The organism is Enterobacter sp. BIDMC 27 (assembly GCF_000534415.1).
Taxonomy (GTDB): Bacteria; Pseudomonadota; Gammaproteobacteria; order Enterobacterales; family Enterobacteriaceae; genus Enterobacter; species Enterobacter hormaechei_C.
This window is the reverse complement of the sequence record NZ_KI973178.1, coordinates 573,748-689,090: the sequence shown is the minus strand read 5'-3', so window position 1 is coordinate 689,090 and position 115,343 is coordinate 573,748. Positions and strand designations below refer to the sequence as shown.

General features: G+C 56.1%; 85 protein-coding genes, 6 tRNA genes, 6 rRNA genes, 1 pseudogene and 1 riboswitch (2 of these 99 only partly in view). Of the genes and pseudogenes, 58 read left to right on the top strand and 40 right to left on the bottom strand.

Going from position 1 to position 115,343, the window contains the following annotated elements; genetic code table 11:
* From metB to katG, 4 genes are all read left to right on the top strand, one after another.
* Positions 1-717 carry the 3' portion of a cystathionine gamma-synthase gene (metB, locus tag L463_RS19215; RefSeq protein WP_032104301.1) on the top strand. It extends 444 nt beyond the left edge of the window, so only the last 717 of its 1,161 coding nucleotides appear in the window; the start codon falls outside the window, past its left edge; it ends in the stop codon at positions 715-717.
* 2 nt (positions 718-719) lie between these two features.
* Positions 720-3,152, top strand: a complete 2,433-nt coding sequence (locus L463_RS19220; RefSeq protein ID WP_017383103.1) for a bifunctional aspartate kinase/homoserine dehydrogenase II — start codon at positions 720-722, stop codon at positions 3,150-3,152.
* 213 nt (positions 3,153-3,365) lie between these two features.
* Entirely contained in the window at positions 3,366-4,256 is an 891-nt protein-coding gene (metF, locus tag L463_RS19225) for a methylenetetrahydrofolate reductase (RefSeq protein ID WP_032104303.1), read from the top strand.
* Between the two features lie 144 nt (positions 4,257-4,400).
* Positions 4,401-6,581, top strand: a complete 2,181-nt coding sequence (katG, locus tag L463_RS19230) for a catalase/peroxidase HPI (protein ID WP_017383105.1) — start codon at positions 4,401-4,403, stop codon at positions 6,579-6,581.
* A 92-nt stretch (positions 6,582-6,673) separates the two neighbouring features.
* Here katG and L463_RS19235 read toward each other — a convergent pair whose 3' ends face one another.
* The 3 genes from L463_RS19235 to argE all read right to left on the bottom strand — a co-directional run bounded on the left by L463_RS19235 (position 6,674) and on the right by argE (position 12,058).
* Complete coding sequence (locus tag L463_RS19235; RefSeq protein ID WP_015569954.1) at positions 6,674-7,777, bottom strand: bifunctional L-1,2-propanediol dehydrogenase/glycerol dehydrogenase; 1,104 nt, start codon at positions 7,775-7,777, stop codon at positions 6,674-6,676.
* A 206-nt stretch (positions 7,778-7,983) separates the two neighbouring features.
* Positions 7,984-10,635: a phosphoenolpyruvate carboxylase gene (gene ppc, locus L463_RS19245; protein ID WP_017383108.1), complete on the bottom strand. Its 2,652-nt coding sequence runs from the start codon at positions 10,633-10,635 to the stop codon at positions 7,984-7,986.
* 271 nt (positions 10,636-10,906) lie between these two features.
* The gene (gene argE / locus L463_RS19250) at positions 10,907-12,058 is read right to left on the bottom strand and encodes an acetylornithine deacetylase (protein ID WP_015569956.1); all 1,152 of its coding nucleotides are present in this window, start codon (positions 12,056-12,058) and stop codon (positions 10,907-10,909) included.
* 88 nt (positions 12,059-12,146) lie between these two features.
* Between argE and argC the strand changes: the two genes are divergently transcribed.
* The 4 genes from argC (at position 12,147) to oxyR (ending at position 16,636) form a co-directional block, all read left to right on the top strand.
* Positions 12,147-13,151 (top strand): N-acetyl-gamma-glutamyl-phosphate reductase, encoded by a 1,005-nt coding sequence (gene argC, locus L463_RS19255; RefSeq protein ID WP_032104307.1) that lies wholly within the window; start codon positions 12,147-12,149, stop codon positions 13,149-13,151.
* A gap of 6 nt (positions 13,152-13,157) precedes the next feature.
* Positions 13,158-13,934 carry an acetylglutamate kinase gene (argB, locus tag L463_RS19260; RefSeq protein ID WP_015569958.1) on the top strand — a complete coding sequence of 259 codons (777 nt, stop codon included), beginning with the start codon at positions 13,158-13,160 and terminating at the stop codon, positions 13,932-13,934.
* Between the two features lie 105 nt (positions 13,935-14,039).
* On the top strand, positions 14,040-15,413 hold the full coding sequence (gene argH / locus L463_RS19265) for an argininosuccinate lyase (RefSeq protein ID WP_032104309.1): 1,374 nt from the start codon (positions 14,040-14,042) through the stop codon (positions 15,411-15,413).
* Between the two features lie 305 nt (positions 15,414-15,718).
* The gene (gene oxyR, locus L463_RS19270; protein WP_003862055.1) at positions 15,719-16,636 is read left to right on the top strand and encodes a DNA-binding transcriptional regulator OxyR; all 918 of its coding nucleotides are present in this window, start codon (positions 15,719-15,721) and stop codon (positions 16,634-16,636) included.
* Here the strand turns inward: oxyR and sthA are convergent.
* Positions 16,619-18,019 (bottom strand): Si-specific NAD(P)(+) transhydrogenase, encoded by a 1,401-nt coding sequence (gene sthA, locus L463_RS19275; protein ID WP_003862057.1) that lies wholly within the window; start codon positions 18,017-18,019, stop codon positions 16,619-16,621. The two genes, oxyR and sthA, sit on opposite strands and share 18 nt — an antisense overlap.
* 196 nt (positions 18,020-18,215) lie before the next feature.
* On the opposite strand from sthA, the gene fabR reads away from it, so the two are divergent.
* Entirely contained in the window at positions 18,216-18,854 is a 639-nt protein-coding gene (fabR, locus tag L463_RS19280; protein WP_003862059.1) for an HTH-type transcriptional repressor FabR, read from the top strand.
* Positions 18,855-18,863: 9 nt separating this feature from the next.
* Positions 18,864-19,223: a YijD family membrane protein gene (locus tag L463_RS19285; RefSeq protein ID WP_017383113.1), complete on the top strand. Its 360-nt coding sequence runs from the start codon at positions 18,864-18,866 to the stop codon at positions 19,221-19,223.
* Between the two features lie 80 nt (positions 19,224-19,303).
* On the opposite strand, the gene trmA is transcribed toward L463_RS19285, so the two are convergent.
* Positions 19,304-20,404 carry a tRNA (uridine(54)-C5)-methyltransferase TrmA gene (trmA, locus tag L463_RS19290; protein ID WP_003862063.1) on the bottom strand — a complete coding sequence of 367 codons (1,101 nt, stop codon included), beginning with the start codon at positions 20,402-20,404 and terminating at the stop codon, positions 19,304-19,306.
* A 104-nt stretch (positions 20,405-20,508) separates the two neighbouring features.
* Positions 20,509-20,685, top strand: a riboswitch (cobalamin riboswitch).
* A gap of 65 nt (positions 20,686-20,750) precedes the next feature.
* Between trmA and btuB the strand changes: the two genes are divergently transcribed.
* The 9 genes from btuB to L463_RS19335 all read left to right on the top strand — a co-directional run bounded on the left by btuB (position 20,751) and on the right by L463_RS19335 (position 29,172).
* Positions 20,751-22,601 carry a TonB-dependent vitamin B12 receptor BtuB gene (gene btuB, locus L463_RS19295; protein WP_017694253.1) on the top strand — a complete coding sequence of 617 codons (1,851 nt, stop codon included), beginning with the start codon at positions 20,751-20,753 and terminating at the stop codon, positions 22,599-22,601.
* The gene (gene murI, locus L463_RS19300) at positions 22,546-23,397 is read left to right on the top strand and encodes a glutamate racemase (protein WP_003862067.1); all 852 of its coding nucleotides are present in this window, start codon (positions 22,546-22,548) and stop codon (positions 23,395-23,397) included. The genes btuB and murI overlap by 56 nt, the downstream gene beginning before the upstream one ends.
* Before the next feature lie 381 nt (positions 23,398-23,778).
* A 16S ribosomal RNA gene (locus L463_RS19305) occupies positions 23,779-25,320 on the top strand.
* A 70-nt stretch (positions 25,321-25,390) separates the two neighbouring features.
* Positions 25,391-25,467: transfer RNA gene (locus L463_RS19310), tRNA-Ile, on the top strand.
* A 105-nt stretch (positions 25,468-25,572) separates the two neighbouring features.
* A tRNA-Ala gene (locus L463_RS19315) sits at positions 25,573-25,648 on the top strand.
* A 170-nt stretch (positions 25,649-25,818) separates the two neighbouring features.
* Positions 25,819-28,724, top strand: a 23S ribosomal RNA gene (locus tag L463_RS19320).
* 72 nt (positions 28,725-28,796) lie between these two features.
* Positions 28,797-28,912, top strand: a 5S ribosomal RNA gene (gene rrf / locus L463_RS19325).
* Together the 16S, 23S and 5S rRNA genes with 4 tRNA genes alongside form the textbook arrangement of a ribosomal RNA operon.
* Positions 28,913-28,967: 55 nt before the next feature.
* Positions 28,968-29,044: transfer RNA gene (locus tag L463_RS19330), tRNA-Asp, on the top strand.
* 52 nt (positions 29,045-29,096) lie between these two features.
* A tRNA-Trp gene (locus L463_RS19335) sits at positions 29,097-29,172 on the top strand.
* Positions 29,173-29,271: 99 nt separating this feature from the next.
* Here L463_RS19335 and hdfR read toward each other — a convergent pair.
* Positions 29,272-30,105: an HTH-type transcriptional regulator HdfR gene (gene hdfR, locus L463_RS19340; protein ID WP_195758490.1), complete on the bottom strand. Its 834-nt coding sequence runs from the start codon at positions 30,103-30,105 to the stop codon at positions 29,272-29,274.
* Positions 30,106-30,211: 106 nt separating this feature from the next.
* Between hdfR and L463_RS19345 the strand changes: the two genes are divergently transcribed.
* Positions 30,212-30,550, top strand: a complete 339-nt coding sequence (locus tag L463_RS19345) for a MaoP family protein (protein WP_006808641.1) — start codon at positions 30,212-30,214, stop codon at positions 30,548-30,550.
* A gap of 27 nt (positions 30,551-30,577) precedes the next feature.
* Here L463_RS19345 and L463_RS19350 read toward each other — a convergent pair whose 3' ends face one another.
* The gene (locus L463_RS19350; protein ID WP_023295617.1) at positions 30,578-32,098 is read right to left on the bottom strand and encodes a YifB family Mg chelatase-like AAA ATPase; all 1,521 of its coding nucleotides are present in this window, start codon (positions 32,096-32,098) and stop codon (positions 30,578-30,580) included.
* A 340-nt stretch (positions 32,099-32,438) separates the two neighbouring features.
* Between L463_RS19350 and ilvL the strand changes: the two genes are divergently transcribed.
* From ilvL to ilvA, 7 genes are all read left to right on the top strand, one after another.
* On the top strand, positions 32,439-32,537 hold the full coding sequence (gene ilvL / locus L463_RS23295; RefSeq protein WP_001311244.1) for an ilv operon leader peptide: 99 nt from the start codon (positions 32,439-32,441) through the stop codon (positions 32,535-32,537).
* Between the two features lie 86 nt (positions 32,538-32,623).
* The gene (gene ilvX, locus L463_RS24465) at positions 32,624-32,674 is read left to right on the top strand and encodes a peptide IlvX (protein WP_166792073.1); all 51 of its coding nucleotides are present in this window, start codon (positions 32,624-32,626) and stop codon (positions 32,672-32,674) included.
* Between the two features lie 2 nt (positions 32,675-32,676).
* Positions 32,677-34,323 (top strand): acetolactate synthase 2 catalytic subunit, encoded by a 1,647-nt coding sequence (ilvG, locus tag L463_RS19355; protein ID WP_023295616.1) that lies wholly within the window; start codon positions 32,677-32,679, stop codon positions 34,321-34,323.
* Positions 34,320-34,583, top strand: coding sequence for an acetolactate synthase 2 small subunit (ilvM, locus tag L463_RS19360; protein ID WP_003860184.1), 264 nt, complete (start codon positions 34,320-34,322; stop codon positions 34,581-34,583). Before ilvG ends, ilvM begins: the two co-directional genes overlap by 4 nt.
* An 18-nt stretch (positions 34,584-34,601) precedes the next feature.
* Positions 34,602-35,531 carry a branched-chain-amino-acid transaminase gene (ilvE, locus tag L463_RS19365; RefSeq protein ID WP_003860182.1) on the top strand — a complete coding sequence of 310 codons (930 nt, stop codon included), beginning with the start codon at positions 34,602-34,604 and terminating at the stop codon, positions 35,529-35,531.
* Positions 35,532-35,591: 60 nt separating this feature from the next.
* Entirely contained in the window at positions 35,592-37,442 is a 1,851-nt protein-coding gene (gene ilvD / locus L463_RS19370; protein ID WP_008501574.1) for a dihydroxy-acid dehydratase, read from the top strand.
* A 2-nt stretch (positions 37,443-37,444) separates the two neighbouring features.
* Positions 37,445-38,989: a threonine ammonia-lyase, biosynthetic gene (ilvA, locus tag L463_RS19375; protein ID WP_108454272.1), complete on the top strand. Its 1,545-nt coding sequence runs from the start codon at positions 37,445-37,447 to the stop codon at positions 38,987-38,989.
* A gap of 97 nt (positions 38,990-39,086) precedes the next feature.
* On the opposite strand, the gene ilvY is transcribed toward ilvA, so the two are convergent.
* The gene (gene ilvY, locus L463_RS19380; RefSeq protein ID WP_017693777.1) at positions 39,087-39,977 is read right to left on the bottom strand and encodes an HTH-type transcriptional activator IlvY; all 891 of its coding nucleotides are present in this window, start codon (positions 39,975-39,977) and stop codon (positions 39,087-39,089) included.
* Positions 39,978-40,129: 152 nt separating this feature from the next.
* Here ilvY and ilvC point away from each other — a divergent pair, with 152 nt between their 5' ends.
* Positions 40,130-41,605: a ketol-acid reductoisomerase gene (gene ilvC / locus L463_RS19385; protein WP_023295615.1), complete on the top strand. Its 1,476-nt coding sequence runs from the start codon at positions 40,130-40,132 to the stop codon at positions 41,603-41,605.
* Positions 41,606-41,643: 38 nt separating this feature from the next.
* On the opposite strand, the gene trmL is transcribed toward ilvC, so the two are convergent.
* The 5 genes and pseudogenes from trmL to lldP form a co-directional block, all read right to left on the bottom strand.
* Positions 41,644-42,117 (bottom strand): tRNA (uridine(34)/cytosine(34)/5-carboxymethylaminomethyluridine(34)-2'-O)-methyltransferase TrmL, encoded by a 474-nt coding sequence (trmL, locus tag L463_RS19390; protein WP_003860178.1) that lies wholly within the window; start codon positions 42,115-42,117, stop codon positions 41,644-41,646.
* A gap of 45 nt (positions 42,118-42,162) precedes the next feature.
* Positions 42,163-43,514, bottom strand: a pseudogene (locus L463_RS0122555) (MFS transporter).
* A 180-nt stretch (positions 43,515-43,694) separates the two neighbouring features.
* Positions 43,695-44,882, bottom strand: coding sequence for an FMN-dependent L-lactate dehydrogenase LldD (gene lldD, locus L463_RS19395; RefSeq protein WP_015572772.1), 1,188 nt, complete (start codon positions 44,880-44,882; stop codon positions 43,695-43,697).
* Positions 44,879-45,652: a transcriptional regulator LldR gene (lldR, locus tag L463_RS19400; RefSeq protein WP_023295613.1), complete on the bottom strand. Its 774-nt coding sequence runs from the start codon at positions 45,650-45,652 to the stop codon at positions 44,879-44,881. The genes lldD and lldR overlap by 4 nt, the downstream gene beginning before the upstream one ends.
* Entirely contained in the window at positions 45,649-47,304 is a 1,656-nt protein-coding gene (gene lldP, locus L463_RS19405) for an L-lactate permease (RefSeq protein ID WP_023295612.1), read from the bottom strand. Before lldP ends, lldR begins: the two co-directional genes overlap by 4 nt.
* Positions 47,305-48,402: 1,098 nt before the next feature.
* Here lldP and L463_RS19410 point away from each other — a divergent pair.
* From L463_RS19410 to L463_RS19425, 4 genes are read left to right on the top strand one after another with little or no spacing between them, the layout of a single operon-like run.
* Positions 48,403-48,984 (top strand): fimbrial protein, encoded by a 582-nt coding sequence (locus L463_RS19410; RefSeq protein ID WP_015572771.1) that lies wholly within the window; start codon positions 48,403-48,405, stop codon positions 48,982-48,984.
* Between the two features lie 30 nt (positions 48,985-49,014).
* Entirely contained in the window at positions 49,015-49,689 is a 675-nt protein-coding gene (locus L463_RS19415; RefSeq protein WP_023295610.1) for a fimbrial biogenesis chaperone, read from the top strand.
* Positions 49,690-49,693: 4 nt separating this feature from the next.
* Positions 49,694-52,174, top strand: coding sequence for a fimbria/pilus outer membrane usher protein (locus L463_RS19420; RefSeq protein WP_032103929.1), 2,481 nt, complete (start codon positions 49,694-49,696; stop codon positions 52,172-52,174).
* A 9-nt stretch (positions 52,175-52,183) separates the two neighbouring features.
* On the top strand, positions 52,184-53,278 hold the full coding sequence (locus tag L463_RS19425) for a fimbrial protein (protein ID WP_015572768.1): 1,095 nt from the start codon (positions 52,184-52,186) through the stop codon (positions 53,276-53,278).
* 32 nt (positions 53,279-53,310) lie between these two features.
* Here L463_RS19425 and L463_RS19430 read toward each other — a convergent pair whose 3' ends face one another.
* The 4 genes from L463_RS19430 to L463_RS19445 form a co-directional block, all read right to left on the bottom strand.
* Complete coding sequence (locus L463_RS19430) at positions 53,311-53,673, bottom strand: YibL family ribosome-associated protein (RefSeq protein ID WP_015572767.1); 363 nt, start codon at positions 53,671-53,673, stop codon at positions 53,311-53,313.
* A gap of 58 nt (positions 53,674-53,731) precedes the next feature.
* On the bottom strand, positions 53,732-54,322 hold the full coding sequence (gene mtlR, locus L463_RS19435; protein ID WP_017382580.1) for a mannitol operon repressor MtlR: 591 nt from the start codon (positions 54,320-54,322) through the stop codon (positions 53,732-53,734).
* Positions 54,319-55,467 carry a mannitol-1-phosphate 5-dehydrogenase gene (gene mtlD, locus L463_RS19440; protein ID WP_017382581.1) on the bottom strand — a complete coding sequence of 383 codons (1,149 nt, stop codon included), beginning with the start codon at positions 55,465-55,467 and terminating at the stop codon, positions 54,319-54,321. Before mtlD ends, mtlR begins: the two co-directional genes overlap by 4 nt.
* 101 nt (positions 55,468-55,568) lie before the next feature.
* Positions 55,569-57,476, bottom strand: coding sequence for a PTS mannitol transporter subunit IICBA (locus L463_RS19445; RefSeq protein ID WP_015572764.1), 1,908 nt, complete (start codon positions 57,474-57,476; stop codon positions 55,569-55,571).
* Positions 57,477-57,912: 436 nt separating this feature from the next.
* Here L463_RS19445 and L463_RS19450 point away from each other — a divergent pair, with 436 nt between their 5' ends.
* The 3 genes from L463_RS19450 (at position 57,913) to selB (ending at position 61,845) form a co-directional block, all read left to right on the top strand.
* A complete protein-coding gene (locus L463_RS19450; RefSeq protein WP_032103930.1) occupies positions 57,913-58,521 on the top strand; it encodes a glutathione S-transferase in 609 nt (202 codons plus the stop codon).
* 103 nt (positions 58,522-58,624) lie between these two features.
* The gene (gene selA / locus L463_RS19455; RefSeq protein ID WP_023304616.1) at positions 58,625-60,010 is read left to right on the top strand and encodes an L-seryl-tRNA(Sec) selenium transferase; all 1,386 of its coding nucleotides are present in this window, start codon (positions 58,625-58,627) and stop codon (positions 60,008-60,010) included.
* A complete protein-coding gene (selB, locus tag L463_RS19460) occupies positions 60,007-61,845 on the top strand; it encodes a selenocysteine-specific translation elongation factor (RefSeq protein ID WP_032103931.1) in 1,839 nt (612 codons plus the stop codon). The genes selA and selB overlap by 4 nt, the downstream gene beginning before the upstream one ends.
* Before the next feature lie 3 nt (positions 61,846-61,848).
* On the opposite strand, the gene L463_RS19465 is transcribed toward selB, so the two are convergent.
* The gene (locus L463_RS19465; protein WP_015572761.1) at positions 61,849-62,733 is read right to left on the bottom strand and encodes an ROK family protein; all 885 of its coding nucleotides are present in this window, start codon (positions 62,731-62,733) and stop codon (positions 61,849-61,851) included.
* Positions 62,734-62,899: 166 nt separating this feature from the next.
* Here L463_RS19465 and aldB point away from each other — a divergent pair, with 166 nt between their 5' ends.
* Positions 62,900-64,438 carry an aldehyde dehydrogenase AldB gene (gene aldB, locus L463_RS19470; RefSeq protein ID WP_006808612.1) on the top strand — a complete coding sequence of 513 codons (1,539 nt, stop codon included), beginning with the start codon at positions 62,900-62,902 and terminating at the stop codon, positions 64,436-64,438.
* Positions 64,439-64,575: 137 nt separating this feature from the next.
* On the opposite strand, the gene L463_RS19475 is transcribed toward aldB, so the two are convergent.
* Both L463_RS19475 and L463_RS19480 read right to left on the bottom strand, forming a co-directional pair.
* A complete protein-coding gene (locus L463_RS19475; protein WP_032103932.1) occupies positions 64,576-66,525 on the bottom strand; it encodes a glycoside hydrolase family 127 protein in 1,950 nt (649 codons plus the stop codon).
* Positions 66,526-66,535: 10 nt separating this feature from the next.
* Positions 66,536-67,936, bottom strand: a complete 1,401-nt coding sequence (locus tag L463_RS19480; protein ID WP_017693791.1) for an MFS transporter — start codon at positions 67,934-67,936, stop codon at positions 66,536-66,538.
* 225 nt (positions 67,937-68,161) lie between these two features.
* Here L463_RS19480 and L463_RS19485 point away from each other — a divergent pair, with 225 nt between their 5' ends.
* Complete coding sequence (locus L463_RS19485) at positions 68,162-68,980, top strand: AraC family transcriptional regulator (RefSeq protein WP_032103934.1); 819 nt, start codon at positions 68,162-68,164, stop codon at positions 68,978-68,980.
* On the opposite strand, the gene araD is transcribed toward L463_RS19485, so the two are convergent.
* The 8 genes from araD to yiaK form a co-directional block, all read right to left on the bottom strand.
* Positions 68,981-69,676 (bottom strand): L-ribulose-5-phosphate 4-epimerase, encoded by a 696-nt coding sequence (gene araD, locus L463_RS19490; protein WP_032103935.1) that lies wholly within the window; start codon positions 69,674-69,676, stop codon positions 68,981-68,983.
* Positions 69,670-70,530 (bottom strand): L-ribulose-5-phosphate 3-epimerase, encoded by an 861-nt coding sequence (locus L463_RS19495; protein WP_017693794.1) that lies wholly within the window; start codon positions 70,528-70,530, stop codon positions 69,670-69,672. Before L463_RS19495 ends, araD begins: the two co-directional genes overlap by 7 nt.
* A 2-nt stretch (positions 70,531-70,532) precedes the next feature.
* Positions 70,533-71,186, bottom strand: coding sequence for a 3-keto-L-gulonate-6-phosphate decarboxylase UlaD (gene ulaD / locus L463_RS19500; protein ID WP_015572757.1), 654 nt, complete (start codon positions 71,184-71,186; stop codon positions 70,533-70,535).
* A complete protein-coding gene (locus tag L463_RS19505) occupies positions 71,183-72,688 on the bottom strand; it encodes an FGGY-family carbohydrate kinase (protein WP_032103936.1) in 1,506 nt (501 codons plus the stop codon). The genes ulaD and L463_RS19505 overlap by 4 nt, the downstream gene beginning before the upstream one ends.
* A 76-nt stretch (positions 72,689-72,764) precedes the next feature.
* Complete coding sequence (locus L463_RS19510) at positions 72,765-74,084, bottom strand: MFS transporter (RefSeq protein WP_032103937.1); 1,320 nt, start codon at positions 74,082-74,084, stop codon at positions 72,765-72,767.
* A gap of 45 nt (positions 74,085-74,129) precedes the next feature.
* Positions 74,130-75,056, bottom strand: a complete 927-nt coding sequence (locus L463_RS19515) for a DUF4862 family protein (RefSeq protein WP_032103938.1) — start codon at positions 75,054-75,056, stop codon at positions 74,130-74,132.
* Between the two features lie 26 nt (positions 75,057-75,082).
* Positions 75,083-75,550 (bottom strand): YhcH/YjgK/YiaL family protein, encoded by a 468-nt coding sequence (locus tag L463_RS19520; protein ID WP_015572753.1) that lies wholly within the window; start codon positions 75,548-75,550, stop codon positions 75,083-75,085.
* Between the two features lie 10 nt (positions 75,551-75,560).
* Positions 75,561-76,559, bottom strand: coding sequence for a 3-dehydro-L-gulonate 2-dehydrogenase (gene yiaK, locus L463_RS19525; protein WP_015572752.1), 999 nt, complete (start codon positions 76,557-76,559; stop codon positions 75,561-75,563).
* 224 nt (positions 76,560-76,783) lie between these two features.
* Between yiaK and yiaJ the strand changes: the two genes are divergently transcribed.
* Both yiaJ and L463_RS19535 read left to right on the top strand, forming a co-directional pair.
* Positions 76,784-77,602 carry an IclR family transcriptional regulator YiaJ gene (gene yiaJ, locus L463_RS19530; protein ID WP_015572751.1) on the top strand — a complete coding sequence of 273 codons (819 nt, stop codon included), beginning with the start codon at positions 76,784-76,786 and terminating at the stop codon, positions 77,600-77,602.
* Between the two features lie 3 nt (positions 77,603-77,605).
* Positions 77,606-78,061: a 4Fe-4S dicluster domain-containing protein gene (locus L463_RS19535; RefSeq protein ID WP_015572750.1), complete on the top strand. Its 456-nt coding sequence runs from the start codon at positions 77,606-77,608 to the stop codon at positions 78,059-78,061.
* A 7-nt stretch (positions 78,062-78,068) separates the two neighbouring features.
* On the opposite strand, the gene avtA is transcribed toward L463_RS19535, so the two are convergent.
* Both avtA and L463_RS19545 read right to left on the bottom strand, forming a co-directional pair.
* Entirely contained in the window at positions 78,069-79,322 is a 1,254-nt protein-coding gene (gene avtA, locus L463_RS19540; protein WP_015572749.1) for a valine--pyruvate transaminase, read from the bottom strand.
* A gap of 623 nt (positions 79,323-79,945) precedes the next feature.
* A complete protein-coding gene (locus L463_RS19545) occupies positions 79,946-81,976 on the bottom strand; it encodes an alpha-amylase (RefSeq protein WP_032673075.1) in 2,031 nt (676 codons plus the stop codon).
* A gap of 314 nt (positions 81,977-82,290) precedes the next feature.
* Between L463_RS19545 and L463_RS0122550 the strand changes: the two genes are divergently transcribed.
* Positions 82,291-83,115 carry a protein bax gene (locus L463_RS0122550; RefSeq protein ID WP_023295596.1) on the top strand — a complete coding sequence of 275 codons (825 nt, stop codon included), beginning with the start codon at positions 82,291-82,293 and terminating at the stop codon, positions 83,113-83,115.
* Positions 83,116-83,150: 35 nt separating this feature from the next.
* On the opposite strand, the gene xylR is transcribed toward L463_RS0122550, so the two are convergent.
* From xylR to xylF, 4 genes are all read right to left on the bottom strand, one after another.
* The gene (xylR, locus tag L463_RS19550) at positions 83,151-84,329 is read right to left on the bottom strand and encodes a D-xylose utilization transcriptional activator XylR (protein WP_003860152.1); all 1,179 of its coding nucleotides are present in this window, start codon (positions 84,327-84,329) and stop codon (positions 83,151-83,153) included.
* Between the two features lie 33 nt (positions 84,330-84,362).
* Positions 84,363-85,544 carry a xylose ABC transporter permease XylH gene (gene xylH, locus L463_RS19555; protein ID WP_032104483.1) on the bottom strand — a complete coding sequence of 394 codons (1,182 nt, stop codon included), beginning with the start codon at positions 85,542-85,544 and terminating at the stop codon, positions 84,363-84,365.
* On the bottom strand, positions 85,522-87,063 hold the full coding sequence (locus L463_RS19560) for a xylose ABC transporter ATP-binding protein (RefSeq protein ID WP_015572746.1): 1,542 nt from the start codon (positions 87,061-87,063) through the stop codon (positions 85,522-85,524). Before L463_RS19560 ends, xylH begins: the two co-directional genes overlap by 23 nt.
* 72 nt (positions 87,064-87,135) lie before the next feature.
* Entirely contained in the window at positions 87,136-88,128 is a 993-nt protein-coding gene (gene xylF / locus L463_RS19565) for a D-xylose ABC transporter substrate-binding protein (RefSeq protein ID WP_006808602.1), read from the bottom strand.
* 371 nt (positions 88,129-88,499) lie between these two features.
* Here xylF and xylA point away from each other — a divergent pair, with 371 nt between their 5' ends.
* Positions 88,500-89,822, top strand: a complete 1,323-nt coding sequence (gene xylA, locus L463_RS19570; protein WP_026080557.1) for a xylose isomerase — start codon at positions 88,500-88,502, stop codon at positions 89,820-89,822.
* A gap of 59 nt (positions 89,823-89,881) precedes the next feature.
* Positions 89,882-91,336: a xylulokinase gene (gene xylB, locus L463_RS19575; protein ID WP_032104485.1), complete on the top strand. Its 1,455-nt coding sequence runs from the start codon at positions 89,882-89,884 to the stop codon at positions 91,334-91,336.
* Positions 91,337-91,388: 52 nt separating this feature from the next.
* Here xylB and L463_RS19580 read toward each other — a convergent pair whose 3' ends face one another.
* Complete coding sequence (locus L463_RS19580) at positions 91,389-92,384, bottom strand: acyltransferase (RefSeq protein WP_015572742.1); 996 nt, start codon at positions 92,382-92,384, stop codon at positions 91,389-91,391.
* A 184-nt stretch (positions 92,385-92,568) separates the two neighbouring features.
* Here L463_RS19580 and L463_RS19585 point away from each other — a divergent pair, with 184 nt between their 5' ends.
* From L463_RS19585 to glyS, 3 genes are all read left to right on the top strand, one after another.
* Entirely contained in the window at positions 92,569-92,874 is a 306-nt protein-coding gene (locus L463_RS19585) for a YsaB family lipoprotein (RefSeq protein WP_017693801.1), read from the top strand.
* Between the two features lie 160 nt (positions 92,875-93,034).
* Positions 93,035-93,946, top strand: a complete 912-nt coding sequence (gene glyQ, locus L463_RS19590) for a glycine--tRNA ligase subunit alpha (protein WP_003860141.1) — start codon at positions 93,035-93,037, stop codon at positions 93,944-93,946.
* Between the two features lie 9 nt (positions 93,947-93,955).
* Entirely contained in the window at positions 93,956-96,025 is a 2,070-nt protein-coding gene (gene glyS, locus L463_RS19595; protein WP_032104487.1) for a glycine--tRNA ligase subunit beta, read from the top strand.
* 142 nt (positions 96,026-96,167) lie between these two features.
* Here glyS and fadA read toward each other — a convergent pair whose 3' ends face one another.
* Positions 96,168-97,331 (bottom strand): acetyl-CoA C-acyltransferase FadA, encoded by a 1,164-nt coding sequence (fadA, locus tag L463_RS19600; protein WP_032104489.1) that lies wholly within the window; start codon positions 97,329-97,331, stop codon positions 96,168-96,170.
* A gap of 9 nt (positions 97,332-97,340) precedes the next feature.
* Positions 97,341-99,530 carry a fatty acid oxidation complex subunit alpha FadB gene (gene fadB / locus L463_RS19605; protein WP_032104491.1) on the bottom strand — a complete coding sequence of 730 codons (2,190 nt, stop codon included), beginning with the start codon at positions 99,528-99,530 and terminating at the stop codon, positions 97,341-97,343.
* 190 nt (positions 99,531-99,720) lie between these two features.
* On the opposite strand from fadB, the gene pepQ reads away from it, so the two are divergent.
* From pepQ to birA, 11 genes are all read left to right on the top strand, one after another.
* Positions 99,721-101,052, top strand: coding sequence for a Xaa-Pro dipeptidase (gene pepQ / locus L463_RS19610; RefSeq protein WP_017382602.1), 1,332 nt, complete (start codon positions 99,721-99,723; stop codon positions 101,050-101,052).
* A complete protein-coding gene (locus tag L463_RS19615; RefSeq protein ID WP_015572737.1) occupies positions 101,052-101,666 on the top strand; it encodes an IMPACT family protein in 615 nt (204 codons plus the stop codon). The genes pepQ and L463_RS19615 overlap by 1 nt, the downstream gene beginning before the upstream one ends.
* 41 nt (positions 101,667-101,707) lie before the next feature.
* Entirely contained in the window at positions 101,708-103,159 is a 1,452-nt protein-coding gene (gene trkH, locus L463_RS19620) for a Trk system potassium transporter TrkH (protein WP_006808591.1), read from the top strand.
* Positions 103,160-103,169: 10 nt separating this feature from the next.
* Positions 103,170-103,715, top strand: coding sequence for a menaquinone-dependent protoporphyrinogen IX dehydrogenase (hemG, locus tag L463_RS19625; protein ID WP_017382603.1), 546 nt, complete (start codon positions 103,170-103,172; stop codon positions 103,713-103,715).
* A 355-nt stretch (positions 103,716-104,070) separates the two neighbouring features.
* A 16S ribosomal RNA gene (locus tag L463_RS19630) occupies positions 104,071-105,612 on the top strand.
* A gap of 70 nt (positions 105,613-105,682) precedes the next feature.
* Positions 105,683-105,759: transfer RNA gene (locus L463_RS19635), tRNA-Ile, on the top strand.
* A 36-nt stretch (positions 105,760-105,795) separates the two neighbouring features.
* Positions 105,796-105,871, top strand: a tRNA-Ala gene (locus tag L463_RS19640).
* A gap of 180 nt (positions 105,872-106,051) precedes the next feature.
* A 23S ribosomal RNA gene (locus L463_RS19645) occupies positions 106,052-108,957 on the top strand.
* A gap of 67 nt (positions 108,958-109,024) precedes the next feature.
* Positions 109,025-109,140 (top strand): 5S ribosomal RNA (rrf, locus tag L463_RS19650).
* Positions 109,141-109,274: 134 nt separating this feature from the next.
* On the top strand, positions 109,275-110,303 hold the full coding sequence (murB, locus tag L463_RS19655; RefSeq protein ID WP_032104371.1) for a UDP-N-acetylmuramate dehydrogenase: 1,029 nt from the start codon (positions 109,275-109,277) through the stop codon (positions 110,301-110,303).
* On the top strand, positions 110,300-111,262 hold the full coding sequence (gene birA, locus L463_RS19660) for a bifunctional biotin--[acetyl-CoA-carboxylase] ligase/biotin operon repressor BirA (protein WP_017384195.1): 963 nt from the start codon (positions 110,300-110,302) through the stop codon (positions 111,260-111,262). The genes murB and birA overlap by 4 nt, the downstream gene beginning before the upstream one ends.
* 35 nt (positions 111,263-111,297) lie before the next feature.
* On the opposite strand, the gene bcsG is transcribed toward birA, so the two are convergent.
* The 3 genes from bcsG to bcsE are packed head-to-tail and all read right to left on the bottom strand — an operon-like array spanning position 111,298 to position 114,723.
* The gene (gene bcsG, locus L463_RS19665; protein WP_017693804.1) at positions 111,298-112,977 is read right to left on the bottom strand and encodes a cellulose biosynthesis protein BcsG; all 1,680 of its coding nucleotides are present in this window, start codon (positions 112,975-112,977) and stop codon (positions 111,298-111,300) included.
* Positions 112,970-113,164, bottom strand: coding sequence for a cellulose biosynthesis protein BcsF (gene bcsF / locus L463_RS19670; RefSeq protein WP_017384193.1), 195 nt, complete (start codon positions 113,162-113,164; stop codon positions 112,970-112,972). Before bcsF ends, bcsG begins: the two co-directional genes overlap by 8 nt.
* Positions 113,161-114,723: a cellulose biosynthesis c-di-GMP-binding protein BcsE gene (bcsE, locus tag L463_RS19675; protein WP_032104373.1), complete on the bottom strand. Its 1,563-nt coding sequence runs from the start codon at positions 114,721-114,723 to the stop codon at positions 113,161-113,163. The genes bcsF and bcsE overlap by 4 nt, the downstream gene beginning before the upstream one ends.
* Before the next feature lie 174 nt (positions 114,724-114,897).
* On the opposite strand from bcsE, the gene bcsR reads away from it, so the two are divergent.
* Both bcsR and bcsQ read left to right on the top strand, forming a co-directional pair.
* Positions 114,898-115,086 carry a cellulose biosynthesis protein BcsR gene (gene bcsR / locus L463_RS19680; protein ID WP_003861175.1) on the top strand — a complete coding sequence of 63 codons (189 nt, stop codon included), beginning with the start codon at positions 114,898-114,900 and terminating at the stop codon, positions 115,084-115,086.
* 11 nt (positions 115,087-115,097) lie between these two features.
* On the top strand, positions 115,098-115,343 hold the 5' end (the start) of the coding sequence (gene bcsQ, locus L463_RS19685; protein ID WP_003861177.1) for a cellulose biosynthesis protein BcsQ. It continues 507 nt past the right edge of the window; only the first 246 of its 753 coding nucleotides appear in the window; it begins with the start codon at positions 115,098-115,100; the stop codon falls past the right edge of the window.

The window sequence follows — 115,343 nt, the reverse complement described above, 5'->3', positions numbered from 1 at the left end:
CCATTGTTGCGCGTAGTCGATATTGCGAAAATTTGTCAGCTCGCAAGGGATGCGGGAGCGATAAGTGTAGTGGATAATACGTTCCTCAGTCCGGCCCTTCAGAACCCACTGGCACTGGGTGCCGATCTGGTGTTGCATTCATGCACTAAATATCTGAACGGCCATTCTGACGTAGTAGCAGGTGTGGTGATTGCCAAAGATCCTGAGGTAGTCACCGAACTGGCATGGTGGGCCAATAACATTGGCGTCACCGCGGGCGCGTTCGACAGCTATTTGCTGTTGCGCGGCATCCGTACGCTGTCGCCGCGTATGGACGTGGCGCAGCGTAATGCCCAGGCGATCGTGGATTTCCTGAAAACCCAGCCGCTGGTGAAGAAGCTTTATCACCCGTCGCTGCCGGAAAATCAGGGGCACGAGATTGCCGCGCGCCAACAGAAAGGATTTGGCGCGATGTTAAGTTTTGAACTGGACGGTGACGAGCAAACGCTGCGTCGCTTCCTGAGCGGGTTGTCATTGTTTACGCTGGCGGAATCCTTAGGGGGAGTAGAAAGCTTGATCTCCCACGCCGCAACCATGACGCACGCAGGTATGGCACCCGAAGCACGTGCCGCCGCCGGGATTTCCGAGACGCTGCTGCGTATCTCGACCGGTATTGAAGATTCTGAAGATTTAATTGCCGATCTGGAAAATGGCTTCCGGGTCGCAGCCAAGGGGTAATCATGAGTGTGATAGCGCAGGCAGGGACGAAGGGTCGTCAGCTGCACAAGTTTGGTGGTAGTAGTCTTGCTGATGTGAAATGTTACCTGCGTGTCGCAGGGATCATGACCGAGTATTCACAGCCGGGGGACATGATGGTTGTCTCTGCGGCGGGCAGCACCACCAACCAGTTGATTAGCTGGCTGAAACTGAGCCAGACCGATCGCCTCTCTGCGCATCAGGTGCAACAGTCCTTACGTCGTTACCAGAGTGAACTGATTGCCGGTTTGCTGCCTGCGGACGTGGCGGACGGGCTGATTAGCGCTTTTACGCACGACCTTGAGCGTCTGGCCGCTCTGCTTGACAGCGGCATTACCGATGCAGTGTATGCGGAAGTGGTTGGCCACGGTGAAGTGTGGTCTGCACGCCTGATGGCCGCCGTGCTGCAACATCTTGGTGTGGAAGCCGCCTGGCTCGACGCGCGTGATTTCCTGCGTGCCGAACGTGCCGCACAGCCGCAGGTGGACGAAGGGTTGTCTTACCCGCTGCTGCAACAGCTGCTGGTGCAACATCCTGGTAAACGTATTGTCGTCACCGGTTTTATCAGCCGCAGCAATGCCGGCGAAACCGTTCTGCTGGGCCGTAACGGCTCTGACTACTCGGCAACGCAGATTGGCGCCCTGGCGGGCGTGTCCCGCGTCACCATCTGGAGCGACGTGGCCGGTGTCTACAGCGCGGACCCGCGCAAAGTAAAAGATGCCTGCCTGCTGCCGCTGCTGCGTCTCGACGAAGCGAGCGAACTGGCGCGTCTGGCGGCCCCGGTGCTGCACGCGCGCACGCTACAGCCGGTTTCCGGCAGCGACATCGACCTGCAACTACGCTGTAGCTACACGCCGGATCAGGGTTCCACCCGCATTGAACGCGTGCTGGCATCCGGTACGGGCGCGCGCATTGTCACCAGCCATGATGACATCTGCCTGATTGAGTTCCAGGTGCCTGCGGGCCAGGATTTCAAACTGGCACACAAAGATATCGACACCATCCTGAAACGTGCCCAGGTGCGTCCGCTGGCCGTTGGCGTACATAACGATCGTCAGCTGTTGCAGTTCTGCTATACCGCTGAAGTGGTGGACAGCGCCCTGAAAATTCTGGATGAAGCGGGCCTGCCGGGCGAGCTTCGCCTGCGTCAGGGGCTGGCGCTGGTGGCGATGGTGGGCGCGGGCGTCACCCGTAACCCGCTCCACTGCCACCGCTTCTGGCAGCAACTGAAAGGTCAGCCGGTGGAGTTCACCTGGCAGTCGGAAGAGGGCATCAGTCTGGTTGCCGTGCTGCGTAAAGGGCCAACCGAAAGCCTGATTCAGGGTCTGCACACCTCCCTGTTCCGCGCGGAAAAACGCATCGGCCTGGTACTGTTCGGGAAAGGGAACATCGGTTCCCGCTGGCTGGAGCTGTTCGCCCGCGAGCAGGTAACGCTTTCGGCGCGTACCGGGTTTGAATTTATTCTGGCAGGGGTGGTGGACAGCCGCCGCAGCCTGCTGAACTACGAAGGGCTGGACGCCAGCCGGGCGCTGGCCTTCTTTAACGATGAAGCGGTTGAGCAGGATGAAGAGTCGCTGTTCCTGTGGATGCGCGCGCACCCGTACGACGATCTGGTGGTGCTGGACGTGACTGCCAGCGAACAGCTGGCCGATCAGTATCTGGATTTCGCCAGCCACGGTTTCCACGTCATCAGCGCCAACAAACTGGCGGGCGCGAGCAGCACTGATAAATACCGTCAGATCCATGACGCATTCGAAAAAACGGGCCGTCACTGGCTGTATAACGCCACCGTTGGCGCGGGCCTGCCAGTGAACCATACCGTGCGCGACCTGATTGAAAGCGGCGACAGCATTCTGGCGCTGAGCGGGATCTTCTCCGGCACGCTCTCCTGGCTGTTTTTGCAGTTTGACGGCACCGTTCCGTTCACCGACCTGGTGGATCAGGCGTGGCAGCAGGGCTTAACCGAGCCGGATCCGCGCGTTGACCTTGCCGGTAAAGATGTGATGCGCAAGCTGGTGATCCTGGCGCGTGAAGCCGGCTACGACATTGAGCCGGGTCAGGTACGCGTTGAGTCTCTGGTGCCTGCGGGCTGCGAGGAGGGGTCCGTCGATCACTTCTTCGAGAACGGTGACGAGCTGAACGAGCAGATGGTGCAACGTCTGGAAGCGGCTAACGAGATGGGCCTGGTGCTGCGTTACGTGGCGCGTTTCGAGGCGAACGGTAAAGCGCGCGTGGGCGTGGAGGCGGTGCGTCCTGAACATCCGCTGGCGGCGCTCCTGCCGTGCGACAACGTCTTCGCCATCGAAAGCCGCTGGTATCGCGATAACCCGCTGGTGATCCGTGGCCCGGGCGCGGGACGCGATGTCACCGCCGGGGCCATTCAGTCTGATATTAATCGTCTGGCTAAGCTGCTGTAACCCCTCACCCTAACCCTCTCCCCAATGGGGAGAGGGCGTGCTTCTCACCCCCATCATGAACGCCCTTCATCTTTCCTGAACAAACCTCACCGTTAATGTTGATTATTTCTGTTGACGTCATCCCGCTTTTCCGTCATTTTTACATCTGGACGTCTAAACGTATAGAAGTTCACAACACAACAAACAACGACACGCGAAAGATAGAGGTAAGGTATGAGCTTTTTTCACGCCAACCAGCGGGAAGCCCTGAATCAGAGCCTGGCCGAAGTAAACGGCCAGATTAACGTCTCTTTTGAATTTTTCCCGCCGCGCACCAGTGAAATGGAGCAAACCCTGTGGAGCTCTATCGATCGCCTGAGCAGCCTGAAGCCGAAGTTCGTCTCTGTGACCTACGGCGCCAACTCCGGTGAGCGTGACCGCACGCACAGCATCATTAAGGGCATTAAAGATCGAACCGGTCTGGAAGCGGCACCGCACCTGACCTGTATCGACGCCACCCGTGATGAACTGCGCGCCATTGCCCAGGACTACTGGAATAACGGCATTCGCCACATTGTGGCCCTGCGCGGCGACCTCCCGCCAGGCAGCGGCAAGCCGGAGATGTATGCCACCGATCTGGTCGGGCTGCTGAAAGACGTTGCCGACTTTGATATCTCCGTGGCTGCCTACCCTGAAGTTCACCCGGAAGCCAAAAGCGCCCAGGCGGATCTGCTCAACCTGAAGCGTAAAGTGGAGGCCGGTGCTAACCGCGCGATTACTCAGTTCTTCTTTGACGTGGAAAGCTACCTGCGCTTTCGCGACCGCTGCGTCTCGGCGGGTATTGATGTCGAAATCATCCCTGGCATTCTGCCGGTCTCGAACTTCAAACAGGCGAAGAAATTCGCGGATATGACCAACGTGCGCATTCCGCTGTGGATGTCCAAAATGTACGAAGGGCTGGACGACGATCCGGAAACCCGTAAGCTGGTGGGGGCCAATATCGCGATGGACATGGTGAAGATTTTAAGTCGCGAAGGGGTGAAAGATTTCCATTTCTATACCCTGAACCGCGCGGAAATGAGCTATGCCATTTGCCATACGCTCGGTGTTCGCCCGGCGCTGTAAAGTAAAAAACCCTCATAAAATGAGGGTTTTTTAATCGAACGGAGAGTTAAAAGGTATTAGCTATCGAATCTGTGGATTAATTCAACTATCTCTTATCGCTAGTGGTGTATATCGTAACGGTAACACTGTAAAGGGAGCATAGCGATGAGCATGTCAGACGAGACCAATAACGCGGCATCCGCCGGCAAATGTCCGTTCCACCAGGGCGGCGTCGATCATAGCGCGGGTGCAGGTACCGGCAGCAAAGAATGGTGGCCTAAACAACTTCGCATCGATCTACTTAATCAACACTCCAGCCGTTCTAACCCTCTGGGTGAAGACTTCGACTACCGCAAAGAATTCAGCAAGCTCGACTATTCCGCCCTTAAGGGCGATCTCAAAGCACTGTTAACCGACTCACAACCGTGGTGGCCTGCCGACTGGGGCAGCTATGCGGGCCTGTTTATCCGTATGGCCTGGCACGGTGCGGGTACCTATCGCTCCGTTGACGGTCGCGGCGGCGCCGGACGCGGTCAGCAACGCTTTGCACCGCTGAACTCCTGGCCGGATAACGTCAGCCTGGATAAGGCTCGCCGCCTGCTGTGGCCAATTAAGCAAAAATACGGACAAAAAATCTCCTGGGCTGACCTCTTTATCCTCGCGGGTAACGTGGCGCTGGAGAACTCCGGCTTCCGCACCTTTGGTTTCGGTGCCGGGCGTGAAGACGTTTGGGAACCGGATCTGGACGTGAACTGGGGCGATGAAAAAGCCTGGCTGACCCACCGTGACCCGGAAGCGCTGGCGAAGCGCCCGCTTGCGGCCACCGAAATGGGCCTAATTTACGTTAACCCGGAAGGGCCGAACGCCAGCGGTGAACCGCTGTCTGCGGCGGCGGCGATCCGCGCTACCTTTGGCAACATGGGCATGAATGACGAAGAGACCGTCGCGCTGATTGCGGGCGGCCATACGCTCGGTAAAACGCACGGCGCAGGTGAAGCCACGCACGTGGGCACTGACCCGGAAGCGTCGCCGATTGAAGCGCAGGGCCTGGGCTGGGCCAGCACGCACGGCACCGGTATTGGCGCTGACGCCATCACCTCCGGGCTGGAAGTTATCTGGTCTCAAACCCCGACCCAGTGGAGCAATTACTTCTTCGAGAACCTGTTCAAATACGAATGGGTGCAGACGCGTAGCCCGGCGGGCGCCATTCAGTTCGAAGCCGTGGATGCGCCGGAAATTATGCCTGACCCGTTCGACCCGTCGAAAAAACGCAAGCCAACCATGCTGGTCACCGATCTGACGCTGCGTTTTGATCCGGAATTCGAGAAAATTTCCCGTCGCTTCCTGAACGATCCGCAGGCCTTCAACGAAGCCTTTGCGCGCGCGTGGTTCAAGCTGACCCACCGCGATATGGGGCCAAAAGCGCGGTACATCGGCCCGGAAGTACCGAAAGAAGATCTGATTTGGCAGGATCCGCTGCCTCAGCCGGTGTTCCATCCGACGCAGGAAGATATTGAAAGCCTGAAAGCGGAAATCGCGGCCTCTGGTCTCTCCGTGAGCGAGCTGGTTTCCGTGGCCTGGGCGTCGGCATCGACCTTCCGCGGCGGCGACAAGCGTGGCGGCGCTAACGGCGCGCGTCTGGCGCTGGCGCCTCAGCGCGACTGGGATGTGAACGCCGCGGCGGTGCGGGCGTTACCGGCTCTGGAAGCAATCCAGCGCACCACTAATAAAGCCTCACTGGCCGATATCATCGTGCTGGCGGGTGTTGTGGGCGTTGAGCAGGCGGCGAAAGCCGCGGGCGTTTACGTCAACGTACCGTTCACCCCGGGCCGCGTGGATGCGCGTCAGGACCAGACGGACATCGAGATGTTTAACCTGCTCGAACCGGTTGCTGACGGTTTCCGCAACTACCGTGCGCAGGTGGATGTGTCCACTACGGAGTCGCTGCTGATCGACAAAGCCCAGCAGCTGACCCTGACTGCGCCGGAACTGACGGTGCTGATCGGCGGTCTGCGCGTACTGGGTGCAAACTTCGATGGCAGCAAGAATGGCGTGTTTACCAACCGCGAGGGCGTGCTGAGCAACGACTTCTTCGTTAATCTGCTGGATATGAACACCCAGTGGAAAGCGACCGACGACTCAAACGAGCTGTTTGCCGGTAGCGATCGTGCAAGCGGGGAAGTGAAATACACCGCGACCCGCGCCGATCTGGTCTTCGGTTCAAACGCCGTCCTGCGTGCGCTGGCCGAAGTTTACGCCAGCAGTGATGCACACGAGAAGTTCGTCCGTGATTTTGTTGCCGCGTGGGCGCGAGTGATGGATTTGGACCGGTTTGATGTGAAGTAACCCATGTGCCGGGTGGCGGCTACGCCTTACCCGGCCTACAAATTAAAGTGCCATGTAGGCCGGGTAAGCGCAGCGCCACCCGGCTTTTTTCGTTACTCCCACTCCTGCAAGAATCGCTGTCCGTACTGGTCCGCCACCAGCAGCGCCGCATAGACCTGATCCGGCGTTACGCCGCCAGGCATGTTGTGAATGGTTTCCCCTTCGGCACAGGACGCCTCCGCGATCAGCCGCATTTTGGCCGGAATATCCTCTTTGATATTCAGCTGCGCCAGCGTGATCGGCAGCCCAACACTGTGGCAAAGCGCGGCGACGGTCTCAATTTCTTCAACCGGCGCGTTCTCCAGTACCAGTTGCGTCAGCGTGCCGAACGCGACCTTTTCACCATGGTAGAAATGATGCGCATCCGGCACCGCCGTCATGCCGTTGTGAATGGCATGCGCCGCCGCCAGCCCGCCGCTTTCAAAGCCCACGCCGCTGAGATAGGTGTTGGCTTCGATAATGCGTTCCAGAGCCGGTGTGACCACGTGCTGTTCCGCCGCCAGCATCGCTTTCTCGCCCTCTTCAACCAGCGTGTTGTAGCACAACTCTGCCAGCGCTAACGCTGCCTGCGTGCACTTGCCGCCCGCCATGGTCGTCGCGCCGCTACGTGAGCAGGCACGCGCTTCAAACCAGGTTGCCAGGGCATCGCCAATCCCGGCGGCCAGCAGGCGTGCAGGTGCGCCCGCCACCACTTTGGTATCGACAATCACCATGTTCGGGTTGTGCGGCAGCATCAGGTAGCGATCGAACTCGCCGCTGTCGGTATAAATCACGGAAAGGGCGCTGCACGGCGCATCGGTGGAGGCAATGGTCGGGGCAATGGCCACCGGCACGTCCATAAAGTGGGCCAGCGCTTTGGCAGTATCCAGCGTTTTTCCGCCGCCGATACCCAGCACCGCCAGACAGTCAGTGCTGTCGGCCAGCTTTTTCAGGCGATCGATTTCATTTTGCGAACATTCGCCACCAAATGGTGCAATTTCGGCATGGAGTCCGGCTTTTTTAAAACTCTGGCGCAGGGTTTCTTCAGCAAAACCCAGCACAAATTTATCGCCCACCACCAGCCAGCGATTTGCCAGCGGCTTCAGGTAGTCGCCGAGGCGAGTGAGAACATCTGCGCCCTGGATGTATTTTCCCGGGGATTGAATGACACGGTCCATAACATTACTCCCTTAGTGTTTGAGGTAAATTCTGTCCTGTTCGAACTGCACTAAGAGTGACTCTACTCCCGGCGTGCCGGTCATTTGTTGCGCTACGTCTAAGTGAAACGTGATTGCCTTACCGGTGGCAAAGATTGAGGGGGAGATCAGGGAAGGGGGAAGATCGAGAAGTGCCCGGCAAGCGTAGCGCTGCCGGGCACTGAGCATTAACCGGTGTTGCGCATACCTGCCGCAACGCCTGCTATCGTTACCATCAGCGCCTGTTCAACGCGCGGATCCGGCTCTTTACCTTCCTCCTCCGCCAGACGCGAACGGTGTAGCAGTTCAGCCTGTAAAACGTTCAGCGGGTCGGTGTAGATGTTACGCAGCTGGATAGACTCGGCGATCCACGGCAGGTCTTCCATCAGGTGGGAGTCATTAGCGATATCCAGCACCACTTTAATATCGCCTTCAAGCAGCTCGCGCAGCTCTTTACCCAGCGCCCACAGCTCTGGTTTCACCAGACGCTGATCGTAGTATTCCGCCAGCCACAGGTCGGCTTTCGAGAAGACCATCTCCAGCATGCCCAGACGGGTAGAGAAGAATGGCCAGTCGCGGCACATGGTTTCCAGTTCGCTCTGCTTTCCGTCTTCCACCACTTTTTGCAGCGCCGCACCGGCACCCAGCCAGGCCGGCAGCATCAGACGGTTTTGCGTCCAGGCGAAGATCCACGGAATGGCGCGCAGCGATTCAACGCCGCCGGTCGGGCGACGCTTGGCCGGGCGCGAACCCAGAGGCAGTTTACCCAGCTCCTGCTCAGGCGTTGCTGAGCGGAAGTAAGGCACAAAGTCTTTGTTTTCACGCACGTAGCCGCGATAGAGGTCGCAGGAGATGTCAGACAGCTCGTCCATAATCCGGCACCAGGACTCTTTTGGCTCCGGCGGCGGCAGCAGGTTGGCTTCCAGGATCGCACTGGTATAGAGCGACAGGCTGCTGATGGTCACTTCCGGCAGGCCGTACTTGAAGCGGATCATCTCGCCCTGCTCGGTCACGCGCAGGCCGCCTTTCAGGCTTCCTGGTGGTTGAGAGAGCAGCGCTGCGTGTGCAGGCGCACCGCCACGACCAATGGAGCCGCCGCGTCCGTGGAACAGGGTCAGTTCAATACCGGCTTTTTCGCAGGTTTTGATTAGCGCATCCTGCGCCTGATACTGCGCCCAGGAGGCTGCCATCACGCCCGCATCTTTCGCGGAGTCGGAATAGCCAATCATCACCATCTGTTTGCCCTGAATAAAGCCGCGATACCAGTCGATGTTCAGCAACTGGGTCATCACGTCGTTAGCGTTGTTCAGGTCGTCGAGGGTCTCAAACAGCGGGGCCACTGGCAGAGCATAGTCAATGCCCGCTTCTTTCAGCAGAAGGTGAACGCCCAGCACGTCGGACGGGGTCTTCGCCATGGAGATCACATAGGCGGCCACCGATCCTTTCGGCGCATCCACGATCGCTTTACAGGTGTTGAGTACTTCGCGGGTGTCGTTGCTTGGCTCCCAGTTGCGCGGCAGCAGCGGGCGCTTGGAGTTCAGCTCGCGGATCAGGAACGCCTGTTTGTCGGCTTCTGACCAGCTTTCATAGTCGCCGATGCCGAGGTAGCGGGTCAGCTCGCCCAGTGCTTCGGTATGACGGGTACTTTCCTGACGAACGTCGATACGCACCAGCGGCACGCCGAAACACTTCACGCGGCGCAGGGTGTCGAGCAGTTCGCCGTTGGCAATGATGCCCATCCCACAGGCCTGGAGCGATTTATAGCAGGCGTACAGCGGCTCCCAGAGCTGTTCGTTCTGGCTCAGCAGACCTTCCGGCTTCGGCAGGCGCTGGCCTTTAAGGCGCGCTTCCAGCCAGGCCTGAGTGGCCATCAGCTGACCGCGCAGTTTTTTCATCAGGAAACGGTACGGTTCGCTGGCGCCTTCTTCACCGGCCAGCGCGCGCAGTTCCGGCGTGGCTTCCACCATCGACAGCTCGGAGATCAGCACCTGAATATCTTTCAGGAACAGGTCGGTCGCTTTCCAGCGGCTCAGCAGCAGGACGTGACGGGTGATTTCCGCCGTCACGTTCGGGTTGCCGTCGCGGTCGCCGCCCATCCAGGAGGTGAAGCGCACCGGAACAAAATCAACCGGCAGGCGGTAGCCCAGGTTCTCTTCAAGCTGTTCGTTCAGCTCGCGCAGGTAGTTGGGGACCCCTTCCCACAGGCTGTTTTCCACCACCGCAAAGCCCCATTTGGCTTCGTCGACCGGGCTTGGGCGATGTTTACGAATTTCATCCGTGTGCCAGGACTGGGCAATCAGCTGGCGCAGACGGCGCATAAGCTGGTTACGCTCGTAGTCGGCAATGTCTTTGTTATCCAGCTGCTTCAGACAGTTGTTCACTTCCACCATTTTGTGGATCAGCGTACGACGGGTGATTTCGGTTGGGTGTGCGGTCAGCACCAGCTCCAGCGAAAGGGATTCCACCGCTTTTTTGATGGTCGCTTCGTTGAGATCGGGCTGGTCTTTGAGTTTACGAAGGGTGCGGGCAATGACTTCCGGGTTGCTGGCCGCTTCGCCTTTTGGCGAAATGCTGTGGTATTGCTCAGCGGTGTTTGCCAGGTTCAGAAACTGGCTGAAGGCGCGGGCAACGGGCAGCAGCTCATCGTTAGAGAGGTTCTGCAAGGTGGTGAGCAGCTCCTGACGATTGGCCTCGTTACCGGCGCGGGAAGATTTGGACAGCTTGCGGATGGTTTCAACGCGGTCGAGGATGTTCTCCCCCAGTGCGTCTTTGATGGTATCTCCAAGCACTTTGCCGAGCATACTGACATTACTACGCAACGCGGAATATTGTTCGTTCATAAAAACCCAGTCACCCCATCATTTTTGTTTATGCCCATGCGAAAATCTTCTGGACATTATTTTGTCATCTCCCTTTATAAAGCCACGTAAAACCCCCGTCGTCAATTGCTGCGAAAACGGTTCAGCAAACGAATAAATGTGGGCAATTTACGAAATTTAATTCGTATTGCGTCAGATAAGAGATGCTTATGGGAATGTGACGAAGATCATGCGATTTGTTGCCCTCACCCTAACCCTCTCCCACAGGGAGAGGGGACTGTTCGGTGCGTTTTTAATGCCAGCAGAAGTGATGCACAACCTGGGTAATGAGTTCGCGAGTGGGCTTGATGAAGCGGGTTTCGAGATATTCGTCCGGCTGGTGGGCCTGGTTGATGGAGCCAGGGCCCAGAACCAGCGTCGGGCACAGCGTCTGAATAAACGGCGCTTCGGTGCAGTAGTTCACCACGTCGGTTTTCTCGCCGAGCAGTTTTTCCACCACCTGAACCAGTTGATGGTCAGGCGGACATTCGTAGCCTGGAATCGGCGGATGCAGTTCGGAGACCGTCAGACGGCCCGGCCAGCGCTCGCTGACCGGTGCCAGCGCTTCGTTCAGTAAGCCATCCAGATCGCTCAGCGTCATGCCCGGCAGAGGACGGATATCCATATGCAGTTCGCAGCAGGCGCAGATACGGTTGGACGCATCACCGCCGTGCAGGCTGCCGAGGTTTAGCGTCGGATACGGCACGGTGAACGCCTCGTAGTGATAGCGCTCTTTCAGATCGTCGCGCAGGGTCATGATGCGGCCAATCGCGTCATGCATCAGCTCGATGGCGTTCACGCCGCGCGCCGGATCGCTGGAGTGGCCGGACTGTCCGAGCACGCGCACCGCGGTAGAAATATGGCCTTTGTGCGCCCGAATCGGTTGCAGAGAGGTCGGTTCGCCGATGATCGCGCAGTCAGGACGAATCGATGTGTTTTCAGAGAAATAACGTGCGCCCGCCATGCTGGTCTCTTCATCGGCGGTCGCCAGAATGTAGAGCGGCTTTTTCAGGGTTGTCACGTCCACGTCACGCAGCGCGTCGAGGATAAAGGCGAAAAAGCCTTTCATGTCGGCGGTGCCCAAACCGTAGAGTTTGTTGTCATGTTCGGTCAGCGTGAACGGATCGCGCGTCCAGCGGCCATCATCAAACGGCACGGTGTCAGTGTGGCCAGCCAGCAGCAGGCCGCCCGCGCCATGTCCGGTACTGGCGAGCAGGTTAAATTTGTGGCGTGTTCCGGGGACGGGCTGAACCTCAACGTTAAACCCAAGATCGCTAAACCAACCCGCCAGCAGATTGATTAAAGACTCATTGCTCTGATCCAGGGCTTCTTCCGTCGCGCTGATGGAGGGTGTGGCAATCAGGGCGCGGTAAATCTCGATAAATGGCGGTAAGTTCATTTTCATTGTTGACACACCTTAGGTCGTGATAGTATCAATATTCATGCAATAAATGTGAATAAAAATACATTATCGTTGAGCATAAAGGAACCCGATGTTGAATACGCTGATTGTAGGCGCTAGCGGTTATGCGGGCGCAGAGCTTGTAAGCTACGTAAATCGCCACCCTCATATGACCATAACCGCTTTGACCGTGTCAGCGCAAAGCAATGATGCCGGAAAGTTAATTTCCGATTTGCATCCACAACTTAAGGGCGTGGTTGATTTGCCTTTGCAGCCCATGTCTGACATCAGCGAGTTCACCGACGGCGTTGACGTTGTGTTTTTAGCCACGGCGCATGAAGTTAGCCACGACCTGGCACCGCAATTTTTAGCCGCCGGCTGCGTGGTCTTTGATCTCTCCGGCGCGTTTCGCGTTAACGACAGCGCGTTCTACGAAAAATATTACGGTTTCACCCATCAGCACCCGGATCTGCTCGAAAAAGCGGTGTACGGCCTGGCGGAGTGGAGCGCTGACAAACTGAAAGAAGCGGATCTGATTGCCGTGCCGGGCTGCTACCCGACGGCGGCGCAGCTTTCCCTGAAGCCGCTGATCGACGCCGGTCTGCTGGATCTGAATCAGTGGCCGGTGATCAACGCCACCAGTGGCGTGAGCGGCGCCGGGCGCAAAGCGGCGATCTCCAACAGCTTCTGCGAAGTGAGCCTTCAGCCGTATGGCGTGTTTAATCACCGTCATCACCCTGAAATCACCACCCATCTGGGCGCGGACGTGATTTTCACCCCGCACCTCGGCAGCTTCCCGCGTGGGATCCTCGAAACAATTACCTGCCGCCTGAAGCCGGGTGTGGCCAAAGAACAGGTGAGCGAGGTCTTCACGCAGGCGTATGCGGATAAACCGCTGGTGCGCCTGTATGACAAAGGCGTGCCGGCGTTGAAAAACGTGGTTGGCCTGCCGTTCTGCGACATCGGCTTTGCCGTGCAGGGCGAGCATCTGATTGTGGTCGCCGCAGAAGATAACTTACTCAAAGGCGCTGCCGCACAGGCAATGCAGTGTGCAAATATTCGTTTCGGCTTCCCTGAAACGCAGGCTCTTATTTAAGGTGTGATGATGAATCCATTAATTATCAAACTCGGTGGTGTACTGCTGGACAGCGAAGAAGCGCTGGAGCGCCTGTTTACCGCACTGGTGAACTATCGCGAATCACACCAACGTCCGCTGGTGATTGTGCACGGCGGCGGTTGCGTGGTGGATGAGCTGATGAAAGGGCTCAACCTGCCGGTGAAAAAGAAAAATGGCCTGCGCGTGACGCCAGCGGATCAGATTGACATCATTACCGGCGCGCTGGCGGGAACGGCGAACAAAACGCTGCTAGCGTGGGCGAAGAAACACCATATCGCCTCCGTTGGCCTCTGTCTGGGCGATGGAGATAGCGTAAAAGTGACCCAGCTCGACGAAGAGCTTGGCCATGTTGGACTGGCGCAGCCAGGTTCGCCTGAGCTGATTAACACCCTGCTGGAAGGCGGTTTCCTGCCGGTGGTGAGCTCAATCGGCGTGACCGAAGAGGGCGAACTGATGAACGTCAATGCGGACCAGGCGGCGACGGCGCTGGCGGCAACGCTGGGCGCAGACCTGATCCTGCTCTCCGACGTGAGCGGCATTCTGGACGGCAAAGGCCAGCGCATTGCGGAAATGACCGCCGCAAAAGCCGAGCAGCTGATCGATCAGGGCATTATCACCGACGGCATGATCGTTAAAGTTAACGCCGCGCTGGATGCGGCCCGCACGCTGGGCCGCCCGGTGGATATCGCCTCCTGGCGTCACGCAGAGCAGCTTCCGGCGCTGTTTAACGGCACGCCGATTGGCACGCGTATTCTGGCTTAAGATTCTGTGCCGGATGGCGCTTCGCTTATCCGGCCTACGTGAATTTTGTAGGCCCGGTAAGCGCAGCGCCACCGGGCAAAAATATCATCATTAAGGAAATTCGTTATGGCACTTTGGGGTGGGCGTTTTACACAGGCAGCGGATCAGCGGTTCAAACAGTTCAACGACTCTTTGCGCTTCGACTACCGCCTGGCCGAACAGGATATTGTCGGCTCTGTGGCCTGGTCCAAAGCGCTGGTGACCGTTGGCGTGCTGACCGCAGACGAACAGCAGCAGCTGGAAGAGGCGCTGAACAACCTGCTGGAAGAGGTGCGTCTGGATCCGGAGCAAATCCTCCAGAGCGATGCCGAAGATATTCACAGCTGGGTGGAAGGCAAACTGATCGACAAAGTCGGCCAGTTGGGTAAAAAGCTCCATACCGGGCGTAGCCGTAATGACCAGGTGGCGACCGACCTGAAGCTGTGGTGCAAAGAGACCGTCGGCGAACTGCTGGCGGCGAATCGTCAGTTGCAGAGCGCGCTGGTGGACACCGCGCAGAGCAATCAGGATGCGGTGATGCCGGGTTATACCCACCTGCAACGCGCGCAGCCGGTGACGTTCGCGCACTGGTGTCTGGCCTACGTTGAGATGCTGGCGCGTGATGAGAGCCGTTTACAGGATACCTTAAAGCGTCTGGACGTCAGCCCGCTGGGCAGCGGCGCGCTGGCCGGTACGGCGTATGAAATCGACCGTGAGCAGCTGGCAGGCTGGCTGGGCTTTGCCTCCGCCACCCGCAACAGCCTGGACAGCGTCTCTGACCGTGACCACGTGCTGGAGCTGCTCTCGAATGCCTCTATCGGGATGGTGCACCTGTCGCGCTTTGCCGAAGACCTGATCTTCTTTAACTCTGGCGAAGCGGGGTTTGTAGAGCTGTCCGACCGCGTGACGTCCGGCTCCTCCCTGATGCCGCAGAAGAAAAACCCGGATGCGCTGGAGCTGATCCGCGGTAAGTGTGGCCGTGTGCAGGGCGCGCTGACCGGTATGATGATGACCCTGAAAGGGCTGCCGCTGGCATACAACAAAGACATGCAGGAAGACAAAGAGGGGCTGTTCGACGCGCTCGACACCTGGCTGGACTGTCTGCATATGGGCGCGCTGGTGCTGGACGGCATTCAGGTGAAACGTCCGCGCTGCCAGGAAGCGGCGCAGCAGGGGTATGCTAACTCTACCGAGCTGGCGGACTACCTGGTGGCGAAAGGCGTACCGTTCCGCGAGGCGCACCATATTGTGGGTGAAGCAGTGGTGGAAGCGATTCGTCAGGGTAAAGCCCTTGAAGAGCTGGCGCTTGCCGACCTGCAAAAATTCAGCGCGGTTATCGGGGATGATGTCTACCCGATTCTGGCCCTGCAATCCTGCCTGGATAAGCGTGCAGCGAAAGGTGGCGTGTCGCCGAAGCAGGTAGCGCAGGCGATTGCGGATGCGAAAAACCGGTTGGTTTGAATAGTGCGGGCTGGTGCCCTCACCCCGGCCCTCTCCCACAGGGAGAGGGAGAAAAACGGAGCCTGGCTTAGTGCTGGGCTTTTTTTTACGCAAAAAAAAGCGGACCACGGGGTCCGCAAAAGTTCACGTTGGCTTTAGTTTTTCGAGTTTTGAGAGAAACTCGCTGACGGTGCGGGGACGTCAAGGGTCAAACACGTGCCGCCTCGTCTATGTGATGTATTATTCAACAGAATGCTTGATAGGGATAATCGTTCGTTGCTATGCTATCTATCGCCATGAACTATCGTGGCGACGGAGGATGAATAATGAATATTCGTGATCTTGAATACCTGGTAGCGTTAGCTGAGCATCGCCATTTTCGCCGCGCGGCAGACTCCTGCCACGTCAGCCAGCCAACGCTGAGCGGTCAGATCCGCAAGCTGGAAGATGAGCTGGGCGTGATGCTGCTGGAGCGCACCAGTCGTAAGGTACTGTTCACGCAGGCAGGTCTTCTGCTGGTGGATCAGGCGCGCACCGTACTGCGCGAGGTCAAAGTGCTCAAGGAAATGGCAAGCCAGCAGGGGGAAGCGATGTCCGGCCCGCTGCATATTGGCCTGATCCCAACCGTTGGCCCGTACCTGTTGCCGCAAATCATTCCGATGCTGCACCAGACGTTCCCGAAACTCGAAATGTACCTGCATGAAGCGCAAACCCATCAGCTGCTGGCGCAGCTGGACAGCGGCAAGCTCGACTGCGCGATCCTGGCGCTGGTCAAAGAGAGTGAAGCGTTTATTGAAGTACCGCTGTTCGATGAGCCGATGATGCTGGCGATCTATGAAGATCACCCGTGGGCGAACCGCGATCGCGTGCCGATGGCCGATCTGGCCGGTGAAAAACTGCTGATGCTGGAAGATGGCCACTGTCTGCGCGATCAGGCGATGGGCTTCTGCTTCGAAGCGGGTGCCGATGAAGATACCCATTTCCGCGCAACCAGCCTGGAAACGCTGCGTAATATGGTGGCGGCGGGAAGCGGTATTACGCTGCTGCCGGCGCTGGCGGTGCCGCACGAGCGTAAACGTGATGGCGTGGTCTATCTGCCCTGTATTAAGCCGGAGCCGCGTCGCACCATTGGTCTGGTTTATCGTCCGGGGTCACCGCTGCGCAGCCGCTATGAGCAGCTGGCAGAGGCCATCCGGGGTGCGATGGATGGCCATTTCGACAGCGCGTTAAAACAGGCGGTTTAAGCCGTTCAGCGCAGCTACCCGATAAGCTTCCGCCATGGTCGGGTAGTTAAAGGTGGTGTTAACGAAGTACTCAATGGTGTTGCCACCACCTTTTTGCTCCATGATCGCCTGGCCGATATGAATGATTTCCGCCGCGCGTTCACCGAAGCAGTGAATACCGAGGATCTCTTTCGTCTCGCGATGGAACAGGATCTTAAGCGTACCTACGCTCATTCCCACGATTTGCGCCCGCGCCAGATGTTTAAACTGGGCACGACCCACCTCGTAAGGCACCTTCATGGCCGTCAGCTGCTGCTCGGTTTTGCCGACAGAACTGATTTCCGGAATGGTGTAGATGCCCGTCGGGATATCTTCAATCAGATGCGCCGTCGCTTCACCTTTCACCAGCGCCTGTGCTGCGATGCGGCCCTGATCGTACGCGGCGGAGGCCAGGCTTGGGTAACCAATCACGTCGCCCACCGCGTAAACGTGCGGCAGCGCAGTCTGGTACATGCTGTTGACCTTGAGCTGACCGCGGCTGTCGGTTTCAAGCCCGATATTCTCCAGCTGCAATGAATCCGTGTTGCCGGTACGGCCGTTGGCGTACAGCAGGCAGTCCGCCTTCAGCTTCTTACCAGATTTCAGGTGCATGATCACACCGTCGTCGCAGCCTTCGATTTTCTCGTACTCTTCGTTGTGGCGAATCACCACGCCGCTGTTCCAGAAGTGGTAGGAGAGGGAATCTGACATCTCCTGATCGAGGAACGCCAGCAGCCGGTCGCGGGTGTTGATCAGATCAACTTTGACCTCCATTCCCCGGAAAATCGACGCATATTCGCAGCCAATCACGCCCGCGCCGTAGATGATCACATGGCGTGGCTCGTGGTGCAGGCTGAGGATGGAGTCGCTGTCGTAAATGCGCGGGTGCGAGAAATCCACGTCTGCCGGATGGTAAGGACGGGAGCCGCAGGCGATCACAAATTTTTCAGCGGTGAGCGTCTCAACCGAACCGTCGTGGCACTCCAGCGCCAGGGTGTGTTCATCCACAAAATGCGCGTTCCCTTGCAGAATTTCACAGTGGTTGCGCTCATAGAAACCCTGACGCATGCGCGTCTGCTGGTTAATGACCGTGTCTGCGTGATTCAGGATATCGGCAAAGGAGGAGCGAAGAAGTCGGGAGTGGTCGCTGTAAAGAGGGTTCTGGTTAAATTCGATAATGCGGCTAACGGCGTGGCGGAGGGCTTTCGAAGGGATGGTGCCCCAGTGGGTGCAACCGCCGCCGACGTTATGGTAGCGCTCAATAACCGCTACTCTGGCTCCCTGTTTTACCAGACCCATAGCAGCACCTTCGCCGCCGGGGCCGGAACCAATAACTATTGCGTCGTAATCGTAGGAATGTGGCATGGCAAGGCTTACCTGTTCTTATACATAAAAGCAACAGAATCATAACATCATTGCCAGGGTAACCCAATTATCGTTGTGCTTTTTTCGGGCAGTGGAGCACAAACCGCCCGTAAACAATCATTCACAAAGCCAGGTAAACAGATTAATTTTATTCTCTGGTATAGTGCCAACGGGCCTTTGGAAGGATTCAACTATCGTGATGGGCGTAAGAGCACAACAAAAAGAGAAAACCCGGCGTTCGCTGGTGGAAGCCGCATTCAGTCAACTGAGTGCTGAGCGGAGTTTTGCCAGTTTGAGCCTGCGTGAAGTGGCGCGCGAGGCCGGGATTGCGCCAACGTCCTTCTATCGTCATTTCCGTGATGTGGATGAACTGGGCTTGACCATGGTCGACGAGAGCGGTTTGATGCTGCGCCAGCTTATGCGTCAGGCGCGTCAGCGTATCGCCAAAGGCGGCAGCGTGATCCGCACCTCCGTGTCGACATTTATGGAATTTATCGGCAATAACCCTAACGCGTTTCGCCTGCTGTTGCGTGAGCGTTCCGGAACGTCAGCCGCGTTTCGTGCCGCCGTCGCGCGTGAAATTCAGCATTTCATCGCGGAACTTGCCGACTATCTTGAACTCGAAAACCATATGCCGCGTGCGTTTACTGAAGCACAGGCCGAGGCGATGGTGACGATTGTTTTCAGCGCGGGTGCCGAAGCGCTGGATGTCAGCATTGAACAACGTAAGCAACTCGAAGAGCGACTGGTATTGCAGCTGCGGATGATTTCTAAAGGTGCGTACTACTGGTATCGCCGTGAACAAGAGAAGTTGGCACATCAAAACGATGAGTGAAGGTGAGTAATGAAACAGTCAGGTCAGGATAAAGGAACGCTGTTGCTGGCATTGATCGCTGGCTTATCCATTAATGGTACGTTTGCGGCGGTTTTTAGCTCAATTGTACCGTTCTCGATTTTCCCGATTATCGCGCTGGTGCTGACGGTGTACTGCCTGCATCAACGTTATCTGAACCGCACCATGCCGGTTGGGTTACCGGGACTGGCCGCAGCCTGTTTTATTCTGGGTGTACTGTTGTACAGCACCGTGGTGCGCGCAGAGTATCCGGATATTGGCTCTAACTTCCTGCCTGCGGTACTGTCTGTGGCGCTGGTGTTCTGGATTGGCTCGCGCATGCGTAGCCGCAAGAGCCAGTTACCGGAGTAATGAATTATTTGTAGGGCAGGTAAGCGAAGCGCCATCTGCCAAAAAATGCCGGATGGCGCTACGCTTATCCGGCCTACAGATCACCGTGCGGTAAGTAAAACGCCGCACTCCATATGGTGCGTATACGGGAACTGATCGAACAGCGCCAGACGTTCAACCTTGTGCGTCTGGCTTAATGTTTCCAGATTCTTGCACAGCGTCTCCGGGTTACAGGAGATGTACAAAATACGCGGGTACGCCTGCACCATCTTCTCGGTTTCGCTGTCCAGGCCACTGCGCGGCGGATCGACAAAAATTGTCTCACACTGGTAGCTCTTCAAATCAATCCCTTGCAGGCGGTTAAACTCGCGTACGCCGTTCATCGCCTGGGTAAATTCTTCTGCCGCCATACGAATAATTTGTACGTTATCAATATGGTTAGCGGCGATGTTGTACTGCGCGGCGGCCACCGACGGTTTGGCGATTTCCGTCGCCAGCACGCGCTCGAAATTACGCGCCAGCGCCAGCGAGAAGTTGCCGTTACCGCAGTAGAGCTCCAGCAGATCGCCCTTAGACCCTTCTGTCGCCTTCAGCGCCCACTCAAGCATCTGCACGTTCATGGCGGCGTTCGGCTGGGTGAAGCTGTTCTCTACCTGACGGTAAACCATCTCTTTACCTGCTACCGGCAGACGCTCGTCGATGTAATCCTGGTCCAGCATGATTTTGGTTTTGGTCGCGCGGCCAATCAGGTGCACGTTGATGTTCTGCGCGCGCAGCGCATCGCGCAGGGCTTCTGCCTGCTCGCGCCACTCGTCGGTCAGCGCTTTGTGATAGAGCAGAGAAACAATGGCCTGATTGCTTTGGGTGGTCAGGTAGTCAATCTGGAACAGCTTGTTGCGCAGCACCGGATTATTGCGTACACCGTCGATCATTAGCGTCATCAGCTGGTTGATGAGCTCACTCGCCGCCGGAAAACTGTCTACGCGAATGCGGGATTTCGTCTGCTGATCGAAAATGATGTGGTACAGGTCATCGCCATCGTGCCAGATGCGGAACTCAGCGCGCATACGGTAGTGGCTGACCGGAGAACGAAACACCTCGGGAACGGGCGCGTTGAAAGGCGTCATCATACTTTGCAGGCGGACAACTTTTTCTGCCAGCTGTGCGTCGTACTGTTCTGTCGGGAGGTGTTCGGGGGTCATGATGCGTCCTGAGTGATAAAGAATTACGCGGGGATTGTAGGGATTGTGCAGTGGATGTCCAGATTTAATGGCTAATAGCTATCTGGACATCTATACGTGTCTAATTGTAGCATTCTGTTTCCGGTCTCCTGAGAGTGAAAAGGGAATCCAGTGCAAATCTGGAGCTGACGCGCAGCGGTAAAGACTGGCGGGATGAGAGTTGTAGACACTGTGAAAATGGGAAGTCTTCATCCGTATAACGCCACCCAGCCCGAAGACCTGCCGGGATCACGTCGCATTTGGTTTCATCATCGCGTGCTATCGATGAGGCCTGCGGCATCCTTCTTATATTGTGGATGCTTTAACAATGATTAAAAAAGTATCGCTGTTGACGGCGTTTTCCGTCACGGCATTTTCGGGCTGGGCGCAGGAAAGCGCCGACTCGTTGGTGGTGACAGCAAACCGTTTCGAACAACCAGCAAAAACCGTTCTGGCTCCGACCTCCGTCGTGACCCGTGAGGATATTGAACGCTGGCAGGCAACGAGTGTTGTGGAAATCATGTCACGCCTGCCGGGTGTGGACATCGCACAAAGCGGCGGGATGGGGTCAACCTCTTCAACGTTTATTCGCGGTACGGAATCCCGCCATGTTCTGGTACTGATTGATGGTATCCCCCTGAATAATGCCGGGATCAGCAATGTTCCCGATTTAAGCCAAATTCCGACGTCGCTGATTCAGCGTATTGAGTACATTCGCGGCCCACGTTCGGCGCTGTATGGCTCCGACGCGATTGGCGGTGTGATTAACATCATTACCGGGCGCGACAAGCCGGGTGCGGAAATTTCTGCGGGTGTCGGTTCAAAGGGGTATCAAAACTATAACGGTGCCTTCCAGCAGGTGTTCGATAAAACCAAAATCACCATGGCCGGTGATTATACCTATACCCGTGGTTTTGATATTGCCGCAAAAGATGCCCCGCGCCAGCCAGACCGCGATGGTTTTATGAGTAAATCGCTGTTTGGCTCGGTGGAGCAGCAGTTTACCGACAGCGTCAGCGGATTCGTCCGTGGCTTTGGTTACGATAACCGCTCCGCGTATGACGGTTACGATCACTATGGCGCGACCGGCATTGATGGGCGGCCGGACACGCGTCAGGTTTACAGCCAGAACTGGGACACCGGGTTGCGCTATAACCAGGGTATTTTCCAGTCACAGCTGGTGGCAGGGTATGGCCGTAGCAAAGATCAGAACTATGATCCGAAAAAAGGCCGCTACGCTGACTCCGCAACCATGGATGACGTGAAGCAGTACACCACCCAGTGGCTGAATACGGTTGAAGTGGGGCACGGCAATATCGGCGCGGGTCTGGACTGGCAGAAGCAGAAAACCCAGGCGGGTACGGGCTATCTGGAAAAAGGTTACGAACAACGTAATACCGGCGTGTTCCTTTCGGCGATGCAGCAGTTCAACAGCGTGACGCTGGAAGCGGCGGCGCGTAATGACGATAACTCTAATTTTGGCAATCACGCCACCTGGCAGACCAGCGCCGCATGGGAGTTCATCGAGGGGTATCGCATCATCGGTTCTTACGGTACAGCGTATAAAGCACCGACCATGAGCCAGATCCACAGTAAAGATTACGGTAATCCGGATCTGAAGCCAGAAGAGAGTAAGCAGTGGGAAGGTGGCTTTGAAGGTCTGACGGGGCCGGTAAACTGGCGTGTGACGGGCTATCGTAATGATATCGATAACCTCATTAATAGCGACCCGCGGACTTACCGTTATTACAACGTCGATGAAGCCCGTATTAAAGGAATCGAGGCGACGGCCCAGTTCGACACTGGCCCGGTAGGGCATCAGATTTCTTACGACTACGTCGACCCGCGTAATGCGAAAACTAACGAAGTCCTGGCTCGTCGCTCAAAGCAACAGGTTAAGTATCAGCTTGACTGGCAGGTGTGGGATCTCGACTGGAATCTGGCGTACCGTTATCTGGGCACTCGCTATGACGTTGCCGTTGATCCGAATACCTACGCCACAGAACGCGTGAAAATGGGCGGCGTCAGCCTGTGGGACGTCGCGGTTTCATATCCTGTCACCTCTCATCTCACAGTTCGTGGTAAAATAGCCAACCTGTTCGATAAAGATTACGAGACAGTTTATGGCTACCAAACTGCAGGACGGGAATACACCTTGTCTGGCAGCTACACCTTCTGATCCGCGTCCCACAGTGCTGGTGTTTGATTCCGGCGTCGGTGGGCTTTCGGTCTATGATGAGATTCGGCAGCTCCTGCCGGATCTCCATTACATCTACGCCTTCGATAACGTCGCGTTCCCGTATGGGGAAAAGAGTGAAGACTTTATTGTTGAGCGTGTGGTTGAAATCGTCACCGCGGTACAAAAGCGTTATCCCCTGGCGCTGGCGGTCATTGCCTGTAATACGGCAAGCACGGTCTCTCTTCCTGCCCTGCGCGAAAAATTCCCGTTCCCGGTTGTGGGCGTTGTTCCGGCAATCAAACCTGCGGCGCGTCTGACGGCGAACGGCATTGTGGGGTTGCTGGCTACGCGCGGTACGGTAAAACGTCCTTATACGCGTGAGCTTATTGAGCGCTTTGCCAATGAATGCCAGATCGCCATGCTCGGCTCCGCGGAGCTGGTGGAAATGGCGGAAGCGAAACTGCACGGCGAGACGGTATCGCTTGAAGAGCTGCGTCGTATTCTGCGTCCATGGCTGCGGATGCAGGAACCACCGGATACGGTTGTTCTCGGCTGCACCCATTTCCCGCTATTACAGGAAGAGCTGTTAAAGGTTCTGCCTGAAGGGACCCGGCTGGTGGATTCCGGTGCTGCGATTGCGCGTCGGACGGCCTGGTTGCTGGAACACGAGGCGCCGGATGCGAAATCCGCGGATGCGAACATCGCTTTTTGTATGGCGATAACAAAAGAAACCGAACAACTTTTGCCCGTTTTACGTCGTTATGGCTTCGAAACGCTCGAAAAACTGGCGCTGTAGCACGGTTTTGAGCAAAAAAGAGACGGTTGAGCGTTTTTTTTCAAAGAGGGGTTGTCAACGTCGGAGAACTCCCTATAATGCGCCTCCACTGACACGGAACAACGGCTTACAAGCCGCCGGGACAGCGGGGTTCAGAGATGAACGCCAACAGAGAAAAGTGAAAATAATTGCTTGACTCTGAATGAGGAAAACGTAATATACGGGACCTCGCAACGATGAGCTGAAAGCCGCGTTGCAACTGCTCTTTAACAATTTATCAGACAATCTGTGTGGGCACTCAAAGTGACATGGATTCTTAATGTCTTCGGACAATAAATGAATACCAAGTCTCTGAGTGAACACGTAATTCATTACGAAGTTTAATTCACGAGCATCAAACTTAAATTGAAGAGTTTGATCATGGCTCAGATTGAACGCTGGCGGCAGGCCTAACACATGCAAGTCGAACGGTAACAGGAAGCAGCTTGCTGCTTCGCTGACGAGTGGCGGACGGGTGAGTAATGTCTGGGAAACTGCCTGATGGAGGGGGATAACTACTGGAAACGGTAGCTAATACCGCATAACGTCGCAAGACCAAAGAGGGGGACCTTCGGGCCTCTTGCCATCGGATGTGCCCAGATGGGATTAGCTAGTAGGTGGGGTAACGGCTCACCTAGGCGACGATCCCTAGCTGGTCTGAGAGGATGACCAGCCACACTGGAACTGAGACACGGTCCAGACTCCTACGGGAGGCAGCAGTGGGGAATATTGCACAATGGGCGCAAGCCTGATGCAGCCATGCCGCGTGTATGAAGAAGGCCTTCGGGTTGTAAAGTACTTTCAGCGGGGAGGAAGGCGATAAGGTTAATAACCTTGTCGATTGACGTTACCCGCAGAAGAAGCACCGGCTAACTCCGTGCCAGCAGCCGCGGTAATACGGAGGGTGCAAGCGTTAATCGGAATTACTGGGCGTAAAGCGCACGCAGGCGGTCTGTCAAGTCGGATGTGAAATCCCCGGGCTCAACCTGGGAACTGCATTCGAAACTGGCAGGCTAGAGTCTTGTAGAGGGGGGTAGAATTCCAGGTGTAGCGGTGAAATGCGTAGAGATCTGGAGGAATACCGGTGGCGAAGGCGGCCCCCTGGACAAAGACTGACGCTCAGGTGCGAAAGCGTGGGGAGCAAACAGGATTAGATACCCTGGTAGTCCACGCCGTAAACGATGTCGACTTGGAGGTTGTGCCCTTGAGGCGTGGCTTCCGGAGCTAACGCGTTAAGTCGACCGCCTGGGGAGTACGGCCGCAAGGTTAAAACTCAAATGAATTGACGGGGGCCCGCACAAGCGGTGGAGCATGTGGTTTAATTCGATGCAACGCGAAGAACCTTACCTACTCTTGACATCCAGAGAACTTTCCAGAGATGGATTGGTGCCTTCGGGAACTCTGAGACAGGTGCTGCATGGCTGTCGTCAGCTCGTGTTGTGAAATGTTGGGTTAAGTCCCGCAACGAGCGCAACCCTTATCCTTTGTTGCCAGCGGTTAGGCCGGGAACTCAAAGGAGACTGCCAGTGATAAACTGGAGGAAGGTGGGGATGACGTCAAGTCATCATGGCCCTTACGAGTAGGGCTACACACGTGCTACAATGGCGCATACAAAGAGAAGCGACCTCGCGAGAGCAAGCGGACCTCATAAAGTGCGTCGTAGTCCGGATTGGAGTCTGCAACTCGACTCCATGAAGTCGGAATCGCTAGTAATCGTGGATCAGAATGCCACGGTGAATACGTTCCCGGGCCTTGTACACACCGCCCGTCACACCATGGGAGTGGGTTGCAAAAGAAGTAGGTAGCTTAACCTTCGGGAGGGCGCTTACCACTTTGTGATTCATGACTGGGGTGAAGTCGTAACAAGGTAACCGTAGGGGAACCTGCGGTTGGATCACCTCCTTACCTTAAAGAACCTGCCTTTGCAGTGCTCACACAGATTGTCTGATGAAAAACAGCAGTAAAAAACCTCTACAGGCTTGTAGCTCAGGTGGTTAGAGCGCACCCCTGATAAGGGTGAGGTCGGTGGTTCAAGTCCACTCAGGCCTACCAAATTTTTGCTGATGCTGCGTTGCGGCGACACTCACATACATAAGTATGCTTCGTGTCACCACGCCTTGCCTCAACAAAAATTACCGGTACAGAGGTGACTACGATGGGGCTATAGCTCAGCTGGGAGAGCGCCTGCCTTGCACGCAGGAGGTCTGCGGTTCGATCCCGCATAGCTCCACCATCTTTTACTGCGAACACAAGAAAACTTCAGAGTGAACCTGAAAAGGTGCACTGCGAAGTTTTGCTCTTTAAAAATCTGGATCAAGCTGAAAATTGAAACGACACACAGCTCATGTGTGTTCGAGTCTCTCAAATTTTCGCAATCAGAAGTGAAACATCTTCGGGTTGTGAGGTTAAGCGACTAAGCGTACACGGTGGATGCCCTGGCAGTCAGAGGCGATGAAGGACGTGCTAATCTGCGAAAAGCGCCGGCGAGGTGATATGAACCCTTGACCCGGCGATGTCCGAATGGGGAAACCCAGTGCAATCCGTTGCACTATCGTTAACTGAATACATAGGTTAACGAGGCGAACCGGGGGAACTGAAACATCTAAGTACCCCGAGGAAAAGAAATCAACCGAGATTCCCCCAGTAGCGGCGAGCGAACGGGGAGCAGCCCGGAGTCTGAATCAGCTTGTGTGTTAGTGGAACGGTCTGGAAAGTCCGACGGTACAGGGTGATAGTCCCGTACACGAAAATGCACATGCTGTGAACTCGAAGAGTAGGGCGGGACACGTGGTATCCTGTCTGAATATGGGGGGACCATCCTCCAAGGCTAAATACTCCTGACTGACCGATAGTGAACCAGTACCGTGAGGGAAAGGCGAAAAGAACCCCGGCGAGGGGAGTGAAAAAGAACCTGAAACCGTGTACGTACAAGCAGTGGGAGCCTCTTTATGGGGTGACTGCGTACCTTTTGTATAATGGGTCAGCGACTTATATTCTGTAGCAAGGTTAACCGTATAGGGGAGCCGAAGGGAAACCGAGTCTTAACTGGGCGTTAAGTTGCAGGGTATAGACCCGAAACCCGGTGATCTAGCCATGGGCAGGTTGAAGGTTGGGTAACACTAACTGGAGGACCGAACCGACTAATGTTGAAAAATTAGCGGATGACCTGTGGCTGGGGGTGAAAGGCCAATCAAACCGGGAGATAGCTGGTTCTCCCCGAAAGCTATTTAGGTAGCGCCTCGTGAACTCATCTTCGGGGGTAGAGCACTGTTTCGGCTAGGGGGCCATCCCGGCTTACCAACCCGATGCAAACTACGAATACCGAAGAATGTTATCACGGGAGACACACGGCGGGTGCTAACGTCCGTCGTGAAGAGGGAAACAACCCAGACCGCCAGCTAAGGTCCCAAAGTCATGGTTAAGTGGGAAACGATGTGGGAAGGCACAGACAGCCAGGATGTTGGCTTAGAAGCAGCCATCATTTAAAGAAAGCGTAATAGCTCACTGGTCGAGTCGGCCTGCGCGGAAGATGTAACGGGGCTAAACCATGCACCGAAGCTGCGGCAGCGACACTTATGTGTTGTTGGGTAGGGGAGCGTTCTGTAAGCCGTTGAAGGTGTGCTGTGAGGCATGCTGGAGGTATCAGAAGTGCGAATGCTGACATAAGTAACGATAAAGCGGGTGAAAAGCCCGCTCGCCGGAAGACCAAGGGTTCCTGTCCAACGTTAATCGGGGCAGGGTGAGTCGACCCCTAAGGCGAGGCCGAAAGGCGTAGTCGATGGGAAACAGGTTAATATTCCTGTACTTGGTGTTACTGCGAAGGGGGGACGGAGAAGGCTATGTCAGCCGGGCGACGGTTGTCCCGGTTTAAGCATGTAGGCGGAGGTTCCAGGTAAATCCGGTACCTTGTTAACGCTGAGGTGTGATGACGAGGCACTACGGTGCTGAAGTGATAAATGCCCTGCTTCCAGGAAAAGCCTCTAAGCATCAGGTAACACGAAATCGTACCCCAAACCGACACAGGTGGTCAGGTAGAGAATACCAAGGCGCTTGAGAGAACTCGGGTGAAGGAACTAGGCAAAATGGTGCCGTAACTTCGGGAGAAGGCACGCTGATGTGTAGGTGAAGCCCCTGCGGGTGGAGCTGAAATCAGTCGAAGATACCAGCTGGCTGCAACTGTTTATTAAAAACACAGCACTGTGCAAACACGAAAGTGGACGTATACGGTGTGACGCCTGCCCGGTGCCGGAAGGTTAATTGATGGGGTTAGCGGCAACGCGAAGCTCTTGATCGAAGCCCCGGTAAACGGCGGCCGTAACTATAACGGTCCTAAGGTAGCGAAATTCCTTGTCGGGTAAGTTCCGACCTGCACGAATGGCGTAATGATGGCCAGGCTGTCTCCACCCGAGACTCAGTGAAATTGAACTCGCTGTGAAGATGCAGTGTACCCGCGGCAAGACGGAAAGACCCCGTGAACCTTTACTATAGCTTGACACTGAACACTGGTCCTTGATGTGTAGGATAGGTGGGAGGCTTTGAAGCGTGGACGCCAGTCTGCGTGGAGCCAACCTTGAAATACCACCCTTTAATGGCTGGTGTTCTAACGTAGACCCGTAATCCGGGTTGCGGACAGTGTCTGGTGGGTAGTTTGACTGGGGCGGTCTCCTCCCAAAGAGTAACGGAGGAGCACGAAGGTTGGCTAATCCTGGTCGGACATCAGGAGGTTAGTGCAATGGCATAAGCCAGCTTGACTGCGAGCGTGACGGCGCGAGCAGGTGCGAAAGCAGGTCATAGTGATCCGGTGGTTCTGAATGGAAGGGCCATCGCTCAACGGATAAAAGGTACTCCGGGGATAACAGGCTGATACCGCCCAAGAGTTCATATCGACGGCGGTGTTTGGCACCTCGATGTCGGCTCATCACATCCTGGGGCTGAAGTAGGTCCCAAGGGTATGGCTGTTCGCCATTTAAAGTGGTACGCGAGCTGGGTTTAGAACGTCGTGAGACAGTTCGGTCCCTATCTGCCGTGGGCGCTGGAGAATTGAGGGGGGCTGCTCCTAGTACGAGAGGACCGGAGTGGACGCATCACTGGTGTTCGGGTTGTCATGCCAATGGCACTGCCCGGTAGCTAAATGCGGAAGAGATAAGTGCTGAAAGCATCTAAGCACGAAACTTGCCCCGAGATGAGTTCTCCCTGAGACTTTAAGTCTCCTGAAGGAACGTTAAAGACTATGACGTTGATAGGTCGGGTGTGTAAGCGCAGCGATGCGTTGAGCTAACCGATACTAATGAACCGTGAGGCTTAACCTTACAACGCCGAAGGTGTTTTGGCGAAGAGACAGACAATCAAATTTCAGCTTTGATACAGATTAACAGAATTTGCCTGGCGGCTTTAGCGCGGTGGTCCCACCTGACCCCATGCCGAACTCAGAAGTGAAACGCCGTAGCGCCGATGGTAGTGTGGGGTCTCCCCATGTGAGAGTAGGGAACTGCCAGGCATCAAATTAAGTAGTAAGCCGGTGCATTAATCCGGTGGTTACAGAAGTATTCGGTGGAGCGGTAGTTCAGTCGGTTAGAATACCTGCCTGTCACGCAGGGGGTCGCGGGTTCGAGTCCCGTCCGTTCCGCCACTTATTAAGACATTAAGCCTGCCCTTCCGGCAGGCTTAATGGCAAAAACTTTAGGGGCGTAGCTCAGTTGGTAGAGCACCGGTCTCCAAAACCGGGTGTCGCGAGTTCGAGTCTCTCCGCCCCTGCCATATAGAATCCTTTGCTTCGGCAAAGGATTTTTTTTGCCTGCAAAACAGCTCAACACCTTCCTGAAGAATAAGCAGCCTGCGTTTCCGCAGGCTGTTGCGTTAATCCAGTATGCTGGTTTTTAACAGATCTTTTATCTGTGACTGCTTATCGCTGTTTTGCAGCCAAATGGCATACAGCGGCCTGGAGAGCGTTGTCGAATCGGTGACAACATGGAGTGCGGGTTTATTATCCGCCCAGCGAACAGGTAACCAGGTACAGCCTTTCAATGCGGGAAGATGCTGGCATGCGATCTCCGCTGAGCTTGTCGTGAGCTGCGGGATATCATCGCTGGCAATTAACCCCGTCTCGTGCTGCTGAAAATCAGGCCCCCATTCCAGGCGTAAATAATTCAGGTTGGCCTTCATCATTGCAGGCTCCGATGCATAGAGCGCCAGGCTAAATTGTCCAACAATCTGGCTGCTAAATTCGTCCATCTTGGGTGCTTCTGTGGTGATCAGCAGATCAAGCTGCCGCTCGTGGAGTTGCTTAACCAGCGACTGACGTTGCGCAATCCTCGCCTCAAATTGCAGATGGTTGTGTGTGCGATATAGCCGCATAAGCCATTGGCTGAGCATGCATTCCCATAGCGATGCGCTGGCACCGATCGAGAATTCATTATGCCGGGAGGTGTGCGCAACCTCCTTTCGCGCTGCCTGCCAGGTATTCATCAGGGTTTCTGCATAAGGCAACAACTTTTCACCAGCCGGAGTTAAACGAATATTGTTGCGATGGCGGGTAAAAAGGTTCACACCCAGTTGATTTTCCAGCTGTCGAATACGAAAACTGACTGCTGACTGCGTCAGGTAGAGGGCTTCAGCTGCTCGCCCAAAGTGTCGCGTTCTGCTCACTTCGAGGAAAGTTTTTAGCAATTCCGTATCCACATCTTTCTCCACAAAATTATTTGTCGTTATGATTTAAATGTTTTGTTTTACACTCTGTCAAGCGTAACTAATACTCCGCGCCATAAATAGCTCGGCCAAAGAATTAGGAGCGTGTAGGATGGCGGAAAGCTTTACGACGACTAATCGTTTTTTCGACAATAAACATTACCCGCGCGGGTTCTCTCGTCACGGCGATTTCACTATCAAAGAAGCTCAACTTCTTGAGCGCCATGGTTATGCCTTTAACGAGCTGGATCTGGGTAAACGTGAACCGGCAACCGAAGATGAAAAACAGTTTGTCTCTGTTTGCCGTGGTGAGCGTGAGCCGCAGTCTGATGCAGAACGTGTATGGATCAAGTATATGGCTCGCATTAAGCGTCCTAAGCGTTTCCATACGCTGTCTGGCGGTAAGCCGCAGATGGAAGGTGCAGAAGACTACACCGAGTCTGACGATTAAGAAGAGAAGGGGCTACGGCCCCTTTTTTTACGCCAGCATTTTTTGCAGATGCAACAGCAGCCGATCGATCGCTCGGTAACTTAATGCCTCCTGCAAATGCCGCCTCTCTATTCCGGAGCAGCCCTCCACGTCGGCGACCGTGCGCGCTACTTTCAACAAACGCTGCCACGCGCGAATGGATAGCCCAAACCGCGTCAGTGTATCTTCCAGCCAGCCTGCATCTTCAGCGTTAAGAGAACAAAACTGTCGGATCCCGCTGTTATCCAGCCGGGCATTCAGCCTGTTCTGACGAGCATACTGCCGCGCCTGCGCCGCAATAACCCGTTCACGCACAGTTGCTGAGCTTTCGCCCCTAATACCGGTTTGCCTCAGCAGACCGGGCGGGGGCAGGGGGATCTCGAGAGATAAATCAAAACGGTCGAGAAAGGGGCCAGACAGCTTACTCAGATAGCGCAGCGTCTGCTCCGGCGTACAGCGGTTATGATTGCCCTGATAATGACCCGTAGGGCTAGGGTTCATCGCCGCGACTAGCTGAAACTGCGCAGGGTAGCTTATTTTGGCCCGTGTACGAGACAAATGGATTTCGCCGGATTCAATCGGCTCCCGCAATGCATCCAGCACGCGGCGTTCAAACTCTGGCAATTCATCCAGAAACAAAATGCCGTTGTGCGCCAGTGAGATTTCACCCGGTCCGGGGATCGAACCCCCGCCCACCATCGCGGTAAGAGACGCACTGTGGTGTGGAGAGCGGAAAGGACGGCGGCGCCACTGTTTATGCAGCGACGTAGAACTGACCAGGCTAAATATCGCGGCGCTTTCCAGCGCTTCATGATTATTGAGGGGTGGCAACAGGCCGCTCAATCTGCTCGCCAGCATCGTTTTCCCCGTGCCTGGCGGACCTATCAGTAACAGGTTATGCCCACCCGCGGCCGTTATCTCTAACGCCCGCTTACCCTGTTCCTGACCCATAATATCGCTGAGATCTTCGGGCGAAGCTGGCGCCACCTCGTCATTCTCCTGCGGCTCGGCAAGCTCGTGTCGGCCTTCCAGCCAGGCGCAAACCTCTTGCAAATGTCCTGCGACAAGACACCCCTTTTCGGCGATAAGGCTTACTTCAGAGGCATTTTCATTGGCCACAATGATTTGTCTTCCCGCGCGTATGGCTTCAAGCGCACCCGAGATTGCTCCGGGAACGCCTCTTAACGCGCCTGTAAGCGCTAATTCACCCACGAACTCACACGAGCTTAGCCCTGGCGTATTGAGCTGTTCAGAAGCCGCGAGAAGCGCTATAGCAATAGGTAAATCATATCGCCCTCCCTCCTTTGGCAAATCGGCGGGCGCAAGGTTAATGGTGATCTTCTTCGCCGGAAAAGCATAACCGCTATTAATAATTGCGCTGCGCACGCGATCCCTCGCCTCTTTAACGGTCGTTTCTGGTAAGCCGACCAGCGTCAGTCCGGGCAGTCCATTACTTAAATGAACCTCTACAGAAATAAGCGGTGCCTTCACGCCGATGGCCGCGCGTGTATAAACAACTGACAGTGACATAAGCCCTCCTTGGCGGTGACTATGCCAGCATCATTTTTTCCTGTTTAGCACTAATTCACTGAATTACGGCGCTCGTTCCAGCCTTTTAGCGGCAAAATGTAATCCTTACATGTCGGTGGAATCGGCCTCGCAGAAAAGAAATCATGCGCGCCTTGCCGGATGAAGCAGGACAAAAAAATGAAAAATCTTCATTTCTATTTTTTCCCTATATAAAACAACGATTTTGAAAGAAATAGTTCGCATGCTACAGATATAGGTCATAAAAAAATCTTGTGTCAGATGAAATATCTGTGGTAACTCTTTAGGTATTCCTTCGAACAAGATGCAAAAAGAACTGAAAATGACAGCCCTTCTACGAGTGATTAGCCTGGTCGTGATTAGCGTGGTGGTGATTATTATCCCACCGTGCGGGGCTGCACTTGGACGAGGAAAGGCTTAGAAATCAAGCCTTAACGAACTAAGACCCCCGCACCGAAAGGTCCGGGGGTTTTTTTATGACTAAAAAACTTAAATGAGGAGCAGAGAATGACGACTAGCACAAAATTCTGTTTCTCCAGATTTATGACGGGGAACTAACTATGAATGGGGCACAATGGGTAGTACATGCGTTGCGCGCGCAGGGAGTCGAAACCGTATTCGGTTATCCGGGTGGCGCAATTATGCCGATTTACGATGCACTGTATGACGGCGGCGTGGAACACCTGTTGTGCCGACACGAGCAGGGCGCAGCGATGGCCGCCATCGGTTATGCCCGTGCGACCGGTAAAACCGGCGTCTGTATGGCCACCTCCGGTCCGGGCGCAACGAACCTGATCACCGGCCTGGCTGACGCGCTGCTCGATTCCGTACCCGTGGTGGCGATCACCGGCCAGGTGGCCTCTCCGTTCATCGGCACCGATGCCTTCCAGGAAGTGGATGTGCTCGGTTTATCGCTGGCCTGCACCAAACACAGCTTCCTCGTTCAGTCTCTCGAAGAGCTGCCGCGGGTGATGGCCGAAGCGTTCGAGGTTGCCAGCTCTGGCCGTCCTGGCCCGGTTCTGGTTGATATCCCGAAAGATATCCAGGTTGCACTCGGCGATCTGGAGCCGCATTTCTCTACCGTGGAAAGCGATAATGCGTACCCGCATGCAGAGGTGGAAGAGGCGCGTCAGATGATGGCGCAGGCCAAACAACCGATGCTGTACGTAGGCGGCGGCGTGGGCATGGCGCAGGCTGTTCCGGCGCTTCGCGCGTTCATTGCGACCACGCAAATGCCCGCCACCTGCACGCTGAAAGGTCTCGGTGCGGTAGAGGCAGATTACCCGTACTACCTCGGCATGCTGGGGATGCATGGTACCAAAGCGGCAAACCTGGCGGTGCAGGAATGCGACTTGCTTATCGCCGTCGGCGCACGTTTTGACGACCGCGTTACCGGCAAGCTGAATACCTTCGCGCCGAACGCCAAAGTGATCCATATGGACATCGACCCGGCGGAGATGAACAAACTGCGTCAGGCGCATGTCGCGTTGCAGGGCGATCTTAACGCGCTGTTACCGGCGCTGGAGCAGCCGCTGGATATCAACCCATGGCGTCAGCACACCGCTGATATGCGTACTGAACACGCGTGGCGTTACGATCACCCAGGCGACGCCATCTATGCGCCGCTGCTGTTGAAACAGCTGTCAGACCGTAAACCCGCAGACAGCGTGGTAACGACGGATGTCGGCCAGCATCAGATGTGGTCAGCCCAGCACATGACCTACACCCGCCCGGAGAACTTTATCACCTCGAGCGGGTTAGGGACGATGGGCTTCGGCCTGCCCGCTGCCGTGGGCGCACAGGTTGCCCGCCCGAACGATACCGTTATCTGTATCTCCGGTGACGGCTCCTTCATGATGAACGTCCAGGAGCTCGGCACCGTGAAGCGTAAGCAGTTACCGCTGAAGATCGTCTTGCTCGATAACCAGCGTTTAGGCATGGTTCGCCAGTGGCAGCAGCTGTTCTTCCAGGAGCGTTACAGCGAAACGACCCTGACCGATAACCCCGATTTCCTCACCCTGGCCAGCGCCTTCGGCATTCCTGGCCAGCACATCACCCGTAAAGACCAGGTTGAAGCGGCACTCGACACCATGCTGTCAAGCGAAGGGCCATACCTGCTTCATGTCTCAATCGACGAGCTTGAGAACGTCTGGCCGTTGGTACCGCCCGGTGCCAGTAACTCACAAATGCTGGAGAAATTATCATGATGCAACATCAGGTCGCCGTGCAGGCTCGCTTCAACCCGGAAACGTTAGAACGCGTATTGCGCGTGGTTCGCCACCGTGGCTTTCAGATTTGCTCTATGAATATGGAAACGGCCACCGACGCGCAGAACATCAGTATCGAATTAACCGTTGCCAGCCCGCGGCCGGTCGACTTACTGTTTAGTCAGTTATCAAAACTGGTAGACGTTGCCCATGTTGCCATCTGCCAGAGCACAACCACATCACAACAAATCCGCGCTTAAGCGTGACAGGACGAAAAAATGACGACAAAAAAAGCTGATTACATTTGGTTCAATGGTGAGATGGTTCGCTGGGAAGACGCGAAAGTTCACGTGATGTCCCACGCGCTGCACTACGGCACCTCCGTGTTTGAAGGGATCCGTTGCTACGACTCTCACAAAGGGCCAGTGGTGTTCCGCCATCGCGAACACATGCAGCGTCTGCATGACTCAGCCAAAATTTATCGTTTCCCGGTCTCCCAAAGCGTTGATGAGCTGATGGAAGCCTGCCGCGAGGTGATTCGCCAGAACAAACTGACCAGCGCCTATATTCGTCCGCTGGTCTTCGTGGGTGATGTTGGCATGGGCGTCAACCCGCCCGCTGGCTATAACACCGATGTGATCATTGCTGCGTTCCCGTGGGGCGCCTACCTGGGCGCGGAAGCGCTGGATCAGGGGATCGACGCAATGGTTTCTTCCTGGAACCGCGTGGCGCCAAACACTATCCCGACTGCGGCTAAAGCGGGCGGTAACTACCTTTCCTCACTGCTGGTCGGCAGCGAAGCGCGCCGTCACGGCTATCAGGAAGGTATCGCGCTGGATGTGAATGGCTATATCTCCGAAGGCGCGGGTGAAAACCTGTTTGAAGTGAAAGACGGCATTCTGTTTACGCCGCCATTCACTTCGTCCGCGCTGCCGGGCATCACCCGCGACGCCATCATCAAGCTGGCAAAAGATCTGGGTATCGAAGTGCGCGAGCAGGTACTGTCCCGCGAATCCCTGTACCTGGCTGATGAAGTGTTCATGTCCGGTACCGCGGCTGAAATTACGCCGGTGCGTAGCGTCGATGGCATTCAGGTGGGCGAAGGCCGCTGTGGCCCGGTCACCAAACGCATTCAGCAAGCCTTCTTCGGCCTCTTCACCGGCGAAACAGAAGACAAATACGGCTGGTTGGATCAGGTTAATCACTAAATATAAATTTGGGACGGCACGCACCGTCCCATTAAATAGTCAGACGGGAGTAAATAAAGCATGCCTAAGTATCGTTCAGCCACCACCACCCACGGCCGTAATATGGCGGGTGCCCGCGCACTGTGGCGCGCCACCGGAATGACCGACGCCGATTTCGGCAAGCCAATTATCGCCGTGGTGAACTCCTTCACCCAGTTTGTACCGGGCCACGTGCACCTGCGCGACCTCGGCAAGCTGGTTGCCGAGCAAATCGAAGCCTCCGGCGGCGTGGCGAAAGAGTTCAACACCATTGCGGTGGATGACGGTATCGCAATGGGCCACGGGGGAATGCTCTATTCACTGCCGTCGCGCGAGCTGATCGCCGACTCGGTGGAGTACATGGTTAATGCCCACTGCGCCGATGCGATGGTCTGTATCTCCAACTGCGACAAAATCACCCCGGGGATGCTGATGGCTTCCCTGCGCCTGAACATTCCGGTGATCTTCGTCTCTGGTGGCCCAATGGAAGCGGGGAAAACCAAGCTCTCCGACAAAATCATCAAGCTCGACCTGGTCGATGCGATGATCCAGGGCGCGGACCCGAAAGTCTCTGACGAGCAGAGCGACCAGGTGGAACGCTCCGCGTGCCCGACCTGCGGCTCCTGTTCCGGGATGTTCACCGCCAACTCCATGAACTGCCTGACCGAAGCGCTGGGCCTTTCTCAGCCGGGCAACGGCTCGCTGCTGGCAACCCACGCCGATCGTAAACAGCTGTTCCTTAACGCCGGTAAGCGCATCGTTGAGCTGACCAAACGCTACTACGAGCAGGACGACGCCAGCGCGCTGCCGCGTAACATCGCCAGCAAAGCGGCGTTCGAAAACGCCATGACGCTGGATATCGCCATGGGCGGTTCCACCAACACCGTTCTCCACCTGCTGGCCGCCGCGCAGGAAGCTGAAATCGACTTCACCATGAGCGACATCGACAAGCTCTCCCGCAAAGTGCCGCAGCTGTGTAAAGTCGCGCCGAGTACCCAGAAGTACCACATGGAAGATGTCCACCGTGCGGGTGGCGTGATTGGTATTCTCGGCGAGCTGGATCGTGCCGGGCTGCTGAACCGCGACGTGAAAAACGTGCTCGGCCTGACGCTGCCGGAGTCGCTGGAGCAGTACGACGTGATGCTGACCAAAGACGACGCGGTGAAAAACATGTATCGCGCCGGTCCGGCGGGCATCCGTACCACCCAGGCGTTCTCGCAGGATTGCCGCTGGGACACGCTGGATGACGATCGCGCCGAAGGCTGCATTCGCTCGCTGGAACATGCCTACAGCAAAGACGGCGGTCTGGCCGTGCTGTACGGTAACTTCGCGGAAAATGGCTGCATTGTGAAAACCGCAGGCGTGGACGACAGCATCCTGAAATTTACCGGCCCGGCAAAAGTGTATGAAAGCCAGGACGAAGCGGTAGACGCTATCCTCGGCGGCAAAGTGGTGGAAGGCGACGTGGTGGTCATTCGCTACGAAGGGCCGAAAGGCGGCCCCGGCATGCAGGAGATGCTCTACCCGACCACCTTCCTGAAATCGATGGGCCTCGGCAAAGCCTGCGCGCTGATCACCGATGGTCGATTCTCTGGCGGCACGTCAGGCCTCTCCATTGGTCACGTCTCGCCAGAAGCGGCAAGCGGCGGCAATATCGCGATCATCGAAGATGGCGACCTGATCGAAATCGACATTCCGAACCGCGGCATTCAGTTGAAGCTGAGTGACCAGGAGATTGCGGCCCGTCGTGAGGCGCAGGAAGCCCGCGGCGACAAAGCCTGGACGCCGAAAGATCGTCAGCGTGAAGTCTCCTTCGCCCTGCGCGCTTACGCGAGTCTTGCCACCAGTGCAGATAAAGGCGCGGTGCGCGATAAATCTAAACTGGGGGGCTAATGATGGCCGAGTCACAACCCTTATCCGCCGCCCCGGAGGGGGCGGAATACCTGAGAGCGGTGCTACGCGCGCCGGTCTATGAAGCGGTGCAGGTCACGCCCCTGCAAAAAATGGACAAACTCTCTTCACGTCTCGACAACGTCATTCTGGTGAAGCGTGAAGACAGGCAGCCGGTGCACAGCTTTAAGCTGCGCGGCGCCTACGCGATGATGGCCGGGCTGACGGACGAGCAGAAAGCGCGCGGGGTGATTACCGCCTCGGCGGGCAATCACGCGCAGGGCGTGGCGTTCTCCTCGGCGCGTCTGGGGCTGAAGGCGCTGATCGTGATGCCGGTCGCCACCGCAGATATCAAGGTCGACGCGGTGCGCGGGTTCGGCGGAGAAGTGCTGCTTCACGGCGCTAACTTTGACGAAGCCAAAGCCAAAGCGATTGAGCTGGCGCAGCAGCAGGGCTTCACCTGGGTGCCGCCGTTCGATCACCCGATGGTGATTGCCGGGCAGGGTACGCTGGCGCTGGAACTGTTGCAGCAGGATGCCCATCTCGACCGCGTTTTCGTCCCGGTGGGCGGCGGCGGCTTAGCCGCAGGTGTGGCGGTGCTGATCAAACAGTTGATGCCGCAGATCAAAGTGATTGCGGTCGAAGCGAAAGACTCTGCCTGCCTGAAGGCGGCGCTGGACGCCGGACATCCGGTCGACCTGCCGCGCGTCGGGCTGTTCGCCGAGGGTGTGGCGGTGAAGCGCATTGGCGACGAAACGTTCCGCCTGTGCCAGGAGTATCTCGACGATATCGTCACCGTCGACAGCGACGCTATCTGCGCGGCGATGAAAGATCTCTTCGAGGATGTGCGTGCGGTGGCGGAACCATCCGGCGCGCTGGCGCTGGCGGGAATGAAAAAATACATCGCCCAGCACAATATTCGCGGCGAGCGTCTGGCGCACGTGCTTTCCGGTGCCAACGTGAACTTCCACGGTCTGCGCTACGTTTCCGAGCGCTGTGAGCTGGGTGAGCAGCGTGAAGCGCTGCTGGCGGTGACCATTCCGGAAGAGAAGGGCAGCTTCCTGAAGTTCTGTCAGCTGCTGGGCGGTCGTTCGGTAACGGAGTTCAACTACCGCTTTGCCGATGCCAAAGATGCGTGCATTTTTGTCGGCGTGCGTCTGAGCCGTGGCGTGGAGGAGCGCAAAGAGATCCTCAGCCTGCTGCATGACGGCGGTTACAGCGTGGTCGATCTCTCCGACGACGAGATGGCGAAGCTGCACGTGCGTTACATGGTCGGCGGCCGTCCATCCAAGCCGCTGAAGGAACGCCTGTTCAGCTTCGAGTTCCCGGAATCGCCGGGCGCGCTGCTCAAGTTCCTGCACACGTTGGGCACGCACTGGAACATCTCTCTGTTCCACTACCGCAGCCACGGCACCGACTATGGCCGCGTACTGGCGGCGTTCGAGCTGGGCGAGCACGAGCCGGATTTCGAAACGCGCCTGAACGAGCTGGGCTATGAGTGCCATGACGAAACCCACAACCCGGCGTTCCGTTTCTTCCTGGCGGGTTAGGTTGTTCGGGAAAATGCCTGATGGCGCTGCGCTTATCAGGCCTACGTTCTAAGGTTTGAACTGCGTGTAGGCCGGGTAAGCGCAGCGCCACCCGGCTTTAGTGGTTCGGCAATATCGTCCAGAACGCATCAATAAGCGGCTCATGCAGCCGCTTTTTTTGTGCGCACACGCCGAGCTCGAACGGCGTTTTCTCGTCGCTGCGCTCCAGTATCATCACGCGATTGCGCACCGGCTCTGGGCTGTTTTCCAGCACCACTTCCGGTAGCAGCGCTACGCCGCAGCCGAGCGCCACCATCGATACCATCGCCTCATGGCCGCCGACCGTGGCGTAAATCGACGGGTTACTGATCTTCTGGCGGCGGAACCACAGCTCAATGCGGCGGCGCACCGGCCCCTGATCGGCCATGATAAACGGCACCGTGGACCAGTCCGGTTTCTCCACCGAAACCTGGTTGCGCACCGGGCAGGGCAGCGCCGGGGCAATCAGCACTACCGCCAGATTCTCCAGCATCGAGAACGCCACCGCCCCCGGCAGCGTTTCGGGTTTCCCGGCAATGGCGAGATCCGCTTCGCCCGTCACCACTTTTTCCATCGCGTCGGCGGCATCGCCGGTGGTGAGCTTAATTTCAACCGACGGATGTTCCGCGCGGAAGCGGTCGAGAATGGGGGGAAGATGGCTGTAGGCAGCAGTCACGGAACAGAAAATATGCAGCTCGCCGGAAAGCGACGGCCCCTGCTGGTCGATGGTGTGCCGCAGCTGCTGATACTGTAATAACGTCTGCTGAGCAAAGATGCGCAGCTCTTCACCTGCTTCCGTGAGGGTGACGGTGCGGTTATCGCGCACGAACAGCGGCTGGCCGAGGTCTTCCTCAAGGCGCTGGATCTGGCGCGACAGCGTGGAGGGGCTGACGTGCATCGCCCGGGCGCTACGGCCAAAGTGACGGCTTTCCGCCAGGTGCAGGAACATTTTCAGATCGCGTAAATCCACCGATTCCACTCCCTCTTTTTACATTGCATAAATTGCAATGTGACGTTGTGAATATATCAATTTCCGCAATAAATTTCCTGTTGTAATGTGGGTACATTCTCGCTGAAACGCGAACCGAACAATAAGACACACAACATCACGAGGTATCACCCATGGCTAACTACTTTAATACACTGAACTTGCGCCAGCAGCTGGCGCAGCTGGGCAAATGCCGCTTCATGGCGCGCGATGAATTTGCTGATGGCGCGAGCTACCTTCAGGGTAAAAAAGTGGTCATTGTCGGCTGTGGCGCACAGGGTCTGAACCAGGGCCTGAACATGCGTGACTCCGGGCTGGATATCTCCTACGCCCTGCGTAAAGAAGCGATTGCCGAAAAGCGTGCTTCCTGGCGTAAAGCGACCGAAAACGGCTTCAAAGTGGGCACCTACGAAGAGCTGATCCCGCAGGCGGATCTGGTGGTTAACCTGACGCCGGACAAGCAGCACTCTGACGTTGTGCGTTCCGTACAGCCGCTGATGAAAGACGGCGCCGCGCTGGGTTACTCCCACGGCTTCAACATCGTTGAAGTGGGCGAGCAGATCCGTAAAGACATCACCGTGGTGATGGTGGCACCGAAGTGCCCGGGCACCGAAGTGCGCGAAGAGTACAAACGTGGCTTCGGCGTACCGACGCTGATCGCCGTTCACCCGGAAAACGATCCGAAAGGCGAAGGCATGGCGATTGCCAAAGCCTGGGCTGCGGCCACTGGCGGCCATCGTGCGGGCGTGCTGGAATCTTCCTTCGTTGCGGAAGTGAAATCTGACCTGATGGGCGAGCAGACCATCCTGTGCGGCATGCTCCAGGCCGGCTCTCTGCTGTGCTTCGACAAGCTGGTGGAAGAAGGCACCGATCCGGCATACGCGGAAAAACTGATTCAGTTCGGCTGGGAAACCATCACCGAAGCGCTGAAGCAGGGCGGCATTACGCTGATGATGGACCGTCTGTCCAACCCGGCAAAACTGCGTGCTTACGCGCTGTCTGAACAGCTGAAAACCATCATGGCACCGCTGTTCCAGAAACACATGGACGACATTATCTCCGGCGAGTTCTCTTCCGGCATGATGGCGGACTGGGCGAATGACGATAAGAAACTGCTGACCTGGCGCGAAGAGACCGGTAAAACCGCGTTCGAAACCGCACCACAGTATGACGGCAAGATCACCGAGCAGGAGTACTTCGATAAAGGCGTCCTGATGATCGCGATGGTGAAAGCGGGCGTTGAGCTGGCGTTCGAAACCATGGTGGATTCGGGCATCATTGAAGAATCTGCGTACTACGAATCGCTGCACGAGCTGCCGCTGATCGCAAACACCATCGCCCGTAAACGTCTGTATGAGATGAACGTGGTGATCTCCGATACTGCCGAGTACGGTAACTACCTGTTCTCTTACGCCTGCGTACCGCTGCTGAAAGAGTTCATGACCACCCTGCAAGCGGGCGATCTGGGCCAGGCGATTGCGGAAGGAGCGGTTGATAACGCGCAGCTGCGTGACGTCAACGAAGCGATTCGCAGCCACGAAATCGAGAAAGTGGGCCAGAAACTGCGTGGCTACATGACCGATATGAAACGTATCGCGGTAGCAGGCTAAACACGACGAATCGGGTGGCGTAAGCCACCCGAACTGTTTTAGCTACGCAATATCGCGCCGGGATAACCCAGCTGGCGCCACGCCTCATACACCACCACCGACACCGCATTCGACAGGTTCATGCTGCGGCTGTCCGGCATCATCGGAATACGAATTTTCTGCTCAGCGGGCAGGGCATCCAGAATGGTGGCCGGCAGGCCGCGGGTTTCCGGACCAAACATCAGATAATCCCCGTCCTGATAGCTTACGGCGCTGTGCGCTGGCGTACCTTTGGTGGTCAGGGCGAACATGCGCTGTGGTTTTTCGGATCCCAGAAACGCGGCGTAATCGTGATGACGAACGACGGCGGTAAACTCATGGTAGTCCAGCCCCGCGCGGCGCAGACGTTTGTCGTCCCACGTAAAGCCCATCGGCTCAATAATGTGCAGACGAAAACCGGTGTTGGCGCACAGGCGGATAATATTGCCGGTGTTCGGCGGAATTTCTGGTTCGAATAAGACGATGTTAAGCATGCTGCCCCCTTAATTGCGGGGGCAGAATAGCAGAAAAGAGAGGGACTAGGCGACGCCCGGCTCCTGCGCGCGGCTATACAGCATTTTGTAGACGGTTGCCGCCGCAGCCACGAGAGCAGGTACGCTGAGGATCATTAAAATACTGTCCGCCTGCCACTGCATGGAAAGAAGCTGGGCGCTGGTCATGGTGCCCGCCACGCCGCCGAAGCGGCCGATCCCCTGCATCCAGGCGATACCCGTCGCTCGGCACTCGGTAGGGTAAAAGGTGGCGGCCAGGGTCTGCATGCCCGACTGCGCGCCGTTCATCGCGATCCCCATCAGGAAAATTAACCCGCCAAACAGGGCGATATGGTTATGCTCAATGCCGAGTAAAAGAATCAGGCCCATCGTCAGCACGAAACCACACGCGACCACCTTGTGCGCTTCCCAGCGATCCATCATCCAGCCCGCGAGCAAAATGCCAGCGGTGCCGCCGAAGGTGAACAGCGAGGTAAGCCAGGCGGATTCCGTCAGCGCATATCCCATCCCCTGCATCAGCGTTGGCATCCAGCTCAGCAGGACGTAATAAATCACCAGCCCCATAAAATAGGTGACCCACAGCATCAGGGTGCCGGGCAGCCAGGGCATGGAAAACAGCTGCGACACGCTGCCTTTTTTCGACGCGACTTTCTCCTCCGCGAGGAAAAAGCCCGTGACGCTATCCAGCGTGCTGCGGGCGAACCGGCTGGCGATGCGGCGAACCTGGGCGACGTCTTTCCCGCGCTGCACCAGAAACTTCACCGACTCCGGCAACAGCAGCGCCAGCAGCACCGTTAAAATCAGCGGCGCAATCGCGCCGGTCAACAGCACGCTTCGCCAGCCGTGGTGAGGGATAAGCCAGGACGAGATCGCCCCGCCGCCCGCCGCACCCAGCGGAAAGCCGCAGTACATGGTGTTAATTACCATGGCGCGGCAGCGCTGGGGGGCAAACTCGGAGATCAGCGTGATGGCGTTAGGCATGGCAGCGCCGAGGCCCAGGCCCGTCAGAAAGCGCCACAGCGTCAGGGTATTCAGACTTTGCGCCCAGGCCGTGCCCAGGCCGTGCCCAGGCTCGCCAGGCCGAAGAACAGGCATGAAAAGACCAGTACGCGCTTGCGTCCCATCCGGTCCGATACCGGACCTGCAATCAGGGCTCCCAGCGACAGCCCCAGCAGCGCCGCACTCAGCACCGGCCCCAGATCCTGTTTATGTATTCCCCACTCTGTCGACAGCGTAGGCGCAATGTAACCCATCGCTGCGGTATCAAACCCATCAATCGCCAGCACCAGAAAGCCCAGCACAATAAGAAGCCAGTGAAACCCTGAAAAAGGACTTTCATCGATCACCTGCTGAATATCCACCTTACCTGAATACGCCATACGTTCCCCTCCGATGTGATGTTGTTTTTGTGTTCTTGTATTTGCTTGTCTATACAATTGCGGAGAGGCGGGGTGTGTCAAATTTTCTTATCCAGAATGTTACGCAGGTGTTATTTTCAACAAAAAAAGCGCCCGAGGGGGAAGTCGGGCGCGGAAGAAGGGAAGGCTAACCGGGGGAGATCAGGCCGCGTTTCCCTGAGAAAGAGGGGCCAGCGCCGCAGGCAGCTTACTGAGCTCCTGCACCAGAGAGTCTTTGCTGATTTCACCGATTGTTTTCGCACCGGTCAGCGTCATCGCCACCTTCATCTCTTTCTCGATCAGGTTCAGCAGATTCGCCACGCCCGCCTGGCCGCTGGTGGCCAGCGCGTACAGGTAAGCACGGCCCAGCAGCACGCTGTCCGCGCCCAGGGCGATCATGCGCACCACGTCCAGCCCGTTACGGATGCCGCTGTCGGCCAGGATCGCAATATCGCCTTTCACCGCATCGGCAATGGCCGGCAGGGCGCGGGCGGAGGAGAGCACCCCGTCAAGCTGGCGGCCACCATGGTTAGAGACCACGATCCCATCGGCGCCAAAACGTACCGCGTCGCGGGCATCTTCCGGGTCGAGGATCCCTTTGATCACCATCGGGCCGTCCCAGAATTCGCGGATCCACTCCAGGTCTTTCCATGAGATCGACGGATCGAAATTGTTCGCCAGCCAGCCGATGTAATCCTCCAGCCCGGTCGGTTTACCCAGGTAGGCCGAAATATTGCCCAGATCGTGCGGACGGCCGTTCACGCCCACATCCCACGCCCACTGCGGGTGCGTCACCGCCTGCCAGTAACGGCGCAGGGCCGCGTTAGGGCCGCTCATGCCGGAGTGGGCGTCGCGGTAGCGCGCGCCGGGGGTCGGCATGTCGACGGTAAAGACCAGCGTTGAGCAGCCCGCCGCTTTGGCGCGCTCCAGTGCGTTGCGCATAAAACCGCGATCGCGCAGGACGTACAGCTGGAACCACATCGGGCGCTTGATAGTTGGGGCGACTTCTTCAATCGGGCAGACGGACACGGTGGAAAGGGTAAACGGAATGCCTTTGGCATCTGCGGCGGCGGCGGCCTGCACTTCACCGCGACGGGCATACATGCCGCATAAACCGACAGGTGCGAGCGCTACCGGCATGGAGAGCGTTTCGTTAAACAGCTTCGTCTCAAGGCTCAGGTCAGACATATTCTTCAGCACGCGCTGGCGCAGGGCCACCTCCGACAGGTCTTCCACGTTGCGGCGCAGGGTGTATTCGGCATACGCCCCGCCGTCAATGTAGTGGAACAGGAACGGGGGCAAAATGCGCTGCGCCGCGGCGCGATAATCACTGGCTGCTGAAATAATCATGCTTTGTTCTCCCTGGAAATATCACTCTCGCCAGGCAGACGGGTAATACGCGCCTGTCGGGCCTGATCTTCATCGAATCGTTTAATGGTGGTATGCACGAAGCCGAGATGCGCCATCATCGCCTTGCGCGCAGCCTCGGCATCAGCGGCCAGAATGGCGTTGAGCACCGCCTCGTGCTGTTCGGTCAGCTGAGCAAACACCGGCGGGACCAGATACATGCGCTGGCGGCTCTGCTTCACGGAGGATTGCAGCAGGTCGAAGAACCCGCGCATGGTTTGCAGCAGTACCACGTTGTGCGAGGCCTCGGCAATCGCCAGATGGAACCGCACGTCCGCCTGGGAGGCGATGTCCGGGTCGCTGCTTTGCGTGGCCTCAAAACAGGCTTTGAGCTTCTCTTTGTCGGCGTCGGTTGCCCGCATCGCCGCGTGCCACGCGGTGCTGGTTTCGATGGCGTGACGCGCTTCGAGGATGTCGAAGCTGTAGTCCGGGTCGTTTTCCATCAGCGTCTTCAGCGGCTGCACGATGTTTTGTTCGGACCAGTCGTCATGCTGCCAGCGCACGAAGGTGCCGCCGCCGCGACGGCTCAGCAGCACCCCTTCACTAACCAGCGTCGCCAGCGCCTCGCGCAGTGAGTTGCGCGACACGCCAAGCTGAGCGGCAAGCTGACGCTCGGCGGGCAATCTCATGCCCGCTTCCAGCTGTTGTTCTTCTATCAGCGCCCGTACGCGAGTGGCAATCTCGTCGGACAGGCGTCTGGGCATCACTATCATGGAATCATCCAGGTTAAGACATAGGCCTGCAATGTGGTGATCACGCCCACCATGCAGGTAAATATCAGGCTGTGTTTAACGGTAAAGCGGAACAGATCCGACTCTTTGCCTACCAGCCCCACCGCGGCACAGGCAATGGCGATGGACTGCGGCGAGATCATCTTCCCGGTCACGCCGCCGGTGGTGTTCGCGGCGACCAGCAGCACGTCCGAGACGCCAATCTGCTGCGCGGCCGTGGCCTGTAGGGCGGCAAACAGGGCGTTAGATGACGTATCTGAACCGGTCAGGAACACCCCCAGCCAGCCGAGGAACGGCGAGAAGAAGGTAAACGCGTGGCCGGTATGCGCCAGCGCTAACGCCAGCGTCGACGACAGGCCGGAGTAGTTCGAAATAAACGCGAACGCCAGCACCATGCCGATGGAGTAAATCGGCAGCATCAGCTCTTTTATCGTCGCCGCAAAGGTCTGCACCGCGGCGGCAGGCTTCATGCGCAGCCACACTACGGAAAGGATAGCGGCAAACAGGATGGCCGTGCCGGTGGCTGAGAACCAGTCGAACTTAAACACTGCCGCATATGGCGTGGCGTCGTGCACCACCGGCGGCATACGGGCGACCATTTTGTCGAGGAACGGCACGGAGATATTAATCACCATGTCGTACAGCGCGCCGCCCGGGGCGAACAGGGCTTTAAAAGGCGGAATGCTCCACAGCGTCACGGTGGCGGTCAGGAACAGGAACGGTGACCATGCGCGCACAATCTGTCCGGCGGTATAGCCGGTGCGCGCCAGCGTCTGATCCACGTGCGATGCGCCCATGTCAGCAAAGCGGAAGATACGTACCGGCTGCCAGCGTTTCAGGAACAGCGTCAGACAGACCAGCGACACCAGGGAAGAGATGATGTCCGGCAGTTCCGGGCCGAGGAAGTTGGAGCTGAGATACTGGGCAATGGCGAACGAACCGCCCGCTACAATCACCGCAGGCCAGGTCTCCTTCACGCCGCGCCAGCCGTCCATAATCGCCATGATCCAGAACAGCACGATAATGGTCAGGAACGGCAGCTGGCGACCCACCATCTGGCCGATCTCGAAGCTGTCCAGCCCGGTCACCTGGCCCGCCACCAGAATCGGAATGCCCATCGCGCCAAACGCCACCGGGGCGGTGTTCACAATCAGGCACAGGCCAGCGGCATACAGCGGGTTAAAGCCCAGCCCGACCAGCAGAGCGGCGGTGATCGCCACCGGCGCGCCAAATCCTGCCGCCCCTTCAAGGAACGCCCCGAAGGAGAAACCGACAATCAGCATCTGTAAACGCTGGTCCGGTGTAATAGAGAGAATCGACGAGCGAATAATATCGAACTGCCCGGTTTTGACCGAGATTTTGTAGACAAAGACGGCGGCGATGATGATCCACGCAATCGGCCACAGGCCGTAGAAGAAACCATACACCACGGAGGCCAGCGCGCGATCGACCGGCATTTTATAGAAGAACAGCGCCACCAGCAGGGCGATGGCAACGGTGTACGTTGCGGCAAGGTAGCCCTTCAGCTTGAGCTTAATTAGCGCAAAGAAGAAGAACAGGATCGGTAGCGATGCGATCAGGCTCGACAGCCAGATATTCCCGGCCGGATCGTAGTTTTGTTGCCAGAGGCTCATGCAGGTCTCCTGAGGACCACAAAGGTGTTCGTCGGGTGAGTCTCTGCTCATCTCAGCGTCACACTTAGTGTAAAAGTGGTCCATCCAATATTGTGATGTAGGGTTAATGGCAATAAATGGTTAACCAGGTGTTGCTATTCGGCAATGGTTTTGTGAAGTGGAGCATCAAAAATGTGAACGATGGATAGCTTTACGCATGATTGGTAGGACCAAACCCGCAAAATTAACTCACCGTGTGCGTTGGGAGCGGTAGTCAGGTGGAGAGCATTACATTCGTTTTTGAGCAGATACGACGCGTAAAAGATGTTGAATAAAATGGGGAGGTGATAATATTACGTGAATTGAATGAGGTTTGTTTGCTTTATTTGTGTTTTTGAAAAGCTGTATATATGTGAGCAGAGTGATTTATTTCCTATAAATAAAATTTTTTTTGGTTAAAAATGCGAAATCTAAGCTGTAGCAAAAAATTTTAATTAAGGTAAATTTCACATATAGATTTTAACAGTGTATTACAAACGATCAATTGCTGATCGATAAAGAAATATCCTGTTTAACCGTGATTTTTCAGGATAAAGGGCAAGATTTTTTTGCTGAAGTGACATTTTTTGGCTAATAATATTCTGAAATAAATTGATCAAACAATGATCAGTTGGCTCTCTTGTAATTTAGTTACGGTATTAAAAGCAAATTAATAATTATCAGGGCAATCGAAAGGGGTTAAATTTGTTAGCTGAGTGTTAATTCCAGAGTGTTTACAGACGCGGCGTACTGCTTTTCAATACGTAGACGCTAAAAGGCATATGATTTACTATTTATTCAGAAGCAACGTTACAGAAGACATTAAATTTATTACTAACCACAACGTATTCAGTGTTATTTTCGGCCAGAAGTCATTTCCTCAGTTGCAGGATATCTGTGTATGGCCTTCTGAAAATATACGGATTATCACCATGGGATGGACCCTGCTTTATTCTATAAGGTCGCGTCACCCATTCTGCTAAAACCCTTTTGGTGGCGTTTTTAAATCCTTATAGCGGTTATTGTACCTGGTACAACAAGTCTATATCTGTTTAATTTACAGAGGGGAAAGTGTTCCAAATGAAAATCAAAAATGTGGCGCTGGCGATTGCCGCGGCGGGGCTGCTGTTATCTTCTCAATCAGTACTGGCAAGCAGTGATTCTGGCGTTAATGCTTCCCTGGATACAGGCGCTGGCTCGCAGAGTACAGGCGGCGTGATCAACTTTACCGGGAAAATCACTCTTATTTCCTGTGATATTACCCCTGCGTCAAAAAGCAAAACGGTAGACCTCGGCGCGTGGGCGAAAAGCTACTTCGACGATCACAGCGAAACGACGCCGCGTGAGTTCAAAATCAACGTAGAGAACTGCCCGGAGACGGTTGAATCGGTTGCGGTACTGTTTGACGGAACCAAAGATACGGTGAATGACACACTTCTACAGGTTACCCCAGGCGAAGGTATGGCGACGGGCGTCGGCGTGAAGCTTTATAACAGCGATCGCAGCACCGCGATTAAACCGGGTACGGTATCTGAAACAACCGCACCGGATGCTGAAGGCAATGCTGAATTAACGTTTTATGCCTCTCTCGACAAAGACGGGTCGGAAATTAACGCGGGCGACGTCAATGCCGTTTCCAACTTCCTGATGGTTTATAACTGATTTCACTCTCAGCCACCTCCAGAGATAATAATGATGAAACGTTTATCGTATATTATGCTCACTGCATTAATGGTTAGTTCTGCGTCAGTTTCCGCTGGCGTTGTAATGGGGGGAACACGGATCGTATACCCACAACACAGCAAGGAGGTGGCATTTTCTGTTTCTAATATGGAAAGTGCGGTTCCCTATCTTATTCAGTCGTGGGTTGAAGGTGATGGGCAGGATAAAAATAACGCTGCGCCATTTATTGTTACACCACCTCTGTTCAGACTTGATCCGGAGCAGACCAACACGCTGCGTATTCAATATACCGGCGCTCCGCTGCCCACAGATCGTGAATCTGTATTCTGGCTCGATATTAAAGCGATTGCGCCAAAGCCAAAAGAGAGCAGCAACGAATTACAAGTTAACGTTAAATCGAAATTTAAAATTTTCTACCGCCCGGACAACCTTAAAGGGGACGCTGCCACTGCCTGGCAGAAAATAACGTTTTCGCGGACGGGAAAAGGGCTTAAGGCCGCCAACCCGACGCCATACTACGTCTCTTTTTATCGACTGTCCGTTGGCGGGCATAAAATTGAGCAGCCGGGCATGATCGGTCCAGGGGAAATCCGCGAATGGCCTGTGTCCGCCTCCGGGGGCGTAAGCTGGTCGGCTATTAATGATTTTGGTGCCATCACCGCCACCCACACCCAGCCTCTTTAAGACCATGTCTTTTCGCCTGTTTCGTTACGCGCCGCTTTCGGTGTTGCTGCTTAGCTTCAGCCGCGCGGGGATGGCCGAGGATTACTTTGATCCCGCCGCGCTGGAGCTTTCCTCTACCGAACAGAAAACGGCGGATCTGCACTATTTCTCTGAAAAGGGCGGGCAGATGCCAGGCACCTGGCTCGTGACGCTGGAGATTAACGGACGCGAGGAGCGGCATCAGGAGATCACCTTCGTCAATGAGAAAGGCAGCCTGCAACCCGTTTTTAGCGTATCGCTGCTGGAAGCGCTTGGGGTGAATGTCAGGGCCATTCCTGCATTCTCACGGTTGCGGGAGGGAGAAACGTTCACGCACCTCGCGGATTTCATTCCGGCAGCGCGAACCTCCTATGATTTCAACCAGCAGCGTCTCTTTCTCAGCCTGCCGCAGGCGGCGATGAAACACCGCAGCCGTGGCTACGTGCCGCAGTCGCAGTGGGACGATGGTATCCCGGCGGCATTTACTGATTACAGTCTGTCGGGCGGCCAGGCACATCATCAGCGTGGCGTCACGACATCCAGCTATCTGAGCCTGCGTAACGGTATCAATCTGGGGGCGTGGCGGTTGCGCAACACCTCCGCCTGGAGCCACAGCGACGCGGGCGGCGACCATTTTCAGTCGCAAAGTAGCTGGCTGACCCGGGATATTCGCCGTCTTAACAGCCAGCTACGGATCGGCGATGCCTGGACCGCAGGCGACGTCTTCGATAGCGTGGCGTTTCGCGGGGTACAGCTCACATCAAGCGAAAGCATGTTGCCCGACAGCCAGCGCGGCTTCGCACCAACCATCCGCGGCGTCGCACACAGCTTCGCTAAAGTCTCCGTTTCGCAAAATGGCTATGTGATCTATGAAACCTGGGTGGCCGCCGGGCCATTTATCATTAACGATCTGTTCCCCGGCGCACAAAGTGGCGATCTACAGGTGACGGTCACGGAAAGTGACGGCTCAACGCGCGTCTTTACCCAACCCTATTCTGCGGTGCCGTTTATGCGACGCCTGGGCAGCCTGAAATACAGCCTCAACGCCGGACGATTTCACTCCGGCTCCGGCGATGCGCGTTCACCTGAGTTTGTTGAAGGCGCTTTCTTCTACGGTCTGCTCTCCAGGATGACGGTGTATGGCGGTTTTCGTACGGCGAGCAACTATCAGGCCGGTGCAATTGGCGTAGGCAGAGGGTTTGGCGCATTTGGCTCGCTGGGCATTGACGATACGCTGGCAAAAAGCCGTTTACCCAATGGCAAAAGCGCGATGGGGCAGGCGTGGCGTATTCAGTATCAGAAAGATTTCAGCGCTACCGGCACCGCCTTCAACCTGGCGAGTTATCGCTATGCCTCGCGCAATTACTATGAATTCAGTGAACTGAATCAGTCTGACAGCCAACAGCTGCAACTCAATAATCGCCGTAGCCGCTCGCAGGTCACCTTCTCACAGACGCTGGGTCAGTTCGGCAGCCTCAGCGTCTCGGCATGGATGCAGGATTACTGGCATACGTCCGGGCAGGATAAAACCATCCACATTGGCTGGTACACCAGCTGGCGAGGCATTACCTGGGGCGCGGGGTATGACTACACCGACTCAGCGCTTGAGCAGCATCCCGATCGTACCGTGTCGTTTAACGTCAATGTTCCGCTTGGTCACTGGTTACCGGACAGCTCGGTCAGTTACTTCATCAACCACAACAATCGTGGGATGACCACGCAGCAGGTGTCACTCAACGGCAGTGCGCTGGCGAATCGCAACCTTAATTACAGCGTTCAGCAGAGTAAGGCCAGCGAGGGACAAGCCGGCAGTACCAGCCTGGCGCTGCAATACAACGGTGGCTACGGCAACGTCAGCCTCGGTTATGACCACAGCCGAAGCGGTAGCAACGCGAGCCTCGGACTCGCCGGAGGCGTTATCGCCACGCAGTATGGCGTCACGCTTAGCCAGCCGCTGGGCGATACCGTCGCCCTGCTACGCGTGCCCGGCGCGGCGAACGTTGAGCCGGAGGGCTACAACGGGATCCATACCGACAGCCGCGGCTATGCGGTCATGCCAACGCTCTCGGCGTATCGCAAAAATACCGTCAGCCTTGATACGGCGACGCTGGGTGAGAACGTCGACGTTGAGCAGAGCGGTCTGACGCTCATTCCCACCAGCGGCGCGGTGGTGCTGGCCAATTACAAAACCCACATTGGTTATCGCGTTCTGTTTTCCCTGCGCTACCACGGCGAACCGTTGCCGTTTGGCGCGCAGGCTGAAGTGGTGGAGCAGAACCGCCATTCTGCAAACCGAAGCATGGTCGCTGACGGCGGTCAGGCCTACCTGAGCGGGGTACCAGAGCGCGGCACCCTGCGCGTCAGCTGGTATCAGGACGGGGAGCAGCAGCAATGCCAGACACCTTTCAGACTGGGGAAAGCTCATATGGCCCCCGGTATCGCCACGCTATCCGTTGAGTGCCATTAGAGGAATATCATGCGTCGTTTTATTCACTGGTTTTTCTATCTGAGCCTTCTTTCGCTTTTTGGCATGCTGAGTTTTCATGCCCATGCTCAGACCTCATCTTGCCGCACCACGCGCGATCAGTGGGTCGTTCAGGTGCCCTACGCCATAGGGTATGCGCCCGGCACGGCGGACTGGACGCCGATATCTGCGCCGATACAGTCTACCGGGGCGGATTTCTACAGCTGTGATGGCGGGAATGATGCCTGGCGTAGTATCGGCTTTGTCGACGTGGATAACCCCGTCGGCACCGTGGTTGGTGAAGACGGCGCGTCACGTCACGTCTATAAAACTCAGATCGACGGCATCGGCTATGCGCTGGGGTTCCGGGAACAGCAGTACTGCGGCGCCGATGCGGTACGCTATATTGACGGCACAAGTCAGGTGAATGGCAATGAGTCCAGGCGCATTTGCGACGCATCGCAAAACCCCGCCTTTGCCAGCGCCTCAATGTATAAAATGCAGTTCTGGGTGGTGTTTTACAAAATTCCAACGACCAGCGCCATGCCTGACGATAACGCCAATTCCCAGGAGCAAAATGTCGGATCGCTGATATTGCAGGCGGGAGAAAATCAAGCCAGCGCCACCAACGTGGCGACACCGGTACAGATCCATCTCGCCAGCTTCACCGTCAGGCGTACCAGCTGTTCAGTGGGCTCTCGCAGCATTCTTGTTCCCATGGGGAGCGTGAGCCAGCGTGAATTTCATGGCATAGGCTCCCGCGCCGGAGGCGGACGCTTCAGCATTCCGGTGACCTGCGAAAATAACACGGCGGTGAAGATGGGTTTCTTTGGCGATACCACGCCGGGCAACGATCGGGCGCTGGCGTTGACGAAGCAGGAGGATAGCGCCAGCGGTGTCGGGATCGAACTGCTTTACGGTGACAATACCGGTTCGGTTCAGGGGCAGGTGGTACCGTGGAACACCCCACAGGTGTCAGCATTTGGGCAAGTGGGGGATAACCAGACGCAAACCTTCTGGTTTGATGCGCATTACCTTCAGACGGAAGAGAACGTGACGGCGGGAAAAGCGGATGCGATGGCGACGTTTAACCTGATTTACAACTGAGTTTCCCCTGCCGCAGCGGCAGGGGAGGACGATCAGAACGCGGTCTTACAAAAACCCGTCATCTCTTTCAGGCCCATTTCGCGACCAAGCTCAGTCATCGGGTGCACCACCACCAGGCCACGGACGCTTTTCTTCAGCTTGCCCATGTCGGCCTGCTCTTTTTTGGTGATCGCGCGGCGATGCGGCATGTTCATCAGCTTCTGCGCTTCTTTACTCAGCTTCTGGCCTTTCACTTCGCGCAGGCGTTCAATTTCCGCCTCCAGCTTCACGGACTCTTTTTCCAGCTCGGCATATTTCTCGGCAGAATCGACCAGGGAGAGGCCAGCCATCTGATGGCGGATCAGATCCAGACGGTCGCTCAGGCGTTTAATTTCGTTCTTTTCGACTTCTTTCATGACAAATAACTCTGAAAACGGGGAATTTACAGGGAAGGATACACCAATGTGTGCGGGCTTACTTCTGAAACGCTTTTTTTAAGCTGATTTTAGAAATCAGCTCAGTCAGGGAAAGCACCATGGTGGAGCGCACAACCTGTTGATAACGCAGCTTTTGCATCGCGTACAGATCAGGGTCGCTGTTATCAAACTGAGGTGTGGGAGGGAGCGCGGATACGCAGTGCAGTTCGCCGAAGGGCCCCAGTATCTCATCATCGGTAAAGGTGTACTCATTACCGTCATGATTGAGCTCTTCGCGCAGCGCCATTAACAGCTCGGCGTCTTCATACTCCTGGCGGTTCAGCACGCCAAGACCGTAAATCAGCTTCAGCCGTACCGATAAATCGCCCAGCGGTCCGTCTCCGTCCAGTAACGGTTCTACAGCATACTTTACCGCGTAGTCGTCTTTGCGAAACACCTGAAGCACCAGAATGTTCACCGCCTCGGTTAACAGCTCGACGGCGGCAATCAGGAAACTCCGTACGGTTTTGCCAGCATTCAGACGCTCAAGCACACGATTTTCAAAGGCCTGGGTTTGTTCCATTATTGCCTGCATATCTGACAATCTGTTATTCGGGCGCAGGCTAACCTGCGCCGGACTCTGCATCATTTGGTTGCGTTGTATGCGCTGACCGCCTCCGCAACTACGTCACTGTTGGCATCCAGACCGGAGATCTGCGCCAGCGCAGCCTGCGCGCCTTTGTCATCAATCAGCTGAGCCAGCTCAATCGCCTGCGGGTCCTGCTCGCTGCGGTAGTGCATGGCGGCAGCGATGCCCTTCACCAGGTTAGCGTGCGGCAGGCCGTATTCCAGCGTGCCCAGCAGCGGTTTAATCAGGCGGTCGCCCGCGCTTAGTTTACGCAGCGGCTGACGACCCACGCGCTCAACGTCATCTTTCAGATACGGGTTTTCAAAACGACCGAGGATTTTCTGGATGTATGCCGCGTGTTTATCAGCATCAAAACCGTAGCGTTTGATCAGCACCGCGCCGCTCTCTTCCATTGCCCCTTTGACCACCGCACGGATGTTCTCATCGAGGATCGCGTCACGAATCGTCTGATGACCGGCCAATTTTCCGAGGTACGCGGTTATAGCATGCCCGGTGTTCAGCGTGAAGAGTTTACGTTCGACAAATGCCATCAGGTTATCGGTTAATTCCATTCCCGGAATGGTCGGCAGCGCGCCCTTAAACTGGGTTTTATCAACGATCCACTCGCTGAAGGTTTCCACGGTCACTTCCAGCGGGTCGTTGGTGGCGGATGCTGACGGCGGAACGATGCGATCCACGGCGGAATCCACAAAACCCACGTGCGCTTCAACCCAGGCTTTATCTTCGTCGGCGACGGCCGCAAGAACGTGGCCTTTCAGCTGCGTGGTGCCGCGCACCATGTTTTCACAGGCGATGATGTTCAGCGGCGTTTCAACGCCCTGTGCTTTACGCTTCGCCAGGCCTTTCGCGACCGCCGGGGCGATACGCTCAAGCACCACCGGACCCACGGCGGTGGTGACCAGATCAACGCTCGCGATGAGGTCAATCACGTCGTCGCCAATGCTGCTTACCGCGTTGACGCCAGAGACCGTTTCAACCTGTTCGTTTTCACCCACCACGTGAACCTGATAGCTATGACGGGCATTCAGGGCATCCAGAACCACCTGATTCACATCGGCGAATGTCAGGGTAATGCCCGCGTCTGCCAGCAGTTTACCGATAAAGCCACGACCAATATTACCTGCGCCAAAATGTAATGCTTTCATAGTGTTAACCTTCATCAATGTTTTTACCCGAGAGGGCTGGGGTGAGGAACGTTTTCCCCTCACCCTAGCCCTCTCCCCGGGGGGAGAGGGAAGAGGCGCTGTTATTTGTTCAGCAGGGCCAGAACTTCTTCAACGCTGGTGGTGTTGGCCAGACGCTCAATAACCGTTTCGTCATCCAGCGCGTTGGTCAGGCTGGTAATCACCTGGATATGCTCGTTGTTGCGAGCGGCGATACCAATCACCAGACGGGCGATGTCGTCCTCTTCTTCACCGAAGCGCACACCATCAGGATACTGACAGAACACCACGCCGGTTTTCAGCACGCGGTCTTTGGCTTCCACCGTACCGTGCGGAACCGCGATGGATTCACCCAGGTAGGTTGGGGTCAGCTTTTCGCGTTCCAGCATCGCCTCAACGTACTCAGGCTGAACGTAGCCGCCTTTCACCAGCTGCTCACCGGCGAAGCGAATGGCCTCTTCTTTATTGGTCGCCGTGCGGCCAAGGAAGATGTTTTCAGCGCCCAGTTTGAACAGATGCGCGTTGCTCTCGTCGAAGCTGTCTTGCAGGCTGGTACGCACTTTCACTTCGTTATCTTCATGGCGCTGCGCCGCCACCAGGCGTTCGGTCAGGCTGGCGTACAGGCCGCTGTCGAGGAAGTTGGTCAGGGAAATGTGCTGTGCCTGCGGTACCTGACGCATAGCGCGTTCGGTCAGATCGCGGTGCGTGATCACCAGGTCAACGTCCGGCGGCAGGCTGTTAATCGCGCTGTTGGTGACGGAGATGTTGGTCAGACCCGCATCCTGCACTTTCTTCCGCAGTACGCCCGCACCCATTGCGCTGGAGCCCATACCGGCATCACAGGCCACGATGATTTTACGCACGTGGCTCAGGTCGTTAGAGACATCACCCGCCGCCAGCGGCGTTGCGCCTTTGGATTCGGCTTTCATGTCATGCATACGACGGGTTGCCGCTTCGATATCGTCGTCTTCTTTCACCTTGCTGGTTTTCAGCAGGATAGCGGAGGCCACGAAGGAGACCGCCATGGCCGCACAGATCGCCGCGATGTTCGCGAAGTAGGCGCCTTTCGGGGTCATCGCCAGCACCGCCAGGATAGAGCCTGGAGAAGCAGGAGACACCAGACCACCGCCCAGTACGCTCAGGGTGAACACGCCGGTCATTCCGCCAAGGATAACGGCCAGGATCAGACGTGGGTTCATCAGCACATACGGGAAGTAAATTTCGTGAATACCGCCCAGGAAGTGAATGATCGCCGCGCCGCCAGCAGACTGTTTCGCGCTGCCGCGACCAAAGAACATGTACGCCAGCAGAACGCCCATACCTGGACCCGGGTTCGCTTCAATCAGGAAGAAGATGGACTTGCCGAGATCGTGTGACTGCTGAATACCCAGCGGTGAGAAGATACCGTGGTTGATGGCGTTGTTCAGGAACAGGATTTTCGCCGGTTCAACGAAGATAGACGCCAGCGGCAGCATGTCGTGCGCCACCATGAAGTTAACGCCCGCGGCCAGCAGCTTGGACAGCACTTCAACCGCCGGGCCAATGCCGAGGAACGCCAGAATGGCGAGGATCATCCCGATGATGCCCGCAGAGAAGTTGTTCACCAGCATTTCGAAGCCGGATTTGATCTTGCCATCAACCCAGACGTCGAATTTCTTGATTGCCCAGCCGCCCAGAGGACCGGCGATCATCGCACCGAGGAACATCGGCATATCCGCACCGACGATAACACCCATGGTTGTGATGGCACCCACGACACCACCACGGTCACCGCCCACCAGACGACCACCGGTATAACCGATGAGCAGCGGCAGGAGATAGGTAATCATTGGGCCAACAAGTTTCGCCAGCGTTTCGTTAGGCAACCACCCTGTCGGAATAAATAATGCGGTGATAATACCCCACGCGATAAACGCGCCGATATTTGGCATCACCATGTTGCTGAGGAAACGACCAAAGCTTTGCACTTTGATCTTGAAATCGGATGACATAAAACACCCCTTCTTATGTTTACGCTTAGGCTTGTGGCCCGAGGTTTATCGTTAATGTGCGGCGGCAGAGGTAGCCGGGCCCTGTTCTGATGCTGTGAAATTTGGCACTGAATCGTTCAACTGTCCAGACAGTGAAATTTTGTGTGATCTGAATCACATGAATGTAGGGGGTGAGGACATTAATGAAGTGATCGCGATCACATAACGAGTGTGTAAAAAAAATACATCGCTCAGAATTACGCCAAAATGGGCAGTGTTTTGTGATTTGCATCACAATGTTAAGTTGGTTGTTTGTTTCCAGATTGTGATTTGATTCACAAAATATTTTTATGCAGATTTCTCCCGTATCCCCTCATGGCAGGAATGCGATACGCATACCTGCCTTTTTCCACGGCTTGATCCATACTGACCTCTTTATGGGCATTAAGGATAAGCAATGAAACTCATCGGCAGTTATACCAGTCCTTTCGTGCGTAAGATTTCGATTCTCCTGCTGGAGAAAGGGATTGAATTTGAATTCGTGAATGAACAGCCCTACAACGCAGAGAACGGCGTTGCGCAGTACAACCCGCTGGGGAAAGTCCCGGCGCTGGTAACGGACGAGGGCGACTACTGGTTTGATTCCCCGATCATTGCGGAGTACATCGAGCTGCTTGGCGTTGCGCCAGCCATGCTGCCGGCGGACCCAAAAACAGCGCTGGTGATGAAGCAAATTGAAGCCCTGGCGGATGGCATTATGGATGCGGCATTGACGTCCGTACGCGAGCAGGCAAGGCCCGCCGCCCAGCAGTCAGAAAATGAGCTGCTACGCCAGCGCGAAAAAATCAGCCGCAGCCTGGATATGTGCGAACAGCTGATCCGCGACGGGAAAATTCAGAGCGATAGCCTGAATCTGGCGACGATCGCCATCGCCTGCGCCATTGGCTACCTCAATTTCCGCCGCGTCTCGCCGGGCTGGTGCGTGGATCGTCCGCTGCTGGTCAAACTGGCGGAGACGCTCTTCCAGCGCGAAAGTTTTGCCCGGACTGAACCGCCAAAGGCTTGATGCGGGTTATAACACTTCCTGGCGGGAGGCGGTACAATCCCCCCACATGTTAACTCCCTCTCCCGTCGGGAGGGGGGAAGATATTTACTCGCCAGGCGCATTCATGACTACTCATCATTCCCTCTACAGCCAGATCCCCGCTACCGATCGTCTGCTTCGTGACCCGCGCATCACTGCGGTGCTGGAGCAGTTTGGCCATACTGCAACGGTCGACATGCTACGCCAGCTTCAGGACGATGCGCGTCGCCATATTCAGGCTGAGAACGCGCTACCCGGCTGGTGCGTGGCGTGGGAGCAGGAAGTTGAACGCAGGCTGAGCAAGCACGGGCAAAGCGCGTTGCGCCCGGTTATTAACCTGACAGGCACGGTTCTGCACACCAATCTGGGCCGGGCACAGCAGGCCGAAGAGGCAACAGAGGCCGTCACCCGTGCCATGCGCTCGCCGGTGACGCTGGAGTACGATCTGGACGGCGCCGGGCGTGGGCATCGCGATCGCGCACTGGCGGATCTTCTCTGCCAGATCACCGGCGCGGAAGATGCCTGCATTGTGAATAACAACGCGGCGGCGGTGCTGTTAATGCTGGCGGCCACCGCGAGCGGAAAAGAGGTTGTCGTCTCTCGCGGCGAGCTGGTGGAGATCGGCGGGGCGTTTCGTATTCCGGACGTCATGCGCCAGGCGGGCTGCACGCTGCATGAAGTGGGCACAACTAACCGTACCCATGCAAAAGATTATCGCGCGGCGGTGAATGAAAACACCGCCCTGCTGATGAAAGTGCATACCAGCAATTACCACATTGAGGGTTTCACCAAAACGGTGGAAGAGGCCGAACTGGCCGCCATCGGGCGCGAGCTAAACGTGCCGGTGATTGCCGATCTCGGCAGCGGGTCGCTGGTGGATATGCGCCAGTACGGTCTGCCGAAAGAGCCCATGGTGCAGGAAATGGTTGCCGCGGGCGTAAGCCTGGTCAGTTTCTCCGGTGATAAATTGCTGGGCGGGCCGCAGGCGGGGATTATCGTCGGCAGGCGCGAGCTGATTGCGCAGCTACAGCAGCACCCGCTGAAGCGCGCCCTGCGTGCCGATAAAATGACGCTGGCCGCGCTGGAAGCCACGCTGCGGCTCTATCTCCACCCGGAGAAACTGGCTGACCGCCTGCCCACGTTGCGTTTGCTAAGCCGTGATGCGGCCTCCATTCGCGCGCAGGCGGAAGCGCTACTGCCGCAGGTTGCTCCTCATTACCCTGAGTTTGACGTTCGTATCGAGCCTTGCCTGTCGCAAATTGGCAGCGGCTCGCTGCCGGTGGACAGGTTACCGAGCGAAGCGCTGACGTTCACCCCGCGCGACGGACGCGGAAGCCAGCTTGAGGCGCTGTCGGCGCGCTGGCGCGCATTACCGACGCCGGTGATTGGCCGGATCGGTGACGGGCGCATGTGGCTGGATTTACGCTGTCTGGAAGATGAAGTGCGGTTTCTGGAGATGATGTTGAAATGATTATTGCCACCGCCGGTCATGTTGACCACGGCAAAACCACGTTATTGCAGGCCATTACGGGCGTGAATGCCGATCGCCTGCCGGAAGAGAAAAAGCGCGGCATGACCATTGACCTGGGTTACGCCTACTGGCCGCAGCCCGACGGTCGCGTGCTGGGCTTTATCGACGTGCCCGGCCACGAGAAGTTTCTTTCCAATATGCTCGCGGGCGTGGGCGGGATCGATCACGCCCTGCTGGTGGTCGCGTGCGATGACGGGGTGATGGCGCAAACGCGCGAGCATCTGGCGATCCTCCAGCTGACGGGAAACCCGCAGTTGACCGTCGCCCTCACCAAAGCGGACCGTGTGGATGAGGCGCGTATCGACGAGGTGCGTGAAGAGGTGCTGGCGGCGCTGAGTGAATACGGTTTTAAGGATGCGTCACTGTTTGTCACCGTGGCGACAGAAGGCCGCGGTATCGACGCTCTTCGCGACCATTTGCAGCAGATCCCGTCTCGTGAACATGCCAGCCATCACCGCTTCCGTCTGGCGATCGACAGGGCATTTACCGTGAAAGGGGCTGGGCTGGTGGTGACCGGCACCGCGCTGAGCGGCGAAGTGAACGTGGGCGATACCCTGTGGCTGACGGGCGTGAACAAACCGATGCGCGTGCGCGGGCTTCACGCGCAAAACCAGCCGGTGGAACAGGCCCACGCCGGGCAGCGTATCGCCCTGAATATTGCCGGTGATGCCGAAAAAGACCAGCTTAACCGCGGCGACTGGCTGCTGGCCGACGCGCCGCCGGAGCCTTCTGAACGGATCATCGTTTCTCTCCAGACCCATAATCCGCTGACCCAGTGGCAGCCGCTGCATATCCACCACGCGGCCAGCCACATCACCGGACGCGTGTCGCTGCTGGAAAACGATCTCGCCGAACTGGTGTTCGACTCCCCGCTCTGGCTGGCGGATAACGACCGCCTGGTTCTGCGCGATATTTCGGCGCGGGAAACGCTGGCGGGCGCGCGCGTGGTCATGCTGGATCCGCCCCGTCGCGGCAAGCGTAAGCCCGAGTATTTACAGTGGCTGGCCGCACTGGCCCAGGCCCGCGATGATAAGTCTGCGTTAGATATCCACCTTGAGCGTGGTGCGGTGAATCTGGCGGCGTTCGCCTGGGCGCGCCAGCTCAGCGGCGAAGGATTGCGTCTTCTGACGCAGGAGCCAGGTTTTATTCAGGCCGGCAACAGCCTGCTGAACGCGCCGGTGGCGGCGCGCTGGCAGCGCAAAGTGCTGAGCACGCTGGCGACCTACCATGAACAGCATCAGGATGAGCCCGGTCCGGGTCGTGAACGTCTGCGGCGCATGGCGTTGCCCATGGAAGACGACGCGCTGGTGCTGTTGCTGATTGAAAACATGCGTGAAAGCGGCGTGATTGCAAGTCATCACGGCTGGCTGCACCTGCCGGAGCACAAGGCCGGTTTTACCGCTGAGCAGGACGCGGTCTGGCAAAAAGTGGCGGCGCTGTTTGGCGATGAACCGTGGTGGGTGCGCGATCTGGCGCGTGAAACCAATACCGATGAGCAGCTGATGCGTCAGGTACTGCGCCATGCGGCGCAGCAGGGGATGATTGTGGCGATCGTGAAAGATCGTTATTACCGCAACGATCGGATCGTGGCATTTGCGAACCTGATCCGGGAGCTGGATCAGGCGCGCGGATCAACCTGCGCCGCAGACTTCCGCGATCGGCTGAACGTAGGACGCAAACTGGCGATTCAGATCCTGGAGTATTTCAACCGCATCGGGTTTACGCGTCGTCGTGGCAATGACCATGTGCTACGCGACGCGCAGTTATTTCCCTAAGCGTTAAGCGCTGCGCGCCTGCTTCTGCTTAGCCAGCCAGACCGCACCCAGCCTTCCCGCCTGGTTACCCAGCTCGCAGGGAAGGATGGGCACCCGGAGCGCTTCCCACTCCTCGAATCGCTGTAGGTATTTATCCAGCAGGAGATAGATTTTCTCCTGCTCGCTAATGCCGCCGCCAATCAGCACCGCCTGCGGATCAAACATGGAGATCACGCTGTAGATGCCCCGCGAGAGGAAATGCGCCCACTCTTCTATGGCCTCACGCAGATGCACGTCGCTGTCCATGCGTCTAAACAGCTCCTCACCGTCAGGCATCTCATCTTCCGACACGGCCAGCGCGCGGCGGCAGGCTTTCATCAGGCCGCTGGCGGACGCCACTTCGTGCATCGGCTCGCCGTTGTTGCCAACGGGCAGCACGCCAAACTCACCCGCCCGGTAGTGCGACCCACGGTAGAGATCGCCCTCCATGACGATACCGCCGCCGATGCCGGTGCCGATGGTGATGCAGACAAAATGCTCATAATCCTTACCGGCGCCCTGCCAGCGTTCGCCCAGCGCCGCGCAGTTGGCGTCATTTTCGGTTGTTACGGGGAGATCGGTCAGCTGTGCGAAAAGCTCGCACAGGTTTTCACCGTCAAGGTAATCCAGCGCCCCGGCCTTGGCCGCTTCGCCGGTATGGTGATTGATGTGGCCCGGAAAACTCACGCCGATGCCGACGATCTCATGCTCCTGGCGGTACTTATCCACCACCGCTTTCCATTTCTGTTTGAAGGTGCTTTCATCGTCAGGCGTATCATATTCATCGGATGTCAGTTCTTCGCCGTTTTCGTTGATCACGCCGTGTTTGATGTGGGTTCCGCCCACGTCAAAGCCGATAAATAGCTGCATTGCATTGTTCCTCATGAGCCCCTGAGCTATTAAGTATGGCTCCGGCGGCAGAAACGAAACGTAAAGTACGGTAATCCGTGATACGGCTCGTAAACCCGTTACCGACTGGCGAGAAAATCACCAGCCGGAACTACCCTTGTTGTACACCTACTGCAAGGAGACGGTCATGACAAACAATCCTCCCTCATCGCGTATCCAGCCAGGCGAGTATGGTTTTCCTCTTAAGCTGAAGCCCCGCTATGACAACTTCATCGGCGGCGACTGGGTGGCGCCCGTCGACGGTGAGTACTATTCCAACCTGACGCCCGTTACCGGCCAGCCGCTGTGTGAAATTGCCAGTTCGGGCAAGCGGGATATCGATTTAGCGCTGGATGCGGCGCATAAGGCGAAAGATAAGTGGGGACAAACGTCCGTTCAGGACAGAGCGGCCATTTTGTTCAAAATCGCCGATCGGATGGAGCAGAATCTGGAGCTGCTGGCGACCGCGGAAACGTGGGACAACGGCAAGCCGATCCGGGAAACCATGGCGGCGGACGTGCCGCTGGCGATTGACCATTTCCGCTATTTTGCGTCCTGCATTCGTGCCCAGGAGGGGGGAATAAGTGAAGTTGACAAAGATACCGTGGCGTATCACTTCCACGAGCCGCTCGGCGTGGTGGGGCAAATTATTCCGTGGAACTTCCCGCTGCTGATGGCGAGCTGGAAAATGGCGCCCGCGCTGGCGGCGGGTAACTGCGTGGTGCTGAAACCTGCACGCTTAACGCCGCTTTCGGTACTGCTGCTGATGGAGGTGATTGGCGACCTGTTGCCGCCGGGGGTCATTAACGTGGTCAACGGGGCCGGGGGAGAGATCGGCGAATATCTGGCTACTTCAAAGCGTATTGCCAAAGTGGCGTTTACCGGCTCAACGGAAGTGGGTCAGCAGATCATGCAGTACGCGACCCAGAACATCATTCCGGTCACCCTGGAGCTGGGCGGGAAATCGCCGAACATCTTCTTTGCCGACGTGATGGATGAAGAGGACGCCTTCTTCGACAAAGCGCTGGAAGGGTTTGCGCTGTTCGCGTTCAACCAGGGTGAAGTCTGCACCTGTCCGAGCCGCGCGCTGGTGCAGGAATCCATTTATGAGCGCTTTATGGAGCGGGCGATCCGGCGCGTGGAGTCGATTCGCAGCGGTAATCCGCTGGATAACGTCACCCAGATGGGAGCGCAGGTATCGCATGGCCAGCTGGAAACCATCCTCAACTATATTGATATCGGTAAAAAAGAGGGGGCCGATGTGTTGACCGGCGGTCGTCGTAAGGTGCTGGGCGGCGATTTGCAGGAGGGTTACTACCTTGAGCCGACCATCCTGTTCGGTAAGAACAACATGCGCGTTTTCCAGGAGGAAATTTTTGGACCGGTGCTGGCCGTCACCACGTTTAAAACCATGGACGAGGCGCTGGAGCTCGCCAACGACACGCAGTATGGCCTGGGGGCGGGCGTCTGGAGTCGTAACGGTAATCTGGCCTATAAAATGGGCCGCGGCATTCAGGCCGGACGCGTATGGACAAACTGCTATCACGCCTATCCGGCTCATGCGGCGTTTGGCGGCTACAAGCAGTCGGGCATCGGGCGTGAAACCCATAAGATGATGCTGGAGCACTACCAGCAAACGAAATGTCTGTTAGTCAGCTACTCCGATAAACCGCTGGGGCTGTTTTAATCTCCGGGCTCAGGCCGTTCCGGGTGGGGTGACCTGAGCCGGGTTAAAGCCGGGTGGCGGCTTCGCCTTACCCGGCCTACTTTTTACTCCCTCTCCCGTGGGAGAGGGCTGGGGTGAGGGCAACAGGCCGCAGTTATTCAGCTTTCATCCACCCATATCCGCATTTCCCCTTCTCCCCGGTTTGCCCAGCTGTACCACGGAATAAAGGTCAGCGTCCGGGGCTGACGTTCTACCGGCGAGTGGTCGTACTGCCACAGGGCATCAGTGCCCTTCGCCTGACACCCGATCCCTTCCGCCTGTATCAGCATCTTGTGCGCGAAAATGCCTTTGCCTTCGAAAACCCGAAACGCGCTGTCCTGGGGCAAAGAAAGGTTATGCAGATTTGCGCCGTTATCGGCTTCTTCCAGGCAGTAAACCAGCGGTCCACGCTGCAATGCGACTTTCCCCGCCTGCTGGCGCACTTGCGGGTTGCCGTACACGCGGCGGACCGGCATCGGTAACGTCAGCGTCAGCGTGTCGCCTTCCTGCCAGCTTCGGTTGAGGTATAAGTATCCACGGGAGACCTCGCCTGTAATGGCCTGACCATTGAGCGAAACAGCCGGTTCCGCACACCAGTCCGGCAGCCTCAGGGCCAGCGTGTGAATCACCGGAACTGGTGAGGTAATCTCGATTTTCACCTGCTCATGCCACGGATAGTTCCCGCTAATCCGCAGCTGGAGGATGTTATCCCCAACCGGAATGGCGACGTCGTTCCCCACGTACAGGTTGATCAACAGCGCGTCCGGGCGAACGGTATAAATGTAGTGCCCCAGCGAGGTCAGCACGCGCGCAATATTCGGCGGGCAACAGGCGCAGCCGAACCAGCGCTGGCGCACCGGTTTGACGTGGTCATAGATATGGTTAAAGGCCAGGGTTTTCGGGTGCACTTCCAGCGGATTCACATAAAAGAAATGCTTACCATCCAGCGCCATGCCGCCCAGCACCGTGTTGTACAGCGCGCGCTCCATCACGTCGGCGTAGTGGCCGTCCGCCTCCATCTCCAGCATCCGGCGGGCAAACATCATCAGGCCGATGGAGGCGCAGCTTTCGGCGTAGACCGTATCGTTGGGCAGATCGTAATCGCTGCTGAACGCCTCGCCGCTGCTTTGGGAGCCAATCCCGCCGGTGATGTACAGCTGGCGCTGTGCCATGTTGTTCCACAGCCGCAGGCAATCCTGACGTTTCCCCTCGTCGCTGCTCAGGCGCGCCAGATGTGCCATGCCCGCCATCAGATAGACAAAACGCACGGCGTGGCCGATGGCCGTTTGTTGTTCCGCAAGGGGCAGATGCGCCTGGCTGTAAGCTTTGTCCTTGACCATCCACGCCGGGCCATAGGTGTTCCAGTATGACGTTCTGCCGCGCTTCTCGTATTCGATATCGTAGAAGTGAGGCTGCGCGCCGCGTTCCTCAATAAAGTATTTCACCAGATTGAGATAGCGTTGCTCCTGCGTGACGTCGTACAGCCGCATCAGCGCCAGCTCGATTTCCGGGTGGCCAGGGTAACCGTGCAGCTGGTTTTCGCCCGGGCCAAACACGCTGTCGATATGATCCGCCAGCATGCACACCACGTCCAGCAGGCGGCGCTTTCCGGTTCCCTGGAAATACGCCACGCCCGCTTCAATCATATGTCCGGCGCAGTACAGTTCGTGGCATTCGGCCAGATTGGTCCAGCGCTCGGCCGGTGCTTTCACCGTGAAATAGGTATTGAGATAGCCATCTTCGCACTGCGCCGCTGCGACCAGCTCGATCACCTCGTCGGCGGTTTTTTCCAGTTCAGCATCCGGCTTCTGGCACAGCGACCACGCCACGGCTTCGAGCCATTTCGCCACGTCGCTGTCCTGAAAGACCATCCCGTAGAACTCCCCCTGTTCCAGACCGGCGGCGATGCGGAAGTTGGCGATGGCGTGGCTGGGTTCGGCCTCCGCCACGCGATCGTTAAGCGCATCCCACTGGTAGGGGATCACCACATCGCGGACCAGCCGTTGGTACTGACCAAGAAACGGGTCGTTGATTTTCAGCTGATGCAGGTCGGCTTCCATTATGGTCATATTGTTCTCCTCAGGACTGTACATGACGCTGGCGCAAATCGGTGGCAATGCGCGACATCACGGGATTGTTAAGCCTGCACCAGCGGATAGCGACCGCCAGCAGCAGGTGGAAAAGGGCAGGAAGCAGCGTCTCCATGGCGGTGATGCCCTGCAATGAGGCGGGTGTCTGGTTACCTGCGCCTGGCTGATAGGCCACGGCAATAAACACCAGGCTGATGATCCCGGCGCTGGATGCCCACGCGAGCTTGATGAAAAACAGATTGAAGGCGAAGTTCATCCCCGATGAGCGCACGCCGGTTTTCCATTCGCCGTAGTCATCGGCAAAGGCCATCAGCGAGAAGTGCAGCGGCAGGGTAAAGCCCAGGATAACGCCGTTACTTAAAATCACGATCAGCCAGAGCGTCTGGTGCGCCGGGCCACCCGGCAGGAACCACATTCCCACCGCAAGCGCAGCGAGTATCAGGTTGGTGTAGTAGTAGAGTTTGACGGTATCAATCCGCCGCGACAGCGGACTGACGATCACCGCGCCCAGAATAGCGGCAAAGGTCACCATGGTGAAAAACAGCGAGGTGTACGCCGTGCTGCCCTGAAGCACGTAGGTGATGAAGTACATGTATCCGCCGCCGCGAATGTTGAAGACGTTGATCAGCAGAAACGACATCACCAGCATCAGCAGCAGCTGATCGTTTTTCCGCAGGCCCGCCAGGTGCTCGCGCAGGGTGAATTTACCCATCAGCGCAAGCGGGACGCGCTCGCGCACCCAGAAGAAGCAGCACAGGAACATCACCACGGCGATGGTGCACAGCACGCCGACGCCCAGCTGATAACCCCGGGCGGTATTGCCCTGTCCCAGTTCTGACACCAGCCACGGCAAGCCAACGGAGACCAGAAAGCCCGCCACGCCGCACAGTACGAAGCGCCAGGACTGGCAGGATATAACCTCGTTGTGGCGGGTGGTCATGGTGTTGATCAGCGCGCAATATGGCACGTTGATGGCGGTATAGCCCACTGAAAGCAACAGATAGGTGCCGAACGCCCAGGCGATTTTCACGCCCATACTGGCGTCCGGGACGGTGAAGGTCAGCACGCCGACGATCCCGATGGGAAGCGCGACCCACAGCTGCCAGGGACGAAAACGCCCCCAGCGGCTCTGCGTGCGGTCGGCAATCACGCCCATCACCGGATCGGAAATCGCGTCAAATACCCGAAGGGCAATAAACAGCGTGCCCACCAGCGCGGGCGTCAGGCCAAATACATCGGTATAGAAAAAGGTCAGAAAGTTCATGATCAGGCAGGTAATTACCGTGCCGCCCGCGTCGCCCAGGCCGTAGCCAATTTTCTCGCGGACTGACAGCCGGTCATCGGCTGCCTGTTTTGCAACTTCTGCGTCTGTAATCGGTGTGGAAGTCATGGGGTAACTCCTCGATAAACGATTTTTTATCGTATTTGTGCAAGGTACCCCATTTATTCTGCATTCAACGGGCAGACCAACAAGGGAAGGGAAAAGTATAAAAAGGTGACGATTCCGACCTGATGGTGAAACTGTGAGTTTGATCGAGCCGTTCTGCTGATATTTATTAATAATCAAGGGATAAAGAAAATATTAGCCACCAAAAAAGCGGAAAAATGAATATCCATGCTTGAATTATCCATAGCACTTCCGATTAGAGTTCAAAATGGCGGGTTATTTATCTCTCGGGGCGTGGGCCGTCATCCCGCACGAAAATTATCTTCGTGGGAGATAATTTTTGTCGAAAAAGGGACATTAACGATCCAGGAGGAAAATACGCTGTTTGAGGTAAACGCTGGCGAGAGTTTATTACTTTGGCCGAAGCGGCGGCATGTCGGCGTGGAAGATTTTCCGGGCGATCTCAAATTTTACTGGCTGCATTTTGAGGTGGATGAACGCTTGCCGGTGTTGCCAGGCGCGACGTCGCTGTCGATTGAGCAACACTGTAGCGTGCGGGATCCGCAATATGTTATTGCGTTATTCCGTCAGTTTTTAAGCGAGCAGGAAAAATTACAGCGTAGCCAGGCGCTGGAGATAATTTTGCTGTTAATTTTGCAGCAGATATCGCTCTCGCCGGGATATGAAGATAAAGCGGATGATGCGGGCGCGGCAATGGCATGGAAGGCCAAGCAGCTTATCCGCACGCACTTTCATTTGCCCCTGTCCACTTCGCAGCTGGCGAAAGAACTGCACTGCAACGCAGATTACCTGGGGCGAGTATTTCGTCGGACGTTTCATTTAACCCTGACGGAGGCAATTCACCGCCAGCGCGTCAGGGCCGCTGAAAAACTGCTGCTGAACGATGCGGCCTCATTAACTGAAGTGGCCGCCCGGTGCGGTTTTAATGACGTGGGTTATTTCCGGCAAATATTCTCAAAACATACCGGGTTAACGCCCGCCGTCTGGAAACGGCGGTACTGTAAAGAGCATATTAATTCCGGATGATCACTGGCCGTAATAGGCATTTGCGCCATGCTTGCGCAGGTAATGCTTATCCAGCAATTCCTGCTGCATAACCGGAAGCTGAGGTGCAAGCTGGCGCGAGAAAAGCCCCATATAGGCGCACTCTTCCAGCACCACGGCATTGTGTACCGCATCGGCAGCGTCTTTGCCCCAGGCAAACGGGCCGTGAGAATGAACCAGCACCGCCGGGACCTGCATCGGGCTTATGTCGCGCTCCTCGAAGGTTTTGATAATGACTTCCCCCGTCTGGTATTCATATTCACCCGCGATTTCAGCCGAGGTCATCAGCCGCGTGCAGGGGATCGCACCGTAGAAATAGTCCGCGTGCGTCGTGCCCCACGCGGGTAAATCCTGCCCCGCCTGCGACCAGATGGTGGCGTGGCGGGAATGGGTATGCACGATGCCGCCAATTTCCGGGTAACGACGATACAGCGCGAGATGGGTCGGGGTGTCGGAGGAGGGCTTTTTACTCCCCTCGACCACTTTACCCGTGGCGATATTTACCACCACCATATCTTCTGCGGTCATCACGTCGTACTCCACGCCGGATGGTTTGATCACCATCATGCCGCTGGCACGGTCAACCGCGCTGACGTTGCCCCAGGTGAACGTCACCAGCTGGTGGGCGGGCAGGGCGAGATTTGCCGCCAGCACCTCGGCTTTGAGTTGTTCTAACATGTCATGCCTCCTTCCTGCATTCGGGCTTCAATCCAGCGGCGCGCCTGGATGATCTCCAGCACCGGCTCTTTGGCTTTCTCGGTCCACATTTCAATCAGAAATGCGCCGCGATAATTAAGTTGATTCAGCGTGTTAAACACGCCAACGAAATCGACGCAGCCCTCGCCAAACGGCACGTCGCGGAACTGTCCGGGGCTTTGCTCGGTAACGGGCCGGGTATCTTTCAGGTGGATAGCGGCGATGCGGTCAATGCCCAGCGTCAGCTCGGCGGTGACGTCGTTGCCCCACGCGCTCAGGTTGCCGACGTCCGGGTAAACGCTGAACCACGGCGAGGCGAGCATGTCGTCCCACTTTTTCCACTTGCTGATGGAGTTCATAAACGCAGTGTCCATGATCTCTACCGCCAGCATTACCTGCGCGGCGGCAGCCTGCTCTACGGCCCACGCCAGCCCTTCGGCAAAGCGCTGTTGCGTGCCCTCATCGTGCTCCTCGTAGTACACGTCATAACCCGCAAGCTGGATGGTGCGAATACCCAAATCACGGGCCAGCCGGATGGCTTTGGTCATGATCTCGCGGGCGCGTTCGCGCACGATTTCATCGCGGCTGCCAAACGGGAAGCGACGATGGGCAGACAAGCACATCGACGGGATGGCCACGCCGGTCTCCAGCATCGCTTCCACAAGAGAGGCGCGCTGCGTGGTACTCCATTCAAGGCGCGATAAACGCTCGTCGGTCTCATCCACCGACATCTCCACAAAATCGAAGCCGCAGCTTTTTGCCAGAACCAGGCGCTCCGGCCAGGAGAGATCTTTTGGCAGCGCTTTTTCGTAAATGCCTAACGGATGCTGACGCATGGTTACTCTCCCCAGATGTCGCGGATTTGCGAATGGAATGCTTGTGCCACCTGCGGCGGATTATCGGCGCCTGCCAGCGCGCGCCCGGCAATGAAGGCTTTGACGTTGATCTGCTTAAACAGCGACAGGTCAGCGGGGGTGATACCGCCAGTTATAGAAAGCTGCAAACCGATATCGGACAGCGCCTTCATTTTGCTGAGATCCGCCTCACCCCACTGCTGGCCGCTGGCCTGTGCGTCGCGCCCGCGGTGGTAAATCGCCTGCTTCACCCCGATGCGATGCCACGCGCGCGCGTCGTCCAGCGTCCAGTTGCCAAACAGCTCCATCTGGATCTCGCCGCCGCCGCGCAGTGCGACCTCGTGGCCACGTTCAACGGTGGCCAGCGGGGCGGCACAGATGATGGTCATCCAGTTTGCGCCTGCGCCAAACGCCTGATCAGCCAGCGTTTCTCCGGCATCGGCGACTTTCCAGTCCGCCACGATAATTTTATCCGGGCACTGCGCACGCAGGGCGCGAACGGCGTTTAGCCCTTCGGTCAGGCATAGAATGGTGCCGGCTTCGACGATGTCGACGTGATCGGAAAGCGTCGCGACATCGCGCTGCGCGGCCTGAAGCGAGGTGTGGTCGAGCGCCAGCTGCAATAATGGTCGGCTCATAGGTCGTACTCCTTAACACGGGCGTGATAGCCCTGTAATGCTGAAATCAGTAGCTGGTAACGGTGATATTTGCGCTGGTAGGCGGCATGGGCACGCATGTCAGGTTCAATCATCCGGGTGTCATGCCTGAGGGCGCGCTGAGCGGCGTAAAAATCGGGATAGAGGCCTGTACCGACGAGCGCGGCCAGCGCCGCACCGGAACAGCCGGTCTCTTCCACCTGCGGGAGTTCAATCGCCAGGCCGCTGACGTCCGCGAGCATCTGCATCCACACGTCCGAATGGGTTGGGCCGCCCGTCACGCGCAGGGCCTGCACGTGGGGAAAGCGTTCGAGCATACGGTTGAGGTGGGTCATGTGGCTGAATACCACCCCTTCATAAACCGCCTGGAGGAGGTGCGCGCGGGTATGCAGCGCCTGCAAGCCATAGAAGCCGCTGGTCATCTCCAGCCCGGCGTTGCTGCCGTAGAGGAAAGGGAGGAAGAACACATCGCTTTCAGCTTTTGGCAGGCTGGCCACGGCGTGGTTAATCTCATCGAATGACATATCGCCCCATTGGGCCGTCAGCCATTCCAGGTTGCCGGACGACGTGGGGCTGGCTTCATGAACGATGAACTGCTGCGGATGGACGTAGCGGCCATAGACGTAGGGGAAAGGCTCGTTGTCGCGGATGCCGTGGGCAATCCCACTGGTTACGGCCCAGGTCCCCATTACGGCATTCAGCGTATGTTCGTCATGCAGCCCGGCGCAGATCGCGGTGGAAACCACATCAAACAGTCCACCAACGACGGGAGTACCCGCCGTGAGACCGGTCAGTGCGGCTGCCTGAGCGGTGATTTCCCCGCAAATTTCTGCTGAACCGATAATAGGCGGCAGGGCACCGTCAATGTCGCTGATGCCGAGCCAGCGCGTGAGCTGCGGATCGTACTGCCCGGTATTCATGTTGTAGAGATTGGATTCCGAGATGTTGCTCTCTTCGCAGCCTTTGACCCCGGTCAGACACCAGCGCAGGTAATCGTGCGCCATCATCACGCTGCCAATTTGCTGATACCGCTGAGGCTCGTTCTCTTTAACCCAGCGCAGGAGTGAGGCCGGATGCCCCGTCCACAGCGTCTGGCGAGTATGCGGATAGAGCTTTTCGGGTATACCGTCCTGCTGCCAGCGTTGTACGATCTCCAGCGCACGGCGATCGGAGGAGAGTATGGCGTTACCCAGGGGGCGATCCTGTTTATCGAGCAGAAACAGCCCCTTGCCCTGGGCTGAAATGCCAACGCCTTTGATCTGACCGCCGTCAGCGCCTGAATTTTTGAGCAGCAGGGCGACGGTTTTGTGGCAGTGCTGCCAGAGCTGGTGCATATCCCGCTCGGCGTAGCCGGCGCGTGGGCTGAGCGTGGCCACTGAGCGGCGTTCAATACAGACTTCTTTGCCCTGGCTGTTGTATAAACCGGCTTTCAGATAAGTACCGCCACAATCGATACCCAGCCAGAAGGGCTCTTTTTCACTCATCTTCTTCTCGCTTAATTGCCGGGTGGCGCTTCGCTTACCCGGCCTACGGTTTGGTTTAGTGGGTCAGGTGAGGGCCTCAGGCCGCACGTTTATGTGGAGTCACCGTGGGGTTGTGCTCTGCTCCGGCATCGCATTTCGCCGGTAACAGCAGGGCCAGCAGCGATGCCAGCGCCAGCGAAACTGCCAGGCAGTAAACGCCTGCGTCTTTGCTGTACAGGGTGATCAGTACGCCTACCGCATAAGGACCGCAGAACCCGCCGAGGTTGCCCAGGGCATTAATCACGCCGCGAGCGCCACCCGCCATCTCAGCGCTGAACAGACGCGCCGGTATGGTCCAGAACACCCCCGCTGCGGATTGCAGGAAGAAGCCACAGCCCACCAGCGCGGCATAGGCCAGCCAGGTGTGCTCTTTCAGCGCCACGGAGAGGAACATGCAGAGCGCAAAGCCAATCAATGGCAGGGAGACAAACAGCTTGCGCTTGCCGGTGCGGTCAGAGAGCGTAGAGAACAGGAACATGCCAGCAATGGCGCCGATGTAAGGCAGAATGGCGAGCATTCCCACCTGGCCGATGCTGGTGTGCGTCAGTTCTTTCAGAATGGTGGGCAGCCAGAGGGTGTAACCGTAAATGCCAGTCTGGTAGAAGAAGTTGAGGGCGATCAGCTGCCACATGGTTTTGTCAGACAGCACCGCGCTGAGCGAGGCGTTTTTCACCTCTTTACCCGCAATGGCCTGCTGCTCTGCCGCCAGGGTTTGTACCAGGTAGTTTTTCTCGGCCTCAGAGATCCAGCGTGCTTCCTGCGGTCGGTCGTAGACGGTGAACGCCCACAGCACTAGCACAACAACGGACATCAGACCTTCAATAATGAACAGCCAGCGCCAGTCGAGAGCGGTAATAATCCAGCCCGACAGCGGGGCGGTGATGATCCCGGCGATGGGCACGAACATGATCACAATCGCGTTGGCGCGGCCGCGCTCGGCATCCGGGAACCAGTTACTGATCATCGTGAGCACAACGGGCAGCATCCCACCTTCCGCCACGCCGAGTAAGAAGCGCAGTACCAGCAGCTGATACTGGTTGGTCACAAGCCCGGTCAGAACCGAGATCACCGCCCAGGCAACCAGCGACCAGCCGATAAACTTCTTACCGCTGCCGTGCACGGCAATTTTGCCGCCGGGAACTTGCAGGAACAAATAGCCGATAAAAAAGATCCCCCCCGCCAGGCCCGCCATCGTGGCGGAAATGCCCAGCTCTTCATCCATACCGCCGGGCATCGCAAAAGCTATATTTACGCGGTCCATATAGGAAATAATGCAGGCGATAAGAATAGGGGGAATGATCCTTAGCCAGCGCTGGCGCGGAATGTCCGCGTGTAGAGCATTAGAAGAAATATTCATAGTTAATATCTCATTGAAGGTAACCGGAAAATGTATTCTTTATTTTTATTGTGACGCTTTATTCATAGCGCTAATGCCGTCGCGCAAAATAGCGATGCGATGGCTGACGTCAGCATTAGCATTTATTTCCAGTAATTTAATACCGGAGAATTTCAATGTTGCGGCGCTCGCCGCAGTAAACAGCGTTTTTACATGTTCAGTGGACATGAGACTGTCGGCGCAGAACGAAGAAAACGGCGCGTGCAGATCCTGCCATTCTCCATACTCACCGTGAGGGGTCGTGCCCGAAAACATCAGCGCCCCCAGCTTCCCGGCAGCGAGTGCCGCCTGAACATGTTCCAGCGGAAGGGCGGTGTTGCGACCTTCGATGGCCGAACGTGCCCAGTTGATACAGACGCTGATATCGGTCTCTTTCACTACCTCCAGCACCTGCTCTAAGGGCAAGAACCCTTTACGCGGCGCCGGGCCATTCATCGCATCACAGTGTTCCAGCACCAGATCGCAGCCCCAGTCCCAGCTCGCGATTTCCCGTACCGAGCGGGAGAATGATTCTGTCGCTTGCTCGACAGAATCATTACCCGCCTGCGGTGCGGCCTGCATTTCCAGAGCGATCACTTTCCCGGGAAAGCGGGTGTTAACGGCATCAATCTTTTGATGCAGATGGCGGTAATATTCAATGCACGCTTTACGCTGTTCTTCGTCCGCGGACGCCAGGCCAAACGCGCCGTTGCTGCCGCGGCGGCGCATGGTTTCCATAACGGCTGTGACAACGATCTGCCAGTCGCCCGGCGTATGACGAAACAGCCATTCATCACCAAACGGATGGAGATTTTCAAGGCAAGGTTGTTCCAGCCCGCGAATATTTGGCGTGTCGGAAAGTTCCCGCCAGAAGGCGTATTCTTCCTGCTCCCCTTTCTGGTGAAATGAGGGTGCACAGGGGTACGCACCAATAATAAAACCGGTGTTGGTCATTTCGCATTCCTGTATTTATCAGAAAATTAATCTAATTCGCTGATGGCCACTTTCACCACAATTTTACGAATTGCGGATCCCTTGTTTTTAATACAGGCAGGACGGTGAACATCCTGCGGGAAAAATATGGCGTAACTGCCAGGTATCATTTCGATAAATGACTCATGTTCGCTGTCGTGATAAAAAATAATATCCCGTTGCTCCAGCAATGATTCGCTGATTTTGTTATTCCCGGTATCAATAGCAATACCGATTTTTTCTTCGCCCCAGGCCAGAAACTGGATATCCAGATAGCGGCGATGGACTTCAGGGCGGTTCTCGTGTTGTTCCTTTGTGGTGAGGTCGAGAACCTGGGCAAAAATGTTGCGGCCTTCAATTTCGATCACGCCCGGCGCCAGGGTGGTGAAATCCGTGGTACGCAGAAAATTAAGCGCCTTTTCTATCGCCAGCGGCAGGCGACATGGATTTGGCTGTGCAATATGTCCGAATATCATGACCCACTCCTTACAGAGACTGGATTTTCGCCCACACGCTGTCGTCAACCGTGATGCCGTTGCGGCGATTCTCCTCCAGCAGGCGTGTGAACTCATGGCCTGGCAGACGGACGGCGACATTTTCATCAGCGCGTTCTGCGGTGGTGATGAAGTCCATGATGCGCTGTAGTTTGGCATCGCGGGTTGGACCGTCGATCAGGCGATCCACTTCGATGGCGATAAAGATCTGCGATACGCCGTATTCGTCGCTGTTGTCCTGGGTCACTTCCGCGACGGACGCGCCGTCAGAGAGCAGGGTGGCGATCATGTCGAGCACAATCGACAAGCCGGAACCTTTCCAGTAGCCCATGGGCAGAATGCGACGGTTTTTCTCAATCACGCCCGGCTCTCTGGTCAGATTGCCTTCATCGTCAAAGCCGCCGTCTACCGGTAATTCGCGTCCGGCCAGGCGATTTACCTCCAGCATGCCGTAGGAGAACATCGACATCGACATATCGACCATGGTGATTGGATTCGACGGGATAGCGACGATCAGCGGGTTTGTGCCGATGCAGCATTCTTTTGATCCCCACGCGGGCATCACGGCAATAGAGTTGGTCCAGCAGATGCCGATATAGCCTTTCTCCGCCGCCTGCCAGCCGTAGCTGCCGCCGCGCATCCAGTGGTTAGCGTTACGCAGCGCCACCAGGCCGATCCCGTGATCGGACGCCAGCTCGGTAGCACGGTCCATCATCTTCTTCGCCGTCAGGTTGCCGATGGAACGCTGGGCATCCCACTGTTCGATGGCGCCTAATGTCGTTACGCGTTTCGGCTGGGCGTCAGGGATGATGTCGCCTGCGTCAAGCTGCTGAATAAATCGCGGGAAGCGGTTGACGCCGTGTGAATAAACGCCGGACTCCGTGGTGCGGGCGAACATCTCGGCGCAGGCGTCTGCGGTATCCGCTTTTACACCGCGATCGAGCAGAACCCGATTGAACGCCGCTTTCAACTCTTCGAAGGTCACTTTCATCCCTGTTCTCCTGTTTTTTTAGGGGCAAGTGCGAGTGCTTTTTTATCGCTAAATTTCACTATACGAAATCTGATTTCAAATATAACGATCAAATTTTGTCAGATCAACGACATTCACGTTTTTCAAAATCGATTAAAATCAAATGGTTGTGTTTTTTCTGTTGAGATCGTGAACTAAACCACACTTTGCGCTACCATCAGGGCGCGATAAACAGGAGCCATTTGATGAGCATAAAAGAGAGCGAAATGACGCAAGAAAAAGAGAGGCCAGCAGGTAGCCAGAGCTTGTTTCGCGGCCTGATGCTGATTGAAATCCTCAGTAACTATCCGAACGGGTGTCCGCTTGCGCATTTATCAGAACTGGCGGGGCTGAATAAAAGCACCGTGCACCGGTTATTGCAGGGGTTGCAGTCGTGCGGGTACGTGACGCCGGCGCCGGCGGCAGGGAGCTATCGTCTGACCACCAAATTTATCGCCGTCGGGCAAAAGGCGCTTTCATCGCTCAATATTATTCACGTGGCGGCGCCGCACCTCGAGGCGCTGAACATTGCCACCGGCGAAACGGTCAACTTCTCCAGCCGTGAAGATGATCACGCGATCCTGATTTATAAGCTTGAGCCGACAACCGGTATGCTGCGCACGCGCGCATATATCGGCCAGCATATGCCGCTCTATTGTTCTGCGATGGGCAAAATCTATATGGCGTTTGGTCATCAGGATTACGTGGCCAGCTACTGGGAAAGCCACCAGGAACAGATCCAACCTTTGACCCGCAACACCATCACCGAACTGAGCGCGATGTATGATGAGCTGGCGGAAATTCGCGATCACAGTATGGCGATGGATAAAGAAGAGAACGAGCTGGGTGTGTCATGTATCGCCGTGCCGGTCTTTGATATTCACGGGCGCGTGCCCTATGCCATCTCCATTTCGCTGTCGACGTCGCGCATGAAGCAGGTGGGTGAGAAAAACTTGCTAAAACCGCTGCGTGACACGGCGGAAGCTATCTCGAAAGAACTGGGGTTTAACGTGCGCGAGGCGTAACTGATGAACCGATTTATTCTGACGGATCCAGAAAAATGTATCGGGTGCCGCACCTGTGAGGTGGCGTGCATGATGTCGCATCAAAGCAGCGCTACGCCAGAAGCGTTTACGTCACGGATCCGCGTGGTTAAGGGGGGTACCTTCACCACGGCCGTGGGCTGCCACCAGTGTGAAGATGCGCCCTGCGCGAATGTCTGCCCGACGGGGGCCATTCACCGTGCTGCGGGAGCCTGGCTCGTTGAGCAGGCTCGCTGTATCGGCTGCAAAAGCTGTATGGTGGCGTGCCCGTTCGGGGCAATGCAGGTTCGGGTCGTGGAAGATCGCGTTCAGGCGCTGAAATGTGATTTGTGCGCGCATCGCGAGGGCGGTCCCGCCTGCGTCGAAGCCTGTCCCACCCACGCGCTGTGCTGCATAGACCCCGCCAGATTACGCGCGGAACGGCTGCGTAATCTGGCCTGAGGTTTTATTAACCGGCCTCGCGCCAGGCGTTCTCAATCTCTTCGGCGAGAATTTTCACACCCGCTTCGATTTTTTCCGGGTCCGGGACGTAGTTCATGCGCATGCACTGGTGCGTGTGCGGCCACGGCTTATCCAGCCCCGGGAAGAAGTAATCCCCTGGCACCATCAGTACGCCACGTTTTTTCAGACGCTGATAAAGCAGCTCTGTCGTAATGGGCAGATCCTTAAACCACAGCCACAGGAAAATTGCCCCTTCCGGTTTATGGATCAGGCAGCGTTCTTCGGGTAAGTAGCGGCGAAGGATGGCGATAGTTTCCTGAACGCGCTGAGAGTAAAACGGCTTAATCACCTCATTCGACAGGCGCAGCAGGTCGTTACGCCTGATCATCTCGCACATCATCGCCGGGCCGATGCCGCCAGGGGAAAGGCTGATAATGCCGTTCATGTTGGTAATGGCGGTGATGATTTTCTCGTTAGCAATGATAATGCCGCAACGACTGCCCGGCAGGCCCAGCTTGGAGAGGCTCATGCAGAGGATGATATTCGGGTTCCATAGCGGACGCGCTTCGCTGAAGATGATCCCCGGGAACGGTACGCCATAGGCGTTATCGATCACCAGCGGGATGCCGTGCTGATTCGCCAGCGCATCCAACTTCATCAGCTCGTCGTCGGTGATCACGTTGCCCGTCGGGTTGGTGGGACGTGATACGCAGATCATGCCCGTCTCTTCACCGATATGCAGATGTTCAAAATCGACGTGATATTTGAACTGGCCCTCTGGCAGCAACTCGATATTCGGACGTGCGGAAACAAACAGGTCTTCTTCGAGGCCGGCATCGGCATAGCCGATATACTCCGGTGCCAGCGGGAACAGCACTTTTTTCGTGGTGCCGTCGGCGCGGCGTCCGGCGAACAGATTGAATAAGTAGAAAAACGCGCTCTGACTGCCGTTTGTCAGTGCAATATTCTGTGGTTCGATATCCCAACCCAGCGCTTCCCGCAGCATTGCCGCCAGAAGCGTCAGTAGTTCTGTTTTACCCTGAGGGCCGTCGTAATTACATAGCGCATCGGTTGCTTTACCGTTTTCCAGCATCTCTGCCAGCAGCGTCTGGAAGTAGGTGTTCATCTCCGGAATTTGAGCCGGGTTTCCGCCGCCAAGCATGATAGCGCCTGGGGTGCGCAGCCCGTCGTTGAGGTCCTCCATCAGGCGGGTAATGCCTGAATGGCGGGTAAATTTGTCGCCGAATAGTGAAAACGTCATAGCAGGTGATCTGTCGGGCTTAATATGAAAGGCAGTAACCATAACGCCAGCACCGTGTTGGTGCAAATCGGCGGATGTGGTCGGATTTGTTGTTTTATGTGGCGGGTTTGTATTTGTGTGGTGAATTGTTCTGGTGAATGCCCCTCACCCCAGCCCTCTCCCCCTGGGGCTGAGAGTTCCCCACAAAATAATGCCTGCACAGACGGCCCCCTCTCCCGGTGGGAGAGGGCTGGGGTGAGGGGGAACATACGGCTCTGGTGGTCATTCCGTTCACGTTATGTTCCTTGCTACTCTGTCACGACATGAGCGGTGAACGTGCCAGGGTGGCTCAGTCACCACCACCCTGGCGACCCGGGCTTCCGGCGGTAAATCGCCGCTTCGCGGTGCCTTCGGCTTATTCCTTCCGGCTTATCGGGGACGGGCGGAGGTAACATCCCTGTAAAGCCCGCCCTCTCGGCGCATCCCTGCGCCTCGCCCCGGCCTACAGGAAACGCCTCAGCGATTTACAGCCGGACCGAGGCATCGCTGAAAGCCCTCAGTTATTCTGAGGCAACGTTATAGCTTTTGCTTTCAAATTACTGGGGATCCCTCAGCCCCTGGGGAGAGGGTTAGGGTGAGGGGGTCTATTGATTGCCCGCCCACACCACCATCACCTTATCGCCCTTGTGCTCGCGCACAAAGCCGTAGCCTTCTTTCAGTGACAGCGTGGTTTGCTTGCCTTCACCCAGCGCCGGATGACGGGCGCGGAACTGCCCCAGAAGCTGCCAGTGGGTGACAGTTAACGCCTGTTTACCCGTGACGTCCTGCCAGTTCATATCCGAACGGGTTCCCTGTAGCGGATCGGAGCCCGTCGGGCCGAATGGACGCTCTGATTCATCGCCGTAATAGATCTGCACGCTTCCCGGCGCCAGCAGCAGTAACTCAGCGGCGCGCTGGCCCCCTTCACGGAACAGACGCGTATCGTGGGAGGAGAGATAGCTCAGCACATTAAAACTTTGCAGCTTTTCTGCCATTTGCTGCCAGGTTAAATCCATATCGGCCAGACAGTCCACCGCTTTCGCCGCCTGCTCCTGATAGTCAAAGTTGATCATCGCATCGAAGCCGTGGCGGTAATAATCGCTCTGCATCACGCCGTGGCCCCAGGATTCACCGGTCATCCAGAATGGCGCATTGTCGAGTTTTTTGTCCGGGTTGGCGGCTTTCCACGCGGCCAGCGCCTGGCTTGCCTGGTTTTTCAGTTGCTGCCAGGCTTCAGGCTCAACGTGCTTAGCGGTATCGACCCGGAAGCCGTCGATGCCGTAGTCACGTACCCACTGGCTGAGCCAGTGGGTCAGGTAATCTCGCGGCGTGAAATTCGTCATCACTTTCGCGTTGGTGTCGGGCTTGTGTTGATAAAAGTTCGGCAAACCTGACGGGATCTTAGATTCCGTTTTCAGATCCGGCAGAAAGGCTAGCGACATGGTCAGATCGTCAAAGCCCGGGTTGTCATAATCACCGATATCGGTACGGATCCATTTTTTACCCCACCATTTTTCCCATGCGGCTTTGTCACTGAAGTTGATGTAATCGTTGAAGCTGTGCCAGCTTTGACCGGCGCCTGGCTTCCAGTCAGTCCAGCGCTCGCCGAGGGTTTTTTTCAGCTCATCGCCCTGCAAATAGAGCGCGCCAAACTGATACTCTTGCATATCTGCAAGCGTCGCATAACCCGCGTGGTTCATGACAATGTCAAACAGGACGCGGATACCGCGCCTGTGCGCGTCGTCGACAAGCTGGCGTAAATCATCTTCGCTGCCCATGTTGGCGTCGAGTTTCGTCCAGTCCTGAGTGTAATAGCCGTGATAGGCGTAGTGGGGGAAATCCCCTTTGGTGCCGCCGCCAACCCAGCCGTGGATTTGCTCCAGCGGTGAGCTTATCCAGAGCGCATTCACGCCCAGTTGCTGAAGGTAATCCAGTTTGCTGGTAAGCCCTTTCAGATCGCCGCCGTGGAAAGTACCAATCTCCTGCATACCGTCTTTATGGCGGCCATAGCTGTTGTCGTTGGTGGGGTCGCCATTTACGAAGCGATCGGTCAGCACGAAATAGACGGTGGCGTTTTGCCAGCTGAATGGCGCGGGTTTGTCCGTCTCGGCGCGCTCAAGCAGCAGCAGGCCATTGCTGTTGGCGGCTGGCTGAAGAATTACTTTGCCGTTTTGAACGGTCGCGGTCTGTTTGCTGTAAAAATCACGCACCACCGTGCCTTCCGGAAAGGTGTTAACGACATCGATCGTGAGCGGTTTGCCGTCCCACTTCGGGCACTGGCGGGTAACGTTTGCGACAGGCTGTGGCGCCGCACTTTGTACCGTCAACATCAGCGTCGGCGTTCCCGAGCGCGTATCAATACGCATCTGATAAACGCCGTCACGGAATAACCGCCACTGCGGTGGGGTCCCTTCGCAGGGTTTGAGCGACAGCATCTCGTTGAGTTTAATGGCACCTGTCGGCTGCCAGCACGCGTTATCAAGACTCAACGTCAGCGGGCGGGTACCCTTCGCAAGCGTTGCCTGGCTGGTAAAGACGCCGGTACCTTCAGCGCTAAACGCGTTAAATCCCGGCGATGACCAGTCGGCATGCGCGAATGCGGGTAACATCAGAACAGCTAATGCAGTGCGTTTCATTCCATTTTCCTGTCGCGGCATTTTTGACCAGTGTGCCACTCGGCTCAGGGGAAAAACTCCTCCTCTGAGGCTTTCTGCCAGGAGGACGCGAAGGGATGAGTGATCCCGCGCAAAATTAGGCAGTTATCTGCGATATCGCGCACATTTTTCCAGTGCTGGTGATTTAATGAGCATGTTCCGGATGACATAGTTTCGGAATTGGACTATTTGTATACGTGCTCTTGAGGACTATTTTTGGTATGATTTGAGATTCCGCTCTCAAATTTTTGAAGAAAATAAGGTGTTGGAATGTTTATATCCGACCAGGAGACCTAATGATATCGACTCCCATTCGACGATATGGGGCCGCGATACTCATGTTACTCACCATGGCATTTTCAGGTGAGGTGCTTGCAAAGACGCACGCGGATACAACGAGTAAGAAAGCCCACGTAATAAAGACGACAAGCAGTAAGGTTAGCAGTAAACAAGAGTATTCTCGCAATAGTGCAAAGAGTAGTTCACTTCCTGATTTGCGAAAATACCCTTCCGGGACACCAAGGAAAAAAGCGTTTCTCCGGACGGTAATGCCTTACATTAAAAGTCAAAATGCCGCGATTACTGCGGATCGTAACTGGCTGATCTCCAAACAGTACGATAGCCGCTGGTCGCCGTCTGAGCGCACTCGCCTGAAAGACATCGCCAAACGCTATAAAGTGAAGTGGAGCGGGAACACGCGTCGTGTGCCGTGGAACACTCTGTTAGAGCGTGTGGACATTATTCCAGGCAGTATGGTCGCGACAATGGCCGCCGCCGAAAGCGGTTGGGGCACCTCGAAGCTGGCGCGCAACAACAACAATCTGTTTGGCATGAAATGCGCAAAAGGTCGTTGTACTAATGCACCCGGCAAGGTGAAGGGCTATTCACAGTTTGAATCGGTGAAAGATTCCGTGAATGCCTATGTGGTGAACCTGAACACCCACCCGGCCTACTCCTCGTTCCGTAAGTCACGCGCTCAGCTGCGTAAGGCGGATCAGGAAGTAACGGCTACGGCGATGATCCACAAGCTGAAAGGTTATTCCACTCAGGGACAGCGTTATAACAATTACCTGTTCTCCATGTACCAGGATAACCAGCGTCTGATTGCCGCACATATGTAATGAAAAACGCCTTCCACTGGAAGGCGTTCTTTTTTCTAGAGCAGGACTTCACTGTACCGTTCCCGGTACTCCTTCGGCGTGGTGTCATACTCTTTTCTGAACACCGAATAGAAATACTGAAGCGACGGATAGCCGCACATCTGTGAAATCTCGTTGATCGACAGCGAGGTGGAGATCAGCAGACTGCGCGCTTTCTCCAGCTTTTCCGCATGGATCACGGCGTGAATCGTCTCACCGACTTCCTCTTTGAACCGCTTCTCCAGATTCGAACGTGAAATGCCGACCGAATCGAGCACCTGATCGACCTTAATCCCTTTGCAGGCATGATTGCGAATGTAGTGCATCGCCTGAATCACGGCCGGATCGTTTAAGGAGCGGTAGTCAGTTGAGCGACGCTCGACCACGCGAACGGGCGGAACCAGCAGACGCTGGAGCGGCAGGGATTCGTTGTCTAACAGTCTGTGCAGCAGCTTTGCGGCCTGATAGCCCATCTGACGGGTACCCTGAGCCACGGATGAGAGCGCCACGCGCGACAGATAGCGCGTAAGCTCTTCGTTATCAATACCAATCACGCACAGCTTTTCAGGCACCGGAATATGCAAATGTTCGCACACCTGTAATACGTGGCGGGCGCGGGCGTCCGTCACGGCGATAATCCCTGTCTGGGGCGGCAGAGTTTGCAGCCAGTCAGCCAGGCGATTTTGTGCGTGCTGCCAGTTTTCTGGCGCGGTTTCCAGCCCCTGATAAACGACGCCGCGATATTTCTCCTGGGCAACCAGCTGGCAGAAGGCATATTCACGCTCCATCGCCCAGCGCTTTCCGCTGGTGGCGGGCAATCCGTAAAACGCAAAACGATGTACGCCTTTCTCCTTTAAATGGAGGAAGGCGGTCTCGACCAGAGCATGGTTATCCGTGGCGATGTAGTGAACGGGGGGGTAATGTTCCGGTGTATGGTAAGAGCCGCCAACGCCCACGATAGGCACGTCGACGCCACTCAGCAACTGTTCAATCACGGGGTCGTCAAAGTCAGCGATGACCCCGTCTCCCAGCCAGTCTTTGATGTTCTCCAGACGGGTACGAAAATCTTCTTCGATGAAAATATCCCATTCGGATTGCGACGCCTGCAAATATTCGCCAACCCCTTCAACCACCTGCCGGTCATAGGCTTTGTTGGCATTGAATAACAACGTAATGCGGTGACGCTTTTCAAACATGGCTCATTTCCCAAATTAGTCACGATAGTGTTATCAGGCGCGCCGCTTGGTGGCAGAGTCCATCCAGACTGCCAGCAAAAGAATGGCACCCTTGACGATATACTGCCAAAACGTCGGCACGTCCATCATACTCATCCCGTTATCCAGCGAAGCCATAATAAATGCGCCCATCACCGCCCCCGCCACGCTGCCAATGCCCCCGGCGAGGCTGGTCCCGCCAATCACGCAGGCGGCGATGGCGTCCAGCTCGGCAATGTTACCCGCAGACGGGGAGCCCGCCCCCAGTCGCGAACTGAGGATCAGCCCCGCGATGGCCACCATCAGGCCGTTGATGGCAAAGACGGCGAGTTTCGTTCGCTCGACGTTGATACCAGATAAACGCGCGGCTTCCAGGTTGCCGCCGATGGCATAAATACGGCGACCGAATGCGGTACGTGTGGCCATAAACATCCCACCTAACAGCAACAGCGCCAGCAGCAGAACGGGCGTTGGGACGCCGCGATAATCGTTTAACAGCCAGATGGCCCCCAGCACAATCACCGCAGTAAGCGCCTGACGGCCGACAACCGAGGTTGAGGCAGGCGAGGCCAGCCCCAGCGCCTGGCGACGCATGCGTCCTCGCCATTGCCACGCGACAAACGCCATCAGCCCAACCACGCCGATCGTAAAACCGACGCCATCAGAGAGGTAGCTTTGGCCAATCTGGGACATCGAGGCGCTGGTCGGGGAGACGGTGGTGCCGTTGGTGATCCCAATCAGAATGCCGCGGAAGGCCAGCATCCCCGCTAAGGTGACGATAAACGACGGGACTTTACGGTAGGCCACCCACCAGCCATTCCACGCCCCCAGCAGCAGACCTAGTACCAGCGTGACCGTAATCGTCAGCGGCAGCGGCCAGCCGAGCCAGACGTCAAAAATTGCCGCCACGCCGCCGAGCAGACCCATCATCGACCCTACCGACAGGTCAATTTCCGCTGAGATAATCACAAAGACCATCCCCACCGCCAGGATCCCGGTGATGGCGGTCTGACGCAGCAGGTTAGAGACGTTACGTGCGCTCAAATAGGAGCCATCGGTCATCCAGGTAAAGAACAACATGATCACGATAATGGCGGCAATCATTACAAAAACTTGCAGATTCAGCGATTTAAGTCCTGCGAACGCACCGGGCGTCGGAACAGCGACTTTGATATCAGACGGGTTGCTTTTCGACATGGCGTTCGCTCCTTAAGGCAGCTTCCATCACCTGCTCTTGCGTCAGGTTCTGGTTGTTCAGGTTGGCTTTGAGTTTCCCTTCATGCATGACCAGCACGCGGTCGCTCAGCCCCAGCACTTCAGGCAATTCGGACGAGATAACAATGACGGCAATCCCTTGCTGCACAAGCTGGTTGATCAGCTTGTAGATTTCATACTTCGCGCCGATATCGATCCCGCGGGTGGGTTCGTCCAGAATTAAAATGCGCGGATTAAGCAGCAGGCAGCGCGCCAGAATCGCTTTCTGCTGGTTGCCGCCGCTCAGGCGTCCTATCGCCAGCTCCGGCGAGGAGGTTTTCACCTTAAGCCGGGCAAGCGACTGGAGAATACACTGCTGTTCTGCGGCATCATCCAGGCTGCTCAGCGCGCCGGAAAACTGGCTGAGCGCCGCCAGCGTGATATTTTTTCCCACCGCCATTACCGGCACGATGCCGTCTTTTTTGCGGTCTTCTGGCACCATGGCAATACCCTTAGCAATAGCCTGCTGGCAGTTGTCGATTTTTACCGGCTGACCGTCGATATAAATTTTGCCTTCCCAGCGCCCCGGCCAGACCCCAAAGAGACACTGCACGGCCTCGGTTCTTCCCGCACCCACTAAACCCGCAATGCCGAGAATTTCGCCGCGGTGCAGCGAGAAGGAGAGGTTATCCACGCGCTTGATATGGCGGTTAACGGGATGCCACGCCGTCAGGTTTTCCACGCGCAGGAGCTCTTCGCCGATGGTGTGCGGTTCGTTGGGATACAGCGCGGTGAGTTCGCGACCCACCATCATGGTGATGATGTCATCCTCGCTCATGCCTTCTGCTTCACGCGTGCCGATATGCTGCCCGTCGCGGATGACGCAGATGGTGTCGGAAATGGCTTTCACCTCATTGAGCTTGTGCGAAATATAGATGCAGGCGATACCGTGGTTTTGCAGATCGCGGATGATATTGAGCAGTACGGCGGTTTCCTGTTCGGTGAGTGAGGCGGTTGGTTCGTCGAGGATCAGCAGGCGCACCTGTTTGTTCAGCGCCTTGGCGATCTCCACCAGCTGCTGCTGGCCTAAACCTAAGTCGCCCACGCGCGTATCCGGTGAGATAGCCAGGCTCACCTGAGCCAGCAGTTTTTCGCAGCGCAGCGTCATGGTGTCGTAATCCAGTACGCCGTGGCGTGAGAGTTCGGCACCGAGAAAGATATTTTCCAGCACGGTAAGGTGCTTCACCAGCGCCAGCTCCTGGTGAATGATAGCGATGCCTTTACGTTCGGTGTCGCGAATGTGCGTGGCCTGGAGCACCTCACCGGCAAAAACGATTTCGCCCTCGTAGCTGCCGTGCGGGTAGATCCCGCACAACACTTTCATCAGCGTGGATTTTCCCGAGCCATTTTCGCCGCACAGCGACATCACTTCGCCGGGATTCAGCCGCAGGCTTACGTTATCGACTGCTTTCACCGCCCCGAAGGCTTTGGTGATGCTTTTCATTTCAAGTAAATAAGACATAACTGCTCCGCATAGCCCAACAGATGAACAGGGCAGGTCAATGCGCCCCTGCCGGGCAGGGGCTGCGCTGGATTACAGTTCACTCTTCTTATGGAAACCGTCTTTCACCACGGTGGCGTCAATATTCTCTTTGTTGACTTCGATAGGGGTAAGCAGGCGAGCAGGTACGTCTTTCAGGCCGTTATTTAACGTCGCGTCTGCTTTAGGTTGCTGGCCATTGCCCAGCTCAACGGCAATTTCGGCGGCCGTATTGGCAAGCTCGGTAATGGGCTTATACACCGTCATGGTCTGGGTACCCGCGATGATGCGTTTTACACCCGCAAGGTCGGCGTCCTGTCCGGAAATAGCGACTTTCCCGGCCAGTCCCTGCGCGCTCAGCGCCTGAATGGCGCCACCCGCAGTGGCATCGTTAGAGGCCACCACCGCATCGATTTTGTTGTTATTTGCGGTCAACGCGTTTTCCATAATTTTCAGCGCGTTTTCCGGTAACCAGCCGTCAGCCCACTGGTCGCCGACGACTTTAATTTTGCCCTCGTCGATATACGGCTTCAGCACTTTCATTTGTCCCTGGCGGAACAGTTTGGCGTTGTTATCCACAGGCGAGCCGCCCATCAGGAAATAATTCCCCTGAGGCACTTTTGCGACCAGGCTTTTAGCCTGTAATTCACCCACCTTTTCATTGTCGAACGAAATATAATAATCAATATCGGCATTATTAATCATGCGGTCATAAGCCAGGACTTTTATCCCTTCCTGTTTCGCTTCTTTCACCACGTTGCTTAATACCTGGCCGTTATACGGGATAATGACCAGCACATCGACGCCACGGTTGATCATATTCTCGATTTGCGACATTTGCGTCTCTTCGTTGCCGTTAGCGGACTGAACGAACACCTCCGCGCCGAGAGATTCCGCTTTTTTAACAAAGATATCGCGATCTTTTTGCCAGCGCTCCAGGCGTAAGTCATCAATCGCCATGCCGATTTTGACTTCTTTGGCGTGTCCGGCAAAGCTTGCAAGCAGGAGAGTAGTGCAGAGCGTTAGGGTCAGGTTCTTTATCTTCATAATTATTAGGCCTTTTTGTAGGGGTATGTGTAGCTGAGATAAAAGAAACGTTCACTGCTGAGACGCAGCAAATTTTTAACGTGGAAAGGCCTGCTGGCAATTACAGATTTTTATCTTCTCATTACGATATTTGGTTTATTTCTGAATTTATGACCGCGATCGGATTTTAAAAAGCGTAACCTATTAATTACATTTGATTCTGGAATGCGCGCCGAAAAATAGTTTGTCTGCGCATTATTTTGCGAGCCAGCGCACAATTGCGCATTATCTCAATAGCAGTGTGAAATAACGTAATTGAGCAACCTCCAATGTCTATTCACTATTACTCCAGAAGCAAGACCACGCCGCATACCCTGATTATGGAGCTCAATATGCAAGCTTATTTCGACCAACTCGATCGCGTTCGTTTCGAAGGCACGAAAACGACCAATCCTTTAGCATTTCGTCACTACAACCCGGATGAGCTGGTGCTGGGTAAGCGCATGGAAGATCACTTGCGCTTTGCCGCCTGCTACTGGCACACCTTCTGCTGGAACGGTGCCGATATGTTCGGCGTGGGCTCTTTTGACCGTCCATGGCAACAGCCGGGCGAGGCCATTGAGCTGGCGAAGCGTAAAGCCGACGTCGCGTTCGAGTTCTTCCATAAGCTGAACGTGCCGTACTACTGTTTCCACGATGTGGACGTGTCGCCGGAAGGGGCGTCGCTGAAAGAGTATCTGAATAATTTCGCGCAGATGGTCGACGTACTGGCTGAAAAACAGCAGCAAAGCGGCGTCAAGCTGCTCTGGGGTACGGCTAACTGCTTTACCAACCCTCGCTATGGCGCGGGCGCGGCAACCAACCCGGACCCGGAAGTCTTCAGCTGGGCGGCAACCCAGGTTGTGACCGCGATGAACGCCACGCATCAGCTGGGCGGTGAGAACTATGTACTCTGGGGCGGTCGTGAAGGCTATGAAACGCTGCTGAATACCGACCTGCGTCAGGAGCGTGAGCAGATTGGTCGCTTTATGCAGATGGTTGTGGACCACAAACACAAAATCGGTTTCCGCGGCACGCTGCTGATTGAGCCAAAACCACAGGAGCCAACCAAGCATCAGTATGATTATGATGTCGCCACCGTGTATGGCTTCCTGAAGCAGTTTGGTCTGGAAAAAGAGATCAAAGTGAATATTGAGGCTAACCACGCTACCCTGGCGGGCCACTCGTTCCATCACGAAATTGCCTCTGCGATTGCGCTGGGCATCTTCGGCTCTGTCGATGCTAACCGTGGTGATCCACAGCTGGGCTGGGATACCGACCAGTTCCCGAACAGCGTAGAAGAGAATGCGCTGGTGATGTACGAGATCATCAAAGCGGGCGGTTTCACCACCGGCGGCCTGAACTTCGACGCCAAAGTGCGTCGCCAGAGCACCGACAAATACGATCTGTTCTACGGGCATATTGGCGCGATGGACACCATGGCGCTGGCGCTGAAAGTGGCGGCCCGTATGATTGAAGACGGTGAGCTGGATAAGCGCGTGGCGAAGCGCTACAGCGGCTGGAACAGTGAGCTGGGCCAGCAAATTTTGAAAGGTCAGTTATCGCTTGCGGAGATCGCGAAGTACGCTGAACAGCATCAGCTTGCGCCGCAGCATCAGAGTGGCCATCAGGAGCTGCTGGAAAACCTGGTCAATCACTACCTGTTCGATAAATAACAGCATCCAGGCCCGGTAAGCGCAGCGCCACCGGGCATTTTCGTCAAAGGAGCCACCACATGTATATCGGGATCGATCTTGGCACGTCGGGGGTGAAAGCCATCCTGTTAAGCGAGCAGGGCGATGTATTAGCCACGCAGACTGAAAAGTTGCAGGTTTCACGTCCGTATCCGCTTTGGTCGGAACAAGATCCGGAGCAGTGGTGGCAGGCGACAGAGCGTGCGATGAAAGCCTTAGGCGAGCAGCACAGCCTGCGCGACGTGAAGGCACTGGGCATTGCCGGGCAAATGCATGGCGCAACGTTGCTGGATAGTCAGCATCGCGTTCTGCGCCCGGCTATTCTCTGGAACGATGGCCGCTGTGCGGAAGAGTGCGCGATCCTTGAGGAGCGTGTGCCTGCGTCCCGCGAAATTACGGGCAACCTGATGATGCCCGGTTTTACCGCGCCAAAACTCCTGTGGGTGCAGCGCCATGAGCCTGAGATTTTCCGTCAGGTGGCGAAGGTTCTGTTGCCGAAAGACTACCTGCGTTTTCGCATGACAGGGGATTTTGCCAGCGACATGTCTGACGCCGCAGGCACGATGTGGCTCGACGTGGCGAAAAGGGACTGGAGCGAGGCGATGCTGGATGCCTGCCAGCTGACGCGCGACCATATGCCTGCGCTGTTTGAAGGCAGTGAAATCACGGGGGCTTTGCAGCCTTCTGTTGCTGAACGCTGGAACATGCCAGCCGTACCTGTCGTCGCTGGCGGCGGCGATAATGCGGCGGGTGCGGTCGGCGTGGGGATGGTCGAGGCAGGGCAGGCCATGCTCTCACTCGGTACCTCCGGCGTCTATTTTGCCGTCAGTGACGGGTATCGTAGTAACCCTGAAAGCGCCGTACACAGCTTCTGCCACGCGTTGCCGGGTAAATGGCATTTGATGTCGGTGATGCTGAGCGCGGCTTCCTGCCTCGACTGGGCGGCAAAGCTAACCGGAATGGCGGACGTCCCGGCGCTTATCACAGCGGCACAGCAGGCAGATGATAATGCCGGTGCGGTCTGGTTTTTACCGTACCTTTCCGGCGAGCGGACGCCGCATAACAACCCGGAAGCGAAAGGGGTGTTCTTCGGTCTTACCCATCAGCACGGCCCGGCAGAGCTTGCGCGCGCGGTGCTTGAAGGCGTTGGCTATGCTCTGGCGGACGGAATGGATGTCGTGCATGACAGTGGACTGACGCCATCCAGCATTACGTTAATTGGCGGCGGTGCGCGAAGCAGCTACTGGCGGCAAATGCTTTCCGATATCAGCGGGTTGCAGCTGGACTATCGTACGGGAGGCGATGTCGGCCCGGCGCTCGGTGCGGCACGGCTGGCGCAAATTGCGCTGAACCCGGATAAACCACTGCACCAGCTTTTGCCCCAGCTGCCGCTTGAACGGCAGCATCGTCCTGATGCGAAAAATCATGCTCGCTATGCTGAAAGACGAGACGTGTTCCGCAAAATCTATCAGCAGCTTTTGCCGCTAATGTCATAAACAGGAGCCGGGTGGCGCTAACGCTTACCCGGCCTGCCAGCCTTCAACCGGGTTAGCTTACAAACCTGCGCGTATCGATTCTTTGCAGCAACATTGACAGCAGCAGGCTGACAACCAGCGTAACGGTAAATATCCAGACAATATCCAGCACCGGCCAGCTTTTAAGCTCAACGCCGCGGGTGCGCAGGGCGTGGATCACCAGCGCGTGAAAACCGTAAATGCCCAGCGAGTGGCGAGAGATAAACCCCAGCACCGGAAGCGGGCGGGCATTCAGGGTGTTTTTAACCAGCGTCAGCAGAGAGATCGCGCAGATAAAGACCATCGGCCCGCAGTAGAGATACCAGGTATCGGCAAAGTTGCCGCGCCATTGCAGCTCATGCAGTGTCCCGCGAGAGATAATAAACACACCGACGAGAAACGCGGCCGCGCATAGCCAGTTTATTCCTCGCTTTTGCGTCTCCATCATGCCAATGGCGCGCCCCAGCATGCCGTACAGCACGTAATAAAACGTATCCCCGGTGATATAAAGGTTAACGGGCAGCCATTCAAAGCCATCAATTTTCTGTGAAACGGTATTCGGGTTGGCCACGATCCCGATTATTACCATCAAGGCCAGCAGCATTTTACCGCTGACGTTTTTTACCTGAATTAACGGTGACACCAGATAGATAACGATTATCGCGAAGAAAAACCACAGATGATAGAACACCGGTTTTTGCAACAAATTGAGCAGGGAACGTTCAGCGTTAATTGAAGTGAACAGGATGATATAGAGCAGCGAAAAGGCGCTGTAAAACAGCAGACAGGAGACAATACGGATGAAATGTCTCGGCTGCGCGCTACGCTCGCCAAAAAAGAGAAAACCGGAAATCATAAAGAACAGCGGGACGCTCACGCGGGAGGCCGAGTTCAGAATATTGGCGACATCCCAGTTAACAGGGCTGATACTGTGCGCGTTCGTGACATACCAGGTCGTTGTGTGGATCATCACCACCATCAGACAGGCTATTCCCCGCAGGTTATCAATCCAGTTAATTTTTGACTGCATCAGTTCCTCTGTATTCCTGATAAAAAAAGTGTGACTGCGATTGTGTAAAACTTTTCCCTTGGAAAATTCTGAGTTTAGCCAGGCTAACTTGTAGGGAGCTGGCGAGATTCGCAGAATGACGGACTTTAATCTATAAACGTGTTGCTACTAAAAATAACAGCCACTGACCAGGGCGGTAATAAAAATGATGATGAAGCGTGGGGTGTCACTCTTTCTGCTGCTCTTATTAACAGGATGCAGTGCTTCTGAGGAGATACCTGTCCAAAAAGCGCAGCAGGGGAAAATGAGCCCGGAGCGTTCCCTGAATATGGAACAGCTGTGCAGGGATCAGGCGGCTCACCGCTATAATTCCGAAGCACAGAAAATTCATATAAACGGCTTCGAGCGCTTTCAGGGCAGCTATGAACTGAAAGGCTATACGGCGCGTAAAGAGGGCTTTGTCTGCTCTTTTGATGCAGACGGCCAGTTTTTACATCTCTCAATGCGTTAAATTGCTCGTATAAGCAGCAACCAGAGCCTTCGCAGGTTCTGGCTGTAGGGCTTATTCCCCAATTTTCCCTAAACAACCCCGTTTCGTACTGTATATCTTGCAGCCAGCGGGTATACTGATCCCTTCCATTTAAAACCACACGTATCCAGCACGAAATACTATGCAAAAGTTTGATACCAAGACCTTCCAGGGCCTGATCCTGACCTTACAGGATTACTGGGCTCGTCAGGGCTGCACCATTGTTCAACCTTTGGACATGGAAGTTGGCGCAGGCACCTCACACCCGATGACCAGCCTGCGCGCGTTAGGGCCAGAGCCAATGGCGACCGCCTATGTGCAGCCATCCCGTCGTCCGACCGATGGCCGTTACGGCGAAAACCCGAACCGTTTGCAGCACTACTATCAGTTCCAGGTGGTGATTAAGCCATCACCCGACAACATTCAGGAACTGTACCTCGGGTCACTGAAAGAGCTGGGTATGGATCCAACCATTCACGACATTCGTTTCGTGGAAGATAACTGGGAAAACCCAACGCTGGGTGCCTGGGGTCTGGGTTGGGAAGTGTGGCTGAACGGCATGGAAGTGACCCAGTTCACTTACTTCCAGCAGGTTGGCGGTCTGGAATGTAAACCGATTACCGGCGAAATCACCTATGGTCTGGAACGTCTGGCCATGTACATTCAGGGCGTAGACAGCGTTTACGACCTGGTCTGGAGCGACGGCCCGCTGGGTAAAACCACCTACGGCGACGTGTTCCATCAGAACGAAGTGGAGCAATCCACCTATAACTTCGAATACGCGGACGTGGACTTCCTGTTCACCTGCTTCGAGCAGTACGAGAAAGAAGCCCAGCAGCTGCTGGCGCTGGAGACTCCGCTGCCGCTGCCTGCCTACGAGCGTATTCTGAAGGCTGCCCACAGCTTCAACCTGCTGGATGCCCGCAAAGCGATCTCCGTGACTGAACGTCAGCGCTACATTCTGCGTATTCGTACCCTGACCAAAGCCGTTGCAGAAGCTTACTACGCGTCCCGTGAAGCCCTTGGCTTCCCGATGTGCAACCGAAACAAATAAGAGGCGGCCATGTCTGAGAAAACTTTCCTGGTGGAAATCGGCACTGAAGAGCTGCCACCAAAAGCCCTGCGCAGCCTGGCTGAATCTTTCGCTGCGAACGTCACTGCTGAGCTGGATAACGCTGGCCTGGCGCACGGTAAAATTGAATGGTTTGCTGCACCGCGCCGTCTGGCGCTGAAAGTGGCAAATCTGGCGGCCTCTCAGCCGGATCGTGAAGTGGAAAAACGTGGCCCGGCCATTGCTCAGGCGTTCGACGCCGAAGGTAAGCCGAGCAAGGCGGCAGAAGGCTGGGCGCGCGGCTGCGGCATCACCGTTGACCAGGCCGAGCGTCTGACCACCGACAAAGGCGAGTGGCTGCTGTATCGTGCACATGTGAAAGGCGAAAGCGCGGAAGCGCTGCTGCCGGACATGATCGCGACCTCACTGGCTAAGCTGCCAATTCCTAAGCTGATGCGCTGGGGCGCGTCCGACGTGCACTTCGTGCGTCCGGTTCACACCGTGACCCTGCTGCTGGGCGATACCGTGATTCCAGCGACCATTCTGGGCGTGGCGTCCGATCGCGTGATCCGCGGCCACCGCTTTATGGGCGAGCCGGAGTTCACCATCGACAATGCCGACCAGTACCCGCAGATCCTGCTGGAGCGCGGTAAAGTCATTGCCGACTACGAACAGCGTAAAGCCAAAATCAAAGCGGACGCGGAAGAAGCGGCGCGCCAGATTGGCGGTAACGCTGACCTGAGCGAAAGCCTGCTGGAAGAAGTGACCTCTCTGGTGGAATGGCCAGTTGTGCTGACCGCGAAGTTCGAAGAGAAATTCCTGGCCGTTCCGGCAGAAGCGCTGGTCTATACCATGAAGGGTGACCAGAAGTACTTCCCGGTATACGCCAACGACGGCAAGCTGCTGCCAAACTTCATCTTCGTGGCGAACATCGAATCGAAAGATCCGATCCAGATTATCTCCGGTAACGAGAAAGTGGTGCGCCCACGTCTGGCGGATGCAGAGTTCTTCTTCAACACCGACCGTAAAAAACGTCTGGAAGACAACCTGCCGCGTCTGCAAACCGTACTGTTCCAGCAGCAACTGGGTACGCTACGCGACAAGACCGACCGTATCGCGGAGCTGTCCGGCTGGATTGCCCGTGAAATTGGCGCCGACGTTAACCACGCTACCCGTGCGGGCCTGCTCTCCAAGTGCGACCTGATGACCAACATGGTGTTCGAATTTACCGACACTCAGGGCGTGATGGGTATGCACTACGCGCGTCACGATGGCGAAGCGGAAGACGTGGCGGTAGCCCTGAACGAGCAGTATCAGCCGCGCTTTGCCGGTGACGATCTGCCGTCTAACCCGGTTGCCTGCGCCGTGGCGATTGCCGATAAGATGGACACCCTGGCGGGTATCTTCGGTATCGGTCAGCATCCGAAAGGCGACAAAGACCCGTTTGCGCTGCGTCGTGCTGCGCTGGGCGTGCTGCGAATCATCGTAGAGAAGAACCTCAACCTCGATCTGCAAACGCTGACCGAAGAAGCGGTACGTCTGTACGGCGATAAGCTGACCAACGCGAAGGTTGTGGATGATGTTATCGACTTTATGCTCGGTCGTTTCCGCGCGTGGTATCAGGACGAAGGTTACTCCGTTGATACCATTCAGGCGGTGCTGGCGCGTCGTCCGACCCGTCCGGCAGATTTCGATGCGCGTATGAAAGCGGTATCCCACTTCCGTACGCTGGAAGCGGCGTCTGCGCTGGCCGCGGCCAACAAGCGCGTATCCAACATCCTCGCGAAATCCGACGAGACGCTGAACGAGCGCGTCAACGCTGCAACCCTGAAAGAGCCGGAAGAGATTTCTCTGGCGATGCAGGTTGTGGTGCTGCGCGACAAGCTGGAGCCGTATTTCGCGGAAGGTCGCTACCAGGAAGCGCTGGTGGAGCTGGCGGAGCTGCGTGACGTCATCGACGCCTTCTTCGAGAAGGTGATGGTGAACGTGGAAGATAAAGAGCTGCGGATTAACCGTCTCTCAATGCTTGAGAAACTGCGTGAGCTGTTCCTGCGCGTGGCGGATATTTCGCTGCTGCAATAACGTAAAAAACCCGCCCCTGACAGGCGGGAAGAACGGCAACTAAACTTTTTCTCTTCGTAGGCCGGGAAAGCGTAGCGCCTCCCGGCAAAAGCCCGATGGCGCGATGCTTATCGGGCCTACGTTACTTTGAGATACTTTTTCTTTACACCCTCTCAAACACCGTCGCGATACCCTGACCCAATCCAATACACATCGTTGCCAGTCCGAACTGGGCATCTTTGCGTTCCATCAGGTTAATCAGCGTGGTACTGATACGCGCCCCGGAGCAGCCCAGCGGGTGACCGAGGGCGATCGCGCCGCCGTTGAGGTTAATCTTCTCGTCGATCTGATCCATCAGCCCCAGATCTTTAATGCACGGCAGGATCTGCGCGGCGAACGCTTCGTTCATCTCAAAGAGATCGATATCACTTGCGCTCAGCCCCGCTTTTTTCAGCGCCAGTTTTGATGCCGGAACCGGGCCGTAGCCCATGATGGAAGGATCGCAGCCCACGACTGCCATCGAACGCACGCGGGCGCGTGGCGTCAGGCCTAATTTGCGGGCGCGGCTCTCGCTCATCACCAGCATCGCGGCGGCACCGTCGGACAGGGCAGACGAGGTGCCCGCCGTTACCGTACCGGTGACCGGATCAAACGCCGGACGCAGGGTAGAAAGCGCTTCAACGGTTGTTTCAGGACGGATAACTTCGTCGTAGCTGAACTGCTTCAGTACGCCGTCTGCGTCGTGACCGCCGGTTGGGATGATCTCATTCTTAAAGGCACCAGACTGCGTGGCGGCCCAGGCGCGGGCATGCGAGCGCGCGGCAAACGCATCCTGCATCTCACGGCTGATGCCGTGCAGACGGGAGAGCATCTCGGCGGTCAGACCCATCATACCGGCGGCTTTCGCCACGTTGCGGCTCATGCCTGGATGGAAATCGACCCCGTGGCTCATTGGCACGTGGCCCATGTGCTCCACGCCGCCCACCAGACAGGCCTGCGCATCGCCGGTCATGATCATCCGCGCCGCGTCGTGCAGCGCCTGCATCGACGAACCGCAAAGACGGTTGACGGTGACGGCCGGAACCGAATGCGGGATCTCCGCCAGCAGGGACGCGTTACGGGCAATGTTGAAGCCCTGCTCCAGCGTCTGCTGGACGCAGCCCCAGTAGATATCGTCCAGCGCTGCTGGGTCCAGCGCCGGGTTACGCGCCAGCAGGCTACGCATCAGGTGCGCGGAGAGGTCTTCCGCGCGCACGTTACGGAACGCACCGCCTTTTGAACGGCCCATCGGGGTGCGAATCGCATCAACAATGACAACCTTTTCCATTGTGACTCCTTAAGCCGTTTTCAGTTCGCCAACCGGACGGGCTGGCTCAACTGCTGGGTAGTAGGGTTCGTTATGGCGCGCTTTGTTACGCAGCCCTTCCGGCACCTCATAAAGCGGGCCGAGGTGCTGGTACTGCTGAGCCATATCGAGATAGCGGGCGCTGCCGAGCGTATCCAGCCAGCGGAACGCGCCTCCGTGGAACGGAGGGAAGCCGAGGCCGTACACCAGCGCCATATCCGCTTCTGCCGGGCTGGCGATAATGCCTTCTTCGAGGCAGCGCACCACTTCGTTGACCATCGGGATCATCATCCGGGCGATGATCTCATCGTCGGTGAAGTCGCGTTTTGGCTGACTGACGTCGGCCAGCAGGCCATCCACCGCCGGATCTTCTTCTTTCTTCGGTTTGCCTTTGCTGTCTTCTTTATAGCGCCAGAAGCCCAGACCGTTTTTCTGACCAAAGCGGTTGGCGTCGAACAGGGCGTCAATGGCGTCGCGATAATCTTTCTGCATGCGCTGCGGGAAGCCCGCCGCCATCACCGCCTGCGCGTGATGGGCAGTGTCGATGCCGACAACGTCCAGCAGATACGCCGGGCCCATCGGCCAGCCGAACTGTTTTTCCATCACTTTGTCGATTTTGCGGAAGTCTGCGCCGTCGCGCAGCAGCTGGCTGAAACCGGCGAAGTACGGGAACAGCACGCGGTTAACGAAGAAGCCCGGGCAGTCGTTAACCACGATCGGCGTTTTGCCCATCTTGCTCGCCCACGCCACCACTTTGGCGATGGTTTCGTCGGAGGTTTTTTCCCCTCGGATCACTTCGACCAGCGGCATGCGGTGCACCGGGTTAAAGAAGTGCATCCCGCAGAAGTTTTCCGGACGCTTCAGCACGCTCGCCAGTTCGCTGATAGGAATGGTGGAGGTGTTAGAGGCCAGCACGGTTTCCGGACGCACCTTGTCTTCGGTTTCGGCCAGCACCGCTTTTTTCACTTTCGGGTTCTCGACGACCGCTTCAACCACCACGTCCACACGGTCGAAACCGCTGTATTCCAGCACTGGCTGGATGGTGGAGATCACGCCTGCAAGCTTCAGACCATCAATTTTGCCGCGCTCAAGCTGTTTATTCAGCAGCTTGGCCGCTTCGGTCATGCCCAGCGTCAGGGATTTCTCGTTGATGTCCTTCATCACCACCGGCACGCCTTTCCAGGCAGACTGATAGGCGATGCCGCCCCCCATAATGCCCGCGCCGAGTACCGCCGCGTGTTTTGGCGTTTCAACGTTTTTGGTGAGTTGTTTGGCTTTGCCTTTCACGAACTGATCGTTAAGGAAGATACCAACCAGCGCGCGGGCTTCGTTGGTGTGCGCCAGCGGGACAAAGCTCTGGTTTTCAAGCTTCAGAGCGTCATCACGGCCCAGACGGGCTGCCGCTTCAATGGTTTTCACCGCCGTGATCGGCGCCGGGTAGTGTTTACCCGCCGTCTGCATCACCATGCCTTTGGCGATGGTGAAGCTCATGGTGGCTTCAATTTTGCTGAGCTTTAATGGCTCCAGCTTTGGCTGACGTTTGGCTTTCCAGTCGAGATCGCCGTTAATCGCCTGACGGAGGATGGCGATAGCGCCTTCAACCAGTTTTTCAGGCTTAACCACGCCGTCCACCAGTCCGATTTTCTGCGCCTGTTCTGCGCCGACATCTTTACCCGCGGCAATGATCTCCAGCGCGCTGTCGGCACCCAGCATGCGCGGCATACGCACGGAACCGCCAAAGCCCGGCATGATGCCCAGCTTGGTTTCCGGCAGGCCGATGCGCAGGTCCGGCGTCGCCAGACGGTAGTCGGTCGCCAGCACGCACTCGCAGCCACCGCCCAGCGCGTAGCCGTTAACGGCGGAAAGGGTCGGGACAGGCAGATCTTCCAGACGATTAAAAACGCTGTTGGCAAAGTGCAGCCACTGGCTCAGCTGTTCTTCGGGCACCAGGAACAGCGACAGGAATTCGGTGATATCCGCGCCAACGATAAAGGCCGCTTTGTTGGAGCGCAGCAGCAGCCCTTTCAAATCTGATTGCTTTTCAAGTACATCCAGCGCCTGGCCAAGACTGGCCACCGTCGCGGTATCAAGCTTGTTCACTGAGCCGGGGGCATCGAACACCAGTTCGGCAATGCCATCTTCCAGCCAATCTACGTACAGGGTGTCGCCTTTGTAGAGCATGTCGGTCTCCTGAATCCAGCAATTGGATCTGGTCATACCAGATGAAACGGAGTGTGGAATTTATGTTAATAAAATGCAAATTAGTCATTAAGAAATTGCTGCGCTGATCACGGTCGGTGGAAATCACGCAGCCGCAGTGAGGTGTGCTAAGATGCGATGACTTGAGGTCAAAAAAACGAAAGGAAGAATGATGGACTCACTGGCTTCGCTTTATAAAAATCATATCGTTACCCTACAGGAACGTACCCGCGATGTACTGGCCCGCTTCAAGCTGGATGCCCTGCTGATCCACTCCGGCGAGCTGATGAATACTTTTCTTGATGACCATGCTTATCCCTTCAAGGTTAACCCGCAGTTTAAAGCCTGGGTGCCTGTCACGCAGGTTCCAAATTGCTGGCTGCTGGTGGATGGCGTGAACAAGCCGAAACTGTGGTTCTACCTGCCGGTCGATTACTGGCACAACGTGGAGCCGCTGCCGACCTCATTCTGGACCGAAGAAATTGACGTGATTGCGCTGCCAAAAGCAGACGGCATTGGCAGCCAGCTGCCAGCGGCGCGCGGCAACATCGGCTACATTGGTCCGGTTCCTGAGCGTGCGCTGGGTCTGGATATTCCGGCAGATAAACTCAACCCGAAAGGCGTGCTGGATTATCTGCACTACTATCGCGCCTACAAGACCGACTACGAACTTTACTGCATGCGTGAAGCGCAAAAAACGGCGGTGAATGGCCACCGTGCGGCGCACGAAGCGTTCCAGTCCGGTATGAGCGAGTTCGATATTAATCAGGCCTACCTGACGGCGACCGGCCACCGCGATACCGACGTGCCGTACAGCAACATCGTGGCGCTGAATGAACATGCCTCGGTTCTGCACTACACCAAACTGGATCATCAGGTTCCGGCTGAAATGCGCAGCTTCCTGCTGGACGCGGGGGCTGAGTACAATGGTTATGCGGCAGACCTGACCCGTACCTGGGCGGCGAATGCGGATACCGATTTTGCGCAATTGATCAAAGACGTGAACGACGAACAGCTGGCGCTGATTGGCACCATGAAGGCCGGAACCAGCTACGTGGATTATCACATCCAGTTCCATCAGCGCATCGCTAAACTGCTGCGTAAGCATCAGATTGTCAAAGACATGAGCGAAGAGGCGATGGTTGAGAACGATCTGACCGGGCCATTTATGCCGCATGGTATCGGTCACCCGCTGGGTTTGCAGGTTCATGACGTCGCGGGCTTTATGCAGGATGATACCGGTACGCACCTGGCGGCACCGTCTAAATATCCTTATCTGCGCTGCACCCGCGTTCTGGCGCCGCGTATGGTATTGACCATCGAGCCGGGCATCTACTTTATTGAATCCCTGCTGGCACCGTGGCGCGAAGGGCAATTCAGCAAGCACTTCAACTGGGAGAAAATTGAAGCGCTGAAGCCGTATGGCGGCATTCGTATCGAGGATAACGTGGTTATTCACGAGAACAGCATTGAGAACATGACGCGAGATCTGAAGCTGGCCTGATGGAAAGCTGGCTGATACCGGCCGAGCCGGTCACCTTTGTTGAGGAAATCAAGAAAAGCCGCTTTATCACGCTGCTGGCGCATACCGACGGCGTGGAGGCGGCGAAGGCGTTCGTCGAGTCCGTCCGCGCGCAGCACCCCGATGCCCGCCATCACTGTGTGGCGTGGGTCGCAGGGCCGCCAGACGACTCACAGCAGCTCGGGTTTTCTGACGACGGTGAACCGGCGGGTACGGCCGGGAAACCGATGCTCTCCCAGTTGATGGGCAGCGGCGTGGGTGAAATCACCGCCGTCGTGGTCCGCTACTACGGGGGCATTTTGTTAGGCACCGGAGGGCTGGTTAAAGCCTACGGAGGTGGTGTCCAGCAGGCGCTTAATCTGCTGATAACAACCCGCAAAACGCCACTTACGGAATATACTTTGTTATGCGATTACGCCCAGCTATCGGGTATCGAAGCACTGCTTAAACAGTTTAACGGTGTCATCGCACACAGTGATTATCAGGCAATGGTGCAATTACGCGTGGCGCTTCCTCAGGCGGAACTGGCTGCTTTTTCAGCAAAACTCGCTGATTTTAGTCGCGGTTCATTGCAATTACTGCCGATTGAAGAATAATCCCCACCTCACAATTTTGAATACCTAAGGAAGCGGCAGAGATGCATTTTCGTGCCATTACCCGAATCGTTGGATTGCTGGTCATACTTTTCTCCGGGACAATGATCATTCCCGGACTGGTGGCGCTCATCTACCGGGACGGCGCGGGGCGTGCATTTACGCAAACCTTTTTTGTCGCGCTGACGATTGGCTCCCTGCTGTGGTGGCCAAACCGCCGTGAGAAAGGTGAACTGAAATCCCGGGAGGGGTTTCTGATTGTGGTCCTGTTCTGGACGGTACTGGGAAGCGTGGGTGCGCTGCCGTTTATCTTCTCCGAACAACCGAATCTCACCGTCACGGATGCGTTTTTTGAATCGTTCTCAGGATTAACGACCACCGGGGCTACCACGCTGGTGGGGCTGGATTCGCTCCCGCATGCGATTCTCTTTTACCGGCAGATGCTCCAGTGGTTCGGCGGTATGGGGATCATCGTCCTGGCGGTGGCTATCCTGCCCATTCTGGGCGTCGGGGGGATGCAGCTCTACCGGGCAGAGATGCCCGGCCCGCTGAAAGATAACAAGATGCGCCCACGTATTGCGGAGACGGCGAAAACCCTGTGGCTTATCTATGTCCTGCTGACGGTGGCCTGCGCGCTGGCGCTGTGGTTTGCCGGGATGCCTGCGTTTGATGCCATCGGACACAGCTTTGCGACTATTGCTATCGGTGGGTTCTCCACCCACGATGCCAGCGTCGGCTACTTCGACAGCCCGACAATCAATACCATCATTGCCATCTTTTTGCTGATCTCAGGCTGTAACTACGGTCTACACTTCTCGTTGCTTAGCGGAAGGAGCCTGAAGGTGTACTGGCGCGACCCGGAATTCCGGATGTTTATTGGCGTCCAGCTGACCCTGGTGGTTATCTGTACCCTGGTACTGTGGTTCCACGATGTTTATAACTCGGCGGTCACGACCCTGAACCAGGCCTTCTTCCAGGTGGTATCGATGGCGACAACCGCTGGTTTCACCACGGACAGTATTGCGCGTTGGCCACTGTTCCTGCCGGTGCTGCTGTTGTGCTCTGCGTTTATCGGCGGTTGCGCCGGGTCAACGGGCGGCGGTCTGAAGGTGATCCGCATCCTGCTGCTGTTCAAGCAGGGGAACCGTGAGCTGAAACGTCTGGTCCACCCGAATGCGGTTTACAGTATTAAGCTGGGGAACCGCGCGCTGCCGGAGCGCATCCTCGAAGCGGTGTGGGGATTCTTCTCCGCTTATGCACTGGTCTTTATTGTCAGTATGCTGGCGATTATCGCCACGGGCGTGGATGATTTCTCTGCCTTCGCCTCTGTGGTGGCAACGTTAAACAACCTGGGGCCGGGGCTGGGCGTCGTGGCGGATAACTTCGCCAGTATGAACCCGGTGGCGAAGTGGATCTTAATCGCCAATATGCTGTTTGGGCGTCTTGAGGTCTTTACGCTGCTGGTGCTGTTTACCCCAACATTCTGGCGTGAGTAAGGAGACATTGGTGAAAACGTTAATTCTTTTCTCAACGCGTGACGGACAAACGCGTGAGATTGCTTCATATCTGGCTTCTGAACTCAAAGAGCTGGGCATTTATTCTGATGTGGTGAACCTGAATCGCACAGAGCAGATTGCCTGGCAGGATTACGACCGCGTGGTCATTGGCGCTTCAATTCGTTACGGCCATTTCCATCCGGCGCTGGATCGCTTTGTGAAAAAGCATACGGCGGAGCTCGCTCAACTGCCTGGCGCGTTTTACTCGGTCAACCTGGTTGCCCGTAAAGCGGAGAAGCGTACGCCGCAGACCAACAGCTATACGCGCAAGTTTTTGCTAAGTTCGCCATGGCAGCCCGATATCTGTTCTGTCTTTGCTGGCGCGCTGCGTTACCCGCGTTACCGCTGGTATGACCGCTTTATGATCCGCCTGATCATGAAAATGACGGGCGGGGAAACGGATACGCGTAAAGAAGTGGTTTATACCGACTGGGCCCAGGTCGCCAGTTTTGCCCGTGAAATTGCGCGTTTAACGGACGATGCGCGGGATAAATAAGCGTTGAGTTTGAAAAGTGAGCGAACGAAATTTTTTTTGTATTTAGTGCTTGTCACTTCAGAAGAACTCCCTATAATGCGCCTCCACTGACACGGAACAACGGCACGCAAGCCGCCGGGTCAGCAGAGAAAAGCAAAACAAACGCTTGACTCTGAAGCGGGAAAGCGTAATATGCACACCCCGCGCCGCAGCGAAAACGAAGCGGCACTGCTCTTTAACAATTTATCAGACAATCTGTGTGGGCACTCAAAGTGACATGGATTCTTAATGTCCTCGGACACTAAATGAATACCAAGTCTCAACGAGTGAACACGTAATTCATTACGAAGTTTAATTCATTGAGCATCAAACTTTTAAATTGAAGAGTTTGATCATGGCTCAGATTGAACGCTGGCGGCAGGCCTAACACATGCAAGTCGAACGGTAACAGGAAGCAGCTTGCTGCTTTGCTGACGAGTGGCGGACGGGTGAGTAATGTCTGGGAAACTGCCTGATGGAGGGGGATAACTACTGGAAACGGTAGCTAATACCGCATAACGTCGCAAGACCAAAGAGGGGGACCTTCGGGCCTCTTGCCATCGGATGTGCCCAGATGGGATTAGCTAGTAGGTGGGGTAACGGCTCACCTAGGCGACGATCCCTAGCTGGTCTGAGAGGATGACCAGCCACACTGGAACTGAGACACGGTCCAGACTCCTACGGGAGGCAGCAGTGGGGAATATTGCACAATGGGCGCAAGCCTGATGCAGCCATGCCGCGTGTATGAAGAAGGCCTTCGGGTTGTAAAGTACTTTCAGCGGGGAGGAAGGCGATAAGGTTAATAACCTTGTCGATTGACGTTACCCGCAGAAGAAGCACCGGCTAACTCCGTGCCAGCAGCCGCGGTAATACGGAGGGTGCAAGCGTTAATCGGAATTACTGGGCGTAAAGCGCACGCAGGCGGTCTGTCAAGTCGGATGTGAAATCCCCGGGCTCAACCTGGGAACTGCATTCGAAACTGGCAGGCTAGAGTCTTGTAGAGGGGGGTAGAATTCCAGGTGTAGCGGTGAAATGCGTAGAGATCTGGAGGAATACCGGTGGCGAAGGCGGCCCCCTGGACAAAGACTGACGCTCAGGTGCGAAAGCGTGGGGAGCAAACAGGATTAGATACCCTGGTAGTCCACGCCGTAAACGATGTCGACTTGGAGGTTGTGCCCTTGAGGCGTGGCTTCCGGAGCTAACGCGTTAAGTCGACCGCCTGGGGAGTACGGCCGCAAGGTTAAAACTCAAATGAATTGACGGGGGCCCGCACAAGCGGTGGAGCATGTGGTTTAATTCGATGCAACGCGAAGAACCTTACCTACTCTTGACATCCAGAGAACTTAGCAGAGATGCTTTGGTGCCTTCGGGAACTCTGAGACAGGTGCTGCATGGCTGTCGTCAGCTCGTGTTGTGAAATGTTGGGTTAAGTCCCGCAACGAGCGCAACCCTTATCCTTTGTTGCCAGCGGTCCGGCCGGGAACTCAAAGGAGACTGCCAGTGATAAACTGGAGGAAGGTGGGGATGACGTCAAGTCATCATGGCCCTTACGAGTAGGGCTACACACGTGCTACAATGGCGCATACAAAGAGAAGCGACCTCGCGAGAGCAAGCGGACCTCATAAAGTGCGTCGTAGTCCGGATTGGAGTCTGCAACTCGACTCCATGAAGTCGGAATCGCTAGTAATCGTGGATCAGAATGCCACGGTGAATACGTTCCCGGGCCTTGTACACACCGCCCGTCACACCATGGGAGTGGGTTGCAAAAGAAGTAGGTAGCTTAACCTTCGGGAGGGCGCTTACCACTTTGTGATTCATGACTGGGGTGAAGTCGTAACAAGGTAACCGTAGGGGAACCTGCGGTTGGATCACCTCCTTACCTTAAAGAACCTGCCTTTGCAGTGCTCACACAGATTGTCTGATGAAAAACAGCAGTAAAAAACCTCTACAGGCTTGTAGCTCAGGTGGTTAGAGCGCACCCCTGATAAGGGTGAGGTCGGTGGTTCAAGTCCACTCAGGCCTACCAAATTTGCCTCGCAAATTTGAAGAGGTTGTAAACGATGGGGCTATAGCTCAGCTGGGAGAGCGCCTGCCTTGCACGCAGGAGGTCTGCGGTTCGATCCCGCATAGCTCCACCATCTTTTACTGCGAACACAAGAAAACTTCAGAGTGAACCTGAAAAGGTGCACTGCGAAGTTTTGCTCTTTAAAAATCTGGATCAAGCTGAAAATTGAAACGACACACAGCTCATGTGTGTTCGAGTCTCTCAAATTTTCGCAAGTCGATGATGAATCGAAAGAAACATCTTCGGGTTGTGAGGTTAAGCGACTAAGCGTACACGGTGGATGCCCTGGCAGTCAGAGGCGATGAAGGACGTGCTAATCTGCGAAAAGCGCCGGCGAGGTGATATGAACCCTTGACCCGGCGATGTCCGAATGGGGAAACCCAGTGCAATCCGTTGCACTATCGTTAACTGAATACATAGGTTAACGAGGCGAACCGGGGGAACTGAAACATCTAAGTACCCCGAGGAAAAGAAATCAACCGAGATTCCCCCAGTAGCGGCGAGCGAACGGGGAGCAGCCCGGAGTCTGAATCAGCTTGTGTGTTAGTGGAACGGTCTGGAAAGTCCGACGGTACAGGGTGATAGTCCCGTACACGAAAGCACACTTGCTGTGAACTCGAAGAGTAGGGCGGGACACGTGGTATCCTGTCTGAATATGGGGGGACCATCCTCCAAGGCTAAATACTCCTGACTGACCGATAGTGAACCAGTACCGTGAGGGAAAGGCGAAAAGAACCCCGGCGAGGGGAGTGAAAAAGAACCTGAAACCGTGTACGTACAAGCAGTGGGAGCCTCTTTATGGGGTGACTGCGTACCTTTTGTATAATGGGTCAGCGACTTATATTCTGTAGCAAGGTTAACCGTATAGGGGAGCCGAAGGGAAACCGAGTCTTAACTGGGCGTTAAGTTGCAGGGTATAGACCCGAAACCCGGTGATCTAGCCATGGGCAGGTTGAAGGTTGGGTAACACTAACTGGAGGACCGAACCGACTAATGTTGAAAAATTAGCGGATGACCTGTGGCTGGGGGTGAAAGGCCAATCAAACCGGGAGATAGCTGGTTCTCCCCGAAAGCTATTTAGGTAGCGCCTCGTGAACTCATCTTCGGGGGTAGAGCACTGTTTCGGCTAGGGGGCCATCCCGGCTTACCAACCCGATGCAAACTACGAATACCGAAGAATGTTATCACGGGAGACACACGGCGGGTGCTAACGTCCGTCGTGAAGAGGGAAACAACCCAGACCGCCAGCTAAGGTCCCAAAGTCATGGTTAAGTGGGAAACGATGTGGGAAGGCACAGACAGCCAGGATGTTGGCTTAGAAGCAGCCATCATTTAAAGAAAGCGTAATAGCTCACTGGTCGAGTCGGCCTGCGCGGAAGATGTAACGGGGCTAAACCATGCACCGAAGCTGCGGCAGCGACACTTATGTGTTGTTGGGTAGGGGAGCGTTCTGTAAGCCGTTGAAGGTGTGCTGTGAGGCATGCTGGAGGTATCAGAAGTGCGAATGCTGACATAAGTAACGATAAAGCGGGTGAAAAGCCCGCTCGCCGGAAGACCAAGGGTTCCTGTCCAACGTTAATCGGGGCAGGGTGAGTCGACCCCTAAGGCGAGGCCGAAAGGCGTAGTCGATGGGAAACAGGTTAATATTCCTGTACTTGGTGTTACTGCGAAGGGGGGACGGAGAAGGCTATGTCAGCCGGGCGACGGTTGTCCCGGTTTAAGCATGTAGGCGGAGGTTCCAGGTAAATCCGGTACCTTGTTAACGCTGAGGTGTGATGACGAGGCACTACGGTGCTGAAGTGATAAATGCCCTGCTTCCAGGAAAAGCCTCTAAGCATCAGGTAACACGAAATCGTACCCCAAACCGACACAGGTGGTCAGGTAGAGAATACCAAGGCGCTTGAGAGAACTCGGGTGAAGGAACTAGGCAAAATGGTGCCGTAACTTCGGGAGAAGGCACGCTGATGTGTAGGTGAAGCCCCTGCGGGTGGAGCTGAAATCAGTCGAAGATACCAGCTGGCTGCAACTGTTTATTAAAAACACAGCACTGTGCAAACACGAAAGTGGACGTATACGGTGTGACGCCTGCCCGGTGCCGGAAGGTTAATTGATGGGGTTAGCGGCAACGCGAAGCTCTTGATCGAAGCCCCGGTAAACGGCGGCCGTAACTATAACGGTCCTAAGGTAGCGAAATTCCTTGTCGGGTAAGTTCCGACCTGCACGAATGGCGTAATGATGGCCAGGCTGTCTCCACCCGAGACTCAGTGAAATTGAACTCGCTGTGAAGATGCAGTGTACCCGCGGCAAGACGGAAAGACCCCGTGAACCTTTACTATAGCTTGACACTGAACACTGGTCCTTGATGTGTAGGATAGGTGGGAGGCTTTGAAGCGTGGACGCCAGTCTGCGTGGAGCCGACCTTGAAATACCACCCTTTAATGGCTGGTGTTCTAACGTAGACCCGTAATCCGGGTTGCGGACAGTGTCTGGTGGGTAGTTTGACTGGGGCGGTCTCCTCCCAAAGAGTAACGGAGGAGCACGAAGGTTGGCTAATCCTGGTCGGACATCAGGAGGTTAGTGCAATGGCATAAGCCAGCTTGACTGCGAGCGTGACGGCGCGAGCAGGTGCGAAAGCAGGTCATAGTGATCCGGTGGTTCTGAATGGAAGGGCCATCGCTCAACGGATAAAAGGTACTCCGGGGATAACAGGCTGATACCGCCCAAGAGTTCATATCGACGGCGGTGTTTGGCACCTCGATGTCGGCTCATCACATCCTGGGGCTGAAGTAGGTCCCAAGGGTATGGCTGTTCGCCATTTAAAGTGGTACGCGAGCTGGGTTTAGAACGTCGTGAGACAGTTCGGTCCCTATCTGCCGTGGGCGCTGGAGAATTGAGGGGGGCTGCTCCTAGTACGAGAGGACCGGAGTGGACGCATCACTGGTGTTCGGGTTGTCATGCCAATGGCACTGCCCGGTAGCTAAATGCGGAAGAGATAAGTGCTGAAAGCATCTAAGCACGAAACTTGCCCCGAGATGAGTTCTCCCTGAGACCTTGAGTCTCCTGAAGGAACGTTAAAGACTATGACGTTGATAGGTCGGGTGTGTAAGCGCAGCGATGCGTTGAGCTAACCGATACTAATGAACCGTGAGGCTTAACCTTACAACGCCGAAGCTGTTTTGGCGAAGAGACAGAAGATTTTCAGCCTGATACAGATTAACAGAATTTGCCTGGCGGCTTTAGCGCGGTGGTCCCACCTGACCCCATGCCGAACTCAGAAGTGAAACGCCGTAGCGCCGATGGTAGTGTGGGGTCTCCCCATGTGAGAGTAGGGAACTGCCAGGCATCAATCAAGTGAAGAGGCCATCCGGAAGGATGGCCTTTTTGCGTTTCTGCACCTGCTTCCTTTCCATAAACAAATCACCTATCCCCCCATATATACGGTAAACTATCCCGGTTTTTGCATCAGGATAGCGTCTATGAATCACTCCCTTAAGCCCTGGAATACCTTTGGTATTCAACGGAATGCTAATCAAATTGTACGTGCCGACAGTGCTCAGCAGTTGCTGAATGCATGGCAAAACGCAACAGAAAACGGTGAACCCGTACTTATTCTGGGCGAAGGAAGTAATGTCCTGTTTCTCGATGATTTTGCGGGGACGGTAATCGTCAATCGCATCATGGGGATTGAGCGTAAAGAGAGCGCTGACAGCTGGCATTTACACGTGGGTGCTGGCGAGAACTGGCATCATCTGGTGCAATATACCCTTGAAAAAGGGATGCCAGGGCTGGAAAACCTGGCTCTGATCCCGGGCTGTGCAGGATCATCTCCTATTCAAAACATCGGTGCCTACGGCATCGAACTGAAACACGTCTGCGAATATGTCGACTGCATCGAACTCGCGACCGGAAATGCTCAACGCTTAACCGCAGAGCAGTGCCGCTTTGGCTATCGCGACAGCATTTTCAAGCACGACTATCAGGATCGTTTCGTCATTGTGGCCGTTGGCCTGCGCCTGGCGAAAGCCTGGAAACCCGTTCTGACTTACGGCGATCTGACCCGTCTCGACCCGGCTACCGTCACACCGCGTGAGGTATTTGATTCCGTTTGCCACATGCGAATGACCAAGCTCCCGGACCCGAAAGTAAACGGAAATGCGGGAAGTTTCTTCAAAAACCCGGTGATCAGCAGCGAAAATGCAAAAGCGTTTCTCGCCGGCTGGCCAACGGCCCCGCATTATCCTCAGGCGGATGGTAGCGTGAAGCTGGCCGCAGGCTGGCTTATCGATCAGTGTGAATTAAAAGGTACGACTCTTGGTGGCGCTGCTGTTCATCGTCAGCAGGCGCTGGTACTGATCAACCAGTCCAACGCGACAAGTGAGGATATCGTCAACCTGGCGCATCATGTTCGCCAGCGCGTGGGCGAAAAATTCAACGTCTGGCTGGAGCCTGAAGTTCGCTTTATTGGCCGAACGGGCGAAGTGAATGCCGTGGAGACCATTGCGTGAAGGACAATACTATTCCGTTAACTCTCATCGGTATCCTTGCCGATGGCGAGTTTCATTCTGGCGAGCAGCTGGGCGAACAGCTGGGCATGAGCCGTGCTGCGATCAATAAGCATATTCAAACGCTCCGCGACTGGGGCGTGGATGTGTTTACGGTGCCGGGAAAAGGCTACAGCCTGCCGGAACCGATCCAGTTACTGAATGAAGAGGTCATCCGCAGCCAGATTGGGCACGGTAACGTCGCGGTATTGCCGGTCATTGATTCGACGAACCAGTATCTGCTGGATCGCCTGAGCGAGCTGAAATCCGGTGATGCCTGCGTTGCCGAGTATCAACAGGCAGGACGTGGCCGCCGGGGGCGTAAGTGGTTCTCACCATTTGGCGCCAACCTCTACCTTTCCATGTACTGGCGGCTTGAACAGGGGCCAGCTGCGGCCATCGGGCTGAGCCTGGTCATCGGCATTGTGATGGCAGAGGTGCTGCACGATCTGGGTGCCGATCAGGTGCGGGTAAAATGGCCCAACGATCTGTATCTCAACGATCGAAAGCTGGCGGGGATCCTGGTTGAATTGACGGGAAAAACAGGCGATGCCGCACAGATCGTCATTGGGGCGGGACTGAACATGGTGATGCGAAACGTGCAGAACGATGTCGTGAACCAGGCCTGGACCAACTTGCAGGAAGCGGGGATCACCATCGATCGCAATACGCTTGCCGTCCGCATGATCAATGAGTTGCGTAGTTCGCTGACGCTCTTTGAACAAGAGGGGTTAGCGCCATTCCTGTCCCGCTGGGAAAAGCTGGATAACTTTATTAACCGACCGGTGAAGCTGCTGATTGGAGATAAAGAGATTTACGGCACATCACGCGGCATTGACGCGCAGGGCGCGTTGCTTCTTGAACAGGATGGCGTGATTAAGCCCTGGGTGGGCGGTGAAATTTCGTTACGAAGTGCGGAGTAACCCTCTCCCCACAGGGGAGAGGGTGTAGCAGGTCATCACTGCGGATACGGCACCCAATCCCCGGCATTCAGTCGGACATAAGGCTTATTCTGATACTGGATCACCACCGCATTGGCGTTTTCCGATACCTCCGCCGTCTGCGGCAGCCCGCTGGTGAGCTGATCCCAGTTCACGCTATCTTCCACAAACAGCTTACCGTCTACAGCGCGAGCAACCAGTTCCGAGATAGCCAGATAGCTGCTTGGCTGGGTGATTTCAATGGGCGCTCCCTGATGCGGCGCCTTCATGCCAAAGAACTTAATCCCGGCCGGAACGTTAGTGATGGACGGGCTTGGGATATCGCGCAGACCAGACACCTGCATCCTGTCGCCTTTCAGCGCCCCTCCGTGTTCTGGTACCACCACCACCATCACTTTGCGACCTGATTTTTCCAGCTCGTTGAAGAACGCGTTTAGCTCGTCAAAGAACTTCTGAGCACGGGCCTTATAATCGGCCGTTTTACTCACGCCGGGATAATGGTTCCCGTCGTGCAGCGGCAGCGTGTTATAGAACGTCGCACTACGTGTCCCTTCCTCTTTGCCGACGGTATCTAACCAGCGCTGAAGCACGGCGGTATCGTCATAGACCGGCGAGCCATCAAAGCCCAGCAACGTTACCGGCAGCCCTTTCTGGTCCATCAGCGGGGCCTGCATGCCACCCTGTTCACGCACTTCTTTCAGGAAGTTACCGAACTGACCGTTATGGCCCATCATCAGGTGCTGGGTAAAGCCCAGTTTTGCGAGGTTATCAAACAGATAACACTGGTTAGCTGCCGGCTGGTAGAGGTTCTTATGTGAAGGCTGTCCGCAGCTGGCGCGCAGCAGGCGGATAGCCGCCGGGCCGCTGTACGACGTGGCCGAGTTGAAGTCCTTAAACTGAATATCGAAATGCGACCACAGCGGGTGCGACATCAAACCAGCCGCGTCAACGTCAGCCCAGGACAGAGAACAGATGTTAATGACCAGCAGCTCAAACGGCTGAGCATCGGCAGGCAGCGCGTCCGGGAATTTCGTCTGACGCTTATCTTCCGCAGCGTAAAAACTGGAGAGCCACGCGTTCAGGTTAGTGGATGTCGGCGGTGCAGTCTGCGCAGGAATATCCCCAACCACAGGCGTATCCCCTGCTGTCGCAACGGTCGCGGCGGCGGAACCGCCCGTGGTGGTCACGGTTGTCGTCGGCTGACCGGCTGGCCACAGCGAGAAGCTCGGGCCCGTCAGTGTCAGGACGTTAAGCCAGATCATAATCGCGACGACAAACACCGTCACCCGGATCCACTGAGACAGGAACAGCCAGGCGACCAGCAGGACAAATACCGCGCCAATCATCTGCCAGTTAATAAAGCGCTCAACCAGATCGAGCATATAGTCCGCACTGAAACCTGCGACCTGGGAGCCCTGGCTCATGATGCTTTCAGGGCCGGGCAGCCAGGTATCATGCCAGAACAGGGCGAAACCGATGGGGATAGCGACCCAGTGACGTATACGGTGCAGCCTGAAGTTCGGGATTGGCATCAGCAGGAATGCCATAAACACCAGGTTAAGCAGAGGGTGGAAATTAAGATAGCCTGCCCACAGCAGACCAAACTTCACCAGAAAGTAGAAATTCCAGCCGGACAGGCCGCGCCAGTATTGCCAGAGTGGCGAGGGCGCCGAAGAGGTATAGGTAGAATTAGTCATGTTTTCGGTTTGCCTTGACGTTCGGAGCGCGAGTCAGTGTTCCGGCGGGTTTAATATAGCGAGGTTTGACGAACAGTAATCTGATCGTATCGCGAATACGGCGCAGGGAATGGCGTGCATAGTAGCCAAGCGGCAAAAAAATCAGCGCGCACAGAACAACCAGTTGGATGATATCGCTGATATTCATAATGGCGCGCTCTCCTTGTTCTCATCCAGTAAGCGTAGCGGCTCGGGTACCCGTCGCCAGACATGCCCGTCATGTTTCGCGTTCAGAACCGGTTTGGCGCCGCTTGTGACAGGCAACGGTTTGGCCCACTTTTCAGGTGGCAGGGCACGCATCTGGACAAGCTCAGCCGCGATCAGGTTATCTTCAAACCAGACCATACGGTTCGAGAAGATATCCGCGGTAGGAAGCGGGAAGATATGGTTAAGCGCAGTATCCAGATCGTTCACCCGGCAGAAGGAGAGGAACAGCACCAGGCGGTTATCGCCAATGGTCATGATGTCCCCGATACGGTTAGGGCGGCACAGAGTGAGCGCCTGCTCAACGCGAATACCCGGCACGGGGCGCAGGGCAACCATCACCCCTTTTCCGTCTGCCGGTAACAGCGTATTGCTCATCATGTTGCCCACCGCATCGCAGAAGGTGTCCCATTTCTGGTAGCCGCGTAGTTTCATCGGCTGCGTCATTGAAAGCAGGGTGCTGATATCTTCCGGAACATGTCGATTAAACTGCTGGCCCTGGATGCTTTCGATCAGCGTCAGACAGCGCGACAGGGGAGCATTCCACGGAATGACCATATTCGCGCCGCAGCCCAGTAATAAGCGCTCATCGGTGGCGCGCAGGCTGGTATTATTTTCACGCACCACAATTTTTAACGCGCTGCCGCGCTGGCGACGTAATGTGTGAATGTGCCTTGCCAGCGTTTCGATTTGGTTATTCTGGATCAACGAGAAGATAATGGTCGCCGCCTGCGTGGTGCGCGCCTCATCAAATAAGGCTTCATTGGTATCGAACAGTGACCAGTGCTCAGACAGTGCAGGCGCACCTTCCAGTACCGCAATATGGCTCAGAACGCGTTTTTCATCACTGCGTGGCTGAACTACTGTTTCTTCTTGTTGAGCAAGATGCCACTCATCCCCGACTTGTTTGAGTGTAAGTTGTTGTCGGGAGCTCACCCCTTTTTCATTGCACCAGAAAGCCACGTCGTAAAGATGGCTGTCGGTCTGGACACGAATACTGGCCAGGCCATAGAGAGAACGGTATTCACTCATTAAAAGTGAAAAAAGCTTGTCATTATTACTGCCTGGGTTAACAACCAATAAGGTGCAATTTTGATTTTTTGCCCATCTGTTGATTCTTCCCAGCCATTTCAGCAGTTTTGCAGACGGGATATTTTGCAGGCCGTTATTAGAGCATTTTAGAATCAGTAAATAGTGTTCAGGAACAATAGAACACTGAATATCGCGGGGTAAAAAGTATAGACTGTCAGCCTCCGCAGGCATGGAAAATAATCGTACTGTCTGGGGTCCACGGTCACTGTCGAGCCTGATGATTGACTTCGGCTCTTCGCCCATCGTAATGACGGCCACGCGGGAATCCTTCCCCTGCGCCGCTATCGTCTGGTTTACCAGACTGATGGCATCTTCATCACGATCCGTATTAACCCACCAGACTCCTCCGACTGGCATGTGGCGCAATTCGTCCCATAATGACTGGATGCCAATAGAAAATATGGAGTCCACGGTGTCCCTCTTTTCGTCGAATTTCTATGTCTCTCAGTTTACTAGCGAAAGCGTAGAAATAAACCTAACATTGAAATTAAAGAACATCAGATTTAGCATGTAAATGAAATTTAATGGGCAGGACGCCTCGCTGCATCTGAATCTTATGATTTTACTCAAAGGGATGAAAAAAGAATGCAAAATAACGAACCCGCAACCCCAGTCGACTCAAGTCTGGGTTACACATTCCAGAACGATTTTTTGGCACTCACGCAGGCTTTTTCTTTGCCTGAAATAGATTACACCGATATTTCCCAGCGTGAACAGTTGGCGGCGGCTATTAAACGTTGGCCGTTATTAGCTGAGTTTGCCCAACAACAATAAGGAAGCCATTGATGGCTGTACTAGGATTACAGGGCGTCCGTGGTGGGGTGGGTACAACTTCCGTTACCGCGGCGCTGGCGTGGTCATTGCAGGTATTAGGTGAATCGGTACTGGTCATTGATGCCTGTTCCGATAATTTGCTGCGCATGTCATTCAATGTCGACTTTACGCATGCAAACGGCTGGGGACGCGCGCTTCTGGACGATAAAGACTGGCGGGATGCGGGTTTGCGTTATACCTCCCAGCTCGATTTGCTT

What these genes read in the sequence shown, in the direction of transcription:
- L463_RS19220 (WP_017383103.1), top strand. Translation starts at nt 720, where the DNA reads ATGAGTGTGATAGCGCAGGCAGGGACGAAGGGTCGTCAGCTGCACAAG.
- metF (WP_032104303.1), top strand. Translation starts at nt 3,366, where the DNA reads ATGAGCTTTTTTCACGCCAACCAGCGGGAAGCCCTGAATCAGAGCCTG.
- katG (WP_017383105.1), top strand. Translation starts at nt 4,401, where the DNA reads ATGAGCATGTCAGACGAGACCAATAACGCGGCATCCGCCGGCAAATGT.
- L463_RS19235 (WP_015569954.1), bottom strand. Translation starts at nt 7,777, where the DNA reads ATGGACCGTGTCATTCAATCCCCGGGAAAATACATCCAGGGCGCAGAT.
- ppc (WP_017383108.1), bottom strand. Translation starts at nt 10,635, where the DNA reads ATGAACGAACAATATTCCGCGTTGCGTAGTAATGTCAGTATGCTCGGC.
- argE (WP_015569956.1), bottom strand. Translation starts at nt 12,058, where the DNA reads ATGAAAATGAACTTACCGCCATTTATCGAGATTTACCGCGCCCTGATT.
- argC (WP_032104307.1), top strand. Translation starts at nt 12,147, where the DNA reads ATGTTGAATACGCTGATTGTAGGCGCTAGCGGTTATGCGGGCGCAGAG.
- argB (WP_015569958.1), top strand. Translation starts at nt 13,158, where the DNA reads ATGATGAATCCATTAATTATCAAACTCGGTGGTGTACTGCTGGACAGC.
- argH (WP_032104309.1), top strand. Translation starts at nt 14,040, where the DNA reads ATGGCACTTTGGGGTGGGCGTTTTACACAGGCAGCGGATCAGCGGTTC.
- oxyR (WP_003862055.1), top strand. Translation starts at nt 15,719, where the DNA reads ATGAATATTCGTGATCTTGAATACCTGGTAGCGTTAGCTGAGCATCGC.
- sthA (WP_003862057.1), bottom strand. Translation starts at nt 18,019, where the DNA reads ATGCCACATTCCTACGATTACGACGCAATAGTTATTGGTTCCGGCCCC.
- L463_RS19285 (WP_017383113.1), top strand. Translation starts at nt 18,864, where the DNA reads ATGAAACAGTCAGGTCAGGATAAAGGAACGCTGTTGCTGGCATTGATC.
- trmA (WP_003862063.1), bottom strand. Translation starts at nt 20,404, where the DNA reads ATGACCCCCGAACACCTCCCGACAGAACAGTACGACGCACAGCTGGCA.
- btuB (WP_017694253.1), top strand. Translation starts at nt 20,751, where the DNA reads ATGATTAAAAAAGTATCGCTGTTGACGGCGTTTTCCGTCACGGCATTT.
- murI (WP_003862067.1), top strand. Translation starts at nt 22,546, where the DNA reads ATGGCTACCAAACTGCAGGACGGGAATACACCTTGTCTGGCAGCTACA.
- L463_RS19345 (WP_006808641.1), top strand. Translation starts at nt 30,212, where the DNA reads ATGGCGGAAAGCTTTACGACGACTAATCGTTTTTTCGACAATAAACAT.
- L463_RS19350 (WP_023295617.1), bottom strand. Translation starts at nt 32,098, where the DNA reads ATGTCACTGTCAGTTGTTTATACACGCGCGGCCATCGGCGTGAAGGCA.
- ilvL (WP_001311244.1), top strand. Translation starts at nt 32,439, where the DNA reads ATGACAGCCCTTCTACGAGTGATTAGCCTGGTCGTGATTAGCGTGGTG.
- ilvG (WP_023295616.1), top strand. Translation starts at nt 32,677, where the DNA reads ATGAATGGGGCACAATGGGTAGTACATGCGTTGCGCGCGCAGGGAGTC.
- ilvM (WP_003860184.1), top strand. Translation starts at nt 34,320, where the DNA reads ATGATGCAACATCAGGTCGCCGTGCAGGCTCGCTTCAACCCGGAAACG.
- ilvE (WP_003860182.1), top strand. Translation starts at nt 34,602, where the DNA reads ATGACGACAAAAAAAGCTGATTACATTTGGTTCAATGGTGAGATGGTT.
- ilvD (WP_008501574.1), top strand. Translation starts at nt 35,592, where the DNA reads ATGCCTAAGTATCGTTCAGCCACCACCACCCACGGCCGTAATATGGCG.
- ilvA (WP_108454272.1), top strand. Translation starts at nt 37,445, where the DNA reads ATGGCCGAGTCACAACCCTTATCCGCCGCCCCGGAGGGGGCGGAATAC.
- ilvC (WP_023295615.1), top strand. Translation starts at nt 40,130, where the DNA reads ATGGCTAACTACTTTAATACACTGAACTTGCGCCAGCAGCTGGCGCAG.
- trmL (WP_003860178.1), bottom strand. Translation starts at nt 42,117, where the DNA reads ATGCTTAACATCGTCTTATTCGAACCAGAAATTCCGCCGAACACCGGC.
- lldD (WP_015572772.1), bottom strand. Translation starts at nt 44,882, where the DNA reads ATGATTATTTCAGCAGCCAGTGATTATCGCGCCGCGGCGCAGCGCATT.
- lldR (WP_023295613.1), bottom strand. Translation starts at nt 45,652, where the DNA reads ATGATAGTGATGCCCAGACGCCTGTCCGACGAGATTGCCACTCGCGTA.
- lldP (WP_023295612.1), bottom strand. Translation starts at nt 47,304, where the DNA reads ATGAGCCTCTGGCAACAAAACTACGATCCGGCCGGGAATATCTGGCTG.
- L463_RS19410 (WP_015572771.1), top strand. Translation starts at nt 48,403, where the DNA reads ATGAAAATCAAAAATGTGGCGCTGGCGATTGCCGCGGCGGGGCTGCTG.
- L463_RS19415 (WP_023295610.1), top strand. Translation starts at nt 49,015, where the DNA reads ATGATGAAACGTTTATCGTATATTATGCTCACTGCATTAATGGTTAGT.
- L463_RS19420 (WP_032103929.1), top strand. Translation starts at nt 49,694, where the DNA reads ATGTCTTTTCGCCTGTTTCGTTACGCGCCGCTTTCGGTGTTGCTGCTT.
- L463_RS19425 (WP_015572768.1), top strand. Translation starts at nt 52,184, where the DNA reads ATGCGTCGTTTTATTCACTGGTTTTTCTATCTGAGCCTTCTTTCGCTT.
- L463_RS19430 (WP_015572767.1), bottom strand. Translation starts at nt 53,673, where the DNA reads ATGAAAGAAGTCGAAAAGAACGAAATTAAACGCCTGAGCGACCGTCTG.
- mtlR (WP_017382580.1), bottom strand. Translation starts at nt 54,322, where the DNA reads ATGATGCAGAGTCCGGCGCAGGTTAGCCTGCGCCCGAATAACAGATTG.
- mtlD (WP_017382581.1), bottom strand. Translation starts at nt 55,467, where the DNA reads ATGAAAGCATTACATTTTGGCGCAGGTAATATTGGTCGTGGCTTTATC.
- L463_RS19445 (WP_015572764.1), bottom strand. Translation starts at nt 57,476, where the DNA reads ATGTCATCCGATTTCAAGATCAAAGTGCAAAGCTTTGGTCGTTTCCTC.
- L463_RS19450 (WP_032103930.1), top strand. Translation starts at nt 57,913, where the DNA reads ATGAAACTCATCGGCAGTTATACCAGTCCTTTCGTGCGTAAGATTTCG.
- selA (WP_023304616.1), top strand. Translation starts at nt 58,625, where the DNA reads ATGACTACTCATCATTCCCTCTACAGCCAGATCCCCGCTACCGATCGT.
- selB (WP_032103931.1), top strand. Translation starts at nt 60,007, where the DNA reads ATGATTATTGCCACCGCCGGTCATGTTGACCACGGCAAAACCACGTTA.
- L463_RS19465 (WP_015572761.1), bottom strand. Translation starts at nt 62,733, where the DNA reads ATGCAGCTATTTATCGGCTTTGACGTGGGCGGAACCCACATCAAACAC.
- aldB (WP_006808612.1), top strand. Translation starts at nt 62,900, where the DNA reads ATGACAAACAATCCTCCCTCATCGCGTATCCAGCCAGGCGAGTATGGT.
- L463_RS19475 (WP_032103932.1), bottom strand. Translation starts at nt 66,525, where the DNA reads ATGACCATAATGGAAGCCGACCTGCATCAGCTGAAAATCAACGACCCG.
- L463_RS19480 (WP_017693791.1), bottom strand. Translation starts at nt 67,936, where the DNA reads ATGACTTCCACACCGATTACAGACGCAGAAGTTGCAAAACAGGCAGCC.
- L463_RS19485 (WP_032103934.1), top strand. Translation starts at nt 68,162, where the DNA reads ATGCTTGAATTATCCATAGCACTTCCGATTAGAGTTCAAAATGGCGGG.
- araD (WP_032103935.1), bottom strand. Translation starts at nt 69,676, where the DNA reads ATGTTAGAACAACTCAAAGCCGAGGTGCTGGCGGCAAATCTCGCCCTG.
- L463_RS19495 (WP_017693794.1), bottom strand. Translation starts at nt 70,530, where the DNA reads ATGCGTCAGCATCCGTTAGGCATTTACGAAAAAGCGCTGCCAAAAGAT.
- ulaD (WP_015572757.1), bottom strand. Translation starts at nt 71,186, where the DNA reads ATGAGCCGACCATTATTGCAGCTGGCGCTCGACCACACCTCGCTTCAG.
- L463_RS19505 (WP_032103936.1), bottom strand. Translation starts at nt 72,688, where the DNA reads ATGAGTGAAAAAGAGCCCTTCTGGCTGGGTATCGATTGTGGCGGTACT.
- L463_RS19510 (WP_032103937.1), bottom strand. Translation starts at nt 74,084, where the DNA reads ATGAATATTTCTTCTAATGCTCTACACGCGGACATTCCGCGCCAGCGC.
- L463_RS19515 (WP_032103938.1), bottom strand. Translation starts at nt 75,056, where the DNA reads ATGACCAACACCGGTTTTATTATTGGTGCGTACCCCTGTGCACCCTCA.
- L463_RS19520 (WP_015572753.1), bottom strand. Translation starts at nt 75,550, where the DNA reads ATGATATTCGGACATATTGCACAGCCAAATCCATGTCGCCTGCCGCTG.
- yiaK (WP_015572752.1), bottom strand. Translation starts at nt 76,559, where the DNA reads ATGAAAGTGACCTTCGAAGAGTTGAAAGCGGCGTTCAATCGGGTTCTG.
- yiaJ (WP_015572751.1), top strand. Translation starts at nt 76,784, where the DNA reads ATGAGCATAAAAGAGAGCGAAATGACGCAAGAAAAAGAGAGGCCAGCA.
- L463_RS19535 (WP_015572750.1), top strand. Translation starts at nt 77,606, where the DNA reads ATGAACCGATTTATTCTGACGGATCCAGAAAAATGTATCGGGTGCCGC.
- avtA (WP_015572749.1), bottom strand. Translation starts at nt 79,322, where the DNA reads ATGACGTTTTCACTATTCGGCGACAAATTTACCCGCCATTCAGGCATT.
- L463_RS19545 (WP_032673075.1), bottom strand. Translation starts at nt 81,976, where the DNA reads ATGAAACGCACTGCATTAGCTGTTCTGATGTTACCCGCATTCGCGCAT.
- L463_RS0122550 (WP_023295596.1), top strand. Translation starts at nt 82,291, where the DNA reads ATGATATCGACTCCCATTCGACGATATGGGGCCGCGATACTCATGTTA.
- xylR (WP_003860152.1), bottom strand. Translation starts at nt 84,329, where the DNA reads ATGTTTGAAAAGCGTCACCGCATTACGTTGTTATTCAATGCCAACAAA.
- xylH (WP_032104483.1), bottom strand. Translation starts at nt 85,544, where the DNA reads ATGTCGAAAAGCAACCCGTCTGATATCAAAGTCGCTGTTCCGACGCCC.
- L463_RS19560 (WP_015572746.1), bottom strand. Translation starts at nt 87,063, where the DNA reads ATGTCTTATTTACTTGAAATGAAAAGCATCACCAAAGCCTTCGGGGCG.
- xylF (WP_006808602.1), bottom strand. Translation starts at nt 88,128, where the DNA reads ATGAAGATAAAGAACCTGACCCTAACGCTCTGCACTACTCTCCTGCTT.
- xylA (WP_026080557.1), top strand. Translation starts at nt 88,500, where the DNA reads ATGCAAGCTTATTTCGACCAACTCGATCGCGTTCGTTTCGAAGGCACG.
- xylB (WP_032104485.1), top strand. Translation starts at nt 89,882, where the DNA reads ATGTATATCGGGATCGATCTTGGCACGTCGGGGGTGAAAGCCATCCTG.
- L463_RS19580 (WP_015572742.1), bottom strand. Translation starts at nt 92,384, where the DNA reads ATGCAGTCAAAAATTAACTGGATTGATAACCTGCGGGGAATAGCCTGT.
- L463_RS19585 (WP_017693801.1), top strand. Translation starts at nt 92,569, where the DNA reads ATGATGATGAAGCGTGGGGTGTCACTCTTTCTGCTGCTCTTATTAACA.
- glyQ (WP_003860141.1), top strand. Translation starts at nt 93,035, where the DNA reads ATGCAAAAGTTTGATACCAAGACCTTCCAGGGCCTGATCCTGACCTTA.
- glyS (WP_032104487.1), top strand. Translation starts at nt 93,956, where the DNA reads ATGTCTGAGAAAACTTTCCTGGTGGAAATCGGCACTGAAGAGCTGCCA.
- fadA (WP_032104489.1), bottom strand. Translation starts at nt 97,331, where the DNA reads ATGGAAAAGGTTGTCATTGTTGATGCGATTCGCACCCCGATGGGCCGT.
- fadB (WP_032104491.1), bottom strand. Translation starts at nt 99,530, where the DNA reads ATGCTCTACAAAGGCGACACCCTGTACGTAGATTGGCTGGAAGATGGC.
- pepQ (WP_017382602.1), top strand. Translation starts at nt 99,721, where the DNA reads ATGGACTCACTGGCTTCGCTTTATAAAAATCATATCGTTACCCTACAG.
- L463_RS19615 (WP_015572737.1), top strand. Translation starts at nt 101,052, where the DNA reads ATGGAAAGCTGGCTGATACCGGCCGAGCCGGTCACCTTTGTTGAGGAA.
- trkH (WP_006808591.1), top strand. Translation starts at nt 101,708, where the DNA reads ATGCATTTTCGTGCCATTACCCGAATCGTTGGATTGCTGGTCATACTT.
- murB (WP_032104371.1), top strand. Translation starts at nt 109,275, where the DNA reads ATGAATCACTCCCTTAAGCCCTGGAATACCTTTGGTATTCAACGGAAT.
- bcsG (WP_017693804.1), bottom strand. Translation starts at nt 112,977, where the DNA reads ATGACTAATTCTACCTATACCTCTTCGGCGCCCTCGCCACTCTGGCAA.
- bcsF (WP_017384193.1), bottom strand. Translation starts at nt 113,164, where the DNA reads ATGAATATCAGCGATATCATCCAACTGGTTGTTCTGTGCGCGCTGATT.
- bcsR (WP_003861175.1), top strand. Translation starts at nt 114,898, where the DNA reads ATGCAAAATAACGAACCCGCAACCCCAGTCGACTCAAGTCTGGGTTAC.